This is a genomic window from Algoriphagus ornithinivorans, from assembly GCF_900115305.1.
Lineage (GTDB): Bacteria > Bacteroidota > Bacteroidia > Cytophagales > Cyclobacteriaceae > Algoriphagus > Algoriphagus ornithinivorans.
On sequence record NZ_FOVW01000007.1, the window covers coordinates 57,672 to 173,014 of the forward strand.

88 protein-coding genes are annotated in these 115,343 nt (G+C 36.4%); all 88 read right to left on the reverse strand.

Annotated features, from left to right (window positions below):
* Nucleotides 1-46: 46 nt before the first annotated feature.
* The gene (locus tag BM073_RS11915; RefSeq protein ID WP_091654433.1) at nucleotides 47-1,171 is read right to left on the reverse strand and encodes a glycosyltransferase; all 1,125 of its coding nucleotides are present in this window, start codon (nucleotides 1,169-1,171) and stop codon (nucleotides 47-49) included.
* Nucleotides 1,168-2,325: a glycosyltransferase family 4 protein gene (locus BM073_RS11920; protein ID WP_091654434.1), complete on the reverse strand. Its 1,158-nt coding sequence runs from the start codon at nucleotides 2,323-2,325 to the stop codon at nucleotides 1,168-1,170. Before BM073_RS11920 ends, BM073_RS11915 begins: the two co-directional genes overlap by 4 nt.
* A gap of 1 nt (nucleotide 2,326) precedes the next feature.
* Nucleotides 2,327-3,253: a glycosyltransferase family 2 protein gene (locus tag BM073_RS11925; protein WP_175557900.1), complete on the reverse strand. Its 927-nt coding sequence runs from the start codon at nucleotides 3,251-3,253 to the stop codon at nucleotides 2,327-2,329.
* A 23-nt stretch (nucleotides 3,254-3,276) separates the two neighbouring features.
* On the reverse strand, nucleotides 3,277-4,230 hold the full coding sequence (locus BM073_RS11930; protein ID WP_091654438.1) for a glycosyltransferase family 2 protein: 954 nt from the start codon (nucleotides 4,228-4,230) through the stop codon (nucleotides 3,277-3,279).
* Between the two features lie 196 nt (nucleotides 4,231-4,426).
* Nucleotides 4,427-5,314: a glycosyltransferase family A protein gene (locus BM073_RS11935; protein ID WP_091654440.1), complete on the reverse strand. Its 888-nt coding sequence runs from the start codon at nucleotides 5,312-5,314 to the stop codon at nucleotides 4,427-4,429.
* Entirely contained in the window at nucleotides 5,314-6,237 is a 924-nt protein-coding gene (locus BM073_RS11940; RefSeq protein ID WP_091654441.1) for a glycosyltransferase family 2 protein, read from the reverse strand. Before BM073_RS11940 ends, BM073_RS11935 begins: the two co-directional genes overlap by 1 nt.
* Before the next feature lie 3 nt (nucleotides 6,238-6,240).
* Nucleotides 6,241-7,419 carry a glycosyltransferase gene (locus BM073_RS11945; RefSeq protein WP_091654443.1) on the reverse strand — a complete coding sequence of 393 codons (1,179 nt, stop codon included), beginning with the start codon at nucleotides 7,417-7,419 and terminating at the stop codon, nucleotides 6,241-6,243.
* Nucleotides 7,416-8,339 carry a class I SAM-dependent methyltransferase gene (locus tag BM073_RS11950; RefSeq protein ID WP_091654445.1) on the reverse strand — a complete coding sequence of 308 codons (924 nt, stop codon included), beginning with the start codon at nucleotides 8,337-8,339 and terminating at the stop codon, nucleotides 7,416-7,418. Before BM073_RS11950 ends, BM073_RS11945 begins: the two co-directional genes overlap by 4 nt.
* 63 nt (nucleotides 8,340-8,402) lie before the next feature.
* Complete coding sequence (locus BM073_RS11955) at nucleotides 8,403-9,290, reverse strand: FkbM family methyltransferase (protein ID WP_175557901.1); 888 nt, start codon at nucleotides 9,288-9,290, stop codon at nucleotides 8,403-8,405.
* A complete protein-coding gene (locus BM073_RS11960; protein WP_091654448.1) occupies nucleotides 9,287-10,210 on the reverse strand; it encodes a hypothetical protein in 924 nt (307 codons plus the stop codon). The genes BM073_RS11955 and BM073_RS11960 overlap by 4 nt, the downstream gene beginning before the upstream one ends.
* A 6-nt stretch (nucleotides 10,211-10,216) precedes the next feature.
* Entirely contained in the window at nucleotides 10,217-10,939 is a 723-nt protein-coding gene (locus BM073_RS11965; RefSeq protein WP_245756411.1) for a glycosyltransferase, read from the reverse strand.
* Nucleotides 10,940-10,980: 41 nt separating this feature from the next.
* A complete protein-coding gene (locus tag BM073_RS11970; protein ID WP_175557902.1) occupies nucleotides 10,981-11,961 on the reverse strand; it encodes a glycosyltransferase family 2 protein in 981 nt (326 codons plus the stop codon).
* Between the two features lie 46 nt (nucleotides 11,962-12,007).
* Nucleotides 12,008-13,117 carry a glycosyltransferase WbsX family protein gene (locus BM073_RS11975; RefSeq protein ID WP_091654453.1) on the reverse strand — a complete coding sequence of 370 codons (1,110 nt, stop codon included), beginning with the start codon at nucleotides 13,115-13,117 and terminating at the stop codon, nucleotides 12,008-12,010.
* A gap of 112 nt (nucleotides 13,118-13,229) precedes the next feature.
* Nucleotides 13,230-14,021, reverse strand: a complete 792-nt coding sequence (locus BM073_RS11980; protein WP_091654454.1) for a glycosyltransferase family 2 protein — start codon at nucleotides 14,019-14,021, stop codon at nucleotides 13,230-13,232.
* Entirely contained in the window at nucleotides 14,022-14,684 is a 663-nt protein-coding gene (locus BM073_RS11985) for an FkbM family methyltransferase (RefSeq protein ID WP_175557903.1), read from the reverse strand. It abuts the gene before it with no gap.
* 36 nt (nucleotides 14,685-14,720) lie between these two features.
* Nucleotides 14,721-15,395 carry an FkbM family methyltransferase gene (locus BM073_RS11990; protein WP_175557904.1) on the reverse strand — a complete coding sequence of 225 codons (675 nt, stop codon included), beginning with the start codon at nucleotides 15,393-15,395 and terminating at the stop codon, nucleotides 14,721-14,723.
* Entirely contained in the window at nucleotides 15,388-16,632 is a 1,245-nt protein-coding gene (locus BM073_RS11995) for an ABC transporter ATP-binding protein (protein ID WP_091654460.1), read from the reverse strand. Before BM073_RS11995 ends, BM073_RS11990 begins: the two co-directional genes overlap by 8 nt.
* Nucleotides 16,633-16,676: 44 nt before the next feature.
* Nucleotides 16,677-17,492 (reverse strand): ABC transporter permease, encoded by an 816-nt coding sequence (locus tag BM073_RS12000; RefSeq protein WP_091654461.1) that lies wholly within the window; start codon nucleotides 17,490-17,492, stop codon nucleotides 16,677-16,679.
* 6 nt (nucleotides 17,493-17,498) lie between these two features.
* Entirely contained in the window at nucleotides 17,499-18,422 is a 924-nt protein-coding gene (locus BM073_RS12005; RefSeq protein ID WP_091654463.1) for a hypothetical protein, read from the reverse strand.
* Between the two features lie 33 nt (nucleotides 18,423-18,455).
* Nucleotides 18,456-19,385, reverse strand: coding sequence for an SGNH/GDSL hydrolase family protein (locus tag BM073_RS12010; RefSeq protein ID WP_139217490.1), 930 nt, complete (start codon nucleotides 19,383-19,385; stop codon nucleotides 18,456-18,458).
* An 18-nt stretch (nucleotides 19,386-19,403) separates the two neighbouring features.
* On the reverse strand, nucleotides 19,404-20,918 hold the full coding sequence (locus BM073_RS12015; protein WP_091654467.1) for an MBOAT family O-acyltransferase: 1,515 nt from the start codon (nucleotides 20,916-20,918) through the stop codon (nucleotides 19,404-19,406).
* A 42-nt stretch (nucleotides 20,919-20,960) separates the two neighbouring features.
* Complete coding sequence (locus tag BM073_RS12020) at nucleotides 20,961-22,394, reverse strand: hypothetical protein (RefSeq protein ID WP_091654468.1); 1,434 nt, start codon at nucleotides 22,392-22,394, stop codon at nucleotides 20,961-20,963.
* 44 nt (nucleotides 22,395-22,438) lie between these two features.
* Nucleotides 22,439-23,917: an MBOAT family O-acyltransferase gene (locus BM073_RS12025; RefSeq protein WP_091654470.1), complete on the reverse strand. Its 1,479-nt coding sequence runs from the start codon at nucleotides 23,915-23,917 to the stop codon at nucleotides 22,439-22,441.
* A gap of 90 nt (nucleotides 23,918-24,007) precedes the next feature.
* On the reverse strand, nucleotides 24,008-24,931 hold the full coding sequence (locus tag BM073_RS12030) for a hypothetical protein (protein WP_091654471.1): 924 nt from the start codon (nucleotides 24,929-24,931) through the stop codon (nucleotides 24,008-24,010).
* A 520-nt stretch (nucleotides 24,932-25,451) separates the two neighbouring features.
* Entirely contained in the window at nucleotides 25,452-26,675 is a 1,224-nt protein-coding gene (gene rffA, locus BM073_RS12035) for a dTDP-4-amino-4,6-dideoxygalactose transaminase (protein ID WP_091654473.1), read from the reverse strand.
* Between the two features lie 274 nt (nucleotides 26,676-26,949).
* Nucleotides 26,950-27,567, reverse strand: a complete 618-nt coding sequence (locus BM073_RS12040) for a class I SAM-dependent methyltransferase (protein ID WP_217643109.1) — start codon at nucleotides 27,565-27,567, stop codon at nucleotides 26,950-26,952.
* 818 nt (nucleotides 27,568-28,385) lie between these two features.
* The gene (locus BM073_RS12045) at nucleotides 28,386-29,069 is read right to left on the reverse strand and encodes a GNAT family N-acetyltransferase (protein ID WP_091654474.1); all 684 of its coding nucleotides are present in this window, start codon (nucleotides 29,067-29,069) and stop codon (nucleotides 28,386-28,388) included.
* A gap of 236 nt (nucleotides 29,070-29,305) precedes the next feature.
* Nucleotides 29,306-30,223, reverse strand: coding sequence for a glycosyltransferase family 2 protein (locus tag BM073_RS12050; protein WP_091654476.1), 918 nt, complete (start codon nucleotides 30,221-30,223; stop codon nucleotides 29,306-29,308).
* A gap of 96 nt (nucleotides 30,224-30,319) precedes the next feature.
* A complete protein-coding gene (locus tag BM073_RS12055) occupies nucleotides 30,320-30,826 on the reverse strand; it encodes a winged helix-turn-helix domain-containing protein (RefSeq protein WP_091654477.1) in 507 nt (168 codons plus the stop codon).
* A 1,819-nt stretch (nucleotides 30,827-32,645) separates the two neighbouring features.
* A complete protein-coding gene (locus BM073_RS12060) occupies nucleotides 32,646-35,096 on the reverse strand; it encodes a leucine-rich repeat domain-containing protein (protein WP_091654479.1) in 2,451 nt (816 codons plus the stop codon).
* On the reverse strand, nucleotides 35,083-35,922 hold the full coding sequence (locus tag BM073_RS12065) for a hypothetical protein (protein WP_091654480.1): 840 nt from the start codon (nucleotides 35,920-35,922) through the stop codon (nucleotides 35,083-35,085). The genes BM073_RS12060 and BM073_RS12065 overlap by 14 nt, the downstream gene beginning before the upstream one ends.
* Nucleotides 35,919-36,497 carry a hypothetical protein gene (locus BM073_RS12070; RefSeq protein ID WP_091654750.1) on the reverse strand — a complete coding sequence of 193 codons (579 nt, stop codon included), beginning with the start codon at nucleotides 36,495-36,497 and terminating at the stop codon, nucleotides 35,919-35,921. The genes BM073_RS12065 and BM073_RS12070 overlap by 4 nt, the downstream gene beginning before the upstream one ends.
* A gap of 110 nt (nucleotides 36,498-36,607) precedes the next feature.
* Nucleotides 36,608-37,078 carry a nucleoid-structuring protein H-NS gene (locus BM073_RS12075; protein ID WP_091654752.1) on the reverse strand — a complete coding sequence of 157 codons (471 nt, stop codon included), beginning with the start codon at nucleotides 37,076-37,078 and terminating at the stop codon, nucleotides 36,608-36,610.
* Nucleotides 37,079-37,962: 884 nt separating this feature from the next.
* A complete protein-coding gene (locus tag BM073_RS12080; protein WP_091654482.1) occupies nucleotides 37,963-38,934 on the reverse strand; it encodes an MraY family glycosyltransferase in 972 nt (323 codons plus the stop codon).
* A 153-nt stretch (nucleotides 38,935-39,087) separates the two neighbouring features.
* On the reverse strand, nucleotides 39,088-40,788 hold the full coding sequence (gene asnB, locus BM073_RS12085) for an asparagine synthase (glutamine-hydrolyzing) (protein ID WP_091654483.1): 1,701 nt from the start codon (nucleotides 40,786-40,788) through the stop codon (nucleotides 39,088-39,090).
* Between the two features lies 1 nt (nucleotide 40,789).
* Nucleotides 40,790-41,488, reverse strand: coding sequence for an acylneuraminate cytidylyltransferase family protein (locus BM073_RS12090; protein ID WP_091654485.1), 699 nt, complete (start codon nucleotides 41,486-41,488; stop codon nucleotides 40,790-40,792).
* Between the two features lie 213 nt (nucleotides 41,489-41,701).
* Nucleotides 41,702-42,856 carry a UDP-N-acetylglucosamine 2-epimerase gene (gene neuC, locus BM073_RS18105; RefSeq protein WP_175557905.1) on the reverse strand — a complete coding sequence of 385 codons (1,155 nt, stop codon included), beginning with the start codon at nucleotides 42,854-42,856 and terminating at the stop codon, nucleotides 41,702-41,704.
* Nucleotides 42,857-43,852, reverse strand: coding sequence for an N-acetylneuraminate synthase family protein (locus BM073_RS18110; protein ID WP_175557906.1), 996 nt, complete (start codon nucleotides 43,850-43,852; stop codon nucleotides 42,857-42,859).
* A complete protein-coding gene (locus BM073_RS12100; protein ID WP_139217491.1) occupies nucleotides 43,852-52,434 on the reverse strand; it encodes a PKD domain-containing protein in 8,583 nt (2,860 codons plus the stop codon). The genes BM073_RS18110 and BM073_RS12100 overlap by 1 nt, the downstream gene beginning before the upstream one ends.
* A 602-nt stretch (nucleotides 52,435-53,036) precedes the next feature.
* Nucleotides 53,037-54,068: a glycosyltransferase family 61 protein gene (locus BM073_RS12105; RefSeq protein WP_091654489.1), complete on the reverse strand. Its 1,032-nt coding sequence runs from the start codon at nucleotides 54,066-54,068 to the stop codon at nucleotides 53,037-53,039.
* A gap of 26 nt (nucleotides 54,069-54,094) precedes the next feature.
* Nucleotides 54,095-54,715: a methyltransferase domain-containing protein gene (locus BM073_RS12110; protein ID WP_175557907.1), complete on the reverse strand. Its 621-nt coding sequence runs from the start codon at nucleotides 54,713-54,715 to the stop codon at nucleotides 54,095-54,097.
* Nucleotides 54,716-54,951: 236 nt separating this feature from the next.
* Nucleotides 54,952-55,947 carry a polysaccharide deacetylase family protein gene (locus BM073_RS12115; RefSeq protein ID WP_139217492.1) on the reverse strand — a complete coding sequence of 332 codons (996 nt, stop codon included), beginning with the start codon at nucleotides 55,945-55,947 and terminating at the stop codon, nucleotides 54,952-54,954.
* Nucleotides 55,910-57,040 carry a GNAT family N-acetyltransferase gene (locus BM073_RS12120; RefSeq protein WP_091654494.1) on the reverse strand — a complete coding sequence of 377 codons (1,131 nt, stop codon included), beginning with the start codon at nucleotides 57,038-57,040 and terminating at the stop codon, nucleotides 55,910-55,912. Before BM073_RS12120 ends, BM073_RS12115 begins: the two co-directional genes overlap by 38 nt.
* 16 nt (nucleotides 57,041-57,056) lie before the next feature.
* Nucleotides 57,057-58,118 (reverse strand): exostosin domain-containing protein, encoded by a 1,062-nt coding sequence (locus BM073_RS12125; RefSeq protein WP_091654495.1) that lies wholly within the window; start codon nucleotides 58,116-58,118, stop codon nucleotides 57,057-57,059.
* A 6-nt stretch (nucleotides 58,119-58,124) separates the two neighbouring features.
* Nucleotides 58,125-59,048, reverse strand: coding sequence for a glycosyltransferase family 8 protein (locus BM073_RS12130; RefSeq protein WP_175557908.1), 924 nt, complete (start codon nucleotides 59,046-59,048; stop codon nucleotides 58,125-58,127).
* Between the two features lie 524 nt (nucleotides 59,049-59,572).
* Nucleotides 59,573-61,417 carry an asparagine synthase (glutamine-hydrolyzing) gene (asnB, locus tag BM073_RS12135; protein WP_091654498.1) on the reverse strand — a complete coding sequence of 615 codons (1,845 nt, stop codon included), beginning with the start codon at nucleotides 61,415-61,417 and terminating at the stop codon, nucleotides 59,573-59,575.
* A 10-nt stretch (nucleotides 61,418-61,427) separates the two neighbouring features.
* A complete protein-coding gene (locus BM073_RS12140; RefSeq protein ID WP_091654500.1) occupies nucleotides 61,428-62,462 on the reverse strand; it encodes a glycosyltransferase in 1,035 nt (344 codons plus the stop codon).
* Nucleotides 62,459-63,361: an NAD-dependent epimerase/dehydratase family protein gene (locus BM073_RS12145; protein ID WP_091654502.1), complete on the reverse strand. Its 903-nt coding sequence runs from the start codon at nucleotides 63,359-63,361 to the stop codon at nucleotides 62,459-62,461. The genes BM073_RS12140 and BM073_RS12145 overlap by 4 nt, the downstream gene beginning before the upstream one ends.
* Nucleotides 63,358-64,575 (reverse strand): glycosyltransferase family 4 protein, encoded by a 1,218-nt coding sequence (locus BM073_RS12150; protein ID WP_091654503.1) that lies wholly within the window; start codon nucleotides 64,573-64,575, stop codon nucleotides 63,358-63,360. The genes BM073_RS12145 and BM073_RS12150 overlap by 4 nt, the downstream gene beginning before the upstream one ends.
* Nucleotides 64,559-65,695 (reverse strand): hypothetical protein, encoded by a 1,137-nt coding sequence (locus tag BM073_RS12155; protein WP_091654505.1) that lies wholly within the window; start codon nucleotides 65,693-65,695, stop codon nucleotides 64,559-64,561. The genes BM073_RS12150 and BM073_RS12155 overlap by 17 nt, the downstream gene beginning before the upstream one ends.
* On the reverse strand, nucleotides 65,692-67,014 hold the full coding sequence (locus tag BM073_RS12160) for a phenylacetate--CoA ligase family protein (RefSeq protein WP_091654507.1): 1,323 nt from the start codon (nucleotides 67,012-67,014) through the stop codon (nucleotides 65,692-65,694). The genes BM073_RS12155 and BM073_RS12160 overlap by 4 nt, the downstream gene beginning before the upstream one ends.
* Nucleotides 67,011-68,426, reverse strand: coding sequence for an O-antigen ligase family protein (locus tag BM073_RS12165; protein WP_091654509.1), 1,416 nt, complete (start codon nucleotides 68,424-68,426; stop codon nucleotides 67,011-67,013). The genes BM073_RS12160 and BM073_RS12165 overlap by 4 nt, the downstream gene beginning before the upstream one ends.
* Nucleotides 68,427-68,682: 256 nt before the next feature.
* Nucleotides 68,683-69,867 (reverse strand): acyltransferase family protein, encoded by a 1,185-nt coding sequence (locus tag BM073_RS12170; RefSeq protein ID WP_091654510.1) that lies wholly within the window; start codon nucleotides 69,865-69,867, stop codon nucleotides 68,683-68,685.
* A gap of 52 nt (nucleotides 69,868-69,919) precedes the next feature.
* Nucleotides 69,920-70,864: a hypothetical protein gene (locus BM073_RS12175; RefSeq protein WP_091654511.1), complete on the reverse strand. Its 945-nt coding sequence runs from the start codon at nucleotides 70,862-70,864 to the stop codon at nucleotides 69,920-69,922.
* Nucleotides 70,861-71,961 (reverse strand): glycosyltransferase, encoded by a 1,101-nt coding sequence (locus tag BM073_RS12180; RefSeq protein ID WP_091654512.1) that lies wholly within the window; start codon nucleotides 71,959-71,961, stop codon nucleotides 70,861-70,863. Before BM073_RS12180 ends, BM073_RS12175 begins: the two co-directional genes overlap by 4 nt.
* Entirely contained in the window at nucleotides 71,958-73,097 is a 1,140-nt protein-coding gene (locus tag BM073_RS12185; protein ID WP_245756412.1) for a glycosyltransferase, read from the reverse strand. The genes BM073_RS12180 and BM073_RS12185 overlap by 4 nt, the downstream gene beginning before the upstream one ends.
* Nucleotides 73,098-73,111: 14 nt before the next feature.
* Nucleotides 73,112-74,251 carry a glycosyltransferase family 4 protein gene (locus tag BM073_RS12190; RefSeq protein WP_091654513.1) on the reverse strand — a complete coding sequence of 380 codons (1,140 nt, stop codon included), beginning with the start codon at nucleotides 74,249-74,251 and terminating at the stop codon, nucleotides 73,112-73,114.
* Nucleotide 74,252: 1 nt separating this feature from the next.
* The gene (locus BM073_RS12195; RefSeq protein ID WP_091654514.1) at nucleotides 74,253-75,629 is read right to left on the reverse strand and encodes a glycosyltransferase family protein; all 1,377 of its coding nucleotides are present in this window, start codon (nucleotides 75,627-75,629) and stop codon (nucleotides 74,253-74,255) included.
* A gap of 156 nt (nucleotides 75,630-75,785) precedes the next feature.
* The gene (gene asnB / locus BM073_RS12200; RefSeq protein WP_091654515.1) at nucleotides 75,786-77,666 is read right to left on the reverse strand and encodes an asparagine synthase (glutamine-hydrolyzing); all 1,881 of its coding nucleotides are present in this window, start codon (nucleotides 77,664-77,666) and stop codon (nucleotides 75,786-75,788) included.
* 2 nt (nucleotides 77,667-77,668) lie between these two features.
* Entirely contained in the window at nucleotides 77,669-78,757 is a 1,089-nt protein-coding gene (locus BM073_RS12205; RefSeq protein ID WP_091654516.1) for a glycosyltransferase family 4 protein, read from the reverse strand.
* Entirely contained in the window at nucleotides 78,757-80,559 is a 1,803-nt protein-coding gene (locus tag BM073_RS12210) for an ABC transporter ATP-binding protein (protein ID WP_091654517.1), read from the reverse strand. Before BM073_RS12210 ends, BM073_RS12205 begins: the two co-directional genes overlap by 1 nt.
* A 158-nt stretch (nucleotides 80,560-80,717) precedes the next feature.
* Nucleotides 80,718-83,105: a GumC family protein gene (locus BM073_RS12215; RefSeq protein ID WP_091654518.1), complete on the reverse strand. Its 2,388-nt coding sequence runs from the start codon at nucleotides 83,103-83,105 to the stop codon at nucleotides 80,718-80,720.
* Nucleotides 83,106-83,110: 5 nt separating this feature from the next.
* A complete protein-coding gene (locus BM073_RS12220) occupies nucleotides 83,111-83,854 on the reverse strand; it encodes a polysaccharide biosynthesis/export family protein (RefSeq protein ID WP_091654519.1) in 744 nt (247 codons plus the stop codon).
* A gap of 134 nt (nucleotides 83,855-83,988) precedes the next feature.
* Nucleotides 83,989-85,293: a nucleotide sugar dehydrogenase gene (locus tag BM073_RS12225; protein ID WP_091654520.1), complete on the reverse strand. Its 1,305-nt coding sequence runs from the start codon at nucleotides 85,291-85,293 to the stop codon at nucleotides 83,989-83,991.
* A 177-nt stretch (nucleotides 85,294-85,470) separates the two neighbouring features.
* Nucleotides 85,471-87,099 (reverse strand): capsule assembly Wzi family protein, encoded by a 1,629-nt coding sequence (locus BM073_RS12230; protein ID WP_245756414.1) that lies wholly within the window; start codon nucleotides 87,097-87,099, stop codon nucleotides 85,471-85,473.
* Between the two features lie 47 nt (nucleotides 87,100-87,146).
* Entirely contained in the window at nucleotides 87,147-87,953 is an 807-nt protein-coding gene (locus tag BM073_RS12235) for a glycosyltransferase (RefSeq protein WP_091654521.1), read from the reverse strand.
* 3 nt (nucleotides 87,954-87,956) lie between these two features.
* Nucleotides 87,957-90,326, reverse strand: coding sequence for a polysaccharide lyase family 8 super-sandwich domain-containing protein (locus tag BM073_RS12240; protein ID WP_091654522.1), 2,370 nt, complete (start codon nucleotides 90,324-90,326; stop codon nucleotides 87,957-87,959).
* Nucleotides 90,323-91,219, reverse strand: a complete 897-nt coding sequence (locus tag BM073_RS12245; RefSeq protein ID WP_091654523.1) for a glycosyltransferase family 2 protein — start codon at nucleotides 91,217-91,219, stop codon at nucleotides 90,323-90,325. The genes BM073_RS12240 and BM073_RS12245 overlap by 4 nt, the downstream gene beginning before the upstream one ends.
* The gene (locus tag BM073_RS12250) at nucleotides 91,212-91,961 is read right to left on the reverse strand and encodes a hypothetical protein (RefSeq protein ID WP_175557910.1); all 750 of its coding nucleotides are present in this window, start codon (nucleotides 91,959-91,961) and stop codon (nucleotides 91,212-91,214) included. Before BM073_RS12250 ends, BM073_RS12245 begins: the two co-directional genes overlap by 8 nt.
* A gap of 80 nt (nucleotides 91,962-92,041) precedes the next feature.
* On the reverse strand, nucleotides 92,042-93,025 hold the full coding sequence (locus BM073_RS12255; protein ID WP_139217493.1) for a hypothetical protein: 984 nt from the start codon (nucleotides 93,023-93,025) through the stop codon (nucleotides 92,042-92,044).
* A 200-nt stretch (nucleotides 93,026-93,225) separates the two neighbouring features.
* Entirely contained in the window at nucleotides 93,226-94,299 is a 1,074-nt protein-coding gene (locus tag BM073_RS12260) for a Wzz/FepE/Etk N-terminal domain-containing protein (RefSeq protein ID WP_091654526.1), read from the reverse strand.
* Between the two features lie 4 nt (nucleotides 94,300-94,303).
* Nucleotides 94,304-95,161: a glycosyltransferase gene (locus BM073_RS12265; protein ID WP_091654527.1), complete on the reverse strand. Its 858-nt coding sequence runs from the start codon at nucleotides 95,159-95,161 to the stop codon at nucleotides 94,304-94,306.
* Between the two features lie 3 nt (nucleotides 95,162-95,164).
* On the reverse strand, nucleotides 95,165-96,673 hold the full coding sequence (locus tag BM073_RS12270) for a hypothetical protein (protein WP_091654528.1): 1,509 nt from the start codon (nucleotides 96,671-96,673) through the stop codon (nucleotides 95,165-95,167).
* Nucleotides 96,651-98,687, reverse strand: a complete 2,037-nt coding sequence (locus BM073_RS12275) for an NAD-dependent epimerase/dehydratase family protein (protein WP_091654529.1) — start codon at nucleotides 98,685-98,687, stop codon at nucleotides 96,651-96,653. The genes BM073_RS12270 and BM073_RS12275 overlap by 23 nt, the downstream gene beginning before the upstream one ends.
* The gene (locus BM073_RS12280) at nucleotides 98,688-99,770 is read right to left on the reverse strand and encodes a DegT/DnrJ/EryC1/StrS family aminotransferase (protein ID WP_091654530.1); all 1,083 of its coding nucleotides are present in this window, start codon (nucleotides 99,768-99,770) and stop codon (nucleotides 98,688-98,690) included. It abuts the gene before it with no gap.
* Between the two features lie 27 nt (nucleotides 99,771-99,797).
* Nucleotides 99,798-100,823 carry a pseudaminic acid synthase gene (gene pseI, locus BM073_RS12285; protein WP_091654531.1) on the reverse strand — a complete coding sequence of 342 codons (1,026 nt, stop codon included), beginning with the start codon at nucleotides 100,821-100,823 and terminating at the stop codon, nucleotides 99,798-99,800.
* Nucleotides 100,795-101,826: a GNAT family N-acetyltransferase gene (locus BM073_RS12290; protein ID WP_091654532.1), complete on the reverse strand. Its 1,032-nt coding sequence runs from the start codon at nucleotides 101,824-101,826 to the stop codon at nucleotides 100,795-100,797. Before BM073_RS12290 ends, pseI begins: the two co-directional genes overlap by 29 nt.
* Entirely contained in the window at nucleotides 101,801-102,508 is a 708-nt protein-coding gene (pseF, locus tag BM073_RS12295) for a pseudaminic acid cytidylyltransferase (RefSeq protein WP_245756415.1), read from the reverse strand. Before pseF ends, BM073_RS12290 begins: the two co-directional genes overlap by 26 nt.
* Nucleotides 102,489-103,643 carry a UDP-4-amino-4,6-dideoxy-N-acetyl-beta-L-altrosamine transaminase gene (pseC, locus tag BM073_RS12300; RefSeq protein WP_091654533.1) on the reverse strand — a complete coding sequence of 385 codons (1,155 nt, stop codon included), beginning with the start codon at nucleotides 103,641-103,643 and terminating at the stop codon, nucleotides 102,489-102,491. Before pseC ends, pseF begins: the two co-directional genes overlap by 20 nt.
* Nucleotides 103,640-104,653: a UDP-N-acetylglucosamine 4,6-dehydratase (inverting) gene (gene pseB, locus BM073_RS12305; RefSeq protein WP_091654534.1), complete on the reverse strand. Its 1,014-nt coding sequence runs from the start codon at nucleotides 104,651-104,653 to the stop codon at nucleotides 103,640-103,642. Before pseB ends, pseC begins: the two co-directional genes overlap by 4 nt.
* Nucleotides 104,654-104,658: 5 nt before the next feature.
* Complete coding sequence (locus BM073_RS12310; protein ID WP_091654535.1) at nucleotides 104,659-106,455, reverse strand: ABC transporter ATP-binding protein; 1,797 nt, start codon at nucleotides 106,453-106,455, stop codon at nucleotides 104,659-104,661.
* Between the two features lie 19 nt (nucleotides 106,456-106,474).
* Nucleotides 106,475-107,083, reverse strand: a complete 609-nt coding sequence (locus BM073_RS12315) for an acetyltransferase (protein WP_091654536.1) — start codon at nucleotides 107,081-107,083, stop codon at nucleotides 106,475-106,477.
* A 54-nt stretch (nucleotides 107,084-107,137) separates the two neighbouring features.
* Nucleotides 107,138-108,457, reverse strand: a complete 1,320-nt coding sequence (locus BM073_RS12320) for a UDP-glucose dehydrogenase family protein (protein ID WP_091654537.1) — start codon at nucleotides 108,455-108,457, stop codon at nucleotides 107,138-107,140.
* 18 nt (nucleotides 108,458-108,475) lie between these two features.
* The gene (locus BM073_RS12325) at nucleotides 108,476-111,022 is read right to left on the reverse strand and encodes an SLBB domain-containing protein (protein ID WP_091654538.1); all 2,547 of its coding nucleotides are present in this window, start codon (nucleotides 111,020-111,022) and stop codon (nucleotides 108,476-108,478) included.
* Between the two features lie 184 nt (nucleotides 111,023-111,206).
* Nucleotides 111,207-111,725, reverse strand: a complete 519-nt coding sequence (locus BM073_RS12330) for a transcriptional regulator (RefSeq protein ID WP_091654539.1) — start codon at nucleotides 111,723-111,725, stop codon at nucleotides 111,207-111,209.
* A gap of 105 nt (nucleotides 111,726-111,830) precedes the next feature.
* Nucleotides 111,831-112,205, reverse strand: a complete 375-nt coding sequence (locus BM073_RS12335) for a hypothetical protein (RefSeq protein WP_091654540.1) — start codon at nucleotides 112,203-112,205, stop codon at nucleotides 111,831-111,833.
* Nucleotides 112,202-114,625, reverse strand: a complete 2,424-nt coding sequence (locus BM073_RS12340; protein WP_091654541.1) for a penicillin acylase family protein — start codon at nucleotides 114,623-114,625, stop codon at nucleotides 112,202-112,204. Before BM073_RS12340 ends, BM073_RS12335 begins: the two co-directional genes overlap by 4 nt.
* A gap of 127 nt (nucleotides 114,626-114,752) precedes the next feature.
* Nucleotides 114,753-115,325 carry a DUF2911 domain-containing protein gene (locus tag BM073_RS12345; RefSeq protein WP_091654542.1) on the reverse strand — a complete coding sequence of 191 codons (573 nt, stop codon included), beginning with the start codon at nucleotides 115,323-115,325 and terminating at the stop codon, nucleotides 114,753-114,755.
* Nucleotides 115,326-115,343: the final 18 nt, after the last annotated feature.

Below are 115,343 nucleotides of genomic sequence, written 5' to 3' on the forward strand. Positions count from 1 at the left end.
CTAGAAGTCAGAAATCTGAAGTTTAAAATCTGAAAAATCAAACCATTTATAATACAACACTTTTCTTTTTAAGAAGGTCATGGTACAAGTTTTCAACTTCGCGACAGTAGCGTTCGGCGGTAAAGTTTTCTATAGCTCTTCTTTTTCCTTTTTCCCCCATCGTCTTCCGCAAATCGGGCTGGTCAATTAAAAGCTGAATTTTTCCAGCTATTGATTCAGGTGAAAAGGGAGGAACCAAAAAACCGGTTTCTCCATCTTTGATAATATCTTGTAAACCACCAACTTTGGTTCCAATAACAGGCAGTTTCTGAATCATTCCTTCAACTGCTACAAGTCCAAACCCCTCTCTTGAAGAAGGTACAACTAAAACATTCATCAAATTAAAGTAAACTTGAGTATTTGCCTGGAATCCAACAAATAAAACCTTTTTTTTAAGCTTTAGATTGTTAACTATTTTAATTAGATGCTCTTTATCATTTCCATCTCCTACAATTAGTAATTTAATCTTTTCATGATCAATTAAACTGATTGCTTTGATTAAATCTGATACTCTTTTATGATCATCGTGTAACCTTCCAACAAAACCAACAACAAAATAATCCTCCTTAATAGAATAATGATCTCTTAACGAGAGAATTTCAGAATAATTATTAGCTATTGGAAACTGAATTCCATTTGTAATTACCCTTATTTTTTCGGCTTTTATTCCAGCATTTACTTTCAAGTAATTCCCAACATTTACTGAAATTGCTTGAACTACATCTGCTTGTTTAGATAGGAAGCGAAGTAACAAATTGGCTAATCTTGATCGATTTTGAGGATCTGATGTTTCTTCCAAAATGGTCACAGGAGTCCTGCCAAAAAAAGAGCCTACAGCTGCCATGCACATCCCTTCAAAAACGGCCCCGTGTAAAATATATGGTTTATATTCAGAAATTTGAGATAAAACGAATTTATATTTAGAAAACTCAAATGGGTGTTTAAACGAACCGACTTGAAAAATCTCCACTCCTTCATTTTTTAATGCTTCAGCTACAGGTCCTCCAGCCCAAGTACAAATAATCCTATGAGAAAATCTTTCCTTGTTTAGACCTTTAATAAGCGTTAAAATGGTTTGCTCAACTCCTCCTGATGCTATTGTTTCTATGCAATGTAGCACACGAATTTTCATAATTCTGACTTATGATATCTAAATTCAGAATTAGAATAAATCTGAAGTAAGGCTTCCAAATAACTTTCAACGGAAAAGCGTTCAGCCTCCTTTTTAGCTCGTTCTCCCATAGCTTGACATTCTTCAGGAGAAAGATCAATGAGTTGTTGCATAGCAGATTGAATACTTTCAATAGACAAAGGGTCTATCAAGATACCTGAGTTGGAATCCCCTAAAACCTCTGCCGTTCCACCTACTTGGGTCACTATGCTGGGAAGACCTGCTGTCATTGCCTCAGCCAAGGAAACAGAAGAACCTTCCCTTAGAGAGGGAAGAATAAAGGCATCTGCTTCTTCTAAAAAAGGCCAAACATTAGGTTGGAATCCTACTATTTCTAATTGATTCCCTAATTCTGAATTCCGAATTCTGAATTCTAAATTATCTCGCTCTGGCCCATCCCCCACAATCCTTAACCTTAAATTCTTATCTGGATTCCCTTTTACCAATTTCCCAAAAACCTCAATCAATCGCTCCAAATTCTTGATCGGCACTAATCGACATGTCGTCACAAAAACAAAAGTAGTGAGCATTGAACCTTGCTTGCCTGCAGTGGTGGGAACCTTGCTTGCCCGCCGTGGCGGGAACCTTGCTTGCCCGCCGTGGCGGGAACCTTGAACCAAATTCACTGGGTTATAAATTACTTTCACATTCTCCTCCCTAACTTCTCCCAAACTGACAATCTCCTCCTTAACTGCCTCTGAGATCGCAATCACCACATGAGCCTTGGAATACAGCCATCGAAAAATCCATCTCCAAAAAGTATGATGGTTTGGAATCCCAATTTCCTCCCCAATAATTTTGGGAACCTTAGCAAGTTTGGCAGCCCAAACACCATGAAAATTTGCCTCCGCCCCTTGGCAGTGAACTACATCGGGTTGAGACTTTTCAAACTCTTTTTTAAGGAGATTAATAAGGGATAAATTAGGTATTTTGGGATTGAGATTTAAGATTTTAATTGAGACTCCCTGTTGTATTAATTGATGTGAAACTTTACCCCCTTTTTGCAGTACCAATACTTGAAGGTCTACTTTTTTTTGAAGTGCAGGAAATGAATTCAATGCGACTTGCTCTACTCCACCAAAATCCAATTCAGATAAAACTCTAATTACCTTCAAATCAATGATAGATAAATCTGAAACAGAACTTTAAATATTTTCTAAGGGCACTTTTCAACGAGGGAATGGAATTAAAAACTTTGATTAGTCGAAAGGGTAATAAATAGGGTACTCGCGCTAACAGGAAATCTTTTTCTGTTTTTTTTAATAATTTTTTCCCCTCTAAAAAATTTTCTTCAGTATCCATGAAAGAGAACAGGTTTAATAATAAATACTTATCCCGGAAGGTTAGCCATGAGTTTTTGTGGTTGTGTATTGGGTAGTTGGACTGGAACATTTCCGAAAAAATAGTTTGGCTCAATTTTAGGGTTTGTTTTAAACTAGAGGAGGCATTCAGATCATAATACATCAAAGGCTCCTGAATGTAAGCAGCTTTCCCAAAGAAATCAAAGGCTCTGAACCAAACATCTATATCCTCTCCCCGACTTAAATGAGCTTTAAATGGAGTACCTTTTTCAAAAAAACTTCGATGAATTACGGTAGAGGAAGAAGTAAATAAGGTATTGGAGATAGCTATATCAAAGTATTTATCAATGAATTTAATTTTGGGATTTTCAATTGATGCTGGAAGGCCATTATTGGAATAGGAACTTCCTATCATCTTTAATTCAGGGTGATTAGAAATGACTTCATTTATGCAAAATAAAAAAGAAGGATGCCAAAAATCATCTGAATCTAAAAATGCTATCCATGAATATTTGGCTTTTGCTATTCCTGTATTTCTAGCTGCTGATACGCCTTGATTTGATTGATTAATTAAGATTACTGGATCTGAATATACTTTCTGCACCAATATCTCCCCTCCATCGGTGCTTCCGTCATTGACAACAATAATTTCGTAGTCTGAAAAAGTTTGATTCAAAATAGAGTCAATAGCCCGTTGGATAAAGGGTGATTTGTTGTAGAGAGGAATAATTATCGAAAACACAGATAATAATTTTGAATTCCGAATTATGAATTCAGAATTCTTTTCAACCTTAAGGCATTTTTAAACCCGATCAACTTAGATAATTGTTGAAATTTTGGACCACCTATATAAGTTGGTTCCTTTAATCCCAGGTTGTCCATCAGGCTTTCTGCCTTTTCAATCAAGTGGGGATATTTTGGGAAAACATCGTAAATAAACTTTTGGTAAACTTTTTTTAAAGCCTTTCTAACTCGAAATGAATCTTCAATTGCAAGCACATTCCACTCGTAGGCTTGATACGAATCTAAAAGTGAGGTAAACGCTTTCTCAGACTTTTGCTGAGAAACATGTGATATTCCCGGCTGTCGGTAATAAACCAACTCATTCGGTTCAAAAAGAACCTTGCTAGCCTGAAGTAAAACCCGCATAAAAAACTCCCCATCTTGGTTAATGGTCAAGGAATCATCCCAAGGGCCAGCTTTTTCGATAAGTTTACGATGAGTTAAATATGAAGAAATAGCCATCATTTCCTGATTATTCCAGAAGCTAAGTTGCAGATCCAATCCTGAGTCAAAACTTTGAAAAACGTTATATGGTAACGAAGAAAACTCCGTAATCACCTCCTTGAAATTTACCCACGCACAAGAAGCCATTACTTTGAAATCTTGATTTTCAAGAAGTTTTATTTGTCTAAAAATCTTATCCTTGGATAAGATATCATCCGCATCTAAAAACTGGATATACTCACCCTTGCTAGCTTGGACTCCTATATTAGTAGCCTTGGAAACTCCTCCATTAGGCTGATCTATTAAAATTATTTTATCAGGAAATTTTGATTGATAGGCTTCTAAAATCACCTTGGATCCATCCGTGCTTCCATCATTTACCAAAATCAGTTCTATATTCGTATAGTTCTGTCTCAATGCCGAATCCAAAGTCTCTGTAACAAAAGCGGCTTTATTATAAACAGGAATAATGATTGAAACTAAAGGGTTCAATTGATCTAAGTTTTATCGTATTATTTTGCTTGTCTTAGAATTCATCGGCTTTAACATCATTGCGAGCAGAAGAATGGAGCGAAGCAATCAGTTAATTCTTTTCTGAAATCGAAAAGATTGTTTTTGGATTTGAAAACTTTTCATCTTTCAAAAGAATTGACAGAAACCCTCGCAATGAAGTGAATCTCCTTTAAATTCAACGCTTAGTTTCACCACCATTAATCAAGCTTTTATATTCTTCCCAAGCCCCTTTATTAATGGCATTGCAAACCTTTAAGATTGCTAAAGATTCCTTTAGGGAAATCGTAAAGAACTTTTTAAAAGCAAATCGATACCTTCTCCAAATAAAATATTTTACATGTTTTCTAAATTCCTTAGGTTTGCCGTGAAACCTTCGGACAAAGGCTCCGCCAAGCAATCTCTTATATTTATTAACCAAATCTTCGGTATAATAACGGGCAGGATGGTGAACAATCAGTTTTGGGGAATAGACTATCTTATATTTTTGAGAAATCCTCCCCGATAGTTCAGAATCCCCATTTGATTTGAGATCTGCATTGAACCCCCCAAATTCTTTGATCACAAAAGCAGGGCTTAGCCAGTTTGCTGTTATGGCATAGCCTTCCTTCGCATAAGATTCTGTTGTAAATCCTGTATATTTTTCATACACCTCAGCATCTGAAAGTACCTTTGGGTTTTTGAAAAACAAAGGAACTGGACCCGTTAAGATCCCAATTTCCATTCTTTTATCATTTGAAAAATATTCATAAGCTACCTTCAACCAATTTTCAGATAGTAAACAATCGGAATCTGTAAATGCAAATATTTGTCCTTTTGCTTGAGCAATTCCTTTATTCCTTGCTGCATAAGAGCCAGGTTTTTCTTCTAATATTATTTGTAAGTTCAGCTTAGTTATGAATTCAATTGGAAGAGAAATCCTAAATTTCGGATCATTATTAATAATTAACACCTCAATTATGTCTAAAGATACTGTTTGATTTAAAATAGTTTTTAAACATTTGATCAATCTATCATTATCTCTATACACAGGAATAATTACGGTAAATAAAGTGGATGTAGACACTATAGTTTATAATATTTTATCCCAAACCAATAAAAAACTATGACCCAAATCCTTTTAAATGGAAATAAAAAATTTCGCAGAGTTTTAAACAATATTTTTCTTAAAAAATTAAATTTAATAGAATTGGATATATTACGCGAAAAAAATTCTACTATATATCTCTCTTCAAAATCATAAACATTTTCAACCCCAATGTTATCAACATAAACTATTATATACTTTATTAATGAATATAATGACTTTTTTTCTATTCTATTTGAACTATGTTTTCTTATTATAGAAACTGGCTTCGAAAATTCGCCTGGATAAAACAAAAACCTTCTCGAAACTCTGTTCCACAATTCCGTATCTTGATGGAGATCAAGCCTTGGGTCAAATAATAAATCAGGATTAAAGATAGATTTTTTAAATGTGGTAGAGTTGGGATGACCCAGAATTAAGTCGTTAGAAATAATATGTTGATAGGTTCCTAAAACATCATTAATTTTGAAATACTCAAGTTCCTTAAGGTTTAATTTACCAAAATATTCATATCTATCGTTAAAACCCAAAGCGTTCATTGAGAAAATAATTTGAACTTCTTTGTTTTCAGAAAAAATCTTTTCATCTAATTCAAACCGATTAGACAAATACCAATCATCAGCATCTAAAAAGCTAATATATTCAAAGGATGATAATTTGATGCCTAAATTCCTAGATACTCCAGCTCCTAAGTTTTTACCTGAATCATGTGTAAATAACTTTACATTGGAATACTTTTTTTCCAACTCCAAACAAATTAAAAAACTATTGTCTACTGAACCATCTTCTATTAAAATAATTTCACCAACTTGAGGTAATTTTATGGCAGATTCTACTGCATATTTAACAAAATTTGCAGCGTTGAAAACTGGTATTATAACAGAAACTTTAAATTTACTCACCGATTATTCGAAAGAATAAAAATTACAAATAGAATTTAAAAAAGCTCTTCTCCCAAATTTTTTCAATGCAAGCTCTCTGATTATCCTAGCATCAAAAGTCAATTCCCTATTCTTGATTTCCAAAATGGCTTCCATTAAAGCTCTTGGATCTTTGATAGGAACAATAACACCGGTTTCGGAACTAATACAATCTTCTAAACCACCATTTGCTGTACTTACAATCGGTAATCCACACATCATTGCTTCTCTGGGAGCTATTCCAAATGTTTCATATATCGAACTACAAACATACAAATCCGCCAAACATAACATTGAAGGAACATCTTCTCTAAGAACTTTGGGGATTAATTTTCCTTTTTTTTCTAAACCATATTTTTGATTTAAATTTTTAAATAAATCGACACCTGAAGTATTTCCATTTCCAATTACAATAAATTCAAAATCAGAAGATTTCTCATTCAATAGATACATAGTTTCGAAAAATGTCTCAAACCCTTTTATAGAATTTGAGTAAATAAATGTAATAATCCTGAATCTATCTGATTTTTCTTTTTTAACAATTTCAAATTTTGAGTCATCTATAAGATTTGGGATTACCTCAGGATTACAATCTGGTTGGTTCATTAAAATCTGTCTACGCTGGTCGACGCTGACAACTGCTACCTTATCGGCAAACTTAAAGGCATCTAATATCAACTTAGCTTTCCTTCGTGAATAATGATGAAACACAAAAACTTGGTGCTCGGTAATTAAAAAAGGTATACTGTGGATTTTCGAAATGCTATGAGCATAAATCCCAGCATCCATTCCACTTTGAGCATGAATTAATTCAGGTAAAGAATTATTTTTAACAAACTCCATAAATGCTTGTATATAAATTCTTTTTGAGAAAAAAACTAAAAGCCTATCTGACACCCACCTATTATTTGGAATTACAAAATAAAAGGATTGGGGAGATTTAAATGAAAATTCTTGATCAAGTCTAATCCTGAACCCGAAAAAAGATTTGAAATAAGTCTTTATACAATTGAGAAGTTTTTGGGACTTAACTTCACCGAATAATATCTTTATCTCAAATTGACCTGATTGATTTAAAAATTCAGCCTGTTCCTTAAAAAAGGAACCTCTTAAGGGATTTGTTTTGGTGGGATACCAAGAAGGAATTACAAGGATTTTTTTCATTTTATCCTCAACCAAAAGCTTTGTCCATGCCTTGGAATATTTTCAAACCCTTCGGAATCCCAAAACTCATCAAAAACACTTTTTAACCCAATCTCATTGCTTATGAAAAAACTGGGCATTAGTATTTCGAAAAAATCAGGATTAGCTAATATATATGACGCAAGCATATATTGCTCTGAATAATATCGTTCAATCCAAGAATCAGGATAATCATATGGAAGAAAGATATCATGTATTTGAATTATAACCCCCTTTTTCAGTCGTGGTATTATATCCAAGAAAACTGTTGTAACATCTGAGTTCATAAATACCCGATGTGAATTATCAATAAAAAGAATATCATTTTCTTCTAATTGATCAAAAATTTTCAAATCAACTTCTTCTAAAGGAGACCTAATTACAGAATCGCAAATAATATCAATCTCCTCTCTAGGATGGGGATCAATAGAAACTACTTTTGTTGTCAATTCATTATCTTTGATTGCTTTAAAAGCAAATTTGGTTGAATTCCCAGAACCTATCTCTAAAAATAGTTTTGGGCGCATGAGTGCAATAAACCCATAAATAGAAACCCCATCTAAGCCTGGCAACCAAATATTATCCCAAGTAGGGTCTGTTCCTCTTATAATATCCTGCTTATTTGAGGCAATTTCTTTTAATCTATCTTCATATTTTAAAAAGTTTTCAAGAATACTTTTATATTCTGCTTTGTTTTTTTCTATCAAATTCAAAATTTTCTCATGAGGTTCTTTTAAAGTATACCTTTGGGATAACTTTATAGGATAGTCTAAAATTACAATTGTTTCCGGAGAAACCTGATTTGCAAACCAGGAAAATCTTACCAGATTTTTCTTACTGGATTTAATTTTATTAGATATTTTCCTAATTAGTTTATGTTTAATTTTTTTTAATGAACCCATAATTACTACCTTATTTTTCTTTATTTATAATTAATAAGAACACAAAATGCATATTGATTCATTTCAAGTAAATGCCTGAATTTTTTCAACTTTCTCCTCAGGACAAAACAAATAATTTAAATTTTCCTGATTAGTCAACATCCCTAATTCATTTACTTTTATCAATCCTTTTTCTTCATTTATCCAGAAAAATTGATAATTCTTATCTCTAAACAAGGTCAAAAGATTGCGTCCTATTTCAGCATTCTGAATCTCAAGAATTATAACAGGTCTATGATTAAAAAGTAATGCTGCATATCCTATCAATACTTCGAACTCAAATGTCTCTACATCAATTTTAATAAGATCAACTTTTCTGATTTGATTCTTGGCAAGAAATCCATCAAGCCTTTCTACTTGGACAGTTATGGAATGTTGATTTTCCGTTCTCCATTCTTTGTTTAAGCTTCCATGAGTAGTATTATTATCTTCAAAAGTAGAATAACCTGTATTAAAAAATGGCAATTCCCCAATTTCGTCAGAAAGAGCCAATTTATGGCAATGGATGTCAAAACCGTTAATAGTATTGTTTTTTTCTAAGACTCTAAACACATTAGGTTGGGGTTCAAAAGCATGAACTTCAGCTTTAGAATTATACGCTTTTGCTAAAACTGAAAAAACCCCAGTATTCGCCCCTATATCTAAAATTATTTTAGATTGTTTAGCTAGCTCAGACCAAATGTCCCTAGTCTTCTTTTCCCAAGCACTATTTTCAAAACCAGACCAAAACAAACTAGTTTCTAAATTAAAAGCATTGTTGTACAACCAAAAAGAAATCCCATCCTTAGTTTTTACTCTGAACTTATCGAAAAAGGTTCTTTTTTTAAGGTTCAAAATCGGTTGAAGTGGCCTGATAATTTGGTAAAATGGGCGAGCCAAATTATGATGGAAATATTTTTTTAACTTTTTCACTTGTGGATTAGGAATGCATGAGATTCTCCTTTTTTTTCAAACCAATTGAACATGCTCACGAAAGGAAACCCTGCATGGATAAACTCATTTTGGACAATGGATTCTCCGACATTGCTCAGGTCATATTTCTCTTTTCTATATTTCCCTTCCAGCTTTCGGTGAACCCGATAAGAAAGGTATTGGTACCAATAGTTCCAGGCAAAAGGTACAAACTTATCAATGCCAGACCTAAAAGGTACATAATCGCGCATCATGACATAATTGAAGGCCTGCATGTCATAGTTGCCATCATCCCCTATGCTTTCAAATAACGCGCACATCTTTTGAAAGACAAGGCTAACCTTTCCTGACTTCCCCCCAACAGTACCGGGATTCAAAACCGGAAAATGTAGCATACTAGGAGGAACCTTTCCCGGATATTTGTCATAGAACGCCTTCAGTGCTTTCAATGTCCAAATACCGCTTTTCCAAGACCTCCTGTCACCCCTTCCCACGAATACCTTTTCAGGATCCTGTTTCAGTAATGCCAATGGATTCTTGTTGAATACCACATCGTTGATATCTGTCGTGATAACATAGGTGTCAGGACTCAGAAGGGAGGTAAACTCCTTAAAAATAAAAAAACGCTCATCATTGAGGGAAAAATTCCCAAGCTTACAATGCACAAAGAAAATCCTGTCGGTACTGTACCTTTCCAGGAATTCTGGAGAGAGCTGATCGTAAAACACAATAGCCATTAATCTCAATTCATGGATACTGTAGTACCAATTGGCTAGGTAATTAAAACTGTCATTTTGCTGTCTGAATCCCCGGACAGGATCATTTTTGGAAGTGAAATAATTGGACAAGACCACCAACTCTTCTCCATTATTATTAATTTTCCCAAAGATTTTCTCCAGCGAACCTGCTATCCTATTCATAGGCTTTCATTGATTTTGCTGAGATTTGACCTTGCCATAAAGTCCGGGAAACATTTGGGCAACATAAAACTTACAAAACTGAACAGGAAAATACAGCTTTTTGCTTGTCAGCGGTCCGTCAAACAAATGGTTCATATATTGGGTCCATGCATTTCTAAAATTTTTATCATTGAGAAACTGCCATTCATTTTTCCAGCTATGATTCCAAAGATGCACTGCATAGGTTTCGGCCTTTACAAAAGGTCTGAAATCCTTTCCTCTCTCAGCAAATGGCAGAGGGTAGAAATATTGCTTGGTATAAACTTTTGCCTTATCCCTTTCCAGATAGGACGTCAGGAAAGTGGGTATATCCAAAGGAGCGTCGTAGTCGAATGTCAATTGCTTGTACTTATCTAGCAATCCAGATATTTGAGGATTGTTTTTAGTAGTTCCTATAATACCTGCGCTGATAAGTCCTTCTTTTTCTTCGCCAAGAAAAAACTCTTCTTTCAGCAAACCCTTGAAATCCTTCAAAACCAACATATCTGTATCAAGATAAATCCCTCCTTCAGTATAGAGGGCATGCAACCTGCAGATATCTGAAACAAAAGCAAACTTACCAAGCTGATAGGCTTTTGCCGAAAATGCATAGGCCGAATAATCAAAATTGCTTTCATTCCAAAGTTTGAATCCATAATCGGGTAAAACCTCTTTCCAAGATTGGATACAGCTGAGTTCCAATTCCGTCATGGATTTGTTCCCAAACCAGCAATAATGGATAATCTTTGGGATCAAGTTCTCTGTGCTTTCAAAAGCTTTCTCAGAGTTAAAAAATTAGAGATTCCCAACCAAGATCCTAACCAAATCACTTGTGGTTTAAAAAAACTAAATCTAACAAAAGGGTTAAGAATTAGAATCCGGTTTATGGCTTTTTGGGCAATTTCTGGATAATCAAGTATAATCAGCTTAATCAATCGCTCATAATTCAAACACAGGATCTTTTTTGCCCTTTTTGTATTATTATAATCAAGCATCCACCTATCACATAGATTGAGTGAATAAAGCCAATCATCCCAGCTTTTTTTACTAATCTGTTTACTTAAATGGGATAAATCAGGAAGTCTATAAAATGCTGTGATGCCTTGATTGAAAATAATTTCGTCTGATTTCAGTAAGACACGTGTCATGAATTCACCATCCTGATTTTGAATTAAATCCTCATCCCAAAGACCACTTACTTCTAACACACCTCTATGCATCAAATAGGCATGTGGTGGTACAAATTGCTCCCTTTCCCACAAATTCAATAAAAATTCGTCACCTCGGTTTGAATAATCACTCCATCTTAAATCTTTATTTATGTTATTTGATGGGACAATATTTCCAGAAAAACCTCTCCAGTTTGAAAGTGAAATTATCTTGGATGATTTACCTTTTAAATCATTTAATTGAATTTCAAGTTTTTCAGGATGGATCAGGTCATCTGAATCAAGCCATTGAATATATTCGCCTACTGATTTTTCAAAGGCAAAGTTTCTGGCTGCATTTCCTCCTTGTTTTCTATTTTTCGGTCTTCTATAAATTTTGAACCTCTGGTCTCTTCCAGAATACTCCTCCAAAATCTTCCATGAATCGTCAGTACTAAAATCATCTACGATAATACATTCCCAATTCGAATATGTTTGACCAATTACAGAGTCTAAAGTAAACCTTAAATAATTAGCTTTATTAAAATTAGGGATTAGAATAGAGACAAGAGAAGATTCTTTCAAGCTGATATTTGTCTTTTTTTAATATGATTAAATTTAACTTAATTTTTCACAAACAACTTTTCATGGCCTTTAGATAAGCTGTTCCCCATCGCTGATCAGGCTCAAGATAATTACCTTCTGCCCATTCATTCCATGACTTAATGAAAATAAATTTATCAGCAGGACTCGTATTGTTTATATAATTAACAGCATTATGAAAATGGATTTTCCATTTATCTGGAGTTGAACCATGAAGAATCATTGAGCTATTTCCTGCCCTTGGAGAATTATCCCAATCAGGAACTACCATTGGATAATAATCAAAATTCATTTTCGGCCATTTTGAAATTTTGGTTACAACTTTTTCGTATTTATAAACCTTTGGTTTTTTTCGTCTTTCTATAGCCTTCCCCTCCAAAAAATTATTCCATTTCCATTCAACTTTACCTAAAAATGACCCTTCCTTGAAAACAGTATTTTTCTCCCTAAATCTGAATGAATGAAATAAATAGCTAATAACTCCATGAAACCCATTAGGCTCAGGTTCCCAATAAATTGGTACGTTACAAGCCAATAAATAAATGCCAGGAAACCCATTATCTTTAGCAAGATCATTAAAAACTCTAGCAAAGACTTTTGAATCTGGTAGATCTAAAGGTTGATAAACCTGAAAAACAGGCTTACCATCTATTTTAATATATCTATTGTCTTTAAAGGCAGGTAATAGTGAACTAAAATGATTAGTATAATCATCTATTCCAGGATATTCTTGTTTGGCAAGAACTTGATTTTGAAAATCCCCAAACCAAACACCCTTCCAAGTTTGATTAGCCCAACATAACATAAAGGGAAAATCCGGTTTTCCTGATTCTACTACTTCATTAAAAGGTTTTTCCAATAACTGCTTACCATCTCCAAACCAATAATGATAGTAACAAAAACCATAAACTCCATTTTCTTTAGCCATTGTCGCTTGTTCTTCTCTAACCTCTGGAACTCTCAAATCATAATATCCCAAATCAGCGGGATATCGAGGCTGATAATGCCCCTTGAATAATGGTTTGGCTTTGGTTACATTGGTCCATTCTGTAAAACCTTTTCCCCACCAATAATCATTCTCAGGGATTGGATGGTATTGAGGTAAATAATAGGCAACAGGTTTTATATTACTTTGCATTTATTTTTTTTGGGAATTCAATTTTTTATAAATTATTTACTTTCAGAATTCATATTAGAATGATGAAATTTAGATTTTAACACTAAACGACTATGGAATTTGTGACTGACAATCAACTGGGTGTCAGTAGTATTGAGGGAACATAGTATAACAACCGAAATACCTGATTGGTATTTCGGTCCTTTATATGTTTGACCAGCTCCAGCTTTATCAGAAACAGTTTCTTTTTGAGGGGTAACATGTTTTTAGAATAACGAAGGTATTTCAGCATTTTGTCTTTCTCAAAGGCCACATCTATAAATTTGGAACTGAAGCCTCCATCCGCGTAATTCGCAATTATTTCATTTATAAAAAAATGTTGAATGCTTGGCGAAAGCAACCAACGCATATTATGATCCCAGTCTGCAGTTGACTTGTAGTGAATATTAAAATTACCGATTCGGTTGAACAAGGACTTCTTAATAAATATTGCCTGATGACAGATGTTTCGCTTTAAAATTTTATTCTCATCAAACAAGCCGTCATAAAAGCTCTCATACTTTGTACGGCAAACATTGCCATAAACAACCTCCATTTCTGGACGAAATGATGATACCACCTTTCCTAGAACATCATCCGAATAAAACGTGTCATCACTACCCAGAAAATATAACCACTCCCCTTTTGCCAGAGCCACGCCCTTATTCATGGCATCGTAAATGCCGTTGTCGCGTTTGCTGATGATTTTGATACGCGGATCATTGCAACCCTTTACAATCTGAACTGTATTATCTTCCGAATTACCATCCATCACAAGTACTTCGTAATTTTTATAATCTTGATCAAGTATGCTTTCTAACGCCTTGGAAATAGTGCGTGCGGAGTTATAGGTTGGAAGTATAATTGAAAACGTAGGTGAATCCATTTAGATAAACCAAAAATCATTCTTTACCATAATGGAATTCAGGTTAGTATTGGCATATTCATAAAAGCCTTTACTAACTAAGAAATCAATCAATTCATTTCTTTTCGCTCCTGACCCCACTGGAGAATACTCGGAAGCTTCAACACAAATAACTTTAGGTGAAGACTTTTCAAAGTCAATTGATTTTATTATTTGCAAATCCAAACCCTCGACATCAATGCTTAAAAAGTCTGGAAAAATACCATTACAATATTTATCTAAAATATGAATGATAGTTGTCAATTTTATTTTTTCAACTTTATCAAGTTTCTTGCCATTAGCAATTAGGTAATTGCATTCTTCTTTTGAAAATGTACTAAGAGTATTATCTGACATTATATAGAAATCCAACTCTTCTTCTTTATCGCTTATTCCAATATTAAGATTAATATCATTCGGACGATAAATTTCAAAGGCATTGTGCAAAAGTGGATTTGCTTCAATATTAATACCCTTACAACCCTTCTGATAAAACAATTCCGTATTGTTTAAAAATTTTGGATGGTGAGCTCCGATATCTAAGTACTGAGGATAAGATATCCCACGCAATTTAAATATATAATCAATTATTAAATCCTCCCCACATTGAGAATAGGATTTTTTAAAATATGGATCTAAACCCATTATAGATTTTATTATATTTTTTATGCCCATCATCATTTATTCCAGAATAAATAAAGCATCTGCCCAAGCAAATCTCCCTTTATTATTTTTATTTACATTAGAAATATCATAAAGATGAAATCCATAACTACGTAGAAATATTTCAATTTCTGAAAACAAGATTTGTCCTTTATAAATAGGCAAAAACTCCACCTCAGCAAAAATAATTTTTATTTTTTTATTTTCTAATAATCCCTTAGCTCCTTGGAGTACTTGATAGGTATTTCCTTGAACATCAATTTTAAGAAAATCAATTTTATCTAAATTTTGAATTTTACAAAACTTATCTATAGTTTGTGTTTCAACTTTTACTAATCCTTTAGTCTTAGTGAGTTTTGAAATTTCATCCTCCAAATTCTCAGAAGGTAAAAGTGAATTTGTTTCATCGAAATTATTTGAATAAAAGTCTAATTTTCCTTCCTTGTCTGAAAGAGCTATTTGAAAACATTTAAACCTACTGTTTTCTCCAAGCTTTTTTTTTAATATTTGAAATGATGGTGAAAATGGTTCAAACGCAAAAACTTTAGCATTGCATGAGTAATTTAATAGCTTACTTGATATTCCGCCTTGATAGGCGCCAACATCAAAAATAATATCTAAATCAAGCCCCTTTATAAATTCAAAGGGATCAGGATTCAATTTTTTTTTATTTTTTTTAAAAATTTTAAACATTAGAGGTAATATTAATAGCATTTGCCCCATAATTCCATGATAGTAATAAATCCTTATGTTTGGAAGTAGGTTTTAAAATTTCAAACGAAATACAATCCTCACACCTATCATAATACTTAACAAAAGGTTTTGTAATATCTATACTTAATAAATACTCACCAATGGCAAGAGTTTTTGTATCTATATTAAATTCAAAATTGTTTTGACCTTTAATTAATTTAAGTTGATCAATTTGATCAAATGTCCCCATAGAACCAAATCCAACCGGCATTTGCAAATCAGAGGTTTTCAACCTAATATCAAGTGCTACTGATATTTCTAAATTACTTGATAATTGGATAAATAAGGTTACAAAAGAGTCTAAATCTTCTTTAGAATTTTCAATATATGCCATATTAACAATGACATCATAATTTTGATTTTCTATTATTCTGCTGAAAATTTTTTCACTTGTTTTACCGGAATAAAGTTTTAAAACTTCAGAGGTTTTTCCAATTTTTAGAAAATTCCCGTTGTTTAGAATTAATGAATTTGGACATAGCTCTTTGACTGCACTCATATTGTGACTTACGAATAAAACCGTTCTTCCTTCATATTTACTAACTTCTCCCATTTTCCCTAAACATCTTTGCTGGAATTCATAATCTCCAACAGATAATACCTCATCAATAATTAAAATCTCTGGTTCCAAATGGGCCGCAACAGAAAACCCCAATCTTACCCGCATACCGGAAGAATAAAACTTCACTGGTGTATCGATATATTTCTCTACACCAGAGAAGTCTATGATTTCTTCCAGTTTACGATCGATTTCCTTTTTGGTCATACCTAGGATGGTTCCATTCATATAGATATTCTCTCGACCTGTAAGTTCTGGATGAAAGCCTGTACCCACTTCTAAGAGGGCAGCAACTCTCCCATGCATTTCAATTCGACCTGATGTCGGTTCGGTGATTTTCGAGAGGATTTTAAGTAGTGTTGACTTCCCTGCTCCATTTTTCCCGATAATCCCCAACACCTCGCCTTGCTTGACTTCAAAACTTACATCCTTCAATGCCCAGTGCACTGAATCACTTTCGTCTTCAAATTTTCCAAGGCTTTTAATTCTTCGGAAATTTTCTATTGGAGCCTTTAAAGTATTGATCAGCTGCTGAGCGAAGGTATCGGCCTTTTTTTCTTTCAAACCTATTCGATAGCGCTTGGAGAGGTTTTCTACTTTAATTATGGTATCGGACATTCAATTGAAGGTTTCAGTATAAAATGATAAATCAGATAAGAAAGTTAAGCTACATCTGCAAATACCTTTTCCATTCGGCGGAAATAAAACAAACCAAAAACAAACAAAACAGCTCCAACAATAGCCCCAGGCCAGATCAATTGCCATGGCATAGAACGACTCAGGAACATGGCCCGGATTCCTTCGATTACTCCGACCATTGGATTTAAGGAATAGAAAAATTGATATTGATCGGGAACAGCAGTGGTGCTATAAACAACGGGCGCGGCATAGAGCAGGAGCTGAACTATAAAACCCAAAGCATATTTAATATCCCGATATTGAACGGCCATAGCGGAAAGTATCATCCCGATTCCCAAAGAGCACATTATTAATTGGATCAATAAAATGGGGAGAAATATCAATTGCCATCCCGGCAATACCTGAAAATAGATCAGTAATATCAAGAGTACCACAAAGGAGATAAGAAAGTCTAAAAGCTTGGAGAAAATGGCTGCCATAGGTAAAATCAGCCTTGGAAAGTAAACTTTGGTAATCATTCCGGCATTGGCCACCAGACTATTGGCTGATTCGGAAAGCGTCCCTGAAAAGTAATTCCAAGGCCATAATGCTAAATAGGAAAAAAGTAAATAGGGCATTCCATCTGAATCCACTTCTGCCAATCCTCCGAAAACGATGGTAAAAACCAATGTTGTGAAAAGCGGTTGGATAATGGCCCAGCCAATCCCCAAAACAGATTGGGCATATCGGGCTTTAATCCCTCGAACCGTTAAGAAATATAACAGGTCTTTATACCTCCACAATTCTGGGAAGTCGACAACTTTCCAGCCTTGAGAAGGTTGGATAACAGATTTTTTCAAAAGGTTTTAATTTTCGGACAATAAAATTTTATTGGAAAGAATTTTAGATAAATTTTTAGCAGACTCCACAGTCATATGAAGTCCATCTTTAAATTCCCAATTCATTTCTGAATTATTAAAATCAAAATACTGGACTCCAAATTTTTGGGACAAAAACCCCATCCTTAAACCAAAATCAGGATCCAGATTTTGTTCAATTGTCAAAAGGTTTTGATGTAAAGGCATTCTTACCAAAAAAACCTTACCTCTCGTTTGTAAGAAGTCAATTGTCTTTTGCAGGTATTTAAATCGTTCTGCTGAATAACTATACTTCTTTAAAAAATCAGTATATAAATCTATCATAAATAATCTTCTACTTTTAACAGCATTTTCGTTCATATTACCTGAAGTTTCATACCATCCATCAGAATGAAGTTTGGAAACCTGATTTATCATTCTCATAAGAATAATTTCGTAAAATGGATTATCGAACCATAGAAAAAAATATTCCAAATTAGGTTTGGAACTCACATTTTTGATGCCTGAAAGAAACAACTTATTTTCTTCAAATTTTTCGGGATTATTGGGATCATTTATATCACTTGAAATACTCCAAGGATCTACAGTTATAATAAAGCACCTTTTTCCATCATAATCAGCAAGCTTCATTTTTATACTTTCCAAATAGGCAGGTCCAAAAGGAGAATTATAAACTGTAAACGAATAATTATAAAGGTTTGCTGGATAGATATCAGCTAATCGATCATTTATAATCGAAGGTATTATTCCTTGAGCAGCCTTCGAATTTCCCAAAATCAATGCTTCTTGTTTGGGAGTTACAAATCTCTGATAAAAAGGATCAGCTGTTCCATTTTCCAATAAGAAAACTCCAAATAGTGAAGCGATTGGAAAAACTGAAAAGAGAAAAATTCTAGATATAAATTTTATCATTAAACTAAACTCTATTTTATTCGAAGAGACTACTCAATTAAATTTATAATCAGTTTCGCTTTTAAAATCGCTTATCCATTTAGCTAAGTCATTTGAAAAAAATATTGAAGATTTTGTATCTAAATGCAAACCATCTTCAAAAAAAAAGCTTGTCTTATTTTCGTTAAAGTCTTTGTATTGTACTCCTGTTTCGGACGCCAAACCATCCAATAATTTATTAAATTCTTGAATGGCTTCATTCTCTATTTCTAATATTTCATCAGAAAGGGGCATTCTTATTAAAAACACATCGCCTCTTTCTTTTAACAAAAGGATAATTTCTCTTAAATAATTAAATCTTACTTCTGAAAACGAATGCCGCTCATTATAATCATTGTAAAATCTCACCATGTTATTCTTTCGAGATAAAATAGTCGCGGAATCTAAATAATCTTCAGTTTCCCACCAACCATCATCATGAAGCTTAGTTTTACCTGGCTTTATTTTTTGGATTAAAATCTCATAAAAAGATTTATTATAATGGCTAGCAAAATAAAATGGGTTTGGATCTATGTCAACTAGTTTCACGTCAGCTAAAAAGAGCTTATTTTCTTCAAAAATTGAAATATTATTAGGATTCTCTATTGGACCACTAATACTCCATGAATCTACTGTAATAATAAAATAACTACCCTTTATCCCCTCCTCTAATTTTTTTTTGACACTTTCTAAATACAGTGGTCCATATGGCGAACCAAACAAAGTAAAACTATAGTTATATATTTTTAAATCATAAATTTGTTTCAAGCTATTATTCAAAATACTTGGCATAATTCCCTGACCAGCTTTTGAGTTGCCAAGAATAAGCGCTTTCTGCTTTGGTGTAGTAAACTTTCTATAATATGGATCGGCCCGACCATCTTCAACTAATAAAATAAAATATAGGCTCACCAATGGAAGGATTGCAAAAAGTAAAGTTTTCAAGATGAATCTTTTCAAATCCTAAAACTGAAAATAGATAAATTCCTGTTCTTTTCTGGCAAATAGAAATACTGCCATCACCAAGCCATAATACAAACTATAGCGAATTAGAGCCGGCTTAGTAAATGCCATTTTTTGTATGGCAAACTCTTCTCTTCTCCCCCTCCATTCAAGCAGCGTAAAAATCAAAGCCCAAATTATAAATAGATAAACTCGAATATCCATTTGAGGCTTTTGAAGAATGCTTGCTTCAAATAAATTTTGAATATACACTCCTGCCGATGCAAGGTCAGGAGACCTAAAAAATATCCAGCCTACTGTGACCAATGAAAAAGTCACCAATAATTGTCCTAATTCGTATAAGCTAGGGAAGGTCCTGTTTTGAGCTACAATACCAATGTTGACCCTGTTCTTTCCAAACAAATAGAGAGGAATAAACAATGCTGCATGAATTCCACCCCAAATAATAAATGTCCAATTGGCCCCATGCCAGAAACCTGAAACCAAGAAGATGATAAAGATATTTCTAAGGCTTTGAGATTTAGATCCTTTAGACCCACCTAAAGGAATATAGACATAATCTCGAAACCAGGTGGACAAGGATATATGCCATCTTCTCCAGAATTCGGCTATGTCCCTAGAGAAATATGGGAAAGCAAAGTTTTGCATCAAGTTAAATCCAAGCAGTTTCCCTGTTCCTATAGCGATATTGGAATAGCCCCCAAAATCTCCATAAATCTGAAAGCTAAAAAACACCGCTCCGATAAGTAAATTGGAGGCAGGTTGGCTTTCAGGATTAGTAAAAGCTTGATTGACAAAAACCGCACAATTGTCCGCAATCACCACTTTCATAAACAATCCCCAAAGGATCTGTCGCATACCATCCATGGCTAGGCTGTAATCGAATACTTTCTTTTTGAAGAACTGAGGCAAAAGGTTAGTAGCTCTTTCTATCGGCCCGGCCACCAATTGCGGAAAGAAACTCACATAGGCAAAGAAGGCTACAGGATCTTTCGTGGCTTTCATCTTACCTCTATAAACATCTATAGTATAGCTCATAGTCTGAAAAGTATAGAAGCTGATACCTACTGGAAGAATGAGTTGAAGGGTATAGGAATTAGCCTGAAAGCCCAGGGCATTGATGGCTTGTATGGTGGAGTCAATAAAAAAGTTGAAGTATTTAAAGAAACCAAGGAGTCCGAGGTTGAAGGTAAGGCTTATCCAAAGGTAAAGTTCCCTGCTCTTAAATAAGCTTTTCGATCTGGCAGTAGGCAGTTGGCGGTTAGCAGGATCGACTGCATACTGCTCCCGATTGCTATCTGGACTGTTTACTGCCAACCGGAGTCCACACCAATAATCTATCAAGGAACTAAAAGCAATCAGACCTAAAAATCGCCAATCCCACCATCCATAAAAAACATAGCTAACTGCAAGCAGAAAGATATTTCTGGCTTGGAGATTTTTAGAAAACACGTACCAATACAGTAAAAATACTGTAGGAAGAAAAATTAGATATTCGTATAAATTAAAAAGCATAATTAGTTTTAATATGAGTAATTTTTAACGCTAGATAGATCATCAATTACTCATCACTCTCATATACCTTTTCCTTCTGGTGTAGAGCCAGTAACCAATCAACAGAATAAATCCCCCACAAATGGCATAGCTATATAAGGCTGTCCATTCGGCATGGTGAATGGCCCACTTTTGTACTTCCAAGCTAGAGGCAAATGCTCTGTTCTTTTGACCCAAGAAAACAATTAATTTATGGGAGTTGATGGGCATCCAGGCCATGGACAAGACTAGGCTAAGTACTCCAGATAAAATCAAGTCTTTATTGCTCCATCTGTAGCGCTTCAGCGCTTTGAGAAGTATCACTACCCAAATAGGAACCCAAGCAGCCAAGGCACTTACCTTAAAAAAGATCATAAATACCAATCCCAAACTGAAAATAAAGACCACAGCCCAACCCAGACGGGCCATTTCCTGATAAAATCTCAATAAGAATACCAATGTTAAAATAGCCGGTAGCCCCCAATGAATGGAGTAAGACCAGATAAAATCCCAAGGGAAGCGAAAAGAACCCTTGCCCAATTCCTGCAGAAATCGGGTAATACCCAAAGATTCATTCTGTCCCGATAGCATTACCAAAACCAAAAGAATCCCTACCAACCCCATAATGCCCTTGCTCAATCTATCCGTTTTGGTTCTTTTCTTCAGCTGCTTGACAGCCAAGTCCCAGTTGACAGGATTTTGCTTGGCAGCAAATACTATCAAGGGCGGTATGGCTACCAGTGCTAATAAGTGAGAGGTTTGATCTATCCAGCTATGGTCCGCCCAGCCCCAAACTCCCCAGCCCAAACCTGCTATCAGAATTAGGATGCCGACAGATAAACCAAAAGGTAAAAGAGATTTACTCCTTTCTCCTTCGAAGAGTGGAAGTTTGTCTCCCGGCAGAAATAACATCAATAATCCTGAAAGCAATAATAAGGGGGAAACGAATGCTCCCAAGATAGACACCATTCCCAGTTTGAATTTTTCATAGCGTAAAAAATAATTGGCTTGCCCCATACCTAAGGCAAAGGCAAATAAGTCTGGAGAAAAAGGATGATACCAGATTCCTTTTAGCCAGGCAAAATTGAAGAAGAGTAGGATAAAACCTAAAGTCATCAAAGCCAGCTTCAATCTTAGTTTTTTGACGATACGGAAATACCAATAGATGGCCAGTGCCAGATAAAGCAATTGCCACATAATCATCCCATTTTGAAGTCCTTCATTGTCTTTGACAATATGAAAGGCAGAAAAGGATAAGTTCAGCAATGCGAAGGGTAGAATTCTAGTCAGCTGAACCAGATTATAACCTGCTGATTCTATATCATCCAGAAAAAACCTACCCACCTCTCTGTAAAAAACCCCATCCCCATAAGCACCTTCATTTACAGGGATTTTCTCTCCATTGATTTGGAAGAAAACCACAACTGCTAAAATCGCTATCAAGAAAAGTTGTCTCAATTATTTTTTTTTTAAAATTATCATTTCGCCTTTCCCTATCTAGTTTAGAATTGGAAATAGATAAAAGTTTGGCTTTCTGAAAAGACTCCTGCAAATAAAATAAACCCTAAAGTTCCGAAATATGCGGGGAACCTATACCATTTCCCTTCCAATCTCTCCAACCAGGTCGTATGGGCTCTACCCACCCACTCAGCTAAAAGAAAGAGAAGTAAGATTATTCTCAATTCATAACTAATCCAAGAGAAGTTAGCTGGTAAAAATGGATTTAAAATCATTCCTACTACGTATGCCCAAGCTTCGAAGAGTGATTCAGCTCTGAAGAAAATCCAAGCAAAACAAACTAATATAAAAGTAAGGAGTATTTGAGGGGCCTCTTTGATAGATATATGATTGGATGTTTTATTTAAGTTCCGGTTTTTTCTAAATAGAAAAATCAACGCATACAAAGCAGCATGTAATACTCCCCATATCACAAAAGTCCAATTAGCTCCATGCCATAAGCCAGAAATGATAAAAACTATAAATATATTTCTGACTGCATTAAGCTTGGTTCCCTTAGTCCCACCAAGTGGGAAGTATAGATAATCTCTAAACCAAGTACTAAGAGAAATATGCCATCTTCTCCAGAATTCGGCAATATTTCTGCTGAAATAAGGCGTTTTAAAATTACTCATCAATTCAAACCCAAATAGTTTGGCAACTCCTATCGCGATATCTGAGTATCCAGAAAAATCACCATAAATCTGTATAGCAAATAGAACTGTACCCATAATTAATTCTACTCCAGATGCTGTTTGATAATTTTCGAAAATGGGATTAACCACTAAAGCACAATTATCGGCTATCACTATTTTTTTAAAAAATCCCCATAATATCAATTGCATTCCTGCAGACCCATTTTCATAAGAGAATTGCCTCTTTCTCAAAAACTGAGTAAGTAAGCTACCTGCTCTTTCTATAGGCCCTGCTACCAATTGAGGGAAAAATGCCACATAAGAAAAGAAAGCTAGGATATTCCTTGTCGGCTTAATTTTACCTTTAAAGATATCAATCGTATAACTTAAAGTTTGAAAGGTATAGAAACTGATACCTACAGGAAGAATAATGCTCAGAGTACCATAATTGGGTTGGAATCCCAAAATAAGCAACATATCAGCAGTAGAATCTATAAAGAAATTAAAGTATTTGAAAAAGCCGAGTAAGCCTAGGTTGAAGATAAGGCTGAGGGTAAGGTAGAGACTTTTGCCTTGAAAATGCTTGACACAGGCAGTAGGCAGTAGGCGGTTGGCAGAGGCGACTGCAGACTTCTTAGTACTTACTGCTAACTTCAATCCGCACCAATAATCCACAACTGAACTTGCAATTATCAAAGCCAAAAACCTCCAATCCCACCAAGCATAAAAGACATAGCTACTTAATAGAATGAATAAATTTTGGGACCAAAGCTTTTTTTGGAAAACAAACCAGTAAAGTAGGAATGTAATGGGTAAAAAAATCAGAAAATCAATGGAGTTGAATAGCATGCCAAATGCCTAAACAATAAATATATGTGATTGAAATCTGTAAAGGTGTTGCCTGGTTGAGATAAGAAAACAAATACTTTCCAAAGCTAATCAGTTTGTGACCAAAGCATCGATATGCCTCATTTTCAATTGGGAAATCAAAGTTGCATTATATTCAGTTGCCCCCTTCTTGGTCAAATGTCCTATGTCAACGAAATATTCTCCTCTGTTTTCAAATTCAGGCAAGACCTCGTTAAAATTAATAAAGTCCAGTGCTAAGCCCTTTTCAACAAGATTTTCCGCATAATTAAACCATTCAGCTCTATTCAAAAAAGCTTGATAATACGAAGCTGATTTTGGTGAGAAAACTAGAATAACATCGATGCCCTTCCTTCTCATTTTTTTCAATTCCGATTCAAAAACTTTTTTCTGCAGGATTTCTGCCTGATATGTATAAGGTTCAATGATAATAGTATCAGAAGCTGCTGGAAGATCAATTTCTACAAATCCTGCTTTAATGTATTCAACATTTGATCCATTTGGAGATGGTTTATAATCATCGAGTTGAAAAATCTTCAGCAAATGCTTTTTAAAATAAATGTTGAGATCATACATCCTTCTTGTTTTCAGCAGAGTGAAAATATAATCCGAACAATCACCACAATTTGAGATAAGATCGATTGAGGACTCTACTCCAGTACTAGTGAAGGTAAATGGGTGAAAATCCCAAATAACCAATTTAGGCTGGAAAGTTTCCTGGAATTTTTTCAAAAGATAGCTGGATTGGAGCGGAGACTGTGATGCTGAAGAAATATTAAATGCACGTAAATTCAAACTATCAAAATACCTTACATCAATAGATTGACCAACCGATGAACCAACAATCAAAACATCAATATTTTTACTTGAATCAGCCTCCAATAACCTTACTCTCTGATATCCATCACCACCTTTTAGTAGAGGAACTTTAATTCCAGTAAGGTCTGAAAAAAACTTCCAATCTGAAGCTATTAGAACCAAAAAATAGCAGATCAAGATAATTATACTGCTAAGAGTAACTCGAAATAAGAACTTATTCAATAATGGCTAAAGAGATGACTTAGAAAAATATGAGCAATCATATTTGAAATGAAATACCAATTCAAAGTTTAGCTTTATTCGAAAGCTTCGCTCCTTCACTCCCAATACTCAATGGAAAGGAGCTAGCATTTTATCGAACAAGCAGCAGAGTGCCTTTTGCTTAGATTGTATTTTAGGATTCAGCAGTTAATGTTATGTATTGCTTTGCTTCAACCGATTGCAAGAAATCCTCAAACTAATACTGAAACTGCTTCATTCTCTTTTGGTCTTTTTATACTAAAGCAAATAGCTACAATCAAGACTGAGTAATAAATTTACTCAGTGCTTTGGTATTTGCAAATGTTCCGCTAAGATTTTGGAGTAAGATTTAAGCTTCTAAAAGGAGACTGATTTTTCTGAGTGAAACCATATACCGCCTTTAACCTATACAGGGGAGACATCAATTTGATACCTTTTTTACACCTTAATCTCTCGCTCAAGCGAATGCCTTTTTACTCAGATTCGGAAGTTCGTAGAATAATGGCAAGCGAAGCAGGCAATCTGAAAAGCGATCAGCATTAGGTAAAGCTCTTTGGAACTGATCTGGATAATTTTTCTTTACAAACTCTGACTGATGTAAAGATTGGTAATGAAATACCGCCAACACTCCCTGTTCTTTCAGAGATTTCGCATATCTAGTACGGCTTTCCAAATCAGGGAAAATCAAATAGAATATATGGGCATTGGCTTGAAGTCTAAAATCTGGAAGTTTGAAGTCTGAGAAGCCTAAGATTCCAAGCCTGTCATCTAAATTTTGATTTGTGAAATCACTTTTCACTTTAAACTTTAAGCGCTTCAATACCCCAAGGTATTCTGGACTGAGAACTTGTGTTTGATATTTCTCTTCAGAAAAAGCCCCATAGTAGTCCTCCCAGATGGATTTGCGACGCTTTTGAATATCATGCAGGCCTTCGAGTTGAGCCCATAAAAAGGCAGCTGTTATTTCGGAGGGTAAAAAAGAACTTCCTACGTCCACCCAACCATATTTATCAATTTCCTCTCTGAAGAATGCTGCCCTATTGGTTCCTTTTTCCCAAATGATTTCCGCCCTTTTGAGGAAGTCGGGATCATTTATCGCCAGCATTCCTCCCTCTCCACATTGAATATTTTTGGTTTCATGGAAACTGAAAGTTGCCATATGTCCCCAGGCTCCCAGGTATTTTCCCATATATTCCTGGTTGATCGCATGGGCAGCATCTTCGATTACATAAAGCTTATGTTTTTCGGCCAGATTCATCATCTGATCCATTTTTATCGGGTAGCCTCCGTAATGGACCACCACAATGGCTTTGGTTTTGGAAGTGATTAGCTCCTCCACCAAATCCTCATCCATTCCGGGATGATCTGATTTACTGTCAACAAATACAGGTTTGGCACCCCGCAGAACAAATGCATTGGCAGTGGAAACAAAAGAAAAACTGGGAACAATGACTTCATCTCCCGGTTGAATATCCAATAGCAAAGCAGCCATTTCCAGGGCATCAGTGCAGGAATTGGTTAATAAACATTTGTTAAAGCCATACTTCGTTTGAAAATAGTGTTGACATTTTTCAGTGTAAAAACCATTTCCTGAAACCTTCCCTCTCTCGATGGCATCTTGGATATAATCCAGTTCCTTTCCGGTTTGGTAGGGTTTATTAAAGGGAATTTTATAGTTCACAGGTGATAGTGGGCGGTTTGCAGTGGGCAGTTTTGAAAAGTCTGAAATTTGATTGTGAAATCTGAAAAGGGAGTTTCTTATGGAGTAATTGTGTAATTGAGTAAGTGGTTAACTGAGTCTCGGCTCTCGTCTCTCGCTTCTCGTCTCTAATTTCTCGCTTCTCGTCTCTCGCCTCTCGCTTCTCGGCTCTCGTCTCTAATCTCTCGCCTCTCGCTTCTCGTCTCTATTATCTCGCTTCTCATCTCTCGGTTCCAATTTTAACCTTATCATTTACCTATTGCCGGCGGCGAATGGCAAAGCTTGGGGCAGTATGCAATTCCATGGTGAGGTAAAGGATTTCCCAATCGTGATTCAGGCAAAATTCATGAACGGCTTCTATCACCCCATACCGGACCAATCCATTCCAGTTACCTATGATATAATCATGTCCTGCAATTATCCCATTGGGTTTCACCTTATTTGACCATAGTTCTAATTCTTCTTTGGTAGTAGCATAGCTATGGTTGGTATCTATATAAATCCAGTCAAAGGTATCCTTCTCGAATTTTTCTACTACTTCTGTGGAATATCCAATGTGAATAGAAACTTCTCCCTTGCTTATTTCATTGGAAAACTTCTCTTCAACTTCTTTTCTTTTTCCTAAATGATATCTTTCGGTACTCCAAAGATCCACTAAGTGTAGTGTTTTGGGCTGATTGATTTTTAAAATCTTTTCAGAAAAGCCACCCTGATCCACTCCAAGTTCTGCGACAACTCCTCCTCGAGGAAAAAGCTCCAACAAGGCCTCTCTATTGGGCAACAATCTGGCTGATTTTAAAGACTTTTCGTCTATCTGAACTTTAGGTAGTTTTTCAGATTGCTGGACTTGTGAGGCCAGAATGGATTTTTTCACTTGAGTAAAAAGTTTTTTCTTTAAAAATCCGGGAATCAAATTAGCAAGCATTTAGAAAGTATTAATTTTTTAATTTTAAAATTTTACGAAAGTAATAGTTTTTCAGGAATTGAAGAAACGAATATGGAGAGTAGCTGAGTAATTGAGTAACTGAGTAAATGGTTAACTGTATCTTGGCTTTCGCTTCTCGTTTCTAATCTCTCTCCTCTCGTTTCTCGCTTCTCGTCTCTAGTCTCTCGCTTCTTAGTTCAAAGTTCAGTGTTCATTTTTCAAGCACACTTTAATACTTATTGGAGGATGAGTAATCGTGTAACTGAGTAAGTGGTTAATTGAGTCTCGGCTTTCGCTTCTCGTATCTAATCTCTCTCCTCTCGACTCTCGCTTTTAAGTTCAAAGTTCAGTGTTCATTGTTCAAGCACACTTTGATACTTATTGGTGGATGAGTAATTGTGTAACTGAGTAAGTGGTTAATTGAGTCTCGGCTTTCGCTTCTCGTATCTAATCTCTCTCCTCTCGACTCTCGCTTTTAAGTTCAAAGTTCAGTGTTCATTGTTCAAGCACACTTTGATACTTATTGGTGGATGAGTAATTGTGTAACTGAGTAAGTGGTTAATTGAGTCTCGGCTTTCGCTTCTCGTATCTAATCTCTCTCCTCTCGACTCTCGCTTCTTAGTTCAAAGTTCAGTGTTCATTGTTCAAGCACAAATCGATACTTGTTGGTGGATGAGTATTCGTTTAACTGAGTAAGTGGTTAATTGAGTCTCGGCTTTCGCATCTCGTTTCTAATCTCTCGCTTCTCGTCTCTAGTCTCTCGCTTCTCATCTCTCGTCTCTTGCTTTAAACTCCTCATTCCAATAATGATAAATGAAGGTTTTAGAAGCAATTTTATAGCCCATTTTCCTATATAGACTCGTTGCTGGAATATTCTTTTCTTGAGTTGCGATCATTATTTTATTGGCTCCCTTTTCAAAAGCCCTAGATTCTGCTTTTATCAATAAGCTCTCTCCAATTCCTTTGCCTCTTGAGGATTCTTTGACAGCAAAAAGTCCGATTTGAGTGGTATTTTCTTTGACTTCACAGGTCAGCATTCCTTCCATTTCCCCAAAAATTAATACCTCAGTCCTTTCCAAAGCCTTTCCTATCCAAACTTGGTATAGTTTTTCAAACTCATCAAATTTCAACCTTTGATCTGTTTTAAATCTGGAATATTCCCCGCTGGCATAGGCTAAAGTGATTAAGTCATCAGTCAAAGGTCCTTGATACTCTTTTACCAGCTCCCTGTTTTCTTTATTGTGTTCCAGAATTTTCTCAAAGACTACCTTCCTATCAGTTTCCAGAATTTCAGGTGAATTAAGATCCAATTGAAATTTGCTAAACAGGTACACCAATTGAAAGTCTGAAGCTATCTCCCGAAACTCCGCCTCATTCCAGTTCTCAGAAACTTGGTATTTTCCCACAGGATAGCCAAAAAGTTCAGAGTCGAAAGGAAGTGAGGTGATCAAGTTGAGAGTTTAAAGTTGGAGGTAGTTATTGGTTATTGAGTTATTGGTTATTGGAGGAGTAATTGTGTAATTGAGTAATTGGTTAAATGAAGATCTCATCTAGCTTCTAGGTTCTGACTTTTTAGTTCAAGGTTCAGCGTTCAGGCCCGCGTCGATTTCTGATTTGTGTAATTAAGCTGTCTCGTTTCTCGTCTCTCGCCTCTAATCTCTCGTTTCTTAACGTCTTCTTCGCGAAATCAACTTGTTTTTTTCTCTATAATGTAAATCGGGCGGTTTTTCACACCTTCAAAGGTTTTTCCGACGTAGAGTCCTATCATTCCCAAAGTGATCAGTAAAAATCCTGTTAGGACCCAAATAGAAATTATCAAACTTGCGTATCCAGCTACGATAATATCGCCCATGAAATAGCGGATAAGGGTATAAAGAGCAAATAGAAATCCTGTAAAGGCTACTCCAACTCCCAGTTTAACAGTTAGGCGGATAGGTTTATCACTATATGCCAGCATGATATCTAAAGCTAAATTAAATAGCTTTTTAAACGAATAGCTGGTTTTTCTTTCCTGGTTTTCAGTGTGTTCTACAGGGATAGCTGTTTGTCTAAACCCTACCCACTTAACCATAGCAGGGAAAAACCTGATTTTTTCCCGCATCTGAATAATTTCATCAATCAATTTCCTATGAAAAATTCCAAAATTGGCCGTTTTTTCATCCTGATGCATACCAGTTAAATAGCTGAGCGTCTTATAAAAAACACGTGAGCTTAATTTCCTGAAAAAGGAATCCTTTCTATCTATTCGAGAAGCAAAAACTGCCTCAAAACCTTCTTGAGCTTTGGAATATAGTGCCGGGATTTCTTCAGGAGCATCTTGAAGGTCACAATCCATTACAACTACCCAAGTCCCTTTTGATTGGTCTAAACCAGCAGTAATGGCATAATGCTGACCAAAATTACGAGAAAGTCTTATTCCAACTAATTGAGGATGCTTTTGAGATAAGTTCTCTATTTTTTCCCAGGAACTATCTTGACTTGCATCGTCCACCAAAATGATTTCAAAATCATTCGAAATATTCTTGGTGACAGAGATTATTCTGGAGACCAATTCCTCCAAAACATCTTCTGCTTGATATACCGGTGAAATAATAGATAGATGCAAACTTGAAGTGGAGTAGATTAAGAGAAATAATTCATCACAATCAATTTAATCAACTGCAGACTATTGATGTACATTTTTTAATGAAGGCGCTTCCAGTTAGTTACCATAAACCATGATGCCAGATATATCTCCAGGATCTTCTTCAAAAATTGAAACCTCGACTTTTCTATGAACTTTTTCGTAAGTTTTATTCCTAATAAAATTCAAATATTCTTGATCTAAGTTTTTTCCAATCAGGATCATTTGTACAACGCCTGAATCTATACCTTGGGCATAATCCCCCACTATATAAGCTCTTTCCACCTCTCCCATTCTATTTACAATTCGTTCCATCAAATCGTCCAAACCTAAGAATTTGGAAACCATATTTTTGATTTCGGTGAAAAAAGGATGTTGGTTATTAGCCTTATAAACTTTGGTTTTACCCTCCTCTTCAGATACTAACAAACCTGCTTCCGTTAGGCGGTTGAGCTCTACCCTCACCGAGTTGGTGGATTCATCAAAATCCTTGGCCAAAGAGCGCAGGTAACCTGAATTTTGGTGGGAAAAGAATTTGAGCAGGAGCTTAATTCTTGTTTTGGATGTGACTAAGGATTCTAACAAAATCTGAAAGCTAAATTCAGAAATCTGAAAAACTAAAAACTATTAACTATTAACCATTAACTCTCTATTTTAAACTTCAGATAGCTTCGCCCCTTCGGTCCCGTTTTTCAGGATTTCCAAAATTGAGGGCTGGTAAACGTTAGAGTTTTTAAGCCTAGGAGATATCGAGATTAACTGAGTAAAAAAATTACTCAAACAAATTTATCAGTAATTGGGAATTGCCCAAAAAAGAGGAGGATTTTTTATGGAAATGAAACAGGAAAAGTTAGTAGAGAAGCGATGTCCTTTCAGATTATAGCTAAGAATTTTTGTTTAAGACAAACGACCTAAAAACATGGATGACTGAGTCTATTGTTTCAAAATGAATAAATTTGACAATTGATATAATTATACAATTTATTTGAAATGTATAAAAATGTGGAAAACTTTTAGCTATAAAGCATAAAAAATACCCTGTACAGGGTATTTATTTTTGAAAGACAAATTCTACCTTTGAAATAGGGTGATTAAGCAGCTTTTCTCCTAGTTTTTTCTAGAAAATTATTAAGGGACTTTTTTTCAAACTTTTTATTCCCTTAATCCCTTTCGAAAGAGAGGAAAATAATCGAAAATCCTTCCCAAAAAATGGGTGGGATTTTCTTTTTTTGAGTTGATCCTATCATAGGATTTGTAATCCGGACAAAGCCTCCAATGTTTTACCAGAAAATGGGAATGGATATTTATATCAACTCCTCAACTCAAGAAATCTCATGGAGGGTTGATTTAAGGTTTCCTCTCCGTCTTGGTGGCATAGAGTTACCGTTTCCACTTGGAAATTAAGGGCCAGCGCTGGGGAAGGGGTCGGTGTACCAAGATCCGTGGGTTAAAACCCACGGCTATTTAATCGTCCGCTCCTTTGGAGCTTTAGCCATGGGTACGACTGGAGGTCTATCTCCTAAGCTGCTCGAGATTTGTAATCTCGAGCTCTTATCGTAGGATTTGTAATCCGGACAAATCCTCCACGGTTTGCCAGAAAATGGGAATGGTTATTTATATTAACTCCTCAAGTCAAGAAATCTCATGGAGGGTTGATTTAAGGTTTCCTCTTCGTCTTGCTGGCATTAAGTCATCGTTTTCAAACGGAGATGGTGGGCCAGCGCTGGGGTGATTTTCGTCCGCATTTATACCCCAGGTTTCACCTGGGGCTAATACATTACGCTCCTTTGGAGCTTTTGATTCTCGTTACATCAAAGGTTTATCTCGCCGAAGGCATATCTTCCATAATGTTTAAAAATATCTTAAGATCTATTCGGCGTTTTCCAATTATTTCGCCACAGGCGTATTTCTATATATTTCTATCGTATTTCCACTTTCTACCATACCTACGGCATGGTTAGGGTTCTTTTATGATTTTATGCTACCGACCTTAAATCCCTACGGGATAAATATTTCGCCGAAGGCGTATTTCCTTTATTTCTAATGTATTTCCCTCTCCGTCTTGCTGGCATTAAGTCATCGTTTCCAAATGGAGATATTGGGCCAGCGCTGGGGATGGTCGGCGACTTTGATTCCAGGGGTTAAAACCCCTGGCTAAGAAATCATCGCTCCTTCGGAGCTTTTGCTATTAGTCCGATTCAAGGTCTATCTTGCCGAAGGCATATCTCTTGTCTTATCTTAAAAATATCTTTCCTGGATCATTAAAAGATTTCGCTGTAACGGTATTTTGATGTTTCCCCTCAGTGTTTTTTCTTAGAGGACCTAGGAACCTACTATCCTTCTTTAGGAGTGACTGGGGTATAAAAAAAATGCCCAGAAGATAATCTGGGCATTTGAAATTGTTTTAATAAAACCTGACCTCACAGTCAGGGACTTTTTCTTTGAAGCGATCCACTGCCCTACTGTTCAGTCTGGTATTGAAGCAACTTAATTTTTTCAAATTGGTCAATCCTTCTATTGGCCTTAATGAACGCAAATTGGTACTTGCCACGTCTAATTCCTGCAGATTGATCAAAGGTTCGAGTCCTCTCAACACTTTCAAATTTGTGCCAGAAAGATTTAACTTTTTCAAATTGCTCAAAGCTCCTAAAGGCTCTAAATCCTCAATTCCTGTATTGGAAATATCCAAGCTTTCCAATTCAAACAAGCTCGAAATAGGAAGAAAATCTACTACCGGTGCTTGGGAAATTTTCAGGTTTGTCAAAAGGGTCATCTCAGAAATCGGAGCAATGGTTGACAGTGGCGCATCGAAAATACTGAGCGATCTAAGGTTTACAAATGCTGTCAAAGGCCTGATATCCTCTATCCCCGTTCTGTCTAATTGCAAATAAGATTTAGCTGTCAAATTATGTAATTGCTCTACACTTGGATTTTCAGGCATTCCGAACTCTCTTCTAAAGATATCTTTCCAAAGTTGCGGTAATTCTGACCACCAATTTTCCAGGAACTGCACCCTATAAATCAGCGTCAAATCCGGTTTTTTCAACAAAACCTCAGGTACTTCCTCAGCAAATATGGCTGACCTGTTTACGTTCAAATAAGAGATTTCCGGAAGTCCCACTATAGGCAAAATACTTTCTACAGGACTTTCGCTGAAATCCAGTCTTTTGATCTTTGTATTGTTCCTTATTGTACTCAAATCTTTTACCAAGGTATTTTGACCCTTGATCTCCTCCAATGTATTTACTTCACTTAAAGGAAGCAGGTCTGAAATAGGATTATCGGAAAAATCAATTTTTCTAAGCTTAACAAAGCGAGTCACAGGCAGCAAGCTTTCAATACCTGCACTAGACAAATCCAACTCTTCCAATCCAATAGTAGCAGTTAAAATCTCTACATTTGGCTGGTCTGATTGAATTCTTGGATTTGCCTGTTTTAGTCTTGCTTTCCAAGCATCTGACAATCCAGCCCACCAAGACTCCAAATCCTTTACATGGTGGATTAGCAATACATTAGGGTTGTTTCTGATAAAATTATCAGCAGAAATTACAGATAGTCTGGTCTCGTCTGCTAAAACTTTTTCCAAATTAGACTTGCCATTCAGCACAGAGATGTCTGCTATTTCAGTTCCGGTCAGATCCACCAATTCAAGTTGATCCAAATTGATCAAAGGTGTCAAATCCTGAATATTGGTTCCAGCAAGATTCAGCGTTTTCAGAGATTTCAATTCTGCCAGTTGAGCAAAATTCACTAAATAGTTTTTGCTGAGATTCAAATGCTCCAATTTATTGAGCGCCTTGATGTTTTCAGTGTTGTTAAAGCCACTTTCAGTCAAATCTAGGGATCGGAGGCTGTCAAACTCATTGAGTACCGCAAAGCTCAGGATTGGAGTCTTTTCCAGCTTCAAACTCTTCAGTGATTTCAAATTTTTCAGATCACTGATATTTTGAATTCTGGTATTAGAAATATCCAGATGCTTGAGCCTATCTGAATATTTGATAAACTGAATATCTGAGGTCGGAGTATTGGAAACATTGAGGTATTCCAAAAATGTCACATTGGAAATAGGACCTAAAGCTCTGATTTTGGTATTACTTAGATCAACATATTTCAAGTCTCTCAAAGCTTCTAAAGGCCTCAAGTTAAGCAATGAGTCAGTCCCAGAAATATCTAAGGAATCAATGGAAACGAATTTATACAGATGATCCAAGCCTATAGAGTCAAAAGCTCCGATTTTGAATCTTCCTCTGAAATATGATTTCCAGGCTGGGTTTAAGCTTTGCCACCATTCATTCAGCTCTTGATCTCTGCTGAGTTTGGTGGTGTACATACTGACGATTTTAAGCTCTTGGCTTTTATTGTCTAAATTGACCTCTACAAAGCGGGGCTTGGTATTGGCAATTTTCTTTCCATCCTTGGAAGTCGCCGTGATCGTTCTATCCAGAGAAACCACAAAAAACACCTGACCATTCTCTTTCTGGGATGGTTTAACCTCACGAATTTTAAACTTGAAATTCACATCCTTGAAAAAGAACTCAATATCTTTCATATAGGCAGTGACATCTTTATTGGTCACTACCATTCGATCTTGAAGCAAGTCGTCTTCTACCTGTACAATCCCGTCTCTAAAGATCTTCAAATAACTCTCCCGGATAATTACGTCTTTGTCCCGAGCCGAAGTTTCGGATGAGCCAATAGTATTCAGAAGGTATTCCAAGAATCGAACCTGATCTTCCACTTTGGAAGAGAAATCGTCCAATTCCTGCTTAGAATAGCCTTTTACTGTTTGGGAAAAGCTTTGCTGAGCTCCAAACAAAAAAATAAGAAGAAAGATGATACTATTACTTCTGATCATAGATATACTGTTGAATCGTCTCTTTATCTCCAGGGTTTAATTTGACGAGATTGGAGATCAACCAACCGGTGTTGAAGCCTGGTCGGTTAAATTGAGATACTTCGAAATACCAACCTTCTATTTGAAAGAAGTGAAACTTCACCTCATTAACGGTTGAGAAACGAAGATTATTTTGCTTCATTTCATACAGGAACAGGGTTAAATAATCCGGATGAAATGCATTCCCTGTAAAGGCTTCAGGCATTTTGGAATCCTGAAAGGCTCTTCTGAGATTCATAAAGCCCAATTCATGAGAAAGAGGATGAAGAAAATCCTTTTCATCTCCTACAGGCTTATTAAATAGGTTTTTGAAAGGAGGGAAACTTACGGCATCAATGACCCATTCGTAGCCCAATCCTTCCGGCTGTAATTTTAAAATCAAGGTTACTTTTTCGCGCTTTCCTTTGAAGATAAATTCAGCCTGTACTTCTGAAAACCATCCTGTTCTGTGAAAATTCAAATACTGGGGATATCCATCAGAGAGAACGGTATTGATAAATTGTGTTTTCAGGTCTTTGGACACAGAGCTGGTCTGGTTGTCAAATAAGATCTGAATAAAGCCTTGTCTTAGGGGTCTATTATGATAAAGAGAATCTCCAGGATAAAATCGGGTGTTTCCATCCGGTGATTCTTCAGCATTGAATCTTCTGAAAAATTGATTGAGTTGTTTGGTAGAAGCGGCAAATCGGCCGTCATCTTTGATTGTTCCGCCAGAGCCAATGCCCTGGGCGGAAACAATCGAAATGTTTGCGAGGAGAATCGCAAGGGTAATTAAGGTAAATCTCATGCGGAGGTTTCTGTCACTCTCACATCACCAAGCATTACGTCCCAGAACTCGATGGTTCTACCAGCGATTTGAGTCTGTTTTTTCTCTACGTAAATAGTGATGTCTTTCTTTGTGGTGTCTTTGTAATTCATTCCTGTTTCGATAGAAGTACCTTCGAATCTTTGGAAGATGGTAATCACACCTACATAACGGCCGTCAGGCTGTCTTTCCAAGTCGGAGATGTACTGGATATCGTACCAAGTGATATTTACTCGGTCATAGTTCAAAGCCATCAAACGCTCGAAGTATCTTCTTACTTTGTAGTAAGCGATTTCGTTGGAGTTGATGCTGGAAACACCCATTTCAGCTCCTGGAGCGAATAATTCTTCAGCTCTGTCCATTACACGGTTTGCTTCAGAAAACTGAGTTTCTTTGCTTCCGATGATGGCGATGTATTTACTAAGGTCTTTTACTTTCTCCAAAGCCAAAGAATCAATAGCCTGCTTTCTAGAAGGGCTAATGTCTTCTGACTGAGCTAGAGCTACTACAGAGCTCGCAAGGAAAAGGCCAAGAAAGAGTATTAATTTATTTTTCATTGGTATATCATTTTTTCTAAATGGCCACATGGAACCATATATGCTCTGTTCTTATAGATAAGAGACAAAAGTCATGCTTGATTTCATGCTGATTGATTTTCTTAGGATGGTTATTTTCTTCTCAGTTCAAGTTCTGAAACTTTACCATTGGCATCCAAACGGATATCAGAGATGTAGTTCAGATTCTTTTTAGTATCCTTCAAGTATTCTAAATACTTACGGATAGTAGTAGGTTCATCATAATCTTTGATTCCGTTTTCTTCGTGGATCACGATCAAAACAGGTGTTTGCTGATTAGAGAACATCGCCAATGTCTGTTCGATGGACTGGTTAGCCATAGATACGTTGGATGCTCCAGCTACAGAGTTGAAAGCACTCTCCAGTTTTTGTGCAGCCACTTCTTCAGCTGAAGGCTGAGCTGGTGCAGGAGGAGGAGTTTCTTGTACGCGCTCTACAGGAGCTGGAGTTGGTTCTGGCTGTACTGCTTTCTTTTTGGACTTACAAGCACCCACAGCAAGCAACGCAACCAATGCGAACATTAAGGAGCGATTGAGCGAAAATGAGATAAACTTTTCTTTCATTTTAGGGATTGGATTAAGATTTATTTGGTTTTGGATAATTCTTTGGTTTTCGTCCTTTCGATTCGAATTACAGGACAAAGTAAATAAAAACAGATGATTAACTTGCAATGCTTATTCCAAAAGGAAGAATGCTTTTGTCAAATTTTATTAAATCTCTGTTAGCGGTAAAATGCCGCAAATTCAAGTGGGATTAGTAACTTTTAACTTCCATAGGCTTCTTTGCTTATAAGGTGAACCCAAGCTGCTTTTTTTAAGCAGTGATCTTGATTGAAGGCTATTACGCTAAGTCTGAAAATAGGTTGAAAAAAGATGAATTATTTTCCATGTTTTTATTCAAAAACTTTCAATAACTATATTTTTTCGAACCTAAAGATTTTTTATACCCCAAAAATACCCTGTAGAGGGTATTTTTTTTGGTCATAAAAGTGGGGAAATTTACATCAGTGTTAAGTTTTAATCAGGCTATGCCTTCAAAAGAGCTCGTAGATTCTACGGGCTTTTTTTATGGGAATCATTTTAATAGAATGTGATTATCCGTTATCATGTCAGTTGCTTTATTTTCTTTGCTTGACCGATTGGATAATTCGACTTCGCTCAGCACAGGCGACCGAAGACCCAGCTAAGCTGGCAGGCGAAGCTTTGGAATTCTAATCCTAAAGGCTAATTCTAAGCAATATTCTTCGCCATACTGGTAAAAAAGCGGATAATCAGGTGAAAAAAATTAATCAAAAGTGAAATCAGGTTTTAGTCGCCTGGAATTTTAGACAAAGGGTAATTGGTAATTTCTGGATTTTAACTTTTGTGTTTTAAGATTAATTCAAATTAGGGGGAACAGCTAAAGAAACTGTTTGGAAGGGAAATTTTTAAAAAATAAAGTATTGTTTCTAAGAGCTAGTAGAAGGGTGAGATTTCTGAACCTGGCTTTTAATAATTAAATAAAGGATGGCCATTCCAATTAAAAATCCAAGCGCCAAATAATTGTCAGGAAGCTTATCAGAAGGTTGGACGAAGAGAATATAATTAATCAATGCCTGCAAAACAGCATACAGCAAAGCTATATACACATGTGGGATTTTAGCCTGATTCACAAATAACTGATAAAGATGACTTCTGTGAGGTTCGGTTAATTTCTCCCCATTTTGATACCTTTTGACCATAGTAAGAAAGACATCTGCACCATAAACCAAAAGAATCAAAATAATGGTCCAGCTTTCAGTTTCGATATACCACTGAGTCATAAAGTAGATCATCATGTATGCCATAGAAATGCTTCCTATGTCACCTGCAAACATCAGGGCTCTTTTCCGAAGATTAAAAAGCAGAAAAACACTCAGGGAAAGTAGAATATACTGAATCAAATCTTCATCAAATAATTGAAAGTAATCATCCAGTACTAGCAATGTACCAAAGAACACAAGGCCACTAAGGCCTGTAATTCCATTGATACCATCCATAAAGTTGATGGCATTGATCACTCCCAAAGCAAAAAAGAAAAATATCAGCCATGTGTAAGCCGGGAAGTATGTAAACAGCCCCAAATCATAAAAACTAAAGCAAATAGCCAAAAACTGCACTCCAAAGCGAAGTTTTCGAGAAAGCTCAAACATATCATCCAAAAGGCTGATACCTGAAATCAAAATTAATCCCAGGATCATCCAAGTATTTTGGAAGTCAAATATTATCCACCATAAAATTGCTGCGACAGGAAAAATAATCCCTCCTCCCCTCACTGTTGTATGGGAATGAGAGGATCGATGGTTAGGTTTATCGACGATGTTGAACTTTTTTGCTAGTTGGTAATAAAGCCAACTTGCGGTCAAAAGAGATATAAAAATGAATAGACTAGTAGGAGGCATCAAAGGAGAAATACTGAAATATTTTTTCGCAAATAATATAGTGTAATCAATTTTTTAAGACAAATAATTCAATTTTTTAAGATTTGCCTAAAACACTTCAAGGAAATCTAAATAAGGAAAGAGAAGATGAGGAAAACAGCTGCTTCTCTAGCATTATTTATCATGAAGCAGTAAGGCTGTGTTTAACCACTGCCAGACATGGAAGCTGCTATCATTATCCCCTTTCATAAACTTACTGAGTTCTTTTTCAATTTTGGCATAATCAAACCAGGCATTCTGGCGAAGCAAACTTGTTTCATCATAAACCCAGTCTTTCAGATTATCTGACAACCATTCTCTTTGAGGAGTCTGAAGAGGTCTTTTAGGAGCTAAGGAAATTTCCTCACCTAAGTATTTGTTGGCAATTTTTCTAAGAAGCCATTTTTGCTTTCCATCTTTAATTTTAAAGTCTTTCGGACGTGAAAAAACATATTCAATTAATCGATAATCCAAAAAAGGCTCCCTCAATTCAGTGCTAAAGGCCATGCTAACTCTATCATTAAACCTGAGCGCTCTAGGGATCTTGGTATAAAACAAATCTCTGTATTGAAGATTTAATAACTCCTCTTCAAAAGGTTTAGGAAACTGATTTTGAGAAGCCAAACTACTGAAATTAGCATCTAAAACTTCTGGTCTTAGAGGAGAGGATTTCACTCCTTGTATTAAATTTTGAGAATTCTTTAAATAATAATCATAACCTGCCCAAGCTTCATCAGATCCCTGCCCGTCCAATAATACTATAATCCCTTTTTCACGGGCTTTTTGAAATACTTTTGCGTAAGCTAGTGTAGGAAGACCACCAAAAGGTTCATTCTGAACATCACTTATTTTCCTAGCTAATTCAGGAACCTCATCAGTCGACAACATACAGGGATTCAGAGGGAAAGGCTTATCCTGTAGCATCTTTTCCACCCAGAATATTTCATCATAGCGCTCATCACCTGTCAAAAATGTAAATGCCTCAATCTGTCTATTTTCGGGAAAAAGATCATAAACCAAGGCTAATAGGGTACTTGAGTCCAATCCTCCGCTTAAGTTAAAACCAACCGGCACATCGGCTCTAAATCTTAATGAGACAGCACTTTTTAAAAGCTCCAGAATATACTCTTCCTGATCTTTGAGCTCTACTTCCGGTTGCGATTGAACCCTGGAAAAGAAATCATACCATTGGAAGATTTTTTGTTGCCCATCCTGCCAGATTAAATAATGGCCTGCAGGTAGCTGTTCCACCCCATCCCAAAAAGTCTCATTGGGTTGACCATAGGTACCCTTGATAAAATAGGAAGACCAAACCGAGGAATTTGGGTTTTTTGGAACTCCAATTTTCCAAAATGGACTAATTTCAGAGGCAAAAAGAAAGGATCCATTCCAGTTGGTATAATTGAAAGGCTTCACACCAAATCGATCACGTGCAGCAAATAACTTTCTATCTAAATTATCCCAAATGGCAAATGAAAACATTCCATTAAAATGGGATAAACAGCTATACCCCCATTTTAAAAAGGCTGCAAGAAGCACTTCTGTATCCGAACTAGTTCTAAACTTATAAAAGTCTCTTAGTTGTTCTTTTAATTCGAGATAATTGTAAATCTCTCCATTGAATACTAGGATATACCTTCCATCCTCGCATTGAAAGGGTTGATTTGAAGAGTCTGATAGATCTAATATTGACAATCGATTATGCCCTAAAGCTATCACTTGGTCATCCACCCAAAAACCAGTATTATCAGGTCCCCGATGAGATTGACTCCCTAACATTTGGAGAATTGGAGACTTAGAAGCCAGCTGTCCTAAAATTCCTGCTATGCCGCACATTTTATCCGAATAGTTTATTTACCAAAATTTCAGCCTTCTTCCAGTCATCGAATGTATCAAGGTTTACATATCGAGATTCATCACCAACTATATAGGCTAATTTTTCACTTAAAATGGAATTTTTCGAGAGGATGACCTCTGACTTTGTGATATAAATAGCCCCATCTCTGAAAAAAGAGGTGGGTAAATCCTGTCTTCGAGGAATTATCTGTTTTTCTCCTGTAGCAATTTCCAAAAATCCATTTTGGCCAGGTTCAAACACCCAATGAGGATTAAACTCATGTGGAACAGGCAAAACAGAAACTAAGGCTTCTGCATCTGTTCGAATAAATTCTTTGATCGCATCATCGATCAAACCTTTTCTTCTAAATGGATAAGTTGTCTGAAGAAGGCAAATTGCGTCAAATTTTTCACCCTTTTCCTCAAAAAATCTAAGTGCATGAGCAATAACAGGAAGAGTAGGCGATTGGTCATTTGCCAAGTTTTCCGGACGTGTAAATGGTACTTCTAGACCTATTTGATTTGCTACAGCAATAATATCACTGTCATCAGAACTCAAAATAACTTTACTCAACAGCTTAGACTCTTGAGCTGAATCAAATGTATAGGCTAACAGAGGTTTTCCTCCAAGAGCTTTTATATTTTTTCCAGGAATACCTTTGGAACCGCCCCTAGCAGGAATCAATCCAAGTATTTTCATAAGTTCATTTTGAGTTTTAAATAAAGTTTAATTTTAGAGCGCCTCAAACAATTACCTATTTCCAAATGATTGAGGGTTTTCAAAAATATACTAAATCCAATGCAGGACATCAGAAACAAGGGCTTTTCATCCATCTTATTTAGATTGAAATGCATTTGCAGCATAGGAATATTGGAGGGTTGCCAGTACCCTCATTTTATTTTTAAATACAAATCAAAAAGTAATGGTTTTATGGAAAATAAGAGGTACTTCAGCTAATAAATTAGCGATCTGTATTCCTGCATCTCCCCCTCCATAAACATCCGAAGAATCAGGTCTTGGATTGGATTTTATCTGATTGATTGCTTCAAGGATCTCAGATTTGGAATAGTTTACATCCAACACATTGTTGCCTCTTGCTCTTCTATTTTGTCTGGTGCCAATATTGATCACCGGCACACCCAGAAAAGCACATTCTCTGATCCCAACACTGCTGTTTCCTATCAGACCCTTGCTGTGAGATAACAGCTTAAGGAAATCAAGAGGATCCATATTCTTAAAAAAATGGAATTGACTCAGATCATTATTTTCTCGAAAAGCTCTAATTCCGGTGCTGGTTCCATCAGCTCCTGCATCAACATTTGGCCAAAACCATAACACAGGCTCTTTTAATTCATGCAAGGCTTTTAAAGTCTCTTCAATATGCATTCTGGATTGACTTACTTCTGTTGTGACAGGATGCTGCATAACCACCCAATATCCTTTCTCTATATCCGGCTTCCCCCCTACTCCACCGTATTTCGAAAAAGGATTAAAATCCAATTTTGGGAGGTCCAATATTGTTTTCGCCAAGTCAATACTTGGGCAGCCCGTATTAAATACTAAATCAGGGTTTTCTCCTAAATCAAGCACCCTTTTTTTTGCATTTTCAGAAGCAACAAAATGGTAATCCGATAATTTAGTAATCGAATGCCTTACTTTTTCATCAATGTTTCCGGTAACTTCACCTCCTTGAATATGAGCAAGCGGGATATTCATGTAGGAAGCAGAAATGGCTGTTGCCATAGTCTCAAACCTATCAGCAATTGTTACAACTATATCAGGATTAAGGTTGTCAAAAACGGTGGATAACTCCAAGATTCCGATTCCGGTGGTCTTGGCTGCAGCTGTGAGGTTTTCACCTTCCAGAACATTAAAAACCTTCGCTGCTATATTGAATCCATCACTTTCAATTGTCCGAACCGCAGTTCCATATCGCTCCAACAAGGCAGAGGCAGCCACAACTAGCTGAAGCTCTAATTCAGGATGATTTTGGATTGCATCCAATGCCGTCTTAATTCTTGAATAGGATGGCCTTGCGGTCACCACAACACAAATTTTTCTTTTCATTTAAATTATATCCTGGTCAGTCAAAAATTCCCATTTTGTGAGTTTTCGAGCGGTCTTTTTGCCAATAACCGACTGATAATTGATCGCTGCTATTCCCTTATCGCCTGGTTTTTTTGATTCCAAATCATCAAAACCTATTATGTGGCCGGCTTGAAGATCCTTATTTACAGCCAGACTTTTTCCAAAAATTCTTTTTAGCTCAGTAAACTTTGAGTTATCTGATTTATGAATAGGAGACTTTAATGAGTTTTGAATCTGTCTGATTCCTTTGCATAATTTTTCAGTATCATCGATTGAAATACTCGCCGGGGAATCAGGGCCAAACTGTCGCTTATCAAAAACAACATGAAACTCAAAAACCTCTGCACCGAGTGCAGCAGCAGCTAAGCAGGCGTAAATATCACCACTATGGTCAGAGAATCCAACTGGGATTTGAAAACGGGTTTTCATCTCTGAAATTACATTTAAGCCCCACTCCTCTGGCTGGGTAGGATATGCAGTAGTACATTGGAGAAGGCTGAGAGATGGCGTTCCTGATTCTTTTAAAAAGGAAAGAGCTTGTTCCAATTCCTCAAAATCACTCATTCCAGAACTGACAATAACCGGTTTGCCGGTTTTAGCTATTTTTTCAAGTATTAGACGGTTTGTTATTTCCCCAGAGCCAATTTTGTAGACCTCTACTCCAACCTTTTCCAATAAGTCTACAGCCGCTAGGCTAAATGGTGAAGAAATAAACTTTAATCCCTTTTCTTTACAATGCTCACTAATCCCCAACCATTGTTCCTCTGTAAATTCCATCCGCTTCCAATAATCAAACCTGGTTTTGTCCTGTTTTGAGAATTTTACTCGAAAGGGCTCATATTCCGAACTTTCCGCTTCTGCAATATGAGTTTGAAACTTGATGGCGTCCACACCCACAGTTGAAAGGGCATCTATAAAAGCATGGGCATTCCCTAAGCTCCCATCATGGGCTTGGGCTATTTCAGCTATAATCATTAACGAATTAAAATAAATACTCCGGATTTATGAACAACTTCACCTGATCTGCTGGTAAACTTGCCTCTAAATACATAATTGCCATTTGGTGCAGGGCGACCTTTGAAATACCCATCCCAACCTTGACCTTCTAGTGAAGAAGTCTCATAGATGAGCTCTCCCCAGGTTGTGAAGATGTAAAACTCCATTGAGGCAATTCCTCTAAATACCGGTTTAAAGAAATTATTTTTACCATCCGCTCTATCAGGCGTGAAGGCAGTAGGAACTTCTACCCAAAATTCATCTGATACCTGAATAGTTTGCTCATACACAGAGGAACAACCAAATTCATCAATTACAGTCAATCTAATCAGATAGGTTCCTGCTTCTTCATAAAAGTGCGTAGGATTGATTTCTGAACTAAAATTTCCATCACCGAAATCCCAATTCCAAATAATTACTTTCCCTTTTGATAAATTATTAAATAGGATGTTTTCAAAAATCTGAAGTGAATCCTGTGACACTAATTGACCATTGAAAAGCTCAACTTCAAAATCAAAGTCAGCCACTACTAACTCATCTGCGATAATCACTCTAATTCTTTGAGGCTCATTCCAACATCCTGAACCTTTGGTACTACTTCTCACCCGATAATCTCCAGATTGGTTCACGTTATCAATATCACTAATCTGCATGGCCGCTCCAGAAGGGCTCAGAATATCATAATCATATATAGCTGGATTAAACCCTTCGATATATTGGGTTAAGTCCACTGTTCCTTGTGGATCGCACACCACTGATGGGTTTGATACTCTTAAATCAGGTATTCTACTCACAAAAACCTGAACCGGTTTTGGTTCAATGCCACAAATACCTGTTCCGGAAACATTGACATAATAAGTATAAGGCGTAGATCTTTCTCTTAATCCATCGATCCTTAATTCCCCAGTAGAAGAAATTGAATAAGTAACTCCTCCTGAACTTCCATTGGAAATTGGCTGAGTTCCATTTGAATCAAAGAACCAGGTAAATTCCTCATCTAAAATATTCTGGGGGACTCTTGGAGATAAGATTGCCTGCTGTCCTTCACAAATTCTTTGATCCTCAACGGTTATTTCAGTAGGGATTTCTGTTACCTCTATGGATTGAGGCAAACTGAATTCGCAGCCTGAGCCGTCAACTATCCTAATTTGATAATCTCCCAATCCTAATCCAGAGATTGAAACTATTCCTTCAGAAGCAACTAACAAATTATTCTCAGGGTCTCCAGATTTTTGATAATAAACAGTATATGGAGTGAATCCACCGGATAGTTCAAATCGAACAATTCCATTATCCAACCCACAAGTCGGGCTGTCTATTTCCGGATTATCAACTGATATAGCTGCTTGAGGACCATTTACAAGTATATCGGAAAGAATCACACTGCAGCCCGTAGCACTCATCACTTCAATACTATAAGTACCTGCAGCTACTTCAAAAATATTATCATCAACAAAATCTCCTCCATTCAAACTAAAGGTATATGGCCCCGTACTTCCACTAGGATTTACCGTAATTCTACCTCCATCACCAAAACAGACTTCATCGATTACAGTGTAAGTCGCATTCGGAATTTCTGAAACTTGAATGGTCCCGCTTCCTACAAAACCTTCACAGACGTCCCCACCAGAAACCGTAACATAGTAGGTTAGACTCGCATTAGCATCTGCAAAGCCACTGACATTCAATATCCCGTTTGAAGAATTATATTGATAAGTTAAGCCATTTGGAGCAGGGTTAGGAGAGCTTGTGATAGGCTGAGAAAGATTTGAATCAAAATACCAAGTAAAATTGGCTGAAGTTCCATTAGGGTCTAACTCAGGAATCAGAGTTGCATTTTGATCAGAACATATTTCTACATCATCAACCAGAATTTGGGTAGGGCCGTCAACTAAAGTGAGTAAGTTGGTATCAACTTGGCAACCTTCTGAATCAGTTATTCTAATAGAATAATCTCCAATTGTTAGGCCGTTGATTTCTACTTTTCCATCCTGAGAAGAAATACTTTGATTTTGGCTTCCATTCTTAATCAAATCAATTTGATAAGGAGCCCAACCACCTGTCACAGTCACAAATAATTTTCCATTTGCTGCCCCACAACCAGGGTCTAAACCAGTTAAAGGAGAGGCTGTCAAGGCGGAAGACGGGCCTTCAACAGTGAAATCAATAAGTTGAGAGCAATTTGCAGGCGTAAATATTTCTAATTGATAATCACCAGCGACAAGATTTAATGATTCAAGCTGATTTTTATCCATTATACTTCCCCCATCCAAGCTGTAAGTATAATCAGGTAAGTCCCCGCTAGTCACTGTCACTTTACCGTTGGTATCTCCAAAACAAGTGACAGGAGAAACTTCCAATTCAACCGATGGGGTTTCATAAATACTTAGGTCAACTTTGATTTCCTGGCCGGTACATACCACGAAGAAATAATAGGAATAATCACCAGCTGGTAATCCAGAAATAATTAATTCAGGATTAAGCCAATCAGAATCATTGATTGTATAACTAACATTCGGGTTCAAAGGATCTTGTCCATTTTCAATCAGACCATTTTGATTCGGTTGCTTATACCATCTAACTTCAGTGGCTGAAGCAGGTGGTAAAGAAGGATCTGGAGCCAAGTGAATAGGTCTTATCGAAACGTCGTTTCCAACACATGAATTGATTGGTGGAACTAATTGATAAACAGGATCCGAAGATCTTTCGATTATGAATTCAAAAATCTCTTCACATCCTTCAGCATCCTGAACAATTAAATAATAAGTGCCAGGCGCAAGATCAGAGATTCCAGATTCAGTTCCTTGTAAAATTTGACCATTTATTGAACCTGCCCTCCACTCTATTTGGAAAGAACCCCATCCACTTGAAATTTCTAAACCAGAGATACTACCATTATCCAAATCGCAAGAAGCTCTGACTATTGATGGAGAGTTAATTTGTATTGGTTCATCAGGACCTAACAATTCGACAGTTTCAGAATAGGTACATCCCAAATCATTCCGAACTTCAATTGAATAAGTCCCTGGGCTCAAGTTTTGGAAGTTCAAATCTGAACCAAATGCGCCTCCATTAAAACTCACCTCATAAACCCCATTTCCACCAGAAGGAAGGACTGATATAGAACCATCATTAGCTCCAAAACATACCACGTTTTCAACATCAATATCAGCTGTTACAGGAGGATAAACCTTCACCTCAGCCATTTCAAAGAATGCGCAAATGCCTGGACCTGATACTCTCAAATAATAGATATAATCACCTGCAGGTAGATTTTGAATACTTAATTCACCATTCGAATTAATTTGGAAAACCAATCCGTTTGCGTCTGGATTTGGACTTGAGTTAATTGGTTGTGAAGTATCTGGGGTTTTATACCAAGTAAGTTGAGGCTGAACACCAGCAGGAATTTCTAAATCTGGGGTTAAACTTACTATTTGTCCTACGCAAATTTCCTCAGAAATTGGCGTTGAATTTATTTGAACCCCATCATTATTGACTAGAGTAACGAAATCAACTTCAGTCAATGAGCAATTATTCTGATCTACTACTTCAATGGAGTAATCTCCCGGTGCTAAATTGGTTAATGTATATTCTTGACCATTTTGAGTAAAACTATAGGTAGAAATATTCTGACCATTTATTTCAATTGAATAATCTGGCGTACCACCCTGAACAGCAAACGAAAATTCTCCATTTGAGTCGCCACAGCTTGGATCTGTACTGCTAATAAAGTTAACAGCTAATGGTTCAGGCTGAACAATCTCTAACTCATATAGCTCAAAACAACCATTTGAGTCTTCAACTCTCACCTCATAAATCCCGGCAGCTAAATTTGAAAAATTGCCAGTTTGATTAGATTCACCTGTGTTAATTGTATAAGTATATCCTGCAGGGTCACCGATCAGACTAATTCTTCCATCATTTGACTCAAAACAGCTCAATGGGGATACATCAAAATCTTTTTGAGGCAATGGATTTACAATGATAGATCCTGGAATCATTGGCCCTTGACAAACTCCATCCCCACTTACTTGAAGCAGCAGTTGGTATGGAGAATCATTGGAAGAAAGTCCTGTTAAACTTATTTCTCCATTACTCGAAATTGAAACTTGAGCTCCAAAAAGCTCCTGACCATTCGAGATTTCAGTAGTGTCTCCTGTATCATTCAAATAAAACCAGGCGAATACAGGAGAAGAGCCAGCTAAGTTTATAATCTCAGGAATTAAAACTGCTGAGTTTGGATTTCTGGTTGTAGGATCAATTTCACAAATTTCGGAATCAATTACTCCAAATTCCGGTATTTCGTCAGCGTCAATAATAATTGTTTCCTCTTTAGAACAACCTTTCGAATCCTCAATTAAAACTATATAGGACTTAGGTGCTAAGTCAGTTAGAATCGCTGTAGCGCCAGGGTTGGTAAGGTCACCCCCTGTTATTTCTGCTCCATCCAAAAATAGTTTGTAAGGGGCTGTTCCTCCAGAAATTTCTAATTCTATAGATCCGTTGTCTAAATTACATGAGGCATTGAATCCGGTGATTTGAGAGAAAATCAATTCCTCTGGCTGATCTAATATCACTTCCAATACATCCAAGCAATTTGTTTGAGTATTTGTGACTTGGATCGAATAAGTTCCGGCTGACAGATTAGTAAAAGTACCTGTGGTATTGGACTCTCCTGAATTAAGAAGCTGATAAGCATAGTCATTGGACTCACCTGCCGATACAAATATCTCACCATCTGTTCCATTGAAACAACTCGGCATCGTAGAAGAGAATTCTGGATTTGGAAGGGGATTTACAATCAATTCCACAGAAATCTTTGGTCCAGAGCATACCTTATCGCCTGTAACCTCCAATAAAAACGTATAAGGATTGGAAGAAGCTGGAACTCCAGTTAAAGAAAGGTTTCCATTAGAATCTATCGAGGAACTACCACCGAAAACAGCATCTCCTGAATTTACTTGAACCTCATTACCATTTTGATCTAGGTAAAACCAGGTAAATACCGGTGAAGCAGATGCTGATTCTATTATGACAGGTGATAATACTGCTGTATTAGGATTCCCCGAAGCAGGGTCAGACTCACATATGATTGAACCTGTTGCAGAGAACTCTGCAAATGGGTCGGCTTGAATTACAAAATCCTGTGTGACCTGACAACCTTCTGAGTCTGTCACCACGATTTGATGGTTACCACTTGCTAAGTCGGTTAATTGGATAGTAATTCCTGATGAGGACAAATCAAATCCTGATATGGAATTCCCATCTAGTGTTAGCGTATAGGCAGGAGTTCCACCCTCAATAAAAATAGTTGCTATACCATTATCCTCACCACAGAAGGTGTTTTCCAAACTTGATAATGCTACATTTAATACCGGTGCTTGGTCAAGAGTAAACGGAATAGAACTTACACAACCTGTGGTTTTATTTCTTACAGTTGCAGTATACGAGCCAGCAGTTAGGCCTGTAAAAAAAGGATCATTTTGGAAATTAGTCAGCCCATCAATTTGAAATTCAAAATCAGCGATATTTCCATTCAGCACACCAATGGTTACTGCTCCATCATTTCCTCCAAAACATGATATATTTTGGAGACTCGTAATCTCTGGTTCAGGAAGATCAAATATTTCGAAATTGACTGGGATTCTAGGTAGATTACAGGATTCTGGCCCTGACATTTCTAGATATAAAGTATAAACACCCCCAGAAAGATTTGAAATTGTCAAATCACCGGTCTGCGTTTCATAGAAATAATCCATCCCCCCAGGACCTGTACCATTTGGTATTAGTGAACCGCCAGTCTCTTGGGTATACCAGTTAAAAATTGGGGTAGCTGTAGCCTGAACCTCAAAGAAATCAAACGTGACATCTAAGAAATAGCTATTATCACTTTCACAAATTGAGGGAGGAGTATTTACTGAAAAAACTGGCTTGGTGATATCATCAAGCGAGAAACTCAAAGTCACTAAACAAGACCGGGCATCTCTAAATTCTATAGTATAAGGTGTATTTGGTGCTAAGCCATCAACTCTATACTCGGAAGTTGCATTATCAAAATCCAGTGAGCCAAATGGACCACCTGAAATTGAAATATCAGAAATATTATATGGAGTATTTCCTCCATTTATCTGGAATGTAAACTCTCCATTGTTTAATTCACATGTAGCAGGACTTCTGGAGATTTCATTTAAAGTTAAGTCAGTATCCGGGCCCTGAACTATCACTTCTATTGTTTCGAAGCAAGAAGGTGACTGAGAGGTCACTTCTACCTGATATGTTCCAGGCAATAGTCCTGCAAATTGGCCATCTGAATTTTGACCCAGTGTTGAAGTTCCTGATTCATCGAATAAAGTGAAAGTTCTCGGACCATTCCCCCCTGTAGCTGTTATAGCTATGGAACCTATCCCTTCTCTACACCAATCTGGAACTGAGCTTTGAGTAAGCTGAATAGCGGGATGAACAATTACGGTTGCAGAAGTGGCGATATCGCCAATAAACGGACAAAAATTAGGGGTACTCGGATTATCTTGAGGAGCAACCTCAACGAAAAATTCATATTGCTGGGTAGAGGCTCCATTAGCAGGCAATCCAGTCAATGTTAAAACACCCTGAACTACTGAAACCTGAACTGGTGCACCGCCTATAGTCACAGTAGTGTTATCAAGCAGAGGCCCAGTTCTATTAGCATTTTGATACCATCTGAAATCGGCTTGAATGTTTGATGGATTGTAAACTCCATCAATAAAAGGAGTAAAACTTACGGGTTGAAACTCACAAATCACTTCATTTTCAGAAGTCAATTCTATTGGAGTGCCTAATTCCTGATCAACAACTATTGGGACATCCAGATAACAACCACCACCATCGGAAGGATTCCAAACTTGAAGTGTGTAAGTACCAATATTAATACCTGTGATATCAAATACGCCAACTCCTGTGCTTGGGTCAAAACTTACATTCGCCCCTGATTTTCCCAAACTTACTTCAGGACCAGTACTTGGCTGCCACAACCACTGATAATCAAATCCGGGAACTAAATTTCCAACTGTAACATCAAATATTCTTCCATTACTTTGGCCATCACAAGTTGGATACTCTAAATCTCCTCTATCTATTTCTTCTGGAAATGGATTGGAAATTACAGTAACTGTTTTCCCAAAAGATGTTAATCCATAGTTATCAATTACTTGATAATAAATCTGAGCTTCCCCTACAAATCCAGGTTCCGGCACAAAATTAATCGCTGCTTTAATCCTATCTTGATCATTTTCGAGATCAACATTTTCATCTAAAACGACAGTGAAAGTACCTTTTCCAGGAATTGTTACAGAATTGTTCGCCGGGTTACATTTCTCTATACATACATCCGAAGCCCCACAATTATTGACATCAGGATCGCCACCTGTAGGGGGACTATTATCAGGTGTTCCCGGATCAGTTTCAAAAAGCTGAACACACCTTACGAAAGAGTTTTCAGAAGTTAAAGTAACATCAAACTCAAATAAGTTTTCCTCGTCCTTACAAATCTCGGCTCTTTGATCAATAATTTCAGGAATTGGAATCGCCAAGTAATCAGATACTTCGACAGTTACATTTCTGATCTCGTGAAAATTGGTTTGTCCCCCGGTAGAGGCCGCGAATCCAATCTTGAGGTTATCAGGAGCAGGGAAATTATAAGGAACATTAGTAATAATTGGCTCAATCCTTCTGAACCCATTTTCAGTAACCAAAAGATCTACTGACAATAAGTAGGTTCCAGTTCCTGTTGGTGCCAAGTTCACAAACACCTTTCTATACCCATCCAAATTACAATCCACTACCTTTACTGGTGAGGCTAAGGAAAACCTTCTTGAAATATCCGCAACATTGGGATAGAGATAAGCTGAAGGAGGTAATACTACTGCTGGACTAGGCTCATTGTCAGGACCATGTAATACTCTTTTTCCTGCAATGAAACGATAATTGTCTGACTCAGGTCCTCTAACAGCTATGGATTGGAAATATTCTTTATTCGGAGGGATAAAGGAAAGATTAATAGGGGCAGCATTCGGGTTGTCAAAACTACCCAATCTCCCTTCCATATTGTTACCCCAGTTTTTGAAAGCATCTAATCCTAAGCCCAAATACCCACCTTTCAACCCAGGTAAATTTACAGGAGCAGGAATGATATCAGTTGCATTTATTGGCGCATAACCCAAAGAACCGCCCCAACCTCCAATTTGGAAATCAGCCGCCGAAATATTTCCATCAAACAAAAAGACTGATATACCGTCCGCTCCAGAGCCACCATACATGAAGTATTCAAATGAAAATTTCAAACCATAGGCCGATGAAAAAGGAAGATCTACATATACGTAGCCTCTTTGATCAGTATTGTTGTTTGTCAATCGCAAAAAACCCTGCCCCTCTGGATTTTCGCCTGTAGCAGCAGTAAGCACAGGGTCAATAGGAGCCCCACCCAATACGGTGTTTTGCCTAAAAGTTGAATTTGTAAATGGTTCGCAATAAGGAAACCCGTCCCTAGGGATTACCACTTGGGCTTCGGATACTATATTCAATGCTAAAAATAAGATTACAAAAACATATAAGAATCTAACATATAGACACTTATTGGACAAAAAAGACAATGTCCAAAGCCAATTACTTACTTTTATATGATCTCTACGCAACACGCCTGAAGAATTCTACACTTTGTAATTCTTGGAATAAATCAAATATACGAATTGAACTGCCAGCACCAAGAAATCTGGATCAATGAAGCATATTTCATACCAAGAATATGGTAATCACTTTCTATTCATAAAAATAATCTGATTTCGCCTAAATCTGTCCAAAGGGCAAAATTGCTGCGACTTATTAAATAGAAGAAATTAGAACCAAGTTGAATTTTATTACTTAAAAAACTTCTTGCATCCCTAAAACTTAATTATCGAAAAAATATGATTAGTGGAATCATACCAGTAGCCATATTTTCAAATTCATAACAGGTCTAAAGTACTGAAGAGCGGGGACTTAAGACCCTGTTAAAGGAAACGCCAAACTAAAAGGCTAAAATATAAATTAAAATTGACCAATTCTCCTTTAGAATTTTACTAAAGGATAGGCTCAATTGATCAAAAAAAAGCCCATAAGGACTGATTTTATAGTAAGCTCTTAAGGATTATTCAAATTCAACCAATAAATCGACAAGGACACGATCGAGCTTTTCTATATCAATTTTGAAATCCGCAAAGCCAGTCTGAGCACTTGTGGCTTCATTATCAGTATAATAATAATCATGGCCTAAAAATGAAGCTAGGGAATAAAAGCTTTGACTTAAAACCCAAGAATCATTCTCATTTCGAAACTCTAAAACCTTACCATTCTTTGGCATATAGAGCATATTCACCAAACCTGCTCCGTGGAGTCCTACCAATATTTTGGTCTCCATCATGATTTCAATTTGTTCTCTTACAGTCAAATGCTCAAAATAGACGATTTCAAACCCTTTTCTCTTAAGTTTTTCAATTACTTGATCCTCATTAAGAACCTTTCTATGGGCAGCATTTTCTCTACTAATATAGATTTTTCTACTTGCCTTCTTGACAGGAAAATTACTCCAGATTTTTTCCCTAAGTCTAAGAATTGCACTTTCCTGAAAGTCTATCACATACCCTGCTTTATTGACTGTTATTAATTCCCCTACCACATAATTCACTTTTCTGTCGAAGTAAAGGGGCTTAACACCCAGAATTTCCAAACTTTCCTCAACAAATTTTAGCCCTTTAAATTCTGAGGGTAATAAAACAGGATGGTCTTCCAAATATTCTAAACAAGAGATAAGTCTTGGGAGCGATTCACTATTCCAGTGATAAAAATTCATGCTCCAGTTATCTATGATCCAGACTCCTTTATCTATAAACTTTGTTTGTCTTACGAGCCCTAATACTAACCTTTTGAATTTTGCTCTAGGTTTTAATTTTAGTGCATGGGTTAACTGATCCAGAACTTTCAGTTTATAAATAATTGAATCAGTAACGAGAGATACATTTTTAAATATATATGCATCTACTTGATTGGCTACTCTTCTTTGAATATCTGAAAAAATAGCTGTGTCTTTTTCTTCCAAATTCACTGGAAGTTGAAGAAGATATTCAGTTCTCGGATAAACTGTATGTCTTTCTAGGCTTGAATTTTTAGGAAGTAATCTCATTTAACCTAATTCAAAGATAGGTTTAATTAAGAATTAGAAAAAGGTTTCATATACAACCAAGACATCCCTTTAGGCCTTCTTTCATCTAATGCATATCGTTTCTCTTTTTCAGATAGCATGTGTAGAGGGTAACTTAATACTCTTCCAGAATAGTCAAGAGCTATTTGAATTGCATGGCTTGCTTGGAACCTTTCCACTAAGGCTTTTTGAATTCCCGGAAAAAAACAATCATGAACCTCTACCAAAATCTCGCATTTTAAAAGGTTTTTGCTTTTTAAAGGGTCTAATAAAGTCAATTCATGACCTTCAATATCACAAAAAAGTAAAGTCGATTCATCACAATGCTGATCTAAAAATTTATGGTCTACTTCCTTAATAAAATCTATATTCTTCAATCCATTTCGAACTGAAAGTTCCTTTGCTAGTGCAAGTGCATTTTCATTAATATCGCATGCAATTATTTGGGCAGTCGGGATTGATCGAGCAAATCCAATTGCATAAAAGCCTTCAGCACAACCAACATCAATAATTCTTTTGTATTTGTTTGATGCCAAAATCTGGGAAACCCAATCATGTATAGGCTCTTCATAGGCGCCTATTATTTTCGGAAGCAACATGCTTCCACTAGCCATTCCCCCATATTTCATTCCTTTGAAAGGTCCTTGAAGAACAACCATCTGATCATTAAACCCAAGTTTATTCAGAATTTGATGTTGTAAATTTTCCTCCTCTTTTTTTAAAGCCTGACTTAATTCTTGACTCTTTTTATAAGAATTTGTCTTTCTATAGAAAGATCTATACAAGCCATATAATGACTTTTTAAGAGAATTTGCGAGCATATGAGATTTTACTGTAAATGAGATGTTATTAAGACTCAAAAAAGTTAATTTTTTTGATTTCTGGGAAAAAATTTTTCAGCTGTTATGTCATTTGTATCAATCCGACTTAATTGAAAGGCATTGTTCGAGTTTATACGAGCAACTCCTGGAGATACCGTAAGTGCAAGCTTGAATCCCATTGATTTTATCACTTCAATCGTATCAGAATTATACCCCCCATGAGGATAGCACATTGTCTTGGTGTTTTCATTCACCCCAATGGAACTTAAAAACTGACTACACTTGGATATTTCCTCCTCCTGTTCTTTTCTTGAGAGCAAATTAAGCCATGGATGAGAGTATGTGTGATTTCCAAGATGCATTCCAGAAGAAGCCATGTATTCTAATTGATCCTTACACATATATAATTCCTTACTGAATGACTCTTCGTCCATCCTAACGGCTTCCCTAAATAACTCATCAATCAATTGATTTCTATAAGGCTGAGGAATAACCTTCTGAAGCATTCTTTTTATCAGCATAATCTCTCCACAATCGTTGAGATGTGGTATAGCATGCATCTGAAATAGGCTATCGGAATCAGGAAGAGGAATTTCCCTCCTGATCTTATCTACTTCTTCAAATATTTTCTTGATAATTTCTCTTTTATTTGAACTTAAGGCTAAAATAAAATGAATTTTATTAACATTTAAGACTCTATTTTCAGTAATCATTTGAGATGGAATGTAAAAACTCCCCTGAATACCCCACTTTTTTAATATTGGAAAAACCTGAGAAAAATGATCTGAGTACGAATCATCAAAAGTAAGTATGGCTGAATTTTCCGGAAGTTTAGATTGGCCTTCGATTGCATCAATCAAATCTTCCATTGTAATCAATTTATAATTCTTCTTCAAAAAGGCCACTTGCTCCTTAAATAAAGACGTTTCAAGCCCCTTTATTCCTGGAAATCGTGATTTTTTTATTTCTCGAACATAATGATAAACGACAATAGAAACGGTATTAGTCATTAGTTTTAAAAGTTTGGTCCAATCTTGCAATTCTATCTCTGTCTGAATCCATTCGTGTAAAATAGATGTCTTCAGACCTTAAGGAACGAATCTCTTGGTTAAAAAGGTTACTATAAATTGCTAAATATTCTTGATTGGGTCTATTTTCAACTGGAGAAGAAACCTGAGGAAATAAAGCTGCATCGTCTTCATCTAACCTGATAAATCCTTGATCTAGCAATTCCCCGCTGTAAAGATTTCCAATTTTGGAAAACTCTAAATAGATATGATTTCTTTGAAAGCTCCAAATTTTTATTCGCTCTAAAAGAGATCCAACTAATCTAGGGCTGCCGTATAAATCAATGATCCTACCTATCTTTTTACCGGATGGTTCTAACTTTTCTTCTCTTATTACAGCGTATGCATTTATTTGATTCCCTACTTTTTCAATGAATATTTTGTAATCAATAAAAGGGTTATCTAAAAATCTCCAAGAAATAAAATCTTTATCTCTGTGAGTAGTGCAAGTGGCATGCACACCCAAATCGAAGGAATAGTTCTTTAAATTTTCATTTTTAACCGGTTGAATCCCCTTACCCTCTTCAACGCTTTTTGGAATAAAAGTAACCGGTACCAACGATTGAGCTCTTTCAGTATTTTGCCCCATACCAGAAATAATTAAAAAAGAATCCTCTTTAAAATTTAGTATAAATCTACTAAATCTTAAATGATCAAACACCTGGTATCCCAATTTTTTGTAAAACTTGTGGGTTTCAAGGCTCATTCCTAAAGTAGCATTCACCACATTCTCTTTAAAAAGTATTTTGACAAGGTTTCCATTGAACCCCAAGCCTCTATATTCCGGTAAAGTGTAGGCATTTACTCCCCATACTACTTGCAAAGTTTTTTCGCCTAGTTGCAGTTTATATTGAAGTCCCCCATAATGAGAAACTATTTCACCTGTTGGGTTTAAGCCAATCCAATTTGAAGAAAAAATTTGGGATGGATTATATGGATTTCTGAAATAATATTTTAAAAAACTGGAGGATTGAAATGCAGTATTTGATCCATAAGCTTTCAAAAAAAAAGAAGCGATCTTGGATAGATCATCAAACTGGGCCTTCCTTAAAATTAAATCTCCCATTTTTTTAGAGAAAAACTTACCTCAAATAATTTCTTAATTCGATATTCATGGCTTTGAAATAGGACGGTTTTCTAAAATAATCCAGCCAAACCTTCCTGCATTCAGACTGAATACGTTGGAGGTCTACAAGAGTTTTATCTTTCAAAAACTCATGGATATACTTGTCGGCCTTTAATCTATTTTCAAAAGGGACCTTAACAATAAATTTGTCATAGTTTAATTGGGATTCAAAAGGCAAAAGGGAATCTGATTCAATGACTACCGGGATACGCCCCATAGCTAGAGTTTGAAAAAATCTTACAGAATAATTTCCAAATCCCCTGATGCAAACTGTAAAAAGGTTTCTATTTATATTTTCAAAAAACTCTGACTCTAACTGCATTAGGTCATCTTCACTTTTACCTCCCCCTTTATATCTTTCTCTTTTAAGAAAATCTGTATCTATTAATGAAGATTTTTCCAAGTGATTTAAAATTTTCGCACGTTCACTAGCTGCGAAAAAAAAGGGAATATATAAATGGGTCTTGTCCCCAAGCAATTTTTTAGCATTTAATTGTAGATATTGAAGCCTATCTTTTAAGTACTTTAAACCATGAGAAGTTGCCTGCCCACAGAATCCCACACTAAATCGGGATAGGTCTCGGATAGGTTCCCAGACTTCCCCAACCCATTTGATATATGGATCTTTGGGCAATAATGCGGGAATTGAAATTTGATTAGGAAGACTTTTATAAGCTCCGGGAGTTAAAATAATTACATCATCAAATCCTGGGTTGAAAATCAGATCTGCGTCTGATACAACAAAAACCTTTTTATTAAAAGCTCTTCCGATTTGGACATGACTTTTTATCTTTTCACGACCAATTTGATTTTTTACAAGTTCAGAAAGAGGAACTGGAATAAAAATTAAATCTGCATCTTCAGGTTTTTCAACAATGGTAAAATAATCCGTCGCCTCCGAGTTGATTTGAATACTCCCGTCCGTACTTCTTAAAAATAGGTCAAATACATATCCTTCAGGGAAAAAGGATTGGTCAAAGTATAGTTTAACATGCTGTAGGCTATCCTTTTCAATCATAAAAATCTATTTCATTAGCTTAAATTTTCCTCTCGGAAAAAATCTATACTGAAATCTTCTGATTCCCTGCCTGAAAAATTTAGGGGTCAAATATTTAATGAAATTAAGGGCACTAAAATCCTCAGGGAAAGATCTGGAATAAGGGGTTTGTCTCAAGAATTTCCAAAATTTCTTTTTGAATGGATGCTGATTACTGGTATGCCAAGGTTTACTAGTACCTGTGAAATGAACTATTAAAGGACTCTTTTTCGCTTTGTTTATATCTTCTTTACTACATCCGCAATCACCAAATTCAAAGTCTCCTTCGTATACATCCACTGTCAAATTATGAGATAATGGGAGCCTTATCCAGTTATTTTTTGCCAGTGCATTTAGACCACACTGATCCACATAGCGGATTAATTTAGGGTTATCACTTACAAAATCAATTACTCTTCTTCCGAAATTCTCTTCGCGCCACTTTCTAAGGTTCAGCAGCATTACTCCAGAATTAAAATACCCATCTTCTTTACTAACACCCAATTCTGGATGCCAACTAACCCCAGGAGTGCAAACTGCTGCTAAATAGTTATTTGTTAATGGCGTTTCCCAAATAGGAAGAAGAGAACCTAAGATTAACAAGTCCGCATCTAGATAAATTACTTTATCCTCTCTGACAAATTCAGGGATAAGTAAACGATAGTAATTAGCTTTTTGGAAATGAAGAGTGGTAACAAGTCCTGATAAATCATCATCTGAAATCTGAATTAACTCAAAGTCTATATCATTATCCCCTATTATTTCCTTAATTTTTTCCAGATCACTTTCAGGAATTTCATCAGTCAAAACAATAAGCTTTTTCAACTCACCCTTATTATGAAGAAGGAGAGAATGAAGGGTAACTGCAAAAGGTAGCAGAAATGATTTATTGATGGTAAAAACTATAATCAAATGACAAAAATTTACTGTGACTATCTTGTTTTTGGAATTCAGAAGTTACGAGATTCTATAAAAGATATATCTTCTAAAGCAATTTATCCCGAATTACCGATTTAAAAACGAAACTAAGATTTTTTTAAACAAAGATAAATAGCTAGTATCAGAAAAAATTAAAGAACCTACACGCCTCAAAATGGGCAGAAGATTATTTTTATTTATCTAGAGTGTGTAGGATGCGGAATCTAATCAAGCTACCCTATTTAATATTTAGTAGTAGGTATCTAACTGGCATGAAGGGGTTCAAAACATCAGTACAAAAAACTCAAGAGGATTTTTCATGGGATTAAATAAATAGATGCTTGCAAAAAAAATATCGTTGAAGATTGGGTAAGAAATTTTAGAAGCATTTCACTAGAAAAAATTCAAACACCTATATCCATTAGGTTGATAAACAGAGTATTTTTTACTCAATGAAAAATTCGTTTTGAAAAAAAACATTGATTTTATTTCTTAAAAAAAAATGAAAAAAGCTATTCTCATTTTTGGAAAGAAATTTCATACCATAAAGAAGTGAAAAATAGCTGCTTCATCCAACCCAGGTTTGATTTTGGATTATTTTTAAAATTTTCAACTGCCTTTTTGATATCAATGTGAGATAAAAATCCCATTTCAAAAAGTTCTGATTTATGCATTGATTCTAAATGCTGTCTCAACTCAGGATTTTCCATAATATATCGATCCCATGGCATGGATAAACCGATTTTCCTATGATTTCTGATATAGTCTGGGAGCTTTTTCCCAAAACTATCCATGGCCAATAACTTTCCTTTTCCTTTACTATTAAAATATTTATCATGAACTGATGCAGCTCCGACCACTAATCGATAGTCTAAATAAGGTTCTCTGCATTCAATTGAAGCCCCCATTGTAGTTCTATCATTTTTATCATTTAAGGAATGTAAGTGAGTGTGCTGCTCCAGATACAAAAGTTGACGATAACGATTTTTCGGAAAAAGAGACTTGGCCTCTTCCAAAATATTAATTCGATATTCGGGTAGTAAGTTTGAAGATAGAATTCCTAGTTTTTTCAAATCAGAAAGATATACCTCATTTGCATTCATGAGCATTTGTGCATCCGGATTCCTCAAAGACATATATCGTTTCAGCTTTTTCAATCTATCTTGAGACAGGTATTTTTCAGGGATTAGATTCAATAAGCTGAGCATGTTATATCTGAATTCGCCATCGTGTACTTTGTACCTTACATATCCACCTAACACCTCATCAGCACCCTCCCCTGTCAATAATACAGTTACTTTCTTTTTTGCCTCCAAACTCAGTCCCAGTAATACATTATCTGTAAAATGCATCAGTGGTTCATCATTGATTCTTATGGCTTGCTTGGTGAGTTCAACCTGTCTTTGTCCTAAAAACTCATGACCATTATATTCTACTCCCAATTCATTGGAAAATCTTTCAGCAATGGTGGACTCATCGTGTTCGTAGCCTTTAAATTTCACATTCCAAGAACTCAATCCAGTGAAACCTTGAGTAGCTTGACTATAAACAATTCCACTACTATCTAATCCTCCACTCAGCAAAGTACCTACAGGAACATCTGAGATCATTCTTAATTTCACGCTATCAAAAAATGTCTCTTCAAACCATTCGATTGGATTCTTAATATCCTTGAAATTTTTGGCTTCTTCTCCCAAATGAAACCATCTTTTGGTCTGAACTACTCTGCTATCCTGTGAAAGAGTCATCAAATGTCCAGGAAGTAATCTTTTCACCCCCTTGAAAATGGTGTTTTCACCTGATACAAATCGGTAAATAAACAACTCATCTAAATGCGATGGATCAATTTCTTTATCAATACCTCCAGCAAATATGCCCTTGGGTTCACTTGAAAAGCTAAATCCCATATCGTTTTGATGGTAAAATAGAGGTTTAACTCCAAATCTATCCCGAACTAGACTCAGCTGTTTTTTAGTCTTGTCCCAAAAAGCAAATGCAAAAAATCCGTTAAGTCGAGAAAGAACATCAAATCCATACTCCATCAAAAGAAATAACAAAACTTCAGTATCTGAAGTGGTTTTGAATTGATAGCCTTTTGATTTTAGCTCAGGATAAAACTCCTGAAAATTAAAAATTTCCCCATTATACACCAGTATATAATTTCCGCAAGGAGAATGAAAGGGCTGATTCGCATGCTCGGACAAATCTAAAATAGAAAGACGCCTATGACCTAAAGCTAAAGTATCCTCAATGTAAGTACCCTCTGCATCAGGACCTCTATGAAAAATCGCATCATTCATTGATTTTAATCTTTCAGGAGAAGCAACTTGATGATTCTGCCAAAAGCCTACTATTCCGCACATATTTGAATTATTATTTTAAAAGCTGTTGGTATCGGGACCAAATTATTTCCATATTCTTATTGAAGTCTACTTCAGATTCAATATAAGCTCTGTTTTCTCTGACATATTCAGTGAATTTGCTTCTGCTGGCCAAAAACAACTCTATGGCATCGGCCAATTTCTGAGCATCACCTGAAGGAACTAACAATCCATTTTGTCCGGGACGAATAAATGCTCTATTGGAGGGTAGGTCTGTTACTATAGGAAAACAACCTCCAGCCATGGCCTCAAATAAAGAAGCTGAGACCCCTTCTGTTTCAGGTATTGCGACATAAAAATCAGAGTCATTCAATAAGACTGGTAATTTATCATTATCCACTCTTCCTAAAAACATCACCTGATTTGAGATCTGGAGATTTTTTGCAAGAAGCTTTAGATCTTCCATCAAAACTCCATCACCAACTACCCTCAGTTTTACTTCAATACCTTTTTCCTTCAGTATTGCCAAAGATTGCAAAATAATATCATGTCTATAGATATCTGAAAGGGATCTGGTAACAATTCCTATCGGAGTGGAATTGAACTCGTGTTTCTCTGAAAAAGTATATCGTTGAAGATTAATTCCTTTAGGTAAAACCATGATTTTAGATGGAGCTGCCCCACTTTCAAGCATCGCATAAGTCATTACGTGGCCCCAGGCATGTATCAAGTCCACATTTTTATAGACTCTTCTTTGAAAAAATCTCTTATAAAGGCCAGTAAAACCTTCCTCTGGGAAAGCATCTGTAATACCTTGTTGTGCGACTACTTTCACTCGTGCTTTGACCAATAAAGAAAAAAAACCATAACTCGTGGCTCTTTCCGCTAAGACTATATCAAAGGATTTTTGAGTTCGAAGTCTAATGAGTTGCACTAAAAAAAGGAGAAACAGAGAAATCCTTTTCCATCTTTTCGGAGAAAATGGCACCTCCATAGTATCAATTTTAGCACCAGAGAAGGTTTCAATTCCTTCTATCCAAGTTTTGGCATCAGCACGATAAGTTTCTCCCAGAAAAAGGATCTTCATTTTTTGATATCAATTTTATTTTTTAAAAAGTCCAGAACAGGAGTTGGCTTCCAATTCAAGGCGGTGACCGCTTTGGAATCATCAAAGGTTAAGGAGGAAGTCAACTTTTCTAAGCGATTAGAATTTATTGGAAAAAAGAAAATTTGATCTCCAACTTTAGCCATAAAGTTGACTAATTGAAAAGGGATAGATTTCAAAGACCTATTGCATCTATCTGAAAGCACTTGCTCTATTTCGCTGATACTAGGATGTATTCTGTCAGTTAAATTGAAAATGCCACATTTCCCATGGATTTGTGGAATAAGCTTAGCAACATCTTCCGCGAGGACAATTGACTTTTTTGATGTATTATTTCTTAAACCAAAATAGAACCCTTTTTTAATGGCATTAATCATCGCGCCTAGATTCCCTGGAGGATGGTTACCTGCAATCAATGGTAGTCTAAGAATTATTAATTTCACACCAGTTCTATTAGACCATTCCTCAAGCATTTTTTCAGCAAGAATTTTACTTTTTGCATAAGGTGAGTCACCCAGTAAAGGACTTTCTTCTTTTATTCCCAAACCCTTTTCAAGCCCATATACTGCAACCGTACTGATAAAAACAAAAGTTTCAGGTATGGCCATGCTTGCCTCCAAAGACTCTAAAAGAAAGGAGGTTCCTTTTGTATTCATAGAAAAGAAAGCCTCTTTTTCATCCTCTGTTTTAGGAATTGAATGGGCTTTTCCTGCACAATGAATTACCATTTTGACCTTTGGAATATCGGAGACTACCGATCCGAAATCAAAAAAAATATCACTGGATGGAGATCTCCCCAGAGTAAGAGTCTCTTTTTTAATTTTCTGATAAATTTCTGATCCAAGAAATCCTGTCGCACCTGTCAATAAATAGGAGTTCATTTCAATTCAAGCAACCTATTTAGGTAAATGTTAGCAAGTTTTCCTCGATCAAACCTTTCGACAGCTACTTTTCTAGCCATAAGGCTCATTTCACTTCTTAAACTTTCATCAGCATGGATTGCTTCCATCGCATCAGCAAAAGACCTTGGATTACCTGGATCTACATTGAAACCACAATGGGTTTCTTCTATCAAATCTTTGATCCATCCCTTCGTGGACTGGATTATTGGTACTCCAGCTGCGAAAGAGTCAAACATCTTATTAGGTGAGTTTGTATGCAATACCGAAAGATCTTTAAATGTGACAAAGCTACCTTTTGCTATGGAGAACCATTTTACCAATTCCTGTTTAGGCATCAAATTTTTGAATAAAATTCTATCCTCCAATTGTAATTCAGTAACCAATGATTTTAGTAATTGCTTCTCTGCGCCATCCCCAATTATTACAATTTTTATATCCTGACTTTTCAGATGTTTGGCACCATGGATAATTTGCGAGCAATCGTCCATCAAGCCTAAAGAACCCGCATAGATAAAAATAGATTTTTGATTCCACTCAGCAGGAAAACCAATAGGAATTTCTGGTTCATTTGGAGAAAAAAGTTCATTATCTGATGAGTTTGGAATTATCAAAGTAGGAACGTTCTGATTTACATCTTTTACTCCCTCATCCATTCCTGGAGAGCAAGACACCACCAAATTTGCCCTTTTATAGATCCATTTTTCGAAACTGAGACCTACCTTAATCAGAAGTTTATTTTGAATAGTTTTCAACTCAATGGCTCCTTTTGGCCAGAGGTCCCTAACTTCAAACGCAAACTTTTTTTTCCTAAAAATATTTGCCATCAAAGCTGGAAAGGCGATTGTAATTGGACCTGAACTCGCAAGAACAATATCATAGTTCAATTTCAAGGCGTAATAAGTCGAGACCAAAGAAAACCTCATCGCATTGATCATTCTTTGAATTACTCCTACTTTATTTGAATCAGGAGAATTGATTACTATTAAATCAATCCCTTCAATATTCTGCTTTGAAATAAATCCATCTGCTTTAATGTCAGATTTGTAATATGGTGATGTAACAATAGTGACTTGATGACCTAAGCCTACCCATCGCTTAGCAAACTCATAATACCTTGTACTCCAGCCTCCCTTTGGAGTTCCGAAATATTGATAAAAAATCAAAAGCTTTAAAGGCTTATCGACCTGATTCATTGGATTGGATTTTAGGTCTTTTTTCAAAATTTTCTCTCGCTTTAAAAATTATTCCATTTAAATGTTGAAGAAATTTTTTTCCGAAAATCTCAGGATTTAAGACGTTTTCGAAATCAATTTTGCCTTGTAAAGCTAATTTTTGAAAACTAGAGGGATCATCTAGCACATCCTTTATTTTCTCTTCAAGATCAGAAGAGTCCCATCGATACGAAATATGATTCTCAGATGTGTAAAGGTCTGGAAAAGTTTCAATATGGTCCATTTCCGGTTTAAACAATAAGGATCCTGTCCTGAAAGCTTCAAAATCCCTGTAGCAAATTTCACCCCAACCAAAAGGAGATAGACTTATTACAGTCTCTTTCATTTGCTCAAGATATTCTTTGTGAGACAGGGGGCTATTGGATACAGGTGGAGCATTAGTCTTTATTTTTGAGGCTACTCTAAAAGTTAACAGTCTATGAAGACGACTTACATCGTGCTCTTTGGGGAACAAATTCCCCTTAAACATAATCGGAATCCTTCTTTCAATCAAAGGCTTAACCCGCTCCGGTGAGATTGGCTTTTTGTTTTTTAAAAAAATGGTTAAGTACCTTTTCCATTTGGTGGAAGTCTGCGTTTTCCAATCAATAAGTGCCAAATTCCAGGAAACGCCGAGTTTAGAAAGATCTTTTTCTTCAAGGGATACAGGTACAAACTTATTTTCATTTTTAAACCTGAACAAGTCCATCATTTTCTCTCTGAAATAATGGCGCTTGTGAGGGATGAGATATAAATTTTTATCTTTTAGTATTTGCTTGGATAAATAAAGGTCCACCAAATTTAATATCTCTTTTTGTATAGGTCCTGTTGAATCATTTCCTGATAAAAAAATGACAGGATACTCCTTTTGATCATACAAGATTTTTAAAAACTCCTCTTTAGTATTTTGTTTTCCAAGCAATTTTGGAAGAGAAAGTCCCGAGATAAATAATATGTCAAAAGAACCTTCTTTGAGTTTTTTTAAAGACGTAAATAGTTGAAGCTTGATACCTGAGCTTTCAATTTGAGACTTATAAAGAAAAAAGGGGAATATAGAGTTATGCCCCTCCCTGTGTGGAAAATATAAAAGTGCAATTTTCATTTTGAATCCTGACTTAGATTCATGATTAACTGATATTTTCCAGACTTTCTTCGTGGCAATTGATTGACTTTTAAAAAATCGATTTCAAAAAACTCATCGTAGAGATTGGAAAAAGACTTGGTAATTTGACTTTCGATATCTTCAGAAAGATTCTCTGAACCAATATATTGAAGTTGAAGACTATTATCCTCCTTCTTAATCAAAGTAAATTGTTCAATCTGAGGATAAAATTTCATTATTCTGACAACAGTCTGAACGGTAATATATTTTTTATTTTGTGTTTGAATAAACTCAGTTGACCTTCCAATGATTTCGCCTAAATGAGGCAAGTTTAAACCACATGCGCAGGCACCTGAATCACCTTTGACAGCCATGTCTCCAATATCATAACGAATCAGAGGAGTGGTAAAATTATCTAAGCCTGTCAATACAACTGAACCTATCTCACCTGGCTTAACTTCTACCCCATTTTCATCAAGGATCTCCACAAACACATGTGGAGACATGATGTGATAAGTCCCATGTTTGCACTGAGAAGCTACCATCAAACCTTCTGAGCTCCCATAGGTATCAAATACTTTACACCTGAATGCCTTTTCAATGGATTCTCTGAAGTTTGGCAGGAGCTTTTCTCCTAAAGAAATAACAGACTTGAATTGAACATTTTTGATCTCATTATCCAATGCGACTTTACTGAACAAAAACAAGCTGGATGCATATCCTACAAAATGGTCTCTATTCTCTGATTGAAGAGAACTCAATTCCTGAAGAATTTGCTCCTCATTGTGCTTTAAAGCTTCAATATATTTAGTCCTGAAAAAAAAGTCTTTGATCTGTTTTTCCTTGGAACGATTTAAATTAACCCCAGTTTGTAATATGCTATTTCCATATTCATAATCTGCCCAAGACCACCATATAAGTTGTATAGCCCTAGGAATTGCCAATTCTTCACTCGAATAATAAACTTTGCTTGGGGGACCAGTTGATCCACTGGATAAAATTTGATGCAGATTAGCTGTTTCCTTTACAGTAATAATTTCATCAATTTTATCTCTTAAGTTTTGTTTTGTTAAGATGGGATATGAAGAAATTTCGGAGGAGGGAAGATTTTTATCCGAAAAAAGTGATCGATAATAAGGGCTATTCTGGACTGCATATTCCAGGACTTGATTTAGTTTTTTCCGCTGAACTTCAGCAATCTCAGAGGGCTGAAGACTTAAAATTGATTCGTATTCCTTGATTTTTTTTGAAATACCTCCTCCCATCAATTTGCTACCGAGAGGTAAAACAAAATTTTTCAGAATAAATGGATAAATCATAGAGAGGGTGATGCTTCTTTTACTTTCAAATCTTTACCGGCACTAATTTTATCTCGTCTTTTCTTGATTTGATAAACGCTTAGTAAACTTATTCCAATCATCAAGGGAGAAATAAATGTTCTCATGGCTGCATGGAAACTTGTATAAATCCCAACTGCAAAACAGGCCAATAAAATACCTTTGATCATAGGATTCTTGTGAAAAGAAAAATTATTGAGTCCTACATACATTAACAATAAAAAATTGATAAGGCCTAGGACCCCATGCTCAGCCAGTAGTCTACTGAGTTCTATGTGGGCGGCAACTTCCACCATAGTATCTCTTAAATATCTTGAAGCACCCGCTCCGACTCCAAAAAGCAAATTGTCATACCAAAGCTCCAAATCACCTAAGAAGATGTCTACTCTACCAGTTGTATAAGTATTGAGATCAATTTCTTTAGAACCTGCCAAGGTACCTGCCGTTTCTCCTTGGTATCGAAGCAGCAAAAGCCCATCGGTAATTTCATTAGCTATATAAAAAGCAGTAACAACAAAGACGATAGTAGGAACAACAAACTTACCTACTTTTGGAAGTTTGAACCTCTTAATTTCATTTTGCGAACTTCTTGCAAGGAAAAAGAGCACAACAACCACTCCGACCACTGTTCCAAACATTCCTCCTCTGGAAAAAGTCAAAAGCCCTTGAACGGTAAAGACTAGGAATATAATAGCGTCCAACCAGCGATATCCAGTCAGCTTCCATTTATTCAACCAAATAACAAATACCAAAAAAGCTCCCAAGCCCAAGGCAGTAGAAACTTGATTGGATCCAAACCCAGCACTAGTTACAGAGTTGGCACCTAATTCAAAATCTATTTCATCAAAGTCAGGCAATCTGTAGAAAGTATAGCTTAAAACAGAAATAAGAGGTAAAGTGGCTAGTAAAAACACTTTGGAAAAAACTGAAACACTGATCTTTTTTTTGTAAAAGAACCAGACAACCAATGCAACATTGATTGGCCCCACCACATTAAAGACAATATCAAGCCATTCAACTTTTCCTGACGAGTCTATCATCAGCCCAGGAATTAGACATATCAAAAGTAAAAAACCGATCCAGCTTTTTGACTCGAACATGATAATGCCAAATACCATTAAAAGAAATAAAAGATATTTCCCTAATTCGTAAGGTATAAATGGCGATGTACCTGCCATTCGTGCAAGTAGTTCAAAAGAAATCAAATAAACCGTGTATAAAATCAAATAGCTTGGGTTATCGCTGGACTTTATGACCCCAAAAAACGAGATAACCGCGATTGAATAAAACCAAACTATTAAAGGAATAGGAGAAATTGCTGAAATAACTCCCAGAGCTATATGAAAAATTATCCATAGTAATGGATATTCGGAATTAGCGATTGATTTTAGCAAGACTTGAAATAGAGTAGAAATTCAAATAAAGGTAAAAAATTGATTGAATGCATTCTGATTAATTTTTCTGATTATCCGCAATCATGCCAGTTGCCTTATTTTCCTTGCTTGACAGGTTGGAAGACCGATGACCGAAGACCGAAGCTTCCGGATTTTGATCCTTTCAGCAGACAATAAGCCATATTTTTGTCAATACTGGTAAGAAAGCGGATATCCATATTAATTTTTAATCAATTATAGGATTCCACCTTACACTTTAATTTTTTGAAAAGCCTAAGCCTTGCTTGGTAAATACCCAAAGTTTTTTTGGCCAATCCTTATCCATGCAAGGTTTTTCAATTAAGACGAAAAAGAAAATAGACACTAAGATTGCAACCGGGATTCCTATGAGCATTTGAATGGAAAGGTTGATCATGTAGCTCTCTGAAAGAAGTAAATACTTTGAAAATTTGACCAATAAGTGAAAGAAGGGATAATGAATTAAATAGATAGTATAACACATTCCCCCTATCAAATAAATTATTGGAGTAGTGAAAAATTTATTAAAAATCTTCCCCTTAAAAGTCGAAATGAACAATAGATAAATTGAAGTATTAAATATCAAATTATTGATCATATCCGATTGCGGCTTGTAAAAATAAAAGAGTGTGAATACAGAAATTAAACCTAGAAGGTCAAACCCAATAGACTTGATTTTGAAAAAAGACTTGAGTTTTAAATATGTGAGCGCAAATAGAAAGCCTGTTAGGAAGTTGCTTAAAAAGACAAACACCGTATAGTCCCAGCCAGGTGTAGAATTGGTATAGATATAATTTTTTGCCCAAACTGACAGGATGATTAAGAAGAAAACCAGAAGCACTGTCAATGCTTTTTTAGACTTCTTTATAAACAAAAGAGAACTTAAAAATGGGATCAACACATAAAATTGTACCTCTGTCTCCAAGCTCCAAGTAACAGGGTTTATGATGGAAGGCATTTCATAAATAATGGTATGCAAGTAAAATAAACTTGCCCAAAAATGAGATTGAATCAATTCTGGATCCTCATTCAGCACATAAATATGAACACCCGCAAATAAAACCAATGTGATAATAAAGGGAGGTTCTAATCGAGTGAGCCTTCTTATAAAATATTGTTTTAAGGAGACAATTTTGCCATTATAATGGTATTGTAAAATAAAAGGTACTGCTAAAATGAACCCAGAAATACCGAAAAACACTTTTACTCCCAAATCCATCCTTACAATCCACCATCCAAGGTTCATAAAGGATTCAGTGGGTAAATATTCAGTCCAATCTATCGCCAGTTCTCTGGAATAAGCTGTATTCAAATGAAAAATCAAGACAGTGAAAATTGCAAAAAACCGCAATCCATCTATTTCAGGTATAAAGTTTCCCCCTGAAGTTTTCCTTTGTAGCAGGCTTTTGACTGATAGATTCATTTTAGGGATTAATGTGGGCTAAATAAAAAAGCTTAATAGATCTATTCGCAGTTTATTGAAAATAATTTAGCACAAAATTGATTTGTTTCTCTGGAGTGCAATATTTATCAAAAAACAACTTTCCACCTTTGGAAATCTTTTGATGATAAGAATCATTCTTCATGATGTAATCAATGGATTCTGAAATTTCTTCCAACGAGTTGATCATATGAATCTCCTCACCGTGAAGGGGATATTTTGGTAGATGAATATCAAAAGGGAAAGAAAGAACAAAAGAACTTAGATTTTGACTTTCAGCTAATCTCCAACTCACTGCACCCAATACAGCTGGGTTATTAAAAATAATTCTTGACTGTCTGGAAAGGGAAGCAAACTCTCTTGGCTTGTATTTCTTGGTATTCAATAAGTGATCATAACCTCCATGCTGTCCATCTTTTCTTTCCACAAACCCACCCTCGAAATTAATCATAGGATGATCTTTACAAGCTTGAATGAATGTTGCCCTTAATTGATTAGCGAAGGGTTCCTTTTTCCAAATTGAACCTGAAAAAAAGACATAATTGGAGCCATGATATTGAAACTGCTCTGAATTATATAATGGTCTCAAACTTTGAGCATACAATTCTTTAAGAAAATCGATGGGCCTCAACTTTAAAAAAGGATGGATTCCAAATAATTTAAGATAAGAAGATCTTACATCTATAGGATAATGAGGAAACAATGGAAATACTTTTTCTCTTTCATAGGATGGATTACCCTTTACTTTGTTTGTAACAAAATAAAAATCAGATTTTTCATACAACTCCTCATTAACCCCGATTGGATCATGATTATCAATGACACCTAATTTTCCGTTAATTTCAAAAACTATATACCCCCTATTATTAAAGCTTGAAAATTCTTTAGACGCAGAAAAATGAGACTCATGGACTTTAATAAGCCCATGCAAGTAATAGGAGGAATAATAATTCGAAATGTTATGAATAATTACTTTCAAAAGGAAGCAGGGATTAAAGTATGCGGATTTACTACTTTCAAAAAACTGTAGTATTCTTTTAAAAATTGTTTCGCTCCATAATTTGAGCTTATATGATTATGAAATTTATTGGCCTTTTCTTTGGCTTCAACTTGATGATCCCTCATGTAAATCAACATTGATGCAAGTTGGTCTGGACTAGCAGGCTCCACCAAATAGCCGAATTCTCCATTATTCAGGACTTCTGGACAATTACCCACTCTTGTGGAAAGTACCTGTAGGTTCGCCAAACCATATTCCAAAAGCGATACCGGTAAGCCTTCTCGATCAGAACAAACCAAACCAATAATAGCTTTTTCAAGTTCAGAAGCAATATTATCTACTGGCCCAACTACTTCAACCTCATCTTCAAGATTATTTATTTTGATACTTTCCAAAACTTTTTCGTAAACCTCTGATTCCAAAACTTGACCAATTAACCTCAACTTGAATTCCACCTGCTGAGATTTAAGCATTTTGCAAGAATCAAGAAGAGTTAGATGTCCTTTTTCCTGACGGAAATTCGCCACATGAACTATATCCAATGATTTCCCTGATTTTGATGAAAGGCTTAAGCTTAAAAAGGGAAAATTTCTGATATACTTAATTTTTCCGGGATTAAAATTTAAAAATGAAATCCACCAGTCTTGGATCGCTGGATTTACGGCAATTATCCCATCAATCCACCTTTTTAAAACTTTGAGCTCTTTTCTTGGATTGTTTTTAATGACCTCTTCATTTACTCCTAAGTGATCATGCCAGATCAGTTTTGTGGAAGGAAAAAACCAAGAAAGTATTATAGCCCAATAAATAGATGTTCCGTGAGCATGGATAAATTCAGGGTTGAAATCCTTAGTTTCTTTGTATAATTGATAAAAAGCTCTGAAATCAAAAAATCGAGTTTTATCTAAATTTATGAGAGGAATTCTTTCAAGTAAAAATTTAGAAAGTGGGCCTTTTTTTCTAGAAACAATGACCAAAACCTCATTTCCATCCTGATGCAAGGCATTAGAAATATTCACTGCCATTCTTTCAGCTCCTCCCATTTCAAGGGTGTCAATTAATTGAATGATCCTCAATTTTTTAAGAGGTTTTGAATTTCATGCTCGAATCTTTCTAAAGTATATTTTTGCGACCAATCTCTAGCGGATTGAGCCTTTTGATAATACTTTTCAGGCTCCTCCACATATCTACAGATGATATCAAAAATCATATCTTCAGAATTTGAAACAAGGTCTCCTCTTGATTCATCTCCCAGCATCTGAGGCACACAAGAAACGGGAGAAGTTATAGGAAGGCAAGCCCAAAACATTGACTCTGCAACTACTTTAGGCCATCCTTCACTTTCAGAAACAAAAATTAAAAAATGAGAATTTTGATAGGCCTTCATCAATTCTTCACTATTCACATTTCCATGAAGAATAACGTTATTGCCTAACTTATTTTTTTCAACAAAATCTAAAAGCTTTTCCATCTCAGGACCTTGTCCATAAAGATTTAACTCTGCTTCTACATGATTTTCCAGTAATTTTTGGCAAACTCGAATACTCAATAAAGGATTTTTAGCCTTTTGTAGTCCCCCAACATATATGAGCCGAATTTTTTGATCTAAAGATAGTTGTCTGGGTTTTACGACTTTTTGATCCTTTTCTGAATAAGAGGCAGTAAAAAAGGGTACCAAATTTTGATTTGAGGAATCCCAGTTTCCATAGGTAAGGACTCGCATGTTTTTAGAAAGTGCTTGGCTGGCTAAAATCTTTTTTTGTAATCGGTACGTGAAAGGCTGTTGACTGGAGGGATCCCAATTTGCCGCATATTTGGCAGTTTTATGTTTGGAGGGAAACAAAACCTGAGTGATTGCACCAATCAGTCCCATATTTCCAGGACATCTGAGGTGAACATGATCTGATTTTTTTATTTCTTTCCAAGTTTTAAAAAAAATAGACGGTAAGAAAAAAAGCGCTTTTAAGGAAGATCTTAAACTAGTTAATTCGAAGCTTTCGACCTGTACAAATCTCAAAGTTGAACATTCGTAAGGTAAGTCTATGGGATCTGGTGCTTTTTTACTACTAAGAGGTGCCAATAAAGTGACTGAAGCTACATTTCTTGCCCATAAATTCATTTCCCTAACATAGGGCCCATATCCCCAATATTTCCCCTGAAATCTAACATGGGCTACATGAGTGATGATCAAAAAGTTTGTGGGGGACTTCAAGGGAGTTTTAGAGTTCAAGAAATCAATTGCTGGTAATATTCTACACTTTGATCAGCAATGGCCTCCAGTGTGAATTCTCGCAGTACTTTTTCTCTGGCATTTCTTCCCAAACTCTCTTTTAATTCCTGATTTTCCAGTATTTGGAGAATTTTCTCTGCAAGTTCATTAGCATCCAGTGGGTCCGCTAAAAGCCCTGATAACCCATCATCTACAAGTTCAAAGGCTGGGCCTATTTTGGTGGCTACAAATGGCTTCCCCATACTCATAACTTCTATCCAAGCCAAAGGCATTGCCTCCATGTGGGAAGGATAAACGCAAATTTCACTTGACTCAATCCATTGAGGAATTGAAGAATTGGGTAATGGACCTAAGAAATGAACCGACTTAAAAAGATCTTTGGATACAATCTCTTTAATCTTTTCTGTGTAGGAAGTTCCATCGGGATAAAACCAATCCCGTCCTGCCATAAATAATTCAGTATGCGGGAATTTTTCATGAACAATATGAAAAGCTTGAATCAATTGTCTAATTCCTTTTTTCTCACAAATAGTCCCTGCAAAAAAAAGTCTTCCGGGAACCACTTTGGATTCATCAGCTTTGAAAAAATTTTCAAGATTAGCTGGATTAAAAATAACAGGGCCCTCTTTGGAAGAGAAGTCAATATATTTCTTTGTATGATCCATCACGTACCTGCTTACACCGCATATAGCATCCGCATTTGAGAATGAACGCTTTTCCATAAAAGCTTTCCATAAATTAACTTTTCTCTTTTCTGCTTCGGAAAAGAAATGGTGTCCTCCATTCATTCGAATCAAATATTTTACTCCAGGAATCTTTTTTATAAAAGAAAAAGACATCTCTGGCCCCTCAACCACGTCAATTTTATGGTTAAGATGAATTTTATCCAACTCCTTATTTAATCTTCGAAAATTAAAAATTGCTTTTGGTTTTAATTGAGAGGAGGCGGGAATAGTAATTACGTTTACTCCTTCTGAATTTACCACTTGTTTTTCGGAAATTGAAGACAAGCCCAAGACGGTAACTTTATGCCCTCTTCTGGCAAGTTCTGGGCAAAGTAATTTCAAAAAAGTACCTACTCCACCATGAATTACTCCTTCCAGTGGATATTCATTCGTTAAGAAAACCAGATGCATTCTAATTTTTTATTAAAGCTTTTACAATTCTTTGAGATGAGGTCTCCGTCCTATGGGGCTGTACTACTCTTTCAAACCATTTCATCTTATCAGGGCCTACCTCCCCTTGACTTGAAAGGGCTTTATGAATTGAAGGCAGAATAGCATCTTTTGACCTTATCCAACCTACTGCATCCAGTCCATTCATCGTTTTAAAATGTTCAAACCCGTAAACATCTTTCACAAACCTTTTCCTTTCATGAGGTTGATCATAGGCCAGATAAAATGCCGTGCTTCCAAAGACAGCAAAATCAAGAGCCATTGTAGACCCTAAATTGATAACGACATCACAATGATATGCCAGATTTACTAAAAGTTTGATATCACTTGGTAAAGGAAAAAAACTGCCCCACTGTGAGCTTTTTACCCACTCTGGGGAGATATTTTTTATTTCTGGGAATTTTGACAAAACCTCCTTAAACCTATCAATGGACTCTACTGGAACTTCTCTAAAAATCAACTGGACATTATTTTGATTCTTGAGAGCTTCCGCCACATCTTCTAAATATTCATGATCATTTGGAGAAGAAATACTGTCAGACCCTGAAAAGCAAATCCATTTCTTATCCTGATCCAAACCATATTTTTCTGCAAAATCTGCCCTCTCGTCAATCAATTCCTCCTTTCGGTAAAAATCAAATTGTGTAGTACTAGTAACATCAATTTGATTCTCATCTATTTCCGGATAATAAGTCAACAATTCATCTTTCATATAATCCGACCAGACCAGGTATCTGTCTGTTCGAAATGCAAGCCTAGCTTTAGGTAGATTATCCCAAGAAAAGACAGCTGTAAAAGTTTTTATTTGAAGATCCTGAGCAGCCAATACTGCAGGAGTAATTGAGGGCACTCTTTGATGGGTGCAGAATAGGACATCTGGCTTAGTTTTTCGTAAAAATTGCAAGGATTCTTTATATGCTTGGCTCTTTCTTACTTGCAAGAATCCAATTTTTTCAAAAGAATGAATCTCACGGTAATTATTCAAAAATAAGGCCGATTTCTCAACTAATTTATAAAATAGTTTATTCTTCCATCCAATTTTTCTTGGCATCCAATTATCCAAAATAGTTGGGTTTTCCTTCAATTTTACATTTTGCTTTAACCTAGCATAAGTAGTAGTCTCTCGAATAAACTTTACAAGAGGGAGTTCAGGCCTGTGAATAAAATCATAGTCCAAAAAGTCCAAACCTACAATTTCCTTAACCTGAGAGATTTGAGCTTTTCCTAAACTATGCCAAATAATTACTTCGTTACTCCCGGAAGTAAGATCCTTAATGATATCACTGTATAGATAATTTCTTATTCCTACACCGTCCGGTATTAAAAAGCAAAATTTCATTTATTTAATTTATTGATTAAATGGTTCAACTTAAAAAAGTACATTGTTTATGCTGAAACAGGCATTAAAGCTGGATTTTCTGGATCTTCTAAAAATTTATGAGAATCATACAGTTTGCTTTTAAAGCCTATTACAATAAGCAAAAAAGAAAAATGTCTATGGTGTATAAACTGAATCTGCCTTATACACATTAAGGTGAAAAACTCTTATCCAAATTTCCAAAACCAATAATGCAAAAAGAACTCTAGCTAAGGTTGGACTTGGATTTCTTTGATGTTGAAAGATTAAATCTTTCACACCCTCTTGATTTATATCTAAAAGTGAAGTTGATTTTCCTTCATTGATATAATCGAGTAAGACATCTCCCCATTCTCCTTGCATGAATTTTGAATATGGAATTGAAAATCCTTTTTTAGGACCCTGCATAGGTTTTTTAGTGAAATCAACTAAAATAGATTTTGTCAGTTCCTTATCGATCTTATTTGGCATTAATGAAGAGTTTGGGATTTTCATAATTAAATCCACCAAGGTATGATCCAGAAAAGGAGCTCGGACTTCTACACTACTGTGCATAGAGGCAGAATCAATTTTCTGCAAAAATGCTCCTGGAAGTCTAGTTTCATAATCGAAATGAAAGCTGATTTTTTGGTGGTCTGCTCCTAACTTTTCTTCAATTTCCAAAAATTTTTTAAAAGCCAAACCTTTGTTAGTCTGATTATTAAAAACCTTTTCTATCAAGGAGTTATTTAAATTATTCTTTTGATAATAGCCGTTCCATCCACCCAATTTTATCCTTGTCCTGTCATCTAGTCTAATTCCTAAATGCTTCTCGACCCAAGGAGATGTATTATTCAAAATACTCTTAACAATTTTTTTACCTCCAGGGATACCTTTAAATTTTAGACTGTCATATACATTAGTCCTATTGTAAGAGCCAAATAATTCATCTCCTCCATCTCCAGAGAGCATTACTTTAAATCTGGATTTTATCTGATCTGTCACCATATAGGATGGTATCAAAGAAGCATCTGCTAATGGTTCTATATCCTTGAGTATATAGGAGAGATGTTGCAATGAATCTACATCCACAGGTACTATTTCATGATTAATGTTGAGTAGCTTGGCAAATTTCTTTGCTGCCGATGATTCATCCATTTGAGCATCATGTGTGCTCATAGTTATGGCCTGAATACCGGGTTTGATATCATTTGCAATGGCCGTAATTAGCGAAGAATCTATGCCAGCACTTAAAAAAGAGGCTACTGGTACATCTGCATGAAGCTCCCGCGCGATAATTTCATATAACTTCTCTTTTGTAAGCCTTTTTAATTGCTCAAATGGAATGGGTTGAACTAAATCTGAGGGAAGAGAATAATAAGTAGAAAAATTGGGCTTTTCTGAAAAACTTAAATAAGATCCCTTTGGAAATTTCTTTACCTCTTTGTAGATGGTATGTGAATCCGATATATAAAGATTTTCTATTAAATCTACTACCGCTTCCTGATTTATCTGACACTCTTTCGGGTAAAGAGATATCAATGTTCTCAATTCGGAGGCAAGGTATAAAACCCCATCTTCGAAAATATAGAATATGGGTTTTTCTCCGAATCTATCTCTAGCAGCAAATATTGAGTTGTCTTGTTCTTTGTAAATCACAAAAGCAAACATCCCTACAAGCCTTTCTAAAAACTTTTCGCCATATTCTTGAAAAGCTACGAGAATTACTTCTGTATCAGAGTCTGTATAAAATTTGTGACCTTTCCGTAATAGATCTTTCTTTATTTCCTGATAGTTATAGATCTCGCCGTTAAAAATAATCTTTAAACCCAGATCAACTCTACTGAAAGGCTGATTAGCTGAATCCGAAAGATCAATAATAGATAGTCTATTATGGCCTAAGGAAATGAAATCATTAGAAAAAACACCATGAGAATCAGGACCTCTATGAGCTTGCAGTGGTAAGGATGCATCCATTCTGGCAAAATCATTTTTGTTTAAATTCCCTTTAGGAGAAAATATTGCAGCTATCCCACACATCTTTATTCTACGATTGCCTTTTTAAATTTATGCTCCCAATCTTCATAAGAATGAAAACCAGCAAGGTGAGTTTGATCAAAGTCCAACTTTTTTCGTGACCTAATTTCCAAAAACTTCTTTACCCATTTTTCGGTCTTATTGGGTTCTGATATAAGGGCAACTTGATCACAATCCTTGATTACCTCAGGAATACCTCCATTGGCAGACGAAATTACAAACAGCCCACTTTTAATGGCCTCAACTAATGAAAGCCCAAATCCCTCTTTCCAAAGCGAAGTGAAGAAATAATAATCTGATATTTGAAGATACTTTGGGAGCAAATCATGACTGAGTCTGCCTAATTGAAGTACTTTATCTGACTCAATATTCAGTTCTGTTTTGTTACCAATTATTAAAAATTTGAGATTGGGATCTTCAGCCAGTAAAAGCGGAATTATTTTTTTAAAAAGATGTATTCCTTTGGCTGGTCTTGAATTAGCCATCCATACGATTATTTCATCATCTTCAGAAAACCCCATTTCTCTCCTAGCCTTAAGTTTATCTTGCTTGTCTAGCGGAAAGAACTTGTCAGAACGAACGCCGTTTCCGACAATAAAAACTTCAGGACTAAAAATTTTATTTTTTGACAAAGACTCCAAATAACCAAGATTAGTCAGAAAAAAGATTTTATCAATTGAGTGACCAAAATTTTCCGGAAGATTTAAATAGTGACCGTGGTAGGAATATATTAATTCAATTCTATCAGGGTATTTTTCTTTCAGAAGGGCAATAGCTTCGCAAAGAACAAAGTCATCCATTACCACAACTTTCAAAAAATCATCAGAACTTTTTAAAGTTTTCTCAATAGCTTTAAGATAATCCTGTGCAACCCAGTTTTTTAATTGCCATTTATATAATTGAGGATGATAGGATATCCATTTTTTTTTTGAACAGTGCAGACTCTTTTCTCCTAATATTTTAGAGGGAGATAAGATATAATCAAAAAAGTCAGGGTCATTTTCAATCAAAAAGCTAATTCTATTAACCCAACTTCCAATTAAGCCTGATGGAACTTCAATATTTGAAACAAGAATTTTTTTAATTTTTCTCATCAAAACTCTTGGAGTTCAACCATTTTTTTAAACTTCAAACTCTTTCCGAGTAATGTTTGGAAAGTGCCTGAATCCTTGATTTTTCCTTTTTCCATTAAATAGATGCAATCCGCCTTTTTAATAGTGCTTAGTCGGTGAGCTATGATAATGATCGTGAATTTCCCCATCAAATTATCAATATTTGCTTGAATTGCTCTTTCTGTCTCTGAGTCTAATGCAGATGTCGCTTCATCGAAAATTAAAACATCTACATTTTTATATAATTCTCTTGCAATAGAGACCCTCTGTTTTTGTCCACCGCTTATCAATATTCCATTGTCTCCCAAGAACGTTTCTTCCTTTTCTGGAAGATCTTCAAGAAACTCTTGAAGGTTGGCAAGTTTAATAGCGTTTTGAAACAGTTGAATATTCTCAGGTGTCTTCTCAGACCAAAGGGTAATGTTATTGAAAAGAGTATCGTTGAAAATTACAGATTCCTGAGTGATGTACCCAAATTTTCTACGATAAGTAGAGATATCTACTTTATTCCTCTCCATACCATTCACTATGATATGCCCCTCACTTGGACTTAACAAACCAATGACCAGGTTTACCAGAGTTGTTTTCCCACTCCCACTTTCTCCTACAAATGCATAAGTCTTTAATGGATCTAAGGAAATATTGATTTTATCCAGAACTTTGAATCCTGATGGGTAGGCAAAGGATAAATCTGCTAATTCCAAAGTTGTGACTTTTTCCACTGGATGTGTCCTATCAATTTTCTCCTTGCCTTTTTTAAACTCATCGATAAGCTCAACTGAAGCCAGTAGACCACCAATATTTGAAATAAATCCTTGCCAACTTCCTTGAAGAGTAACTATATAGTTTAGTGCTCGATACAAAAACATTAAACTTAATAGAATTGATGACATCTTACCTCCCAGAACATTGACCTGAATCAAAATAATAAGCACTACTACTGCCAAAATAATCGGCTCTCTGGTACTAGACATAATGGCAGAATAAATGCCAATTTTCTTTTGGTTATTTTCAATCTTATCTATTACCTCCATGAGTTTAAGTCGATAAGAAGAAAAGTAATCTGTTGCCTTTAAATATTTAAAGTTAGAAACAGCCTGTACTAAAAATGACTGGAAGGAGTTACCAAGCTTTGAGAGACCAATTGAAGCTTTTTCAGTATTTGTAAATAAAAACTTAAAGACAAGATTAGATAAATACCCGCCTATACTCACCAAAATGGCGAATTGGAAGTTGGAAAGCATTGCCAAGCCAATATAAACCAACAAAAGTATAGCATGCTGCAAAGAATTAAAATAAGCCAAAAAGCCGTAGGTTAATTTAATTCCTTCCGATGATAAAGTATTTTGGATTTTTCCAGAGTCAAAATTAAGAAACTCCTTGTAGTCTAAATCACTTAGTCCATTAACCAGTTGATATCTGAGTTTTTTGACAAATTGATTTTGGAGTTTGATTTTGAAATAGCCGTCAATAAACCTCATGATGGCTTTCAATAGGAAAAGGAACACCATGAAGGTAATTACCACATTTAGATTTAGTTCAAATCCCAGGTTTTGAATCCAGTTAAGCAGGAATTGAAGTTCCCCCATTGTTTCTGGATTTGTAGACGTTAGGTCTGAACTGTCAGCAGCTATCTGAAATATTGGAATAAATAAAGCAAGACCAAATCCATCCAATAATCCAACCAATAGACTTAAAAAAAGAAGGAAGAATATCCTATATCCTAAAAAGGAATAAAAGAATGAAAAGTGTCTAAAGTATTTTTGAATTAATTTATTCAACATATAAAGTTTGAATCAATCTAAAATGGCTCTTATTTACTTATTTGTGAGAAATTCCAGATATGATTATTAATTGCTGGTAAAATGAAACTTGTAGTGCACAGTGAGTGGTAGACAAAAAAATAATTAGGAGAGAAACAATGTTTCTCCCCTATTTAACCTTAATTATTTTTCTTATTGAGCTTCTTTTTGCCTTTTTTATCGTCATCGTAATATCCATAGCCATAACCATAAGTATACCCATAGCCATACGTTACATTACTTGACTCAACCCCATTGAATACGGCATAGATATTCTTTAATCCTTTGCTGGATTTTAAGCCATTCAGAGCATCAACAAAGGATCTTTGGCTGTAATTCTGTCTAAATAAGAATAGAGTGAAATCCACATAATTTAATAGATCCAATGTCTCACTGACCAGACCAATAGGTGGAGTATCAAGAATGACAACATCATAATGTGCCTTTAACTCATTCATTAATACATCAAATCGCTCAGTAAACAAAAGTTCAGCTGGATTAGGAGGAGTTGGACCAGAAACCAGGATATCCAAATTTTCAAACTCTGTAGGCTTAATCACCTTTTTCCAGTCTTTCTCTTGACCGCTCAAAAACGTAGAAAGACCCTTGTCATTTGTTAAGTTAAAGTCATCGAAAATTTTAGGCTTTCTCATATCACATCCTACAAGGATGGTCTTTTTTCCTGTAAGGGAATAAACCGATGCGAGGTTGATTGCACAAAAGGTTTTCCCCTCTCCTGATATGGTTGATGTCAACATGAGCGCTATTTTCTCTTCATTTGGCTGAAGAAATCTCAAATTCGCCCTTAATGATCTAAACCCTTCTGCTATACCGGATTTACCCTGTTTAAATACGACAAGATTGTCATCTGATTTATTATGTAGTATTGTTGCTACCAAGGAAGTCTTCAAATGAGTCTCCAAGTATTTAGCATCTTCTATTTTCGTCCTGAAAAACTCTCTCAGTACAACAACAAAAATTGGTATAAAAACACCTGCTAGAGCAAAACCTAAATAATTTCTAACTGGTCTTGGAGATAATTGATAACCTCCTGACGCCCTTTCAATAATTTTATTTGCGGCTTTATTTGAAGCTTTCGTTATCGCTGACTCGGACCTCCTCTCCATCAAAAAGGTATAGAGGTTTTCGTATAATTTAAATTGTCTCTCAATCCTGATTAGGTTTTGCTCTGTCTGAGGAAGGTTTCTGAAAGATTTCTCAGTCTCAGAAATTCTCCTTTCTAGATCCGCAATAAGCCTTCTTGCATTATCATCAACATTTGTCAGAACTTCACGAATCGTTTCATTCAAGTCAGCTATTTTTCGATTAACTTCTTTAACAGCTGGCGAAATTTCTGTCTGAGTTGCAAGTAGTCTAGACTTATCCACCTGAAGAGATAGGAGGTTTTCAATTTGAGCATTCAAAATCGGATCATCTATTCCTATTCCGGAAGGCACCACTAGGTCTCTATAATTCTCTCTTACTAAATAATCCTTAAGACTCTGATAATAAGTCCTTTTGAATTTCTCTTCGTTGAGTTGTGTCCCAAGCTCTGATAATTGACTAAAAACTGCAGACCCCTCCGCACTTAAATCAAAAAACCGATTTTGAGATCTGAAGCTTTCTAATTGACGTTCAAAAAATCTTAACGAATCTTCAATGCCTGAAACTTGATCGTCAATAAACTTAATTGTATTGGAATAAACTTCATTTTTTTCCTCCAGCTCATTTGTCAAATAAGTGTCCATCAATGAGTTCAAGTATACTTCCCCAACTGCAACGTTGGTAGTATTTATACTTAAATTCATTATTGAAGCGCCACGTTCAACTGGGGAAACTCTTAACGAATTTGAAAATTGATTAACCAGTGAGTTGATATCTCTAACTTTGACATAGATTTCTCCGGATTTCTCTGGGTCAACTTTTGATATTTTTAGTCGGAAATTTATGGTTTCAACCCAATCACCGAATTTGAAACTTTCTGGTTTTGGAATGTTATTTAAGGTAATGGATGTCCCGTCAGGTAAATATTTAGTATAATAATCGTCTTCGAAAGACACCGTAAATGATTCATTATTCTCCCACGAGATCTTTAAAAGTCCATTAGTAACCTGTGGAGCTAACCAATCTACCTGAACAAGTATTGGAGTATTTTTATAAAGTCTGTTATATATAAATGTTCCTTTGGTAAAGTATTCTACATCAAAGTCCAGCGTTTTCAATGTAGCTTCAGCGATTGGTCTGGATTTTAATATAATGATTTCATTTTGAAGCCCTACATTTCCTACCTCAGTGATGCTTGGCTTTTCAAAAAGTGCAAAAGCGGACTCTTTTTCTTTGATAAAAAACTTACTCGATACACTAAATAGTGGAACAGTGGTTTTGGTTAGATAGAAACCAATCGCTAAGGAAATTCCTACTGATAAAATAATCCAAGGCCAAATTCTTAAGATCTTAGGAAGAATTGACTTGAAATCAATGGATTTATCTGGCTTTTCAGAAAAATCTACATCTTCGAATTCATTCATGATAATTAGTTTCTAACAAACGTTGTAATTAGGGCAAATGCAGTGATCATTGAAGTCACAAGAGTCAAAGTCTGAATAAAATTGGTTGCAGTTCCAACCTCTCTAACTTTAAGAGGCTCTGCATATAAAACATCATTAGGTCTAATAAAATAGAACTCAGAACTCAAAAGATTTTTATCATTCAAATTAATCCTGTGAATTTGAGAACCATCTGGGTATTGTCTAAGCAAAACCAGGTTATTTCTTTTGGCAAGTATCGTCAAGTCACCAGCTGCAGCTATAGCTTCAAAAATCGTAACCCGATTTTGAAGAATCGTCATTTTCCCGGATGAATTAAATTCTCCCAAAGCACTAAAACGGATACCTCCTAACCGAACACGGACAAAAAATTCGTCCTCATTAACATATTTTCGGACTTTATCTTCTATGATTGATTTAGCCTCTGCAGTTGTTTTTCCCACCAATTCTACCTCTCCGATCAAAGGCAACTCCACCTTTCCATTCTCGTCAAGTGTATATCCATTCATAAAAAAAACATCTCCTCCTTGGCCTCCACCCCCGCCCATCATGGCAGCGCCCGCATTATTATCAATATTGACAACAGAAAGTAATTCATTCAACTCAGGACTCGTTGTCTTTATATTGATTTCTACTATATCAAAGGATTGAAGCAAGTATTCTTCAAATTTATACCCCATCCTCTCATCAGAAGACATGTGGGCTTCGGAATCCTTTCCAAGATCTTGCATGTAAATGATTCGCTTATTTGAAATACAAGACCCTAGGAGGAAAAGTAATAAAAGCGAAAAAAACAGTTGATTTATTTTAAAGCTCATTTTGTGTTTAAAGATTTACTTTGAAAATTATAGAAGTTATTCGAATACTACAACCTTCCGTCCACATGATCTTTTTGCAAAACGCCTTTCACATCAAAAACAACTTGGCTGGGTGATCTTTTGATATTCAATTGTTTAAACTGATCATGAGAGACTGCTAAAATTAAGGCCGAATATTTTTGAAAATCGGGAGCATTTTCTCCAGATAAAATGTCCACATCGTATTCATGTTTCACTTCTAAGGGATCTGCCCATGGATCATAAACATCCACTTCCATATCAAAGGAACGCAATTCTTTATAAATATCAATAACTCTGGTGTTTCTTACATCAGGACAATTTTCTTTGAAAGTAAATCCGAGAATCAAAACCTTTGAATCGATGACTTTTAAATCCTTTCTCATCATCAATTTAATAACCTCCGTGGCCACGTGCTTACCCATGCTATCATTGAGTCGTCTTCCCGCAAGAATAATTTCAGGATGATAGCCCACTTCCTGCGCTTTCTGTGCTAGATAAAAAGGATCGACTCCAATACAATGTCCCCCAACTAATCCCGGTCTGAAATTAAGGAAATTCCATTTTGTGCCTGCTGCTTCCAAAACTTCCTGAGTATCAATTCCCAGTAAATTAAATATTTTCGAGAGTTCATTTACAAATGCAATATTGATATCTCTCTGAGAGTTTTCAATCACTTTCGCTGCCTCAGCTACTTTAATAGATGAGGCTTTGTGAGTGCCTGCTGTAATTACTTGTTTATAAAGCTGGTCTACATACTCAGCTACTTCCGGTGTACTTCCGGATGTAACTTTCAAAATTTTCGAGACGGTGTGTTCTTTATCCCCGGGGTTAATTCTTTCCGGAGAATAACCCGCAAAAAAGTCTTGATTGAACTTTAAACCAGAAATAGACTCTAAAACAGGAACACACTCGTCCTCGGTTACGCCTGGATAAACGGTTGATTCATAAACTACCACATCTCCTTTTTTAAGATACTTTCCGATATTTTCTGATGCTTTTAGCATAGGAGTGAGAACCGGACGATTATGCCTGTCTGTAGGAGTTGGAACAGTAACTATATAAATATTGCAATCAGAAAGAGAACTGCTATCTGAAGTATTAAAAAGTCCTATTTCTTCGTTTAAAGGATTACTGCTGAGTAAAACTGATTTTAAAAGATCATCTTCAACTTCCAAGGTAGAATCAACACCAGAATTAAGTGAATTAATCCGCTGATTATCAATATCAAAACCAATAACCGGGAATTTTTTTGCAAATTCAACAGCAAGTGGTAGCCCCACATACCCTAGCCCTATAATGGCTATTTTTGAATCATTAATAGATTTTATCATCGAAAAAGAATTTATTCAAATGGTTGTATATAGCTTCGCCCTCTCAGTCACAAGGACTTAGCATTATTTTTTTTACAGGAGAGGAAATACTCTTCTAAAATGAGTACCAAAATTACTCACTTCGAACTGATGGCAAAACTAATAGAAAAGGCTTTAAAAAAAACTCGATCAATAATTTCAATCACCAAATCGGTAGAGAAGATTTAGATTTAAATAGAGTGCCAAGTCAAGCTTTTTTTGAGGAAAATCCCGACTGCTTGATAAATTTGATTGCCATTGATAATTATAACTGGAGATAAGTTGGGCTTTACTTCCGATAGTCAAATTTTTGAAAGATTGATCCCACAAGAGGCCGAAACTGTAATCTATCCATGGTTGTCGTCCAGAGCTCCTACCAAATGCCCGGTAGAAAAAGTCCTGATGATTTGCAAGACGTTCTAGAAGTATTCCTCGCTTATGTAGTTTAGAGACTTTTGATATTTCAAAGGTAATTACATTCGACCCCACACCTGCTCCTACTCCAAGAGCCTCCCCCCTATTCACAAAGCCTCGTGCAAGCCCGTGCGTATGCCAAGTCTGATTGCCTATAAGGCCAGGGTATCGAATGTACCTGTTGACAGATTCCTGCTGGTGCGTATATTCTGCTCTTATTTGAAGGTAATCAGCCAACTTATTCAAGGCTATCAATTTTTGAAAGCCAATCAAATATGCTCGGGCATGTTCGGGATTTAGAATAAATTCCCGCCAATTAAAGGCGTGATCTCTACGACCATATTCTCCATAAATCTCAAATTTAGCAGAAGGCACTAAGTATCTAAAAGAAACCACAACTTGCTGATCCTGACCTTTGCTATCATAGCTAACGGAATTACCATTTGAAAACAAGCCTTCCTTTTGAAATACTTCAAAAATCGGAAACCAATCTAAAAACTTATCTCCCTTGAGACTATTGTATTGTTGGAAAGTCCTGCTAAAACCAAAAAACAGATTTGGGAGGAATATGGGGTTATAACTAATCGAAATCCCATTCAAATATCGCCAATCCCCATCAAAGTCTTCGAAATATCGTTGATTCAAAAAATCAATTTGAGTAGGTGGCAATAAGCTATTCTCAAGACGTCCTACAATCAATTGACCTTCAAAATTTCCAAGGAAGGTTTTAGCAGGCTTTCTTGTCTCTAGAGTAATATGTGGAAAACCCTCTGCATTATCACTGAATGTCAATGAATTGAATTGCCCTGGTCCCCACCAAATATTTTCAGTTGAAATCCCAATAGCGAAGGCGCCAAAATTCAATTTTGCTGAAGATTGTCCCCACCACAGCCGACTATTTGGACTAGTCCCAAATCGTTCAGGGTTATCTCCATTATTCCAATAAAAGAACCTTGATTGTAGAATTGGGGTAGAAAAATCACTCCCAAAGCCTACAAATGGCCTGTTTTGTCCAAAAACAAACTCCGGCTGCAATTGCAATTCAAAAAACCCAAGTTTTGCAAATATCCCTGTACTTAGATATGTCTGAAACCCAACATTGGGTAGCATCCCTTTATTACCCCAACCGTAAGGCCTCTTGGAATTATAGGTATTTCGAGAAATTAAAGGAAGAGTTAATAAACCTATTTTCGCGTCTTCTTCGATGATTTGGAGAAATAGATCGTCCTCCAAATCCTTTTTTAATTCCTGCAACCTCAAAGGACGAACCATAAAGGAATGCATACTACCTAGCTCTCCAGCCAACTGTTGCCTCCGATAATACTCTTCATAAATCGGAAGGCCAACATTGAGCTGTTGACTAAATGAATTCAAGAAAAGAATGAGCCAAGACCCAACAAAAAGGAAACCTTTTTTCAAATTTATTTCCTCAAAAAGGTATTATAAACAAACAAGGTGAACCAACGAGGCATAATACGTATAGGAAATCGAAGAAGAAATCGAACTAGTGAATTAAATGGTATTAGTCCTTCTCGATATGCAAGTAGAAAAAACCTTGCTTCATTTAAGCCATATTGTAAGCCCTGTCTACGTCCCAACATATCTTTTCCGAGTCGAAAATCAAGCAGAGAATCTTGAAGATTATGAAATCTCTTTCCCGCCTTAATCAATCGAAACCATAAGTAATAATCCTCAAATAAGATCATTGATTGATAAGATCCTACCTCCAAAATAGCGGATTTTCTAAAGAAGACAGTAGGGTGATTAAAAGGGCATCTTTTAAATGCAAATCGAATAATATCCTCGTTTTTTTCTGGAACGTTTTTCTTTCTGCTCAGGTCACCGGGTACTTCTATAAACTCGGTAATATTTGTCCCAATCAAGTCAACATCAGGATTTGCTTTTACAAAAGCCACCTGCTTTTCAAAGCGCTCTGGATGACAGATATCATCTGTATCCATTCTTGCTACCCATTCAAACGAACAGTGCTTTAGTCCCTCATTTAAGGCATAACCTAAGCTTTTGTTTTCAGGTAAGACAATGAGCTTCAACGGTAATATATCCTGAAAGCTATTGATCATTTCATCTAACTCAGGAGTCAAAGGACCATCTTTGACTAAAATGATCTCATCTGCTTGAAGAGTCTGATCGACCAGACTTTGAAAAGCTAATCGCAGATTTTCGGGTTTTTCTTGAAAATAGATCGATATAAGGACAGATAATTTCAAAAGTTATTGTTGGGATTTTAAAGGTATGTAAAAACTGAAAGTTGAACCAAAGTCTAGTGGATTTTTGGTTTCGGTATTTCCTGATATTTGAATTCCTGATTGTGAATTCTGAACTTTTAACGGTTGCGAAAGGACTGAAGGCGAAGATAGATTGACTGGACCAAAATTATCAATAGTAATCACGAAGTCCTGACCAATACTTCCCCTTTTCTCCATTTGGGTGATATTAATGTTTAGATTTTCATCTTTAAGTTGGAAGGATCCTCCAATAAGCCCTGAAACAGAAAAATCATAATCAGAAATTGTGAACTCAGATTTAGCGGCTTTTCTGAAGTTGACAAACCAAGCAGAGGAATCATAAGCAAGCAATAAATTAGATCCTGAATACCTAATCTGCTCAATTCCTAGAGCCGGAAAATTTACAGACCCTTCATCATAAAATTCAATAAATTTCTCCTCACTTATATCTGGGATCATCAGATAAAAATAGGAGTCGCTATAGATTATTGAATTTTCAGAATGCTTGATACTAATGGTCAAAAGCGGAATATTATTATTTTCAGGCTTATTTCTTTGATCAAGCTTCTCCCATTTCGTAATTGTAGACTTAGCCGCCAAACTTACTTGAATATCCTGTTCCTCAACAGGAAATATAATGTAGCCAGTGTTGACATTCCAAACTCCAATGGGAATATCAGCTGACATAAGTTTTGAAAAGTCCAAGCCAAATAAAACCTTTTCACTCCCATTTAAAAAAAATGCATTTTCACAAAGAGATTCTTGAGTTACAGTGGTATGGACCTCATGCTTGTCACCGTACTTTAATCCAACCCCCCAGAAAAGTACAACATCTTGAAGAAGAAGATATGATTTCACCATCTCTAATTCATAGCTTCCACTCTTTCTGCGCAAGTTGCCTGATATAAGAGCGCCTTTCTCTGTATTCAAGACACCTGCATAGCTGGAAAAACCTGAATAGTTTTTACCATATGGCGTTGCAGGTAGTGGATAGTCAATAAGAGCCGCTGTAGTTCCAGGTACTTTACGCCAATCCCAAGCACCCTTCACTTCATCAAAGCCAGGCTTATAATGGATAAAACTTCCGTCAGAACTGAAAAAGTTTTGCATCCCATTTCTTTGACCTTGATCACCGCTTTCCTGACCTGATGTTCTATCAGATACTAATCTGATGGAGGCTGTATATTTAGGCAGATCTGCTATTAGAAAATCCGAGCTGTAAAAACTATTGAATCCAGTATTTTTCTTGAAATCCAAATCTGATAGGACTCGATCTATTGTCTTTCTTTCATCCGAACCCTCTGAAAAAAAGCTTCTAAGTAGTTTAGCTCTGCTTTCAGGAAATTTGATCCAAGTTGACTTCACCTGGTTATGTCGCCCAAGCGCCTGTTGGACCAGTTGATTATTTTCGAGGAAGAAGGGATAGATGCCCTTTTCTAAAAAACCAGCAAGTAGGTTCAATTGATTCTTTTCCAAGGCCCACTTGGAGTCTTTTACATAGTAGGCATAGGCAACGAAGTCATTAAACCAGTCCAACCCATAACCAAGATTATAGATCTGCCCTCCTCCATAATTATGTTGATGCAATGCAAAATCAGGCATTAAAGCGATCGGATGGCTTTGCCCAGTATTGATGTGAAATTGAATCTGATTCTCAGCAATTTTTGAGACAGATCCCATCAAATCCTCACGGTCCAATGCTGCCGAAATAGCAGTCATAGCGTAAAGTCTATATCCAACATTGCCCATCCTCTGAACATCCTCATTCAAGTCATCACCTAAATTGAGAAAACGATCCTCTGCTTTTCCGAAATTCCAGGTATAACGGAGATAATTAGCCGATTCTTCTTGAATTCGCTTGATCCTTGGAGCATACGTTGGATCGGATAAATCCGCTTGCATGGTATCATAAAGTAGGATCAAAATGGTGCCCAGATATCTAGGTTGATCTAAAGCACTATCCGTCCACCGGAATTGTGGCTTATCAATCACCCACCAGGCCAAAGTCTTGTACAATCGTTCTTTAATCTCATTGAGCTCGACAGTTTCCATCCCCTCAGACTGCATTCTCAAAAAATAAAACACCTCTTGAAGTAAATCCTTTTTAATATCCGCTGAGGTAGGTCGGGGATTAGTTCTTAAAAAAGCCCCATTCGAGTCATTGATTTTATTTTTAAAGGTTTGGTAAGACCAATTCTTATCCTCATGCCTAAGGATAGATTTGTAAGTCCCCATTTCAGTCAGCCTTTTTCTGGCACTGGCCAAGTCTTGTGCTGAAAGTAAACTTAAAATAAAAAATAGGATAAATGAAAAACTAAACTTTACTTTCCATGTCGATCCTACCTGGGATTTCATTTCAAATAATAAGTTACAAATTTCTGTACCAAGTCTGCCCCTAAATTGAACTGAGTGGTAAAATTGAGTCCTCCTGTAAAATAAAGTCTTAGAAACAGCCTCCAATCTTTGTTCCAAAGTGCCACTTTCGCTAATTCTGTTATCTCATACTGCTTAATCTCCTGTTGGGCTTTTTGAGGAAAAGTTTCGAATAGGTTATTGAATTTTAAGTTGAAGAGATTTTGAAACTTTTTGAAGTTTTCCACAGAAGGAATATTGGCACGATCATCTATGTTCAAACGAACCAAAATCTGATCATCCACATGCAGGCTCTCCTCCACTAACAACCTTATCATCAATTCAACGTCTTGCTTCCGGCGAAAAGTCTCGTCATACCCATCTACTTTTTCCAGTAGCGATTTGGAAATCATTAGGGTTGATCCCGAAGCAAAATTAATTTTACCCAAAGCGAAAGGAATTAAATAACTATCCATCTCAGGTACTTTGGGTGAGGTTCGAACCTTTTTACCGTTTTTGAAGGAGTCAAACCTGCAAACAGTCATTTTTAAACCAGTACTTTCCAAAGATTGTACTTGAGTTTTGAGCTTTTCCGGATAAAACTCATCATCATTATCCAAGAAACAAATGAATTTTCCACTTGCGGAAATCCACCCAATATTTCTAGCAGCTGAGCCTCCCCTATTTTCCTCTTGTATGTGGTAGTGAATCCTAGGATCATCTCTATATTCATTTAATAAGGTTTGGGTTTGAACTTGAGAAACACTGCCAACCCCATTGTCATCTACTACAATCAATTCCCAATCTTGAAGAGATTGACTAAGCACACTTTGGATAGACTTTTGAAGAAATTCTGGCCTCCCATAGCTAGGAATAATGACTGAAACTTTAGCCATTTTCTAGCTTTTTGAACTTCCTGACACCTCGATGAAGCTGTTTTAAGTAGGAAAAAAAAGACCTAGTATTCCTATACTTCCCGAAATTTTTGATTGCTGAGTAGAAAAAAAAGACTTGGGATATTTTGGGGCCGTAAATTCTGTAGGAGCGCCCACCTACCAATTGTAAAGCTTGATCAGAAAACATATTTACCCGTCTTTTTCCAGAAGTCTCAAAAGGGTGGCTGACAATGGCTGCCGGGCAATAGATTATTCTTTTTCCTGATCTGATACAATCAGCTAAAAATGCTGTTTCTTCTCCTGAGGGAAAGTCGGCCCCTAAACCAAGTCGTACATCAAATCGGACTTGATCCAAGACCTCCATTTTTCCAGCGATCTCAACAGATGAAATCCTATCGATTGATTTTAATGAAACCGAATGACTTTTAAGAGGATAATTCTTAAATGGATTATTCTCTTCTTTTGACTTTACCTGAAAACATAAAAGGTCAGCTTCAGAGTGAGTCGCAAAAGCATTTTCTATTTGATTTTCAAATCCATCCAAGAAATTAACATCCTCATCAGCAATCAAAAAGTATCCATATGCCTGGTATTCTTTCGCGATTCTGATACAGTTGTTTCTATTTTTAGAAAGTCCTTTCCCTTCCAATCGGGATAGTTTGACATCAGACCTATTCGCTAGGCCTGAGGGGACTGGGAGTGATGCAATATTTTCGCCTTGCCAAGAAATAAAATAATTCACTGTATCCTTTGGCTCGGGCAGACTACTTGCCAGTTCATTTATACCCGATTGAAAAGCGCAAATCAAGACATTAATCATAACTATAACCTGGCTATGATTGCAGAGGCCCAAAAGTACCCAACCTCCCAAGGATCCGCCAAACTAAGTCCAATTATAAAGAAAGGAATGAATATATATAGAACCTTGGTGCCGGCTTGAATTCGTATAAAATACCAATATGCAAAGTAAATAAGGGTTCCTATCAGGCCTAACTCACCCAGTAAAATAGCTAAATGAATATGTGCATAACCTCCTGACATATAAGAATATAAATACCCTCCAACTTCATACCCGAGTCCAAAGAGCGCAGTAGGCAAATCTTGCTCAAAGAATCCAGATAGCCCCTCTAGGATTTGGATTTTGGTTATGAAACTACCATCTGTAAATGCAACATTATCCTGAATAATAAAAAGTGTAACGATTGAGGCCATCACGCAGATGATGGCAAAAACCCATTTTGGAACGAAAGACCTTGAGTTCCAAAAATTAAAGACCAACCAAAGGCACGTAACAAAAATTGCAGCTCTACTCAGAGTAAAGAAAATCAGTAATATAAATATTGTAGAAACAAGATTTCTTCTCCACCTGGATTTATAAACAACAAATAGGTGCAAGGCAAAAAAGATGAGTAGAAAAGCTCCCACATAATTAGAATCAAAAAACATGACGCTAGACATCTTGAAAAAATAAAAGGTATCCAAAGAGAGTCCTTGTTGGGCCCCAGTATAGATTTCTATCAAATAATCTGTGCTTTCAGAATTCAGATCTAAGGTGGGCATCAAATATCTAAGTGAAGTCTCAAGAGAGACAACTGTCAATACAAGTCCAATAATAAACTTCACCAAGGTTTGGATCTGATCTTTTGATAGACCTGTAGCCAGATAGTTGGTCAAAAAATATCCTGTTAGGATATAAACAAAGTGAAATTGGTTCCTCAAAAATGGCCCCAAACTTTCCATGGAATCAATCCAATACAAATGGGCCAAACTGAAATAGAGCAAGAAAATGCTAAGAAAGAAAAGCATGGCTTTTGATATTCGAGAGGGTCGGAAAGGTTCGAAAAATTGTGCGAAAAACCAGAAAAGTGTGAGAAGCATCAGTACCCTAAAGGGTACATATCGGTTGGCTCCCCCAAATAAAAAATCAAATCTTATAACAATAGAGGATGAAAGAATATAGAGGCTTGCTAATTTGAGATTCTCTACAGACTTGGCAGAAAGCCTTATCACTTTTGTTTGGAAATTTTGATCAATACAAATAAAGCTGCTGTTAACACACCCAAGGAGCCCATCAAAAAGAGTACGAGCATCGTTTGTGGCTTGCTTTTTATGGCTGGAATAGATACAGGTTCTATTTCTGCAAAAATCGGAGTCTCTTCATTGAGCTTTATTTTCGCTTGCTCCAGCTGGCTGTTTACAGTGAAATATAATGACTTCGATAGCTCATATTGAGATGATAAATTCTCCAATTGATTTTGTAAATAAGGACTTCTTATATCAAGATTTTTCTCCTTAAAGCTAGCCAAGCGCGACTGGTCTTCTAAAAACTTTTTTTCAAGTTCCTTTTTCCTAGTTGTCAGAAAATCAACCTGTTGAATTTGTTTATCTTGACGATATTTAGTCACATAAGAAACAAGATAATTTTTTGTAAATTCAGCTAAATAGGCAGACAATACGGGATTTGTGGTTTGAACACTCACCTGAATAATCCCCGTACTTTTATCCACTGTAACTGATACAATTTCTTTTATTGCATTCAGGTATTTGAAATCACCTACTGTGGGTCTGAAAAACCCTTTTTCCTTGTTGCCTTCTTCAAAAATCGTAGAAGGTGGGTTTTCTTCCTCATTTCCTATATTTCTTAAAGCGGAAATTATTTCAGCCGGTAGCCCTATAGTATATTTTTTGAGAACAGACCATGGATTAATTGGAGCATAATTTTGACCATAAGACATTAAATTTACACTATCCTTGAAGTCTGAATGATAAAAAGTATAGGTTACAAATTCACGAACAAATGGTGTGCTCTGAACAATACTTGGATATAAAGAGGGCCTTATAGCATCTGCCCCTGAAGCACCTAGTGAAAATGATCCCAATCCGGGAATTGAAGAAGCAATTTGCCCCAAATCACCCAAACTCGAAGAGCCTTTTGACTCAGGAAGTAGGAGCGTCTCAGCCCGATAAGACTTTGGGGTAAATAAGATATAAATAACTCCAAGCACTGCGAAAGCAATAATTATCGCAAGTGCCTGAAATTTATTCCGTTCTAAGTGTTTTAAAAACAGATTAAAATCCATAAGATCAAGTTGGTTTTACTAGAACTTTCATCTTCAAATACATGATGCTCAGGCAATTCTTTACTTTGAAAATTAAAAGAAGTATTCTAGGACTATTTTTTGGAAGTTTTTTGGAAAGATTGGAATAATATTCCTGGATAAGGTACCTGTTTTTTATAATATTTTTAATACTCCGGTTTTCACCTTGGTATACCCCATTTGCATGAATACGGTAGGTAGCCCAAAGTCCTTTCATAAAGCGAATTTTCCCTTTCAACTTTAAGAAAACAATTAAAGTCAAATCACCTGAGGGAAACCTTAATAACTCTTTAGGGTAAAAAGGTGGTGTGTTTCGCATCATAATGGAACAAGAAGGATATACTCCACCCGATTCATGAAAAATTTTGAAAAGATCAAGATCAAAATCCTCTTTAACTTTTTCAAATTTTGATTCGACTCTAGAATTCAATGACTCATCAAAAAAATGAGCGCCATGAACACAAGCTACATAGTCAGGATTACACTCTAAAAAATCCACTTGCTTCTGTAATTTGTATGGGTCTGTCCAAAAATCATCCCCTTCACACATGGCAATATACTTTCCTTGTGCTCTTGGGAAATTATACGTTGCAGACAAGGCTCTTGTACCCTGCGACCATAAATTCTTTTCTTGAAAAATGGGTTTGATCAAATCAGGATATTTCTTTTGATAATCTAAAATAATTTGAATGGTATCATCTGTCGAAGCATCATCATGGATCAAAATCTCAAAAGGAAAATCTGTTTTTTGAATCAAGAACCCGTCAAGAGCTTCCTTCAAAAATTTTCCGTGGTTATAGGTAAGACAGCTAATACTTACCAATGGGATATCTGAATCTGCCATATACTATAAATCCTTTAAGGGCAATTCTGATGGGAGGCTTTCAAATAGAAAACTTAATGCCTCAAGGCTTTTTGTAGAGCTCTGATTTTTGCCTTTTGGTTTATACATTACTTGTTCAATAGCGAGTAAAAGAGACTGGGCATTTTCCTGAGGAAGGAGCTTTACCAAATCCTTTTTGATATAGCTTGAGTAGTAGTTAATGGATTCTTCATCTATGAGAATTGGTGTATTTCCCATGGAAATACTTTCGAATATAGAACTAGAATTCCTAGATATATGAACATCACAATTTTTTAACAAAAACGGTAATTGTAGCCGATTCGCTTCATCTAAATTAAAATTTGTCAGGCCATTTTTCTCAAACATTTCTCTTACTTCTTCCTTTGCTAAGGATATAGCAGGGTGTAGTCTAACCCACCATTCAAATCGATCCTGAGACTTTTTCATGGCATCGAGGATGAAATGCTCCGGGCGATTAACCGTCAGAGTGTACAATACTACTTTTTTTGGAGAAAGACTTTCTTGTGACAAAGTCGGAATAATAAAATCAAGCCATGGGTTACCTCCTACTAAAACTCGGTGCTTGTTTTGGCCTTGTACCCATTGATTCATAGCTTCTTTCACAGGCTCATCCCAAACCCAGAAAAAGTCAGGAAATGTATTGTACCCCTCTTTTGGATAATTCCAAAACCTGTTATAAATGAGGTTTTCGGGATCGGAAGGAAATCCATGCCCGATATCGATAGATTTCACACCGACTTTTGAAGCAGCAAAAAGCATGGCAAACATTTGTTCATTGAAGAAGGTCAAGCAAAAAGCCAACTTTGGCTGATATTTCGAAAAAAGTTGCTCATACCGAAAAGATTCCTGGTAAATCTTTTCAATCTTTTGCGCCATGATATTTGCCATATCCTGTCGCACTCCAAGTTCCGAGAGTGAATCAAAAAAAACTACAAACCTGGAGTCATTAATTAGCCACTTGATTCTACTTTCATTGAATGCCCTAGGTTCATACGCATCAATAAATTCTATTTCATCACTGATTTGCTTATACTCAGACCTGAACTTATTGCCGGTAGAATACTCTACTTCGATTGATTTGAGATGAAATTTATTTTCAATTATTTGAATCAATGGAAAAAAAAACTTATTGATAAAACGCCCATTAAAAGTGGTTCTAAAATACCAAGAGCCAAAAAACATCGCATTAGGAATTGGATGTGCTTTCGGGGTTTTTGAAACACTCTTTTTCTCCCGACCTAAATCCTTATCCTTTAAGGTTAATTTAACTTTTAGCTTCCTCAAAAAAGATCGTACTGGTTTTCCTTTTGATTTTCTAAGCCAATCAAGTTTCACCGCATTTTTTCGAGAGTTCAATTCATTTCTACACTCCACAAAAACCAAGGTTCTAAGAATTGGCCAAATATCCATACCCTGATATTTCCAATCAGTAAGGTCTTGGTCCCTTTCAAAAGAAAGAATTTTATCTTTAATTTCTTTTAGATGAAACACTACTGGAAATTGTGGTTGAATTAAAAAATTGAAAAAGGGAGTCAATAGTTTCCCTCATGGTGTGAATCGGTTTCCATTGGAATTGAGATTGGAACTTGCTGCTATCTAGTCTGCCAGCATTGGTAAAGTCTTTTTTAAGGTCTTCAATTATTATGTCGGATGAAGCTTTTTCAGCGATCCAATTGGCAATCTCTGACAAAGAACAAACTAAAGTACCTCCGATATTATAAAGCTCATCGAGTTGATCAGAATCCTTTTGAAGAATACTTGCAATCGCTCTTGAAGCATCTCTGACATCTAGCCTTTCTATCGATATCTGGCCATTGAATAGTTGTAGTTTTGCCTCATTCTCAGCCTGTAATACCAATTTGGAAAGAACGTCAACTGGCTCCAATCCTGGCTGACCTCCACAAAGGGTCCCCAATCTTAGTGATACTGTTTTGAGCTGTGGGTAAATCCTATTCAGAGTCTTTAGAACCAATTCAGTGGAATACTTTGCTTGCCCATAAACACCTAAAGGTGCAACGGGACTCAACTCTGTCCAATGCTCCCCACTCTCTACACCATAGACACTTTGAGAAGAAATATTTATAATCAAAGGAACATGATGAGCGGCCATTTTTAAAAAGAGCTTGCTTGTAAGCTCCAAACTTTCAGCAATAGCCTGATTGCCTTGGTAGGGTCTAGCAAATGCTGCATGCAGTCCAATATCTATAGTTCCTAGATCAAAATTACCCTGATCAAGATTCTCAAAATCAATACATTTATATACAAGTCCTCCAAACAACCGTTCTAATTTCTCTTTATCCCGACCTAGTAGAATAAGGTCAAACTTATTTTGGCCGAGAAGATTCTTTACTAAACTCTGCCCCAAATAGCCTGTTGCTCCAGTAATAAGAACTCGCTTTCGCAGAGAAAATCTACCCTGATTAATTGCTGAAAAAATCTCTGTGATTTTATCATTTTTTGAAAGTTCCATTACCCGGTCAGCTGTCTGACGAATACCAAATCTGCGAGAGTTGAATTCAAGAAAAGAAGGCTTATCTCCGATATTCAACCAGCTCTTAATACACGCTTCCACCTCATTAAAACCCATTAAAGCGCGCAAACCCGTGATTCCTGTAAAACGGGGATTCATTTCGAAAACTTTAAGACCTCTTTTCGTCATTCTTCCCTGAATATTCAGAGGACCTACCAACCCGCGATTAAGAAACTCGGGAAGCAATTGGTCCACCGTCTCCCAAATCAAGGGGTCTTCATAGGGCAAAATTTCAATCGGAATTCCGCTACTTAGTTTATTATAGGTAGCCATCTTTCCCAGGAGCTCCCCATTTTTACCAATGACCAATTGAATAGAAATTTCTGAAACTTGTGGGTTTCTATTTTTTGAAATTTCAGAGATAAAAAAATCATAATTAGGATCTCCTTCTATCGGAATGGCCAACTCCTGAAGGATATGATTTTCAGTAATTAGATGAAAATCTTCTTCGCTTTGGATTATTTCTACCCCTTTAGAGGCGAAGCCACTTCTAGGTTTAGCAATCAAAGGAAAGCTCACCTCTCCTTTTGCTATAGCATCCAATACTGTTTCTTTCTGAAAACACTTTACAAAAACATCTGTGATTGGATTTAACTCCAAGCTCATCCGTTCTTTATCCCTACACAAGGCAATCATGTCTTCAGAGGCAGCAAGGATTTTGATACCTGACTTCTCAAATTTGGTTTTATTTTGAGAGTAAATATGGGCCTCATCATCTCTCCCTGGTATGAGAAAATCAATCTTATACTCAATACACTTTTTTATCAGTTCATCGACAAAATCAGCGGCATAAATCGTAGGGGTATAATCCATTGCATCACATGCATAGGCACCATAGGCAAATGGGTTTGTCCCCAAGGCTATTGTTTTAAGTGGCAGATTAGAAAGTCTGCAAGAATTGATTACTGACTCACCTACGCCACTTCCTATGCAGCTTATTCCAATAGTGTACTCCTTGGCAGGGCTATTAATCATTTAATTTTCGTGTGCTCTTAAAATTATTCTGCAAATCAAATCAACCTCCTCTATAGCTAAATCAAAATACAATGGAAGGCAAAGAACCCTCTTGGCTGTTTCTTCTGTAATAGGCATTTCAGTGTTTTCTAAATATGGTAAAATACTAGATAGGGAGGGATAGAAATACCTTCTGGTAAATATTTCGCGGAGTTTCAATTGATTGGCGCATTTGAGCATGGTCTCCTCCGAATCAAAAACTACAGGAAAGTAAGATGCATTATTGGAAGCATTTTCGTGCCACTTGGGATATTTAATTTTCAGACTCTTTAATTTTTGACGATAACGATCCGAAAGCATCGTACGCTGCTCAAGGATCGAATCGAAGAAGTCTAAATTTGCCAAGCCCATTGCAGCGTGAAATTCCGAATTCTTTCCATTGATTCCCAATTCGGAAAAATTAGATGGTCCATCAAAACCAAAATTTCTCATCCGCTCCATTTTTTTTACCAACTTGGAATCATTGGTAAAAATCAATCCTCCTTCTATGGAATGGTAAAGTTTTGTGGCATGAAGGCTACAAACCGAAATATCTCCGTAATCAAATATTGACTTACCATTGATCTTCACGCCAAATGCGTGAGCCCCATCATAAATTACTTTCAAGTTATGTCGTTGAGCAATTTTTTCAATTTTCTCTACATCACAAGGATTGCCATAGACGTGCGTGGCTAGAATGGCAGTGGTATTTTCATTTATGGCTGCCTCGATCTTATCTGGATCAATATTCAATGAATCCGGATCAATATCTACGAAAACCGGCTTGCAGCCTTCCCAAACAATACTACTGGTGGTTGCTACAAAAGAAAAAGGTGTGGTAATAATCTCCCCCTTTAATCCCAAGGCTTTGATAGCAATCTGAAGAGCGATTGTTCCATTGGTAACAAATAATGCATATTTTAAATTTTCTCGCTCCCTAATTCGAATCTCTAATTCGCTAGCCAAAGGCCCCATATTTGTAAGCCATTGTCTTTTCCAAATACCTTTCAGGTAGGATTCATAAACTTCCTGCGGAGGCAAAAATGGTTTTGTTACTGGTATCATGATTTCAAGGTAAACCTAAAACAATTTTTAAAGAGTAAAACGATCTCCTCTAGAATAGGATCTAGTGGCTTTTTGACCTAGAATTTGGGAATAGAACTTAGGGTGTAATCCAAATCCAGGCCTAATGCTTTTAACATTTTGATCCGTGATAAGATCTCCTTCTTTTATATCCTTCACTACATAAAGGGATCTAGAGAAACTTCTTCCTTCTTCTTGTTTTTTTGTCAAGTGATAATCAATTTGACCTATCGCTGATTCCGCTTCTCTAACTGCCTTGACCATCATTGAAAACTCTTCCTCATTTAATGAAAATGAGGCGTCAGGCCCTCCAATTGATCTATCGAGAATTAAGTGTTTTTCAATGATTTTAGCACCAAAACAAGTGGCTACAACAGGAACAGTAGTCCCCAAAGTATGATCAGAAAGTCCAGTTACTACTCCAAACCTTTCAGCCATATCTTTTACCATTATCATATTGGCTTCATTAATAGGGGCTGGATAACTAGAAGTACATTTCAGTAATGCAGCTTCCCTATTATCCATTCTATAACATGCATCGAGGGCCAGTTCAATATCTTCTTGGGTAGCTATTCCTGTAGAAATAATAATCGGCTTTCTTTTAGAAGCCACATATTCTATCAAGGGAATATCCGTGATCTCGAATGATGCAATTTTATAAGCTGGTACATTTAGGTCTTCCAGAAAATCTACCGCTGTTTTATCAAAAGGGGAACTAAAACAGATTAGCCCCTCTTCTTTTGCTGCATTGAAAAGGGGGTCATGCCATTCCCAAGGGGTGTGGGCTTCCTGATACAATTGATGCAGGTTTTTCCCTTCCCAGATTGTTCCTTTGATTATAAAATCTTCTTTGTCACAATTTAAGGTAATCGTATCTGCTGTGTAAGTCTGTAGCTTAATAGCATCTGCACCAGCCCTTTTTGCTGCTCTTATTGTTTCTATAGCGGTATCCAAGCTTCCATTATGATTTGCAGAAAGCTCAGCAATTATAAAAACGGGAGACGTTTTATCTATTTTGAAATTTCCTATCTGCATGGTTAATCTTCAATGAATATTCAATAACACCATTATTAAGGATTCTCCTTCCAAATCCCAATTTTTCAAAAATCTTTACAGATGCTATATTATTATTTTTCACTAAACCTTTAAGCATCTTTATTTCAGGCCTTCTATTTTCTAAGTTTTGAACTGCCAGTTCAAGCATTTTTTTTCCATATCCCTTACCTGTGTGCTCCGGTGCAATTAGATAACTGATGAGGCCTTCTTGACCATCAATATCAAGCCTTATGGAACCTACAGGTTTGCCCCCTATTTCAAATAACTGGTAGATGCAGTTCTGATCATTTATCTTTCCTGCAAACCAATTCTGATGGTCCACCAGAGGAATAAATTCCGGATTGAATGAATACTTCCTAGTAAAAGGATCGTTGGCCCAAGTATATGTGAGATCCACATCCTCCATCTCAGCATTCCGTAAATAAAGGCTTTCACTAGTTTTTGAATGAATCAGCACATCAATAAATTCTCCTTCAAAAAAACAGTGCTCTTTCAACCTTGCTTCTCTTATATATCCTCTTCCCTCTAATGCTTCATACAACTTAGGCCTTAAATCAAAGGCGTAAGTAAAAATTTTATGCAGAAATATTTCATCAAATGCCACTTTTTCAATCAAACCCAAATAAGTTTTCCAATGGAAAAAGAAGAGGTTCTTTTCCAAGGCAGTATCCATAATAAAAGAAATCTCAGCATTTTTATCTACCCAATTGATATGAACTAGACCACCATAACCTATACATTTTTCTCCCTCTAAATAGGAAAATAGAATTTGACAAGGTCTTTCCTCATTGAATAGTTTGGAGACTACATTTTCAAAATAGTAATTCTGATCTGCTTCTGTTAAAGGTCTATCCTGACGGAGATGGTATATCTGTTCATTTCGCCATTTCATGACAGCATACCTGTCATCCATTCGTATGGGAACAAGGGAATAATTTCCAGCTGAAAAAATCTGCTTATTTAATACTTTGTAGGTAGCCATATTTCAGTTCAGCCAAATTCCAGTCATGGATGGTATCAATATCTTGGACTTCCAGAGTTGATAGCTCAATAGCTCTTGTATTGTCTGTAAAAAGCTTTTTATTCAGCAAAAACCTCTCAATATCAAGCCAATACCATTGACCCGCATCGTGGTATACATTTTCCAAATCTTGGGACCTACTGTTCAGATGTTCCTTCCAAACCATTTCAACTTTGCTTAAACTATCTTTTCTTAGCCCTCTCCAAATCGGATAATCAAACTTAACTACAGGGAATACAGCATCAGCTGCTGAATCTATTAACATGCTTTTCCCTTTTTCTAATAAAGAACTTGTAACAAATGGCGCTGTAGGATAAAGGCAACATGCTCTAATAAAACTTCGCCTTTGTCTACGGTATTCTAATAGAACCTCTTCAATAACATTTGAAGTGGTGGAATGATCATCTGCGTTTTTTTCGGATCGAATGAAAGGAACAGTCGCCCCAAAACCTTCCGCAACTTTGGCAATCTCCAAATCATCGGTAGACACCATTACCTCATCAAACAATCCTGAATCTAACGCGGTCTGGATACTGTATGCTATGATTGGTTTTCCTAGAAATTCACGGATGTTTTTTCTGGGAATCCGCTTGCTTCCTCCTCTAGCTGGAATGATACAAAGATCACCCATTATAAAAATCATCAATTTTATCCATCACAAATCGTTGTTCTTCATCCGAGAGTGAGGGAAACATCGGAATACTAATGCAATGACTGTAGTACTTTTCAGCATTTGGCAAGTCTCCTTCCTTCCAGCCAAACTGCCTATAATATGGCATGAGATGTGCCGGGATGTAGTGTATTTGAGCAAAAATCTCTAAATCTCTTAAATACTTATGAAGTTCCTTACGCTGTTTTACCTCAAGGACATATAGATGATATGCATGCCCTTCTATCACCCCTGACTGTCCCGTAACATAAGGTTTATTCTTAAAAAAATCAAAATATCGATTAGCTAGTTCTCTCCTTCGACTTAACCCCTCATCTGCCCTAGAAAGTTGACTCTTTCCGAGCGCTGCTTGCATATCAGTAAGCCTGTAATTATATCCCAACTCATGCATTTCGTAGTACCACAGAGAGTCATCGTATATTCGATTTGAAGGATCTTGTTGGATACCATGGGTCCTTAGGTTTAAGATTTTTTGATAAAGCTCTTCATTATTGGTTGTAATCATTCCTCCTTCCCCTGCTGCGATATGCTTGACCGGATGAAAAGAAAAAATAGCTAAATCTGCATATTGACCAGACCCTGACATTACTTGATTTTGATTACTATCCAAAAAAAAGCCTCCAGGTGAGTGACAGGCATCCTCAATAATCCAACAACCAAATTCATCAGCTAATTGCCGAAATACTTGCATATCAACTACTCTTCCTGCAAAATTTACAGGAATTATTCCTTTAATTTCCCGTTGAACATCAGCCTCAAGAATTTTTCTCACATGCTTAATATCAAGTAGGTAAGTCTCAGGATGGATATCCCCAAATATCACTTCTCCCCCGCAGTACCGAACGCAGTTGGCAGAAGCCACAAAGGTAATAGGGGTAGTAATCACCTTATCTCCTGGCTTGACATTCAAAGCGATAGCATTCAGGTGTAAGGCAGCTGTACCATTTGAAACAGCTACTGCATACTTTGCACCTACATAGTCTGCAAAAGCTTGCTCAAATTCAGCGATTCTTGGACCTTGAGTAAGGTAGTCGGATCTCAGAGTGTCAACTACCGCCTGAATATCATCCTCTGTGATGTGTTGCCTTCCGTATGGAATTTTATTCATTGAATGCCGAAATTTGGATCTACATGTTGCTTAATTAATGCTCTTAAGCTTTGGACACTTTCCCAGTCTGAGTTGGTTTCTGAGTTATAAGCAAATCCTTCAGGAACTTTCTTTGCTCCAAATTGCTGAATAAAGTCATTCACTTTCCATTTCGGAGTAGTCGGTAGAATAGTGAAATATTTACCCAGATCATAAGTATAAAATGAGTCAGAGGGTGTTATCATTTCCTCATGTACTTTTTCCCCAGGTCGAATTCCGATTATTCGCTGTTCACACTCTGGACCTATTGCCTCGGCCACATCTGTTATTCTATAGGAAGGAATTTTAGGAACGAAAATTTCACCTCCCCAAGCATGTTCTAAAGCATGCATGACCATTTCCACTCCACCCTGCAGAGAAATATTAAACCGCGTCATCTTTGGATCTGTAATTGGAAGTACTCCTTCTTTCTTTTTACTTAGAAAAAAAGGAATAACAGATCCATTGGAACCCATTACATTACCATACCTTACGACACTAAATCGAATAGGATTCCAACCCTTGATGTTATTAGCAGCTACGAAAAGCTTATCAGAGGCCAATTTTGTAGCTCCATAAAGATTAATAGGAGCACAAGCTTTGTCGGTAGATAGAGCTACCACACGCTCCACATTTGTATCCAAGCAAGCATCTATCACATTCCTTGCACCGTCAATATTAGTTTTTACACATTCCTCTGGATTATATTCAGCGATGTGAACATGTTTCATAGCAGCAGCATGAATCACGTAATCCACATCTTTCAGAGCCCTTTTTAGCCGGTCCTTGTCTCGAACATCTCCTATAAAAAATCGAATCTGTCGATAATCCTCATGAGGATATTCTAAAGACATTTGAAACTGTTTTTGTTCATCCCTAGAAAAAATAATCAACTTTCTTACATCAGGATATTTCTTTAGAATATGCTCAGTAAGTGCTTTGCCTAGAGAGCCAGTACCCCCTGTAATTAATATAGATTTTCCTGCTAGCATTTAATTTATATCTCCTGTAATTGGACCATTTTTTGGAAAGAATCAGACCTCTTTATCAAATCGGAAAAAGCGCCCCTATTTTCAATTTGTCCATGATTTAATAAGATTACTTCATCCGCACTCTTTATGGTAGATAGTCTATGTGCTACAATAAGGAGCGTGTATCTACCTTTTAATTTTTCAATATTTTCCTGAATTATTTTCTCTGTTTCAGAATCCAGAGCTGAAGTTGCTTCATCCATGATGAGAATATCGATGTCCTTGAAAAGTTCTCTTGCGATCGAAAGGCGCTGTTTTTGTCCACCACTGATCAGGATACCGGCCGAACCCAAATTGGCGTTTTCTTTTTCAGGAAGTGATAGAACAAAATCAGCAATTGCTGCCTGTTCCAACGCTTTCCAAAACCTTTTTTGATTTTCAGGAGTTGGCTCAGACCATTGAGTTACGTTGTTAAATATTGTATCCGAAAAAATTACAGGTTCCTGAGTAATATATCCTATTCTCTTCTTAAAACTTAATTTCTCAACCTCTTCAAGGTCTACACCATCTATAGTAATTGATCCAGTTGAAACAGGCATCAATCCCGCAATCAAATTGACCAAAGTTGATTTTCCACTTCCACTTTCACCAACAAATGCATAGGCTTTATTTTTACTTATTGTTAAATCAATTTCAAACAAAACCAGCTTACTACCATAAGAAAAGCCAACATTGTCTAAGCAAATTGAATCTTCAAACTTCTCAAACGGTACCACTCCGTTTGATTCTTTTTGCGACTGGAGTTCTTTCATGAAAGCAGTCATATTTTCCAATGAACCCGACAAGTTCAAAAAGCCATTCCATTGTGTCTGCATCATTACCAAAGAATTCAAAGACCTATAGAAAAATAACAAACTCAAAATAATGACACCTAATTGTTGGGAAAAAACATTTACCTGAACAATGATCACAACTACTACCACAAAAATAACCATAGGCTCTCTTGCTGCCACAAGTAAAGCATTATAAAAGCCTATTTTCTTATTACTATTTACGATATAATCTACTGCCTCACGTAACCTCAACTCGTATGTTTTGATAAAACCTGTTGCCTTTAAATATTTATAAAAAGCTACTTTCTGGATTAGCATCCCTTGAAAGGTATGTCCGCCTGAAGTGATTTTCTTCGAAGTCTCCTTCGTTTTTTTATACACTCGGTTATACAGGAGATTGGTTGCTCCACCTCCTAATGCGACTAACAATGCAAACTGAGGATCTGTAAAAAAGGCAAGGATTAAGTATACAAAAACTAAGGTTGCGGATTGAACTGAAGCAAAGTAAAAAGCATAAGCATTGGAAACTCTTCCTACCTCGGCACTTAAAGTATTTTGAATTCGACCAGAATCAGCTAAAACAAACGATTTGAAGTCAAAATCCGATAAGCCGCTCAAGCTATCAAAACGTAATTTTCGAATAAAATACTGCTGAGTTAGTACGTTATAATATGACTCCATAAACTTCATAACCCCTTTTAACACAAAAAGAGTGAGAAGCATCCCAAGCACTAAATAAAGATTTAACTCAAAACCTAAAAGCTCTATAGACTCTATCAAAAAGCTCATCCCACCTAGTGTTTCGGGGTTGATATCAGAACTTCCGTCAACCATTTGTAGTAATGGTAAGAACATTGCTAACCCAAGACCATCTAAAAGCCCTACAGTGAAACTGATCAAAAAGGCAATAAAAATCCTATACCCTAGATGATGGTAGAAGTAGCTGAAATGAATCAGATATTTTTTGATTAAGGATTTAATTTTAGACATTTCAATAAATAAATAAAGCCTATTGATTAGATGCGGGCACGCCTTTCAAAATAGATTTATTCCTAAAATTCTTGGTTACCACCGCTCCAGCTCCAACTATCACTTCATCCCCGAGTTCTATTCCAGGCAACAATATGGCTCCTGCTCCTATCCTGCAGTGCTTACCTACTTTGGCACCCCCTAATATTATCGATCCTGGTCCCAACTCCGAGAATTCACCTACTACACATTGATGATGCACATTAGCGCGCGAATTAATCAAGACGCCTTTTCCAATTTCCGTCTCTGGGCCTATGAAGCCAAATGGCATCAAATCAAAGTCTTGACCAGACCCCATTAAAACACTATTTGCACCTTTTAACGCGTAATATTCACCCCCAAATGATTCAAATTTTTTAAAAAAATATTCCCTAAAAGCCGGGGATCCTACTCCCAAACAAAAATTAGGATTCGTTTCCAATGCCTTTTTCAAATCATCTTCAGTATTCAGTATTTTAGACCGCGAGGAATGGATTATTGTTTTTGCGCTATCTTCATCGTAGAAAATGATTTCTGAGACTGGAATACCTTGGGAAATTAGCACTCCATATACTTCTAAGCCGTGTCCTCCTGCTCCTGCAATAATCATATTTACTTAAAATTAAAATCTCCCCAATCTAGTTTTGGGGAGATTTCGAAATATTTATTTAAAACCAATACCATAGTGAGTAAATCCTAATGACGCTAAGTATTTTTTATCGTAAATATTTCTTCCATCAAATACGACTTTATTTTTCAACAACTTACCTACGACTTCCCAGCTTGGTATTCTGAATTCTGACCATTCTGTTACCAGCAGCAACGCATCAGCATCAACCAAAGCATCATAGGCATCTTTGCAATAAGTTACTTTATCGAAAATGTAATGCTCTTTCGCCTCTTCCATAGCTTTAGGATCATAGGCTTTCACTGTGGCACCAGCAGCACGAAGCTCATCAATTATCACAGCCGCGGGAGATTCACGCATATCATCGGTATTAGGCTTGAAGCTTAATCCCCACATCGCGAAGGTCATTCCAGAAAGGTCCTCTCCAAAATGAGCTTTTACTTTTTTCGAAAGCACATACTTTTGATCATCATTCACATCTTCCACAGATTGAAGAACTCTCAAATTATAGCCATATTCTTTGGCTGTTCTAATGATAGCTTTGACGTCTTTTGGAAAACAAGAACCTCCATATCCTACTCCAGGATAAATAAATTTATTACCAATTCTTGGGTCTGATCCAATTCCCTTACGAACCATATTGGCATTAGCTCCCACCAACTCACATAAGTTGGCAATATCATTCATAAATGAAATCTTGGTTGCAAGCATAGCATTGGCAGCATATTTGGTCATTTCCGCAGATGGAATATCCATGTAAATAATACGCTCTCCACTCAGTTGGAATGGCTTATACAAACGCTGCATGATCTTTTCAGCCCGCTCATCATCCACTCCAATCACAATTCTATCTGGTCTTAAAAAATCCTCTACTGCAGCACCTTCTTTTAAGAACTCAGGATTAGAGGCAACAGCAAATGGAAGATCTGAACCTCTTTTATCCAAAGCTGCCTGAAGCGTAGCCCTTACCTTTTCTCCTGTTGTAACTGGTACTGTACTTTTGGTAGCCACTACGATATAATCACTCATTTTCTGACCGATTTCATCTGAAACTGCCAAGACATATTTCAGATCAGCAGATCCATCTTCACCTGGGGGGGTTCCAACAGCTATGAAAGCAACTTCAGCACCCTGAATCGCCTCTCCCAAATCAGTGCTGAAATGTAATCTGCCACTTTTATAATTTCTGACCACAATTTCCTCTAGACCTGGCTCGTAGATGGGCATGATGCCATTCTTTAATTTCTCAATTTTCTTTTGATCAATATCCACGCAGGTTACTTCTATACCTACGTCAGCAAAACAAGCTCCAGATACTAGGCCTACGTAGCCAGTACCCACTACTGCAATCTTCATATAATAATTTATTATTAGTTAGTTAATTAATCTCTCTACAAGGATCCCCAGAGTAGCAAGACTTGAAGCGATTCCTATCCAACTTGCTGCACTCATCCTTTCTTTAATTGGTTTTCGTGGCACCACAATTTCTGCTCCCGGCTCAATTGAAGGGTAGTTTTTCAAACCTAAAAAGCTTCTGGTTTGAGCGGCATCTCCGTTGGCATATATGACATACGCCTTTGTTTTTCTTGCGTTTTCCGTAAACCCTCCAGCCTTTGAAATATAATCTTTTAAGGATTTCCCACCAATAAAACGTGTAGTAGTTGGGAGTAATACTTCTCCAACCATTCTGACAGTCTGTAATTGTTTAGGAATCTGAAGAATATCGCCTTCATACAAAATCAAATCTGCTTCTGATCCAGGGTGTTGCATAATATACTCTAAATCTATACCCACTAGATCTTGTTGCTTGTACCTAGAGGCATTTAGAGCAGAATCAATTGAAATACTATCAGTAGGAACCGAAACTTTAAAAAGTTGACTTCTCACTTTTTTCTTTTCCTCATCAATCTGAACAAGCTTCTTTTCAATCCTTTCGAATAATATCTGCTCAGCCTCGTTTGTGTTTCTATTAAGTTTTGGGTCTAAATTGTCCCGAATTTCCTTGAGTCTTTGCTCCCTTATTTCCTCCTCAGACTTTTCTTCATAATAAATAGTTCTTCTAATTAAATTCGCTCCTTTTGGATAAGCAAAATTTGAAAGTCCACCTGCTCTTTTGATTACATCAGAAATTCGTTCATTTGATGAGGAAATGACAAATTCACCTGGATATCTCACTTCACCTCTAACAGTTACTAACTGCTCCTTTTCGAAACCTGGACTTCTACGGATAAACACATGATCAAATGGACTCAAAGGCATGTTTGCTTCCTCTGCCGAAAGTTGTAAGTTGGGATCTATAGTCAGGTTAGTTATTTCAGCGATTTTGCCGCTTTGTTGATCCCGAACTCTCCTTGCAATTTCTATGGAGGAATTGGTAGCTGACTCCAGTAATCCACCAGCACGAAGAATAAGGTCTCCCACTGTCATAGATGATGCATATGGGTATGTTCCTGGTAGATTAACCTCCCCTGAAATTTTCACATAATACTCTTCCTGAATATCATATCTACTTGGGACGAATAATAGATCTTCGTTCTTAAGTATTATATCCTCAGCTGTTCCTTCTATAATTCCTTTTAAGTTCAATGGGACCGCCGCTAAAGTCAGATCATCGCTGGTTCTGTACAATGTAGCTCGATTCGTAAAAGCTTCAGGTCTTAAACCTTCTGCCTTTTCAATTAACTGCTTGATTGTTAAACCCGACTCACCGAGAGCAAATTCTCCGGGTCTATTTACACTTCCAGTTACCTGAACCCTATTAGAAAATCTGTCTAAGGCTTCACCAACTAAAATTTCATCCCCATCTTTGGGAGTAAAAGTATTGAAGTCAGTTTCAGAAACATCTAAAACTTTTCTCTGATTATTTTCTATTCTTCTGACAGTGACCCTGTCTTTATAGGCTTGGGCTGTGAAGCCTCCCGTGTAAACAAACAAATCCATTAAGGCTTCATTTGGCTTTACTTCAAAAAGACCTTCTCTTCTTACTGGGCCCGTGATCTCAACTCTTGCCTGTAAAGGCGGTACTATAATCACATCATTATCTTGAAGCAAAATATTTGCACTCTGGTCTCCTTTAGATAAAAACTCATAAATATCGACAGCAGCCACTAACTTCGAATTCCTATATACTTGAATATTTCTAAATGCTCCATTTTCATTAGGGCCTCCCGCAGCATACAGGGCATTAAAAACAGTAGCAAAGGAAGGCAAAGTATAAGTTCCTGGTTTTGTCAATTCTCCTACCATGGATACTTTAATGGATCGAATATTCCCTAACCGAACTTGCAAAAACGTGTTAGGATTTGCTCCATTGAGACCGGAATAAATTCTCCCTAGACTATTCTTTATCCTGCCTGTTGCTGCCTCAATTGAAGCCCCGCCAACCTGAACGGGCCCAACATTAGGAACGAAAATTCTTCCCTCAGGAGTAACTGTCAAATCATAGGACTGCTGACTTGCTCCATAGACATCAATTAATAATTGATCTCCAGAACCAACTATGTATGAAAGTGGAGTTGGTAGATTTAAACTAGGACTAAAATTTAATTGCCTATTATGAAACAACTTAAATCCGAATATCTTTTTTTGAGTTGGAGTAAGATCATAATATGGATCTGATTTCCTCAAAGAGTCAAAAAGGTCTATCTCTTGGTCCATCAGATTCCTTCCTCCCTCCATTTTTCCAGAAGTACTGTTAGTCTGACCGGACATCCTCAAATCAGTGATTCTTTGACCTAATTTATTAGCCTCAGACGCAGGCATACCCTTCTCTCTCGCCAAGGCTACCAATTGGTTTGTAGTCAATCCATTTGCTTCAGCCCTTTTGATAAGTTGCTCTAATTGAGCATCTGACAGATTATCCACTTTAAGATTTTGAATATCTGACAGGCTTTGAGCCTGTAAAAGTATACTCAACATCATAGAAAAGATGAAAAGACAACAAACCTTCCAGTTTTCGATTAGCTTAGAAATCAGTATGTTTTTCAAGTTGAAGAATTTAGGAAAGAATAAATATGCAAATTTTTCTAAGATTGGCACAGCTTCGCCCTTTCAGTCACAATTTGTGCCTAGCTATTATTTTACTTTTTTTGTTAATCTCTCGGAGTTAAACCCCTATTTTATTATCAAACAAAACCAATCCATAGCCTTCATGACGCTCATTTTTAAGCGTAAAAACTACTTTTCGGTCAATCATTTTTTCAATTCTTTTCTTTAGACCCTGGATGTAATCCTGATTCAAATTATCTCCTGTAATCAACACATCGATTTTTCCTGAATCTATTCCCCTGGAAACATCTCCAACAAGCACGACCTGACCAACTTCCCCCATTCTTTCCAGAATCTGTTCCAAAAGCATGTCAAGCCCGAGATATTTTCTGATAATGTCCCTGATATTCGTAAAGAAAGGATGCTTTGTATTTGCGTGGTAGGAAATCTTATTTTTGTCAGAATGCTTCAAAAGGATGCCTGCCTGAGTAAGGTTATTCAATTCCTTACGAATAGCATTCGTAGATTCGCCGAATTCATCAGCCAATCCTCTTAAATGACTTTGATTTCGGTCATTCACAAAAAACTTAACCAGAAGCCTCAGACGAGTCTTGGATGTTATTAAAGATTCAAGCATAAAAAATCATTATCAAAATGAGTAACAAAGGTACTCATTAGAACGAACTGTAAAAATTTAAAACCTTATTTTTCAGGTTAAAAACCCAATAATAAGGCATATAGCTTATCCACCCCTATACAAATTATCAGGACGTTTTTTAGTTATTTTTCGAAATAAACTTCCAGTTAAAGAAGAAAATGCGCCAAAAAGAAAACCTAAAAATCCAGTAAAACCAATTAATATAGTTCCTGATCCTACCCCGAAAATTGAAGCAATTTTCTCAGGAAGTGGACTTCCAGTTTGTATCGAAAGATACAGACTCAATCCCAACCAGGATAAACCCATTCCAAGACCTCCACCCCAAAATGCAATAGCATTTCCTGGGTTTAATAAAATAGCTAATAATGCCAATGCCACCATGACTCCCCAATAAGGGATAAAGGGATTTGCAAAAACTACTATTAAAATTGTTAAAATTAAGAATCCGAAGAATTTCATGGCTTAGATACAAATGTGGTAATAAATAATGAGGCATCTGAATCGTCAGGTTTTCTCAAATTGAAATTTAAATATTCTCCATTGGCCCATTTTGAAATAAAATTAGCGTAAAACTTACTACCAGGATTCCCTGACTGCCCTCCAGGGTAGATTCCAAAAGCTTGGATTTCAGGACCTAATTCCACAACCATTCTCCAGCTTGCTCCGTGACGGCTTCCTGTTGCATTCAAAATACCAGAACCTCCGCCTGTGTATACATTTTCTACAGAAAACGAATTGAATTGAGGTACAAGATGTTGAATTTTAGTACGCTTGAAATTTGCCCAGGCATAATCTCCTTCATCTTCCTCCCATTTTTTCATCTCCTCCACCATCAACTCAAACCCTTTCTTAACATGATCAGAGGCAGTTTCTACACTGGCTGAATTCCCCCAGTCAAAAATTTGGGAAGCCGGCTCTTCTTTCAATAATTTGACTGTCTGATAATTAGAGGGCCTTACAACAGGAACTCCAAACTCAGCCCACTCTTTCCAAATCTCACTATAAGTTTTAGACCACCATGAAGAAAATAGCGTTGGCCCTTTTTGATTTGGATCTGCATAAAAATCCCAAGATTTCAGCTCTTGCATATATTTTTTTGCGGATTCATCATTAGGTAAATAGGAACCTAATAAATTGATCATTACAGGAAGAGCCTCTGCAGCATGTAGATAATAATCATCAAATTGTAGGGCCTTCATATCATCAACTGTGATATTTTCCATTTCCCTTAACCTGTTATTAAGCCTCCTATTTCTATAATGCTCGTAACTATTGTCAAAGACATAATATGGGTAGGAAGGGTCTACTGGGTGTTGGTTAGCAGATGAAACAAAACCTCTTTCGGGATTAAGTGTACTTGGATTATGTGCATTCGGAATGTATTCCTTCCATTCCATTCGTGGATCCGAGCCATCCATGAAAAACTTGCCTTGCTCTTTCCACTTTACTGCAAACTTTCCCTGAATCCTCATTGCTATATCTCCCGATTTGGAGGCAAAAACAAAATTCTGTGCAGGGGCAGTATAATTATCCAAGGCCGCATTATAATCCGCATGATTCTTGGCTTTATTCATCATCAGAAAGGTTTTTTGCTCATTGGAACCTTCATGCACTGTCCATTTCAATGCAAAATTAATATCCTGCCTTTCTGATTTAAAAGTCTTATCATACACCACAGGGCCATAATGAGTGTAAACGACCGTATCTATATAACTTTCCTGACCTTTTATTTGAATCTCTTCAATCCGAAACTCTGAGTCGCGCCAAGATTCCCCATATTTATAAGAACCCCTAGTTTCATCCTTAAAAGTAATTTTATACCAATCCCTGGCATCTTTAGTGGCATTTGTCACACCCCAGGCTATATTTTCATTAAAGCCAGAAATCACCCCCAAGGCTCCGGGCAACGTAGCTCCTTTAACTAAATGTCCGGGAGTGCTTAATTGCATGCTGTACCAAAGTGATGGCAGGTTGAGACTTAAATGCGGATCATTTGCAAGAATTGGATAGCCGTTCTTAGTTTTTTTGCCTGAAACTGCCCAGTTGTTAGAACCTGTTCCTTCTTCCGGCTGTGGAAGCGGATCAATCACCAATTCATCATTTGGGAAGTTAAGACTATCGGGTTTGGAAACTTGAATAGGTTCAAAATCCCACACTTTATCTGCCTCTATGACTGGATCATTGTCTACAGGAAACTCAGGAAAAAGCTTATTCAATAATTCTTCTCCAAGAATTTTGCGCAGGTTTGAATATTCCAAATCACGGTCTCCCACTAACATATCGGACATATATTTTAAGAGAAGAAGGGATTTGTATCCGGACCACTTTTCAGGTCTGTAGTTCAAAATTTTATATTCGACAGGTAATTGCGCGGAAGAAATTTGATCTATGTAAGCATTTACTCCTTCTGCATATGCCTCTACAAGCTTTAAAGTTTCGGGGTCTTTTTCTTTCAAATAGGCTAGTCCTAATTCTGCTCCGTAAGCCAAGCCTTTCCTCCGGGTCATTCTATCAAGTTCCAATGCAACAGGGCCAACAATTTCCGAAATTCTCCCAGCTGCAGCCATGGTTTGAAATTCCATCTGCCACAATCTATGCTGAGCAGTCACGTATCCTTGAACACGATATAAGTCCTCTTCATTTTGAGCAAAAATATGGGGTATTAGATTCTCATCATATGTGACTGAAACAGTCCCCTGAAGGCCAGGAATAGCTATCTCATCCTCAGCTATTTCATCCTCACTGTACATGTTTTGCCAAAATCCGTGGTTAGGATCCATCAAGGGCCCCATCGGTGGAGCAGGACCAATTGGAACAGAAGCAAAATACCCTAAAGCAAGAGTAATTAGAAGAACAAAAATAAAACTGAAGTATTTCATTCGGGCTTTTCTTGATGATGAGCGAATTTAAATTAAACTTTGAATTTTTCTTCAAAAGCCTAGGTAATTACCCATAAAAAAAGGTCCTGAAATAAATTCCAGAACCTTTTCATTTAAACTAATTGATTTATTGAACAATTATCGGGAGTTGTAGCTTTTCCCATCTTATTACTAAACCAGGATTTTCAATATCAATAGACAGCCTTTCCTGTAGACTTTCTCCCCAAACTGGAGTAACCTCCACCCGAAGCACATCATTTTTTTCATCGTACTGAAAATGCCCATGTTCAAGATCCCATTCGGAATTAAAAATCACAGTCCATTTTCCTGATTCTTTAGGAATAGTAAAAAGAGAATATTTCCCAGCAGGTAAGCTTTTACCTTCTACAGTCATATCTTGACTCAATTCAACATAAGTAGCCTCATTGGCACCAGTTCTCCATACCACATTGTAAGGAACCAAATCTCCCCAAATCTCCCTTCCTTTTACAGCAGGGGAGCCATAATAAACCTTGAATGCTTTTCCTGCTATTTCTCCATCTTTTACCTCCAATGGACTTGGTCTGGAGGATTCCTCAGACGATTCTTCTACACTGGAACCAAGATCAGAAGAATTTGAATCACTCTCTGTTTTGGATGAACAAGAAATTAGGATGCCTGCAAACATGGCAATTACCCATAACCTTTTGAAAGTTGTCATATAGTGGAAATTTTATTT

Excerpts from the sequence above, each read along its gene's own strand:
- BM073_RS12140 (WP_091654500.1), bottom strand. The coding sequence starts at position 62,462 with ATGAAGATCCTTTTTCTGGGAGAAACTTATCGTGCTGATGCCAAAACT.
- pseI (WP_091654531.1), bottom strand. The coding sequence starts at position 100,823 with ATGCAGATAGGAAATTTCAAAATAGATAAAACGTCTCCCGTTTTTATA.
- BM073_RS12110 (WP_175557907.1), bottom strand. The coding sequence starts at position 54,715 with ATGAAATATGGGGGAATGGCTAGTGGAAGCATGTTGCTTCCGAAAATA.
- BM073_RS12310 (WP_091654535.1), bottom strand. The coding sequence starts at position 106,455 with ATGTCTAAAATTAAATCCTTAATCAAAAAATATCTGATTCATTTCAGC.
- BM073_RS12345 (WP_091654542.1), bottom strand. The coding sequence starts at position 115,325 with ATGACAACTTTCAAAAGGTTATGGGTAATTGCCATGTTTGCAGGCATC.
- BM073_RS12265 (WP_091654527.1), bottom strand. The coding sequence starts at position 95,161 with ATGGCAGATTCAGATATCCCATTGGTAAGTATTAGCTGTCTTACCTAT.
- pseB (WP_091654534.1), bottom strand. The coding sequence starts at position 104,653 with ATGCTAGCAGGAAAATCTATATTAATTACAGGGGGTACTGGCTCTCTA.
- BM073_RS11950 (WP_091654445.1), bottom strand. The coding sequence starts at position 8,339 with ATGGGTTCATTAAAAAAAATTAAACATAAACTAATTAGGAAAATATCT.
- BM073_RS12240 (WP_091654522.1), bottom strand. The coding sequence starts at position 90,326 with ATGAAATCCCAGGTAGGATCGACATGGAAAGTAAAGTTTAGTTTTTCA.
- BM073_RS12275 (WP_091654529.1), bottom strand. The coding sequence starts at position 98,687 with ATGATTAATAGCCCTGCCAAGGAGTACACTATTGGAATAAGCTGCATA.
- asnB (WP_091654483.1), bottom strand. The coding sequence starts at position 40,788 with ATGTGCGGCATAGCAGGAATTTTAGGACAGCTGGCTTCTAAGTCTCCA.
- pseC (WP_091654533.1), bottom strand. The coding sequence starts at position 103,643 with ATGAATAAAATTCCATACGGAAGGCAACACATCACAGAGGATGATATT.
- BM073_RS12195 (WP_091654514.1), bottom strand. The coding sequence starts at position 75,629 with ATGAAATTTTGCTTTTTAATACCGGACGGTGTAGGAATAAGAAATTAT.
- BM073_RS12215 (WP_091654518.1), bottom strand. The coding sequence starts at position 83,105 with ATGAATGAATTCGAAGATGTAGATTTTTCTGAAAAGCCAGATAAATCC.
- BM073_RS12160 (WP_091654507.1), bottom strand. The coding sequence starts at position 67,014 with ATGATTTATCCATTTATTCTGAAAAATTTTGTTTTACCTCTCGGTAGC.
- BM073_RS12090 (WP_091654485.1), bottom strand. The coding sequence starts at position 41,488 with ATGAAAATACTTGGATTGATTCCTGCTAGGGGCGGTTCCAAAGGTATT.
- BM073_RS18110 (WP_175557906.1), bottom strand. The coding sequence starts at position 43,852 with ATGATTATAGCTGAAATAGCCCAAGCCCATGATGGGAGCTTAGGGAAT.
- BM073_RS11945 (WP_091654443.1), bottom strand. The coding sequence starts at position 7,419 with ATGAAAAAAATCCTTGTAATTCCTTCTTGGTATCCCACCAAAACAAAT.
- BM073_RS12125 (WP_091654495.1), bottom strand. The coding sequence starts at position 58,118 with ATGATTGAAAAGGATAGCCTACAGCATGTTAAACTATACTTTGACCAA.
- BM073_RS12025 (WP_091654470.1), bottom strand. The coding sequence starts at position 23,917 with ATGCTATTCAACTCCATTGATTTTCTGATTTTTTTACCCATTACATTC.
- BM073_RS12315 (WP_091654536.1), bottom strand. The coding sequence starts at position 107,083 with ATGATTATTGCAGGAGCAGGAGGACACGGCTTAGAAGTATATGGAGTG.
- BM073_RS12190 (WP_091654513.1), bottom strand. The coding sequence starts at position 74,251 with ATGCATCTGGTTTTCTTAACGAATGAATATCCACTGGAAGGAGTAATT.
- BM073_RS12155 (WP_091654505.1), bottom strand. The coding sequence starts at position 65,695 with ATGAAAATTGCACTTTTATATTTTCCACACAGGGAGGGGCATAACTCT.
- pseF (WP_245756415.1), bottom strand. The coding sequence starts at position 102,508 with ATGATTTTTATAATGGGTGATCTTTGTATCATTCCAGCTAGAGGAGGA.
- BM073_RS11990 (WP_175557904.1), bottom strand. The coding sequence starts at position 15,395 with ATGTTTAAAATTTTTAAAAAAAATAAAAAAAAATTGAATCCTGATCCC.
- BM073_RS11965 (WP_245756411.1), bottom strand. The coding sequence starts at position 10,939 with ATGACGGAATTGGAACTCAGCTGTATCCAATCTTGGAAAGAGGTTTTA.
- BM073_RS12290 (WP_091654532.1), bottom strand. The coding sequence starts at position 101,826 with ATGGCTACCTACAAAGTATTAAATAAGCAGATTTTTTCAGCTGGAAAT.
- BM073_RS12260 (WP_091654526.1), bottom strand. The coding sequence starts at position 94,299 with ATGGATTTTAATCTGTTTTTAAAACACTTAGAACGGAATAAATTTCAG.
- BM073_RS12225 (WP_091654520.1), bottom strand. The coding sequence starts at position 85,293 with ATGATAAAATCTATTAATGATTCAAAAATAGCCATTATAGGGCTAGGG.
- BM073_RS12015 (WP_091654467.1), bottom strand. The coding sequence starts at position 20,918 with ATGCTTTTTAATTTATACGAATATCTAATTTTTCTTCCTACAGTATTT.
- BM073_RS12205 (WP_091654516.1), bottom strand. The coding sequence starts at position 78,757 with ATGAGAAAAATTAAAAAAATTCTTGTTTCAAATATTGAAGTTCCATCA.
- BM073_RS12070 (WP_091654750.1), bottom strand. The coding sequence starts at position 36,497 with ATGAAAAATAAATTAATACTCTTTCTTGGCCTTTTCCTTGCGAGCTCT.
- BM073_RS12330 (WP_091654539.1), bottom strand. The coding sequence starts at position 111,725 with ATGCTTGAATCTTTAATAACATCCAAGACTCGTCTGAGGCTTCTGGTT.
- BM073_RS11995 (WP_091654460.1), bottom strand. The coding sequence starts at position 16,632 with ATGTCCGATACCATAATTAAAGTAGAAAACCTCTCCAAGCGCTATCGA.
- BM073_RS11985 (WP_175557903.1), bottom strand. The coding sequence starts at position 14,684 with ATGGGTTTAGATCCATATTTTAAAAAATCCTATTCTCAATGTGGGGAG.
- BM073_RS12320 (WP_091654537.1), bottom strand. The coding sequence starts at position 108,457 with ATGAAGATTGCAGTAGTGGGTACTGGCTACGTAGGCCTAGTATCTGGA.
- BM073_RS12325 (WP_091654538.1), bottom strand. The coding sequence starts at position 111,022 with ATGATGTTGAGTATACTTTTACAGGCTCAAAGCCTGTCAGATATTCAA.
- BM073_RS12280 (WP_091654530.1), bottom strand. The coding sequence starts at position 99,770 with ATGATACCAGTAACAAAACCATTTTTGCCTCCGCAGGAAGTTTATGAA.
- BM073_RS12220 (WP_091654519.1), bottom strand. The coding sequence starts at position 83,854 with ATGCAAGATCTTGGAAAGGATTCCGAAGCCCACATGTCTTCTGATGAG.
- BM073_RS11980 (WP_091654454.1), bottom strand. The coding sequence starts at position 14,021 with ATGGATTCACCTACGTTTTCAATTATACTTCCAACCTATAACTCCGCA.
- BM073_RS12255 (WP_139217493.1), bottom strand. The coding sequence starts at position 93,025 with ATGCTTTTCTTTCTTAGCATTTTCTTGCTCTATTTCAGTTTGGCCCAT.
- BM073_RS12105 (WP_091654489.1), bottom strand. The coding sequence starts at position 54,068 with ATGAGATTACTTCCTAAAAATTCAAGCCTAGAAAGACATACAGTTTAT.
- BM073_RS12210 (WP_091654517.1), bottom strand. The coding sequence starts at position 80,559 with ATGTTGAATAAATTAATTCAAAAATACTTTAGACACTTTTCATTCTTT.
- BM073_RS12245 (WP_091654523.1), bottom strand. The coding sequence starts at position 91,219 with ATGGCTAAAGTTTCAGTCATTATTCCTAGCTATGGGAGGCCAGAATTT.
- BM073_RS12080 (WP_091654482.1), bottom strand. The coding sequence starts at position 38,934 with ATGCCTCCTACTAGTCTATTCATTTTTATATCTCTTTTGACCGCAAGT.
- BM073_RS11915 (WP_091654433.1), bottom strand. The coding sequence starts at position 1,171 with ATGAAAATTCGTGTGCTACATTGCATAGAAACAATAGCATCAGGAGGA.
- BM073_RS11975 (WP_091654453.1), bottom strand. The coding sequence starts at position 13,117 with ATGCAAAGTAATATAAAACCTGTTGCCTATTATTTACCTCAATACCAT.
- BM073_RS12340 (WP_091654541.1), bottom strand. The coding sequence starts at position 114,625 with ATGAAATACTTCAGTTTTATTTTTGTTCTTCTAATTACTCTTGCTTTA.
- asnB (WP_091654498.1), bottom strand. The coding sequence starts at position 61,417 with ATGTGCGGAATAGTAGGCTTTTGGCAGAATCATCAAGTTGCTTCTCCT.
- BM073_RS12150 (WP_091654503.1), bottom strand. The coding sequence starts at position 64,575 with ATGAATCAGGTCGATAAGCCTTTAAAGCTTTTGATTTTTTATCAATAT.
- asnB (WP_091654515.1), bottom strand. The coding sequence starts at position 77,666 with ATGTGTGGGATAGCTGCAATATTTTCTCCTAAAGGGAATTTAAACAAA.
- BM073_RS12065 (WP_091654480.1), bottom strand. The coding sequence starts at position 35,922 with ATGAGATTTACCTTAATTACCCTTGCGATTCTCCTCGCAAACATTTCG.
- BM073_RS12060 (WP_091654479.1), bottom strand. The coding sequence starts at position 35,096 with ATGATCAGAAGTAATAGTATCATCTTTCTTCTTATTTTTTTGTTTGGA.
- BM073_RS11960 (WP_091654448.1), bottom strand. The coding sequence starts at position 10,210 with ATGAATAGGATAGCAGGTTCGCTGGAGAAAATCTTTGGGAAAATTAAT.
- BM073_RS12005 (WP_091654463.1), bottom strand. The coding sequence starts at position 18,422 with ATGATAAAATTTATATCTAGAATTTTTCTCTTTTCAGTTTTTCCAATC.
- BM073_RS12075 (WP_091654752.1), bottom strand. The coding sequence starts at position 37,078 with ATGAAAGAAAAGTTTATCTCATTTTCGCTCAATCGCTCCTTAATGTTC.
- BM073_RS12170 (WP_091654510.1), bottom strand. The coding sequence starts at position 69,867 with ATGAATCTATCAGTCAAAAGCCTGCTACAAAGGAAAACTTCAGGGGGA.
- BM073_RS12335 (WP_091654540.1), bottom strand. The coding sequence starts at position 112,205 with ATGAAATTCTTCGGATTCTTAATTTTAACAATTTTAATAGTAGTTTTT.
- neuC (WP_175557905.1), bottom strand. The coding sequence starts at position 42,856 with ATGAAAAGAAAAATTTGTGTTGTGGTGACCGCAAGGCCATCCTATTCA.
- BM073_RS12145 (WP_091654502.1), bottom strand. The coding sequence starts at position 63,361 with ATGAACTCCTATTTATTGACAGGTGCGACAGGATTTCTTGGATCAGAA.
- BM073_RS12120 (WP_091654494.1), bottom strand. The coding sequence starts at position 57,040 with ATGGGAGATTTAATTTTAAGGAAGGCCCAGTTTGATGATCTATCCAAG.